This window comes from Dactylosporangium siamense (assembly GCF_016862795.1).
Classification (GTDB): domain Bacteria; phylum Actinomycetota; class Actinomycetes; order Mycobacteriales; family Micromonosporaceae; genus Dactylosporangium; species Dactylosporangium siamense.
The window spans coordinates 1-97,576 of the sequence record NZ_BONQ01000118.1 but is presented as its reverse complement, the minus strand read 5'-3'; the positions used below and the strand labels follow the sequence as shown (position 1 = coordinate 97,576).

90 protein-coding genes are annotated in these 97,576 nt (G+C 71.7%); 45 read left to right on the top strand and 45 right to left on the bottom strand.

What is annotated here, in order from left to right; all coding sequences use genetic code 11:
- Positions 1–748: 748 nt before the first annotated feature.
- Positions 749–1,234: a hypothetical protein gene (locus tag Dsi01nite_RS37595; RefSeq protein WP_203851134.1), complete on the top strand. Its 486-nt coding sequence runs from the start codon at positions 749–751 to the stop codon at positions 1,232–1,234.
- A gap of 148 nt (positions 1,235–1,382) precedes the next feature.
- On the opposite strand, the gene Dsi01nite_RS37590 is transcribed toward Dsi01nite_RS37595, so the two are convergent.
- From Dsi01nite_RS37590 to Dsi01nite_RS37580, 3 genes are read right to left on the bottom strand one after another with little or no spacing between them, the layout of a single operon-like run.
- Positions 1,383–2,333, bottom strand: a complete 951-nt coding sequence (locus Dsi01nite_RS37590; RefSeq protein WP_203851133.1) for a VWA domain-containing protein — start codon at positions 2,331–2,333, stop codon at positions 1,383–1,385.
- Positions 2,330–3,235: a DUF58 domain-containing protein gene (locus Dsi01nite_RS37585; RefSeq protein WP_203851132.1), complete on the bottom strand. Its 906-nt coding sequence runs from the start codon at positions 3,233–3,235 to the stop codon at positions 2,330–2,332. Before Dsi01nite_RS37585 ends, Dsi01nite_RS37590 begins: the two co-directional genes overlap by 4 nt.
- A 3-nt stretch (positions 3,236–3,238) precedes the next feature.
- Positions 3,239–4,324 carry an AAA family ATPase gene (locus tag Dsi01nite_RS37580; RefSeq protein WP_239136451.1) on the bottom strand — a complete coding sequence of 362 codons (1,086 nt, stop codon included), beginning with the start codon at positions 4,322–4,324 and terminating at the stop codon, positions 3,239–3,241.
- A 286-nt stretch (positions 4,325–4,610) separates the two neighbouring features.
- Here Dsi01nite_RS37580 and Dsi01nite_RS37575 point away from each other — a divergent pair, with 286 nt between their 5' ends.
- From Dsi01nite_RS37575 to Dsi01nite_RS58475, 3 genes are read left to right on the top strand one after another with little or no spacing between them, the layout of a single operon-like run.
- Positions 4,611–4,817: an acetone carboxylase gene (locus Dsi01nite_RS37575; RefSeq protein WP_203851130.1), complete on the top strand. Its 207-nt coding sequence runs from the start codon at positions 4,611–4,613 to the stop codon at positions 4,815–4,817.
- On the top strand, positions 4,814–5,290 hold the full coding sequence (locus Dsi01nite_RS37570) for a PH domain-containing protein (protein WP_203851129.1): 477 nt from the start codon (positions 4,814–4,816) through the stop codon (positions 5,288–5,290). Before Dsi01nite_RS37575 ends, Dsi01nite_RS37570 begins: the two co-directional genes overlap by 4 nt.
- Entirely contained in the window at positions 5,287–6,894 is a 1,608-nt protein-coding gene (locus Dsi01nite_RS58475; RefSeq protein WP_275423446.1) for a PH domain-containing protein, read from the top strand. The genes Dsi01nite_RS37570 and Dsi01nite_RS58475 overlap by 4 nt, the downstream gene beginning before the upstream one ends.
- Before the next feature lie 680 nt (positions 6,895–7,574).
- On the opposite strand, the gene Dsi01nite_RS37560 is transcribed toward Dsi01nite_RS58475, so the two are convergent.
- A complete protein-coding gene (locus Dsi01nite_RS37560; protein ID WP_203851128.1) occupies positions 7,575–8,330 on the bottom strand; it encodes an SIR2 family NAD-dependent protein deacylase in 756 nt (251 codons plus the stop codon).
- Between the two features lie 53 nt (positions 8,331–8,383).
- On the opposite strand from Dsi01nite_RS37560, the gene Dsi01nite_RS37555 reads away from it, so the two are divergent.
- A complete protein-coding gene (locus Dsi01nite_RS37555) occupies positions 8,384–8,788 on the top strand; it encodes a thioesterase family protein (protein WP_203851127.1) in 405 nt (134 codons plus the stop codon).
- On the opposite strand, the gene Dsi01nite_RS37550 is transcribed toward Dsi01nite_RS37555, so the two are convergent.
- Positions 8,785–10,791: a catalase gene (locus Dsi01nite_RS37550; protein WP_203851126.1), complete on the bottom strand. Its 2,007-nt coding sequence runs from the start codon at positions 10,789–10,791 to the stop codon at positions 8,785–8,787. The genes Dsi01nite_RS37555 and Dsi01nite_RS37550 overlap by 4 nt on opposite strands.
- A 115-nt stretch (positions 10,792–10,906) precedes the next feature.
- Here Dsi01nite_RS37550 and Dsi01nite_RS37545 point away from each other — a divergent pair, with 115 nt between their 5' ends.
- Positions 10,907–11,980, top strand: a complete 1,074-nt coding sequence (locus Dsi01nite_RS37545) for an alpha/beta fold hydrolase (RefSeq protein ID WP_203851125.1) — start codon at positions 10,907–10,909, stop codon at positions 11,978–11,980.
- Here Dsi01nite_RS37545 and Dsi01nite_RS37540 read toward each other — a convergent pair.
- Positions 11,977–12,459, bottom strand: coding sequence for a cupin domain-containing protein (locus Dsi01nite_RS37540; RefSeq protein ID WP_203851124.1), 483 nt, complete (start codon positions 12,457–12,459; stop codon positions 11,977–11,979). The two genes, Dsi01nite_RS37545 and Dsi01nite_RS37540, sit on opposite strands and share 4 nt — an antisense overlap.
- Positions 12,460–12,518: 59 nt before the next feature.
- Here Dsi01nite_RS37540 and trmB point away from each other — a divergent pair, with 59 nt between their 5' ends.
- Positions 12,519–13,166 carry a tRNA (guanosine(46)-N7)-methyltransferase TrmB gene (gene trmB / locus Dsi01nite_RS37535; protein WP_239136450.1) on the top strand — a complete coding sequence of 216 codons (648 nt, stop codon included), beginning with the start codon at positions 12,519–12,521 and terminating at the stop codon, positions 13,164–13,166.
- On the top strand, positions 13,163–15,679 hold the full coding sequence (locus Dsi01nite_RS37530) for a DEAD/DEAH box helicase (RefSeq protein WP_203851123.1): 2,517 nt from the start codon (positions 13,163–13,165) through the stop codon (positions 15,677–15,679). Before trmB ends, Dsi01nite_RS37530 begins: the two co-directional genes overlap by 4 nt.
- Positions 15,680–15,729: 50 nt before the next feature.
- On the opposite strand, the gene Dsi01nite_RS37525 is transcribed toward Dsi01nite_RS37530, so the two are convergent.
- Positions 15,730–17,172, bottom strand: coding sequence for an aminopeptidase P family protein (locus Dsi01nite_RS37525; RefSeq protein WP_203851122.1), 1,443 nt, complete (start codon positions 17,170–17,172; stop codon positions 15,730–15,732).
- 86 nt (positions 17,173–17,258) lie between these two features.
- Here Dsi01nite_RS37525 and asnB point away from each other — a divergent pair, with 86 nt between their 5' ends.
- The 7 genes from asnB to Dsi01nite_RS37490 all read left to right on the top strand — a co-directional run bounded on the left by asnB (position 17,259) and on the right by Dsi01nite_RS37490 (position 26,701).
- Positions 17,259–19,199 carry an asparagine synthase (glutamine-hydrolyzing) gene (asnB, locus tag Dsi01nite_RS37520; RefSeq protein ID WP_203851121.1) on the top strand — a complete coding sequence of 647 codons (1,941 nt, stop codon included), beginning with the start codon at positions 17,259–17,261 and terminating at the stop codon, positions 19,197–19,199.
- 53 nt (positions 19,200–19,252) lie between these two features.
- Positions 19,253–20,356 (top strand): AAA family ATPase, encoded by a 1,104-nt coding sequence (locus Dsi01nite_RS37515; RefSeq protein ID WP_203851120.1) that lies wholly within the window; start codon positions 19,253–19,255, stop codon positions 20,354–20,356.
- 12 nt (positions 20,357–20,368) lie between these two features.
- Positions 20,369–21,292, top strand: a complete 924-nt coding sequence (locus tag Dsi01nite_RS37510; RefSeq protein WP_203851119.1) for a PfkB family carbohydrate kinase — start codon at positions 20,369–20,371, stop codon at positions 21,290–21,292.
- A 488-nt stretch (positions 21,293–21,780) separates the two neighbouring features.
- On the top strand, positions 21,781–22,524 hold the full coding sequence (locus Dsi01nite_RS37505) for a hypothetical protein (RefSeq protein ID WP_203851118.1): 744 nt from the start codon (positions 21,781–21,783) through the stop codon (positions 22,522–22,524).
- 63 nt (positions 22,525–22,587) lie between these two features.
- Positions 22,588–23,115, top strand: a complete 528-nt coding sequence (locus Dsi01nite_RS37500) for a YbhB/YbcL family Raf kinase inhibitor-like protein (protein WP_203851117.1) — start codon at positions 22,588–22,590, stop codon at positions 23,113–23,115.
- 193 nt (positions 23,116–23,308) lie between these two features.
- A complete protein-coding gene (locus Dsi01nite_RS37495; protein WP_203851116.1) occupies positions 23,309–23,686 on the top strand; it encodes a hypothetical protein in 378 nt (125 codons plus the stop codon).
- A gap of 246 nt (positions 23,687–23,932) precedes the next feature.
- Positions 23,933–26,701: an aconitate hydratase gene (locus tag Dsi01nite_RS37490; protein ID WP_203851115.1), complete on the top strand. Its 2,769-nt coding sequence runs from the start codon at positions 23,933–23,935 to the stop codon at positions 26,699–26,701.
- Positions 26,702–26,821: 120 nt separating this feature from the next.
- Here the strand turns inward: Dsi01nite_RS37490 and Dsi01nite_RS37485 are convergent, their stop codons facing one another.
- On the bottom strand, positions 26,822–29,803 hold the full coding sequence (locus Dsi01nite_RS37485; protein WP_203851114.1) for an Hsp70 family protein: 2,982 nt from the start codon (positions 29,801–29,803) through the stop codon (positions 26,822–26,824).
- Between the two features lie 192 nt (positions 29,804–29,995).
- Here Dsi01nite_RS37485 and Dsi01nite_RS37480 point away from each other — a divergent pair, with 192 nt between their 5' ends.
- Complete coding sequence (locus tag Dsi01nite_RS37480; RefSeq protein ID WP_203851113.1) at positions 29,996–30,949, top strand: quinone oxidoreductase family protein; 954 nt, start codon at positions 29,996–29,998, stop codon at positions 30,947–30,949.
- Positions 30,950–31,033: 84 nt separating this feature from the next.
- Positions 31,034–32,563, top strand: a complete 1,530-nt coding sequence (locus Dsi01nite_RS37475; RefSeq protein WP_203851112.1) for an MFS transporter — start codon at positions 31,034–31,036, stop codon at positions 32,561–32,563.
- Positions 32,564–32,682: 119 nt separating this feature from the next.
- Here the strand turns inward: Dsi01nite_RS37475 and Dsi01nite_RS37470 are convergent, their stop codons facing one another.
- Together Dsi01nite_RS37470 and Dsi01nite_RS37465 are read right to left on the bottom strand one after the other, a co-directional pair.
- Positions 32,683–33,588: a serine protein kinase RIO gene (locus Dsi01nite_RS37470; protein WP_203851111.1), complete on the bottom strand. Its 906-nt coding sequence runs from the start codon at positions 33,586–33,588 to the stop codon at positions 32,683–32,685.
- Between the two features lie 158 nt (positions 33,589–33,746).
- Positions 33,747–34,394, bottom strand: a complete 648-nt coding sequence (locus Dsi01nite_RS37465) for an HAD family hydrolase (RefSeq protein WP_203851110.1) — start codon at positions 34,392–34,394, stop codon at positions 33,747–33,749.
- Positions 34,395–34,519: 125 nt separating this feature from the next.
- Here Dsi01nite_RS37465 and Dsi01nite_RS37460 point away from each other — a divergent pair, with 125 nt between their 5' ends.
- The 9 genes from Dsi01nite_RS37460 to Dsi01nite_RS37420 all read left to right on the top strand — a co-directional run bounded on the left by Dsi01nite_RS37460 (position 34,520) and on the right by Dsi01nite_RS37420 (position 43,976).
- On the top strand, positions 34,520–35,107 hold the full coding sequence (locus Dsi01nite_RS37460) for a TetR/AcrR family transcriptional regulator (RefSeq protein WP_203851109.1): 588 nt from the start codon (positions 34,520–34,522) through the stop codon (positions 35,105–35,107).
- 76 nt (positions 35,108–35,183) lie between these two features.
- Positions 35,184–36,134: a TIGR04222 domain-containing membrane protein gene (locus tag Dsi01nite_RS37455; protein ID WP_203851108.1), complete on the top strand. Its 951-nt coding sequence runs from the start codon at positions 35,184–35,186 to the stop codon at positions 36,132–36,134.
- On the top strand, positions 36,122–36,943 hold the full coding sequence (locus tag Dsi01nite_RS37450; protein ID WP_203851107.1) for an MbnB/TglH/ChrH family RiPP precursor modification enzyme: 822 nt from the start codon (positions 36,122–36,124) through the stop codon (positions 36,941–36,943). Before Dsi01nite_RS37455 ends, Dsi01nite_RS37450 begins: the two co-directional genes overlap by 13 nt.
- Positions 36,940–37,407, top strand: a complete 468-nt coding sequence (locus tag Dsi01nite_RS37445) for an SCO6045 C-terminal-like domain-containing protein (protein ID WP_203851106.1) — start codon at positions 36,940–36,942, stop codon at positions 37,405–37,407. Before Dsi01nite_RS37450 ends, Dsi01nite_RS37445 begins: the two co-directional genes overlap by 4 nt.
- Entirely contained in the window at positions 37,388–38,149 is a 762-nt protein-coding gene (locus tag Dsi01nite_RS37440) for an SDR family oxidoreductase (RefSeq protein ID WP_203851105.1), read from the top strand. Before Dsi01nite_RS37445 ends, Dsi01nite_RS37440 begins: the two co-directional genes overlap by 20 nt.
- Positions 38,150–38,283: 134 nt before the next feature.
- Positions 38,284–39,984 carry a S8 family serine peptidase gene (locus Dsi01nite_RS37435; protein ID WP_203851104.1) on the top strand — a complete coding sequence of 567 codons (1,701 nt, stop codon included), beginning with the start codon at positions 38,284–38,286 and terminating at the stop codon, positions 39,982–39,984.
- Between the two features lie 6 nt (positions 39,985–39,990).
- Entirely contained in the window at positions 39,991–40,446 is a 456-nt protein-coding gene (locus Dsi01nite_RS37430) for a hypothetical protein (protein WP_203851103.1), read from the top strand.
- Between the two features lie 86 nt (positions 40,447–40,532).
- Complete coding sequence (locus Dsi01nite_RS37425) at positions 40,533–43,082, top strand: CHAT domain-containing protein (RefSeq protein ID WP_203851102.1); 2,550 nt, start codon at positions 40,533–40,535, stop codon at positions 43,080–43,082.
- 72 nt (positions 43,083–43,154) lie between these two features.
- Positions 43,155–43,976 (top strand): caspase family protein, encoded by an 822-nt coding sequence (locus Dsi01nite_RS37420; protein ID WP_203851101.1) that lies wholly within the window; start codon positions 43,155–43,157, stop codon positions 43,974–43,976.
- A 1,860-nt stretch (positions 43,977–45,836) separates the two neighbouring features.
- Here the strand turns inward: Dsi01nite_RS37420 and Dsi01nite_RS37415 are convergent.
- From Dsi01nite_RS37415 to Dsi01nite_RS37405, 3 genes are read right to left on the bottom strand one after another with little or no spacing between them, the layout of a single operon-like run.
- Positions 45,837–47,774 (bottom strand): ABC transporter ATP-binding protein, encoded by a 1,938-nt coding sequence (locus tag Dsi01nite_RS37415; protein WP_203851100.1) that lies wholly within the window; start codon positions 47,772–47,774, stop codon positions 45,837–45,839.
- A 58-nt stretch (positions 47,775–47,832) separates the two neighbouring features.
- Entirely contained in the window at positions 47,833–48,600 is a 768-nt protein-coding gene (locus tag Dsi01nite_RS37410) for an enoyl-CoA hydratase/isomerase family protein (RefSeq protein WP_203851099.1), read from the bottom strand.
- Positions 48,597–48,821: a helix-turn-helix domain-containing protein gene (locus Dsi01nite_RS37405; RefSeq protein WP_033359767.1), complete on the bottom strand. Its 225-nt coding sequence runs from the start codon at positions 48,819–48,821 to the stop codon at positions 48,597–48,599. Before Dsi01nite_RS37405 ends, Dsi01nite_RS37410 begins: the two co-directional genes overlap by 4 nt.
- Positions 48,822–48,962: 141 nt before the next feature.
- Between Dsi01nite_RS37405 and Dsi01nite_RS37400 the strand changes: the two genes are divergently transcribed.
- On the top strand, positions 48,963–50,291 hold the full coding sequence (locus tag Dsi01nite_RS37400) for a hypothetical protein (RefSeq protein ID WP_203851144.1): 1,329 nt from the start codon (positions 48,963–48,965) through the stop codon (positions 50,289–50,291).
- Here Dsi01nite_RS37400 and Dsi01nite_RS37395 read toward each other — a convergent pair whose 3' ends face one another.
- Positions 50,292–51,890, bottom strand: a complete 1,599-nt coding sequence (locus Dsi01nite_RS37395) for an ABC-F family ATP-binding cassette domain-containing protein (protein WP_203851098.1) — start codon at positions 51,888–51,890, stop codon at positions 50,292–50,294.
- Positions 51,891–52,111: 221 nt separating this feature from the next.
- Here Dsi01nite_RS37395 and ypfJ point away from each other — a divergent pair, with 221 nt between their 5' ends.
- From ypfJ to Dsi01nite_RS57685, 5 genes are all read left to right on the top strand, one after another.
- Positions 52,112–53,062, top strand: a complete 951-nt coding sequence (gene ypfJ / locus Dsi01nite_RS37390) for a KPN_02809 family neutral zinc metallopeptidase (protein WP_203851097.1) — start codon at positions 52,112–52,114, stop codon at positions 53,060–53,062.
- Complete coding sequence (locus Dsi01nite_RS37385) at positions 53,059–53,721, top strand: DNA alkylation repair protein (protein ID WP_239136449.1); 663 nt, start codon at positions 53,059–53,061, stop codon at positions 53,719–53,721. The genes ypfJ and Dsi01nite_RS37385 overlap by 4 nt, the downstream gene beginning before the upstream one ends.
- Before the next feature lie 139 nt (positions 53,722–53,860).
- Positions 53,861–54,460: a LysE family transporter gene (locus tag Dsi01nite_RS37380; RefSeq protein ID WP_239136455.1), complete on the top strand. Its 600-nt coding sequence runs from the start codon at positions 53,861–53,863 to the stop codon at positions 54,458–54,460.
- A gap of 42 nt (positions 54,461–54,502) precedes the next feature.
- Positions 54,503–54,991 carry an RNA polymerase sigma factor gene (locus Dsi01nite_RS37375; protein WP_203851095.1) on the top strand — a complete coding sequence of 163 codons (489 nt, stop codon included), beginning with the start codon at positions 54,503–54,505 and terminating at the stop codon, positions 54,989–54,991.
- On the top strand, positions 54,988–55,542 hold the full coding sequence (locus Dsi01nite_RS57685) for a permease-like cell division protein FtsX (RefSeq protein ID WP_239136448.1): 555 nt from the start codon (positions 54,988–54,990) through the stop codon (positions 55,540–55,542). Before Dsi01nite_RS37375 ends, Dsi01nite_RS57685 begins: the two co-directional genes overlap by 4 nt.
- Here Dsi01nite_RS57685 and Dsi01nite_RS37365 read toward each other — a convergent pair.
- The 8 genes from Dsi01nite_RS37365 to Dsi01nite_RS37330 all read right to left on the bottom strand — a co-directional run bounded on the left by Dsi01nite_RS37365 (position 55,532) and on the right by Dsi01nite_RS37330 (position 61,996).
- Positions 55,532–55,858, bottom strand: coding sequence for a metal-sulfur cluster assembly factor (locus Dsi01nite_RS37365; RefSeq protein ID WP_373318925.1), 327 nt, complete (start codon positions 55,856–55,858; stop codon positions 55,532–55,534). The two genes, Dsi01nite_RS57685 and Dsi01nite_RS37365, sit on opposite strands and share 11 nt — an antisense overlap.
- On the bottom strand, positions 55,855–56,304 hold the full coding sequence (gene sufU, locus Dsi01nite_RS37360) for a Fe-S cluster assembly sulfur transfer protein SufU (protein ID WP_203851093.1): 450 nt from the start codon (positions 56,302–56,304) through the stop codon (positions 55,855–55,857). Before sufU ends, Dsi01nite_RS37365 begins: the two co-directional genes overlap by 4 nt.
- Positions 56,301–57,548 carry a cysteine desulfurase gene (locus Dsi01nite_RS37355; RefSeq protein ID WP_203851092.1) on the bottom strand — a complete coding sequence of 416 codons (1,248 nt, stop codon included), beginning with the start codon at positions 57,546–57,548 and terminating at the stop codon, positions 56,301–56,303. The genes sufU and Dsi01nite_RS37355 overlap by 4 nt, the downstream gene beginning before the upstream one ends.
- Before the next feature lie 7 nt (positions 57,549–57,555).
- Entirely contained in the window at positions 57,556–58,332 is a 777-nt protein-coding gene (gene sufC / locus Dsi01nite_RS37350) for a Fe-S cluster assembly ATPase SufC (protein WP_203851091.1), read from the bottom strand.
- Entirely contained in the window at positions 58,329–58,655 is a 327-nt protein-coding gene (locus tag Dsi01nite_RS37345; protein ID WP_203851090.1) for a non-heme iron oxygenase ferredoxin subunit, read from the bottom strand. The genes sufC and Dsi01nite_RS37345 overlap by 4 nt, the downstream gene beginning before the upstream one ends.
- Complete coding sequence (gene sufD / locus Dsi01nite_RS37340) at positions 58,652–59,785, bottom strand: Fe-S cluster assembly protein SufD (protein WP_203851089.1); 1,134 nt, start codon at positions 59,783–59,785, stop codon at positions 58,652–58,654. Before sufD ends, Dsi01nite_RS37345 begins: the two co-directional genes overlap by 4 nt.
- Before the next feature lie 82 nt (positions 59,786–59,867).
- Positions 59,868–61,274: a Fe-S cluster assembly protein SufB gene (gene sufB, locus Dsi01nite_RS37335; RefSeq protein ID WP_203851088.1), complete on the bottom strand. Its 1,407-nt coding sequence runs from the start codon at positions 61,272–61,274 to the stop codon at positions 59,868–59,870.
- Positions 61,271–61,996 carry a helix-turn-helix transcriptional regulator gene (locus tag Dsi01nite_RS37330; protein WP_373318924.1) on the bottom strand — a complete coding sequence of 242 codons (726 nt, stop codon included), beginning with the start codon at positions 61,994–61,996 and terminating at the stop codon, positions 61,271–61,273. The genes sufB and Dsi01nite_RS37330 overlap by 4 nt, the downstream gene beginning before the upstream one ends.
- Positions 61,997–62,249: 253 nt before the next feature.
- On the opposite strand from Dsi01nite_RS37330, the gene Dsi01nite_RS37325 reads away from it, so the two are divergent.
- Positions 62,250–62,549: a ribbon-helix-helix domain-containing protein gene (locus tag Dsi01nite_RS37325; RefSeq protein WP_203851087.1), complete on the top strand. Its 300-nt coding sequence runs from the start codon at positions 62,250–62,252 to the stop codon at positions 62,547–62,549.
- 56 nt (positions 62,550–62,605) lie between these two features.
- Positions 62,606–63,541: a COX15/CtaA family protein gene (locus Dsi01nite_RS37320; protein ID WP_203851140.1), complete on the top strand. Its 936-nt coding sequence runs from the start codon at positions 62,606–62,608 to the stop codon at positions 63,539–63,541.
- Here the strand turns inward: Dsi01nite_RS37320 and Dsi01nite_RS37315 are convergent.
- The 3 genes from Dsi01nite_RS37315 to Dsi01nite_RS37305 all read right to left on the bottom strand — a co-directional run bounded on the left by Dsi01nite_RS37315 (position 63,508) and on the right by Dsi01nite_RS37305 (position 65,141).
- Complete coding sequence (locus Dsi01nite_RS37315) at positions 63,508–64,041, bottom strand: GNAT family N-acetyltransferase (protein WP_203851086.1); 534 nt, start codon at positions 64,039–64,041, stop codon at positions 63,508–63,510. The two genes, Dsi01nite_RS37320 and Dsi01nite_RS37315, sit on opposite strands and share 34 nt — an antisense overlap.
- On the bottom strand, positions 63,992–64,708 hold the full coding sequence (locus Dsi01nite_RS37310; RefSeq protein ID WP_203851085.1) for a DUF4184 family protein: 717 nt from the start codon (positions 64,706–64,708) through the stop codon (positions 63,992–63,994). The genes Dsi01nite_RS37315 and Dsi01nite_RS37310 overlap by 50 nt, the downstream gene beginning before the upstream one ends.
- 64 nt (positions 64,709–64,772) lie before the next feature.
- Complete coding sequence (locus tag Dsi01nite_RS37305) at positions 64,773–65,141, bottom strand: VOC family protein (protein WP_203851084.1); 369 nt, start codon at positions 65,139–65,141, stop codon at positions 64,773–64,775.
- Positions 65,142–65,237: 96 nt separating this feature from the next.
- Between Dsi01nite_RS37305 and Dsi01nite_RS37300 the strand changes: the two genes are divergently transcribed.
- Positions 65,238–65,552: a hypothetical protein gene (locus Dsi01nite_RS37300; protein WP_203851083.1), complete on the top strand. Its 315-nt coding sequence runs from the start codon at positions 65,238–65,240 to the stop codon at positions 65,550–65,552.
- Positions 65,553–65,569: 17 nt separating this feature from the next.
- Here the strand turns inward: Dsi01nite_RS37300 and Dsi01nite_RS58470 are convergent, their stop codons facing one another.
- Genes Dsi01nite_RS58470 through Dsi01nite_RS37275 form a run of 6 tightly spaced genes read right to left on the bottom strand, consistent with a single transcriptional unit; the run spans position 65,570 to position 70,211 of the window.
- On the bottom strand, positions 65,570–66,169 hold the full coding sequence (locus Dsi01nite_RS58470) for an aldehyde dehydrogenase family protein (protein ID WP_275423445.1): 600 nt from the start codon (positions 66,167–66,169) through the stop codon (positions 65,570–65,572).
- Positions 66,078–66,995 (bottom strand): aldehyde dehydrogenase family protein, encoded by a 918-nt coding sequence (locus tag Dsi01nite_RS58465; protein ID WP_275423444.1) that lies wholly within the window; start codon positions 66,993–66,995, stop codon positions 66,078–66,080. Before Dsi01nite_RS58465 ends, Dsi01nite_RS58470 begins: the two co-directional genes overlap by 92 nt.
- On the bottom strand, positions 66,992–67,744 hold the full coding sequence (locus Dsi01nite_RS37290; RefSeq protein ID WP_203851082.1) for an ABC transporter ATP-binding protein: 753 nt from the start codon (positions 67,742–67,744) through the stop codon (positions 66,992–66,994). The genes Dsi01nite_RS58465 and Dsi01nite_RS37290 overlap by 4 nt, the downstream gene beginning before the upstream one ends.
- A 12-nt stretch (positions 67,745–67,756) precedes the next feature.
- Positions 67,757–68,509, bottom strand: a complete 753-nt coding sequence (locus Dsi01nite_RS37285; RefSeq protein WP_203851081.1) for an ABC transporter permease — start codon at positions 68,507–68,509, stop codon at positions 67,757–67,759.
- Positions 68,506–69,255, bottom strand: coding sequence for an ABC transporter permease (locus Dsi01nite_RS37280; protein WP_203851080.1), 750 nt, complete (start codon positions 69,253–69,255; stop codon positions 68,506–68,508). Before Dsi01nite_RS37280 ends, Dsi01nite_RS37285 begins: the two co-directional genes overlap by 4 nt.
- Positions 69,252–70,211, bottom strand: coding sequence for an ABC transporter substrate-binding protein (locus tag Dsi01nite_RS37275; RefSeq protein WP_203851079.1), 960 nt, complete (start codon positions 70,209–70,211; stop codon positions 69,252–69,254). The genes Dsi01nite_RS37280 and Dsi01nite_RS37275 overlap by 4 nt, the downstream gene beginning before the upstream one ends.
- Before the next feature lie 161 nt (positions 70,212–70,372).
- Here Dsi01nite_RS37275 and Dsi01nite_RS37270 point away from each other — a divergent pair, with 161 nt between their 5' ends.
- The 4 genes from Dsi01nite_RS37270 (at position 70,373) to Dsi01nite_RS37255 (ending at position 74,002) form a co-directional block, all read left to right on the top strand.
- Positions 70,373–71,164: a CoA transferase subunit A gene (locus tag Dsi01nite_RS37270; RefSeq protein ID WP_203851078.1), complete on the top strand. Its 792-nt coding sequence runs from the start codon at positions 70,373–70,375 to the stop codon at positions 71,162–71,164.
- Positions 71,165–71,196: 32 nt separating this feature from the next.
- Positions 71,197–71,991: a CoA-transferase subunit beta gene (locus tag Dsi01nite_RS37265; protein WP_239136446.1), complete on the top strand. Its 795-nt coding sequence runs from the start codon at positions 71,197–71,199 to the stop codon at positions 71,989–71,991.
- A gap of 101 nt (positions 71,992–72,092) precedes the next feature.
- On the top strand, positions 72,093–73,223 hold the full coding sequence (pcaB, locus tag Dsi01nite_RS37260; protein ID WP_203851077.1) for a 3-carboxy-cis,cis-muconate cycloisomerase: 1,131 nt from the start codon (positions 72,093–72,095) through the stop codon (positions 73,221–73,223).
- The gene (locus Dsi01nite_RS37255) at positions 73,223–74,002 is read left to right on the top strand and encodes an IclR family transcriptional regulator domain-containing protein (protein ID WP_203851076.1); all 780 of its coding nucleotides are present in this window, start codon (positions 73,223–73,225) and stop codon (positions 74,000–74,002) included. The genes pcaB and Dsi01nite_RS37255 overlap by 1 nt, the downstream gene beginning before the upstream one ends.
- 25 nt (positions 74,003–74,027) lie before the next feature.
- Here the strand turns inward: Dsi01nite_RS37255 and Dsi01nite_RS37250 are convergent, their stop codons facing one another.
- The 6 genes from Dsi01nite_RS37250 to Dsi01nite_RS37225 all read right to left on the bottom strand — a co-directional run bounded on the left by Dsi01nite_RS37250 (position 74,028) and on the right by Dsi01nite_RS37225 (position 78,801).
- Positions 74,028–74,780: a TIGR03089 family protein gene (locus tag Dsi01nite_RS37250; protein WP_239136445.1), complete on the bottom strand. Its 753-nt coding sequence runs from the start codon at positions 74,778–74,780 to the stop codon at positions 74,028–74,030.
- Positions 74,781–74,799: 19 nt separating this feature from the next.
- A complete protein-coding gene (locus tag Dsi01nite_RS37245) occupies positions 74,800–75,447 on the bottom strand; it encodes a fibronectin type III domain-containing protein (protein WP_203851075.1) in 648 nt (215 codons plus the stop codon).
- A gap of 43 nt (positions 75,448–75,490) precedes the next feature.
- Positions 75,491–76,327 (bottom strand): undecaprenyl-diphosphate phosphatase, encoded by an 837-nt coding sequence (locus tag Dsi01nite_RS37240; RefSeq protein ID WP_203851074.1) that lies wholly within the window; start codon positions 76,325–76,327, stop codon positions 75,491–75,493.
- Positions 76,324–77,238 carry an ATP-grasp domain-containing protein gene (locus Dsi01nite_RS37235; protein WP_203851137.1) on the bottom strand — a complete coding sequence of 305 codons (915 nt, stop codon included), beginning with the start codon at positions 77,236–77,238 and terminating at the stop codon, positions 76,324–76,326. The genes Dsi01nite_RS37240 and Dsi01nite_RS37235 overlap by 4 nt, the downstream gene beginning before the upstream one ends.
- A 24-nt stretch (positions 77,239–77,262) precedes the next feature.
- Complete coding sequence (locus tag Dsi01nite_RS37230) at positions 77,263–77,586, bottom strand: hypothetical protein (RefSeq protein WP_203851073.1); 324 nt, start codon at positions 77,584–77,586, stop codon at positions 77,263–77,265.
- 300 nt (positions 77,587–77,886) lie between these two features.
- Positions 77,887–78,801, bottom strand: coding sequence for a heme o synthase (locus tag Dsi01nite_RS37225; protein ID WP_308442123.1), 915 nt, complete (start codon positions 78,799–78,801; stop codon positions 77,887–77,889).
- 589 nt (positions 78,802–79,390) lie between these two features.
- On the opposite strand from Dsi01nite_RS37225, the gene tkt reads away from it, so the two are divergent.
- The 6 genes from tkt (at position 79,391) to pgl (ending at position 87,856) form a co-directional block, all read left to right on the top strand.
- Entirely contained in the window at positions 79,391–81,517 is a 2,127-nt protein-coding gene (tkt, locus tag Dsi01nite_RS37220; RefSeq protein ID WP_203851136.1) for a transketolase, read from the top strand.
- Between the two features lie 61 nt (positions 81,518–81,578).
- The gene (tal, locus tag Dsi01nite_RS37215) at positions 81,579–82,688 is read left to right on the top strand and encodes a transaldolase (RefSeq protein ID WP_203851071.1); all 1,110 of its coding nucleotides are present in this window, start codon (positions 81,579–81,581) and stop codon (positions 82,686–82,688) included.
- A gap of 51 nt (positions 82,689–82,739) precedes the next feature.
- Positions 82,740–84,608 (top strand): hypothetical protein, encoded by a 1,869-nt coding sequence (locus Dsi01nite_RS37210; RefSeq protein WP_203851070.1) that lies wholly within the window; start codon positions 82,740–82,742, stop codon positions 84,606–84,608.
- Between the two features lie 5 nt (positions 84,609–84,613).
- Entirely contained in the window at positions 84,614–86,131 is a 1,518-nt protein-coding gene (gene zwf, locus Dsi01nite_RS37205) for a glucose-6-phosphate dehydrogenase (RefSeq protein ID WP_203851069.1), read from the top strand.
- 16 nt (positions 86,132–86,147) lie between these two features.
- Entirely contained in the window at positions 86,148–87,155 is a 1,008-nt protein-coding gene (locus Dsi01nite_RS37200; protein WP_203851068.1) for a glucose-6-phosphate dehydrogenase assembly protein OpcA, read from the top strand.
- Positions 87,152–87,856: a 6-phosphogluconolactonase gene (gene pgl / locus Dsi01nite_RS37195; RefSeq protein ID WP_203851067.1), complete on the top strand. Its 705-nt coding sequence runs from the start codon at positions 87,152–87,154 to the stop codon at positions 87,854–87,856. Before Dsi01nite_RS37200 ends, pgl begins: the two co-directional genes overlap by 4 nt.
- Before the next feature lie 662 nt (positions 87,857–88,518).
- Here pgl and Dsi01nite_RS37190 read toward each other — a convergent pair.
- From Dsi01nite_RS37190 to Dsi01nite_RS37155, 8 genes are all read right to left on the bottom strand, one after another.
- Positions 88,519–88,857 carry an RNA polymerase-binding protein RbpA gene (locus Dsi01nite_RS37190; RefSeq protein WP_203851066.1) on the bottom strand — a complete coding sequence of 113 codons (339 nt, stop codon included), beginning with the start codon at positions 88,855–88,857 and terminating at the stop codon, positions 88,519–88,521.
- A 122-nt stretch (positions 88,858–88,979) separates the two neighbouring features.
- Positions 88,980–89,237: a preprotein translocase subunit SecG gene (gene secG / locus Dsi01nite_RS37185; RefSeq protein ID WP_203851065.1), complete on the bottom strand. Its 258-nt coding sequence runs from the start codon at positions 89,235–89,237 to the stop codon at positions 88,980–88,982.
- Between the two features lie 51 nt (positions 89,238–89,288).
- Positions 89,289–90,962 (bottom strand): ABC transporter substrate-binding protein, encoded by a 1,674-nt coding sequence (locus Dsi01nite_RS37180; RefSeq protein WP_203851064.1) that lies wholly within the window; start codon positions 90,960–90,962, stop codon positions 89,289–89,291.
- Between the two features lie 243 nt (positions 90,963–91,205).
- Positions 91,206–91,988 (bottom strand): triose-phosphate isomerase, encoded by a 783-nt coding sequence (tpiA, locus tag Dsi01nite_RS37175; protein WP_203851063.1) that lies wholly within the window; start codon positions 91,986–91,988, stop codon positions 91,206–91,208.
- Positions 91,989–91,991: 3 nt separating this feature from the next.
- Complete coding sequence (locus Dsi01nite_RS37170) at positions 91,992–93,179, bottom strand: phosphoglycerate kinase (RefSeq protein ID WP_203851062.1); 1,188 nt, start codon at positions 93,177–93,179, stop codon at positions 91,992–91,994.
- Positions 93,176–94,180, bottom strand: a complete 1,005-nt coding sequence (gene gap, locus Dsi01nite_RS37165) for a type I glyceraldehyde-3-phosphate dehydrogenase (RefSeq protein ID WP_203851061.1) — start codon at positions 94,178–94,180, stop codon at positions 93,176–93,178. The genes Dsi01nite_RS37170 and gap overlap by 4 nt, the downstream gene beginning before the upstream one ends.
- Positions 94,181–95,347: 1,167 nt before the next feature.
- On the bottom strand, positions 95,348–96,328 hold the full coding sequence (gene whiA, locus Dsi01nite_RS37160; RefSeq protein ID WP_203851060.1) for a DNA-binding protein WhiA: 981 nt from the start codon (positions 96,326–96,328) through the stop codon (positions 95,348–95,350).
- On the bottom strand, positions 96,319–97,338 hold the full coding sequence (locus Dsi01nite_RS37155) for a gluconeogenesis factor YvcK family protein (RefSeq protein WP_239136444.1): 1,020 nt from the start codon (positions 97,336–97,338) through the stop codon (positions 96,319–96,321). The genes whiA and Dsi01nite_RS37155 overlap by 10 nt, the downstream gene beginning before the upstream one ends.
- Positions 97,339–97,576: the final 238 nt, after the last annotated feature.

Here is a 97,576-nt window from a genome sequence, read left to right as displayed (position 1 = left end):
TGGCTGGAGTGGGGGCGGGGCCCGTTTTGAGCCCGGCGCATCAGCGATCCGCGTCGGTGTGGTGGTGATCGACGTCGCCTGCCGGGCCCGTCCAGCCAGACCCCGACTTCCGTCACCCGAAAGATCCGCCCTACGTTCTCATCCATCCCCGGCTTGCCGGGGTTCCGGCTGACAGAGCTCCCGACATTGCGGACCTGTGGACTCGCTTCGGTCGCCGCCGTTCGTCCTGTGGGCCGTGTATGCGGTCGTGATGCTGGCTCGCGGGCTGGGTCGAAGTTGTCCCGTGGCCGTCCGGATGGCCGGTCCGTGACTTCGGTCTGTGCGGGGTCTTGTCCGGCGGCTGGTGGTGCGACAAGCGGAAGGATTTCCGGTGCCAGGTGCCCGGGGATCCTTCCGGTTGTGGGGAATCCGGCAACGACCCCGCGCGCCCGGCGTGCGGCCGGCGCGCCCGGCGTGCGACACGGCGCTGCCGGGGTCCGGATCGGCCTCTTCGCCCGTATGCTCCGCGCCAGGGGGCTTCCTGGTGATCGAAGTCGCGGACCGGCTGTCCGCACAGCCCATGCATGACTTCGATTGCGCCGGCCGGATCGCCGGATCGCCCGAAGCGGCGGCGGATGCGGTGGGTCGTCGGTGACCCAAGGCGCCATCGGGCCGCTCGTACACCACGACAGCGGGCACGACCCTTCTTGGGGCTACATTGGCGATGCGCGTCGGTGGATCAAGTTGAGCATTGAGCGGGTAGAGACCGGTGAGCTTGCATTACGAGTGGACGCTTTCGCTGCGTCTTCGGCCGGACGTGCCCGCCTCGTTCCTGGATGAGGTCCGCTTCCACCTCGGTCTCGCTGAACAGGTGCCGAAAGATCCTGAGCTGGAGATTGACTGGCCTTGCCTGGTCACGGAGCCGGACGATGCTCTGCCGGGCGGCGGTGTCCGGTCGTTGATCGCTCAGCAGCCGTTCTCGAACCGGCCGGGCTCGTTCGGGTTGTTCGTGCGGACATTCGTTCTCGACGATGCCATGTACGAGCTGATAACGGTGGTGCCGGCCTGGTTGGCGCGGTGGTCGCTGACGCAGGGGTGGATCGGTCAGGCGCGCGAGGAGTTGTCGCTGCACCCTTGGCTGAACTTCTACGTGCAGGATGGTCATGCATACGCCGCCGAGCCGGGCGGCAGCGTAGAGCCGCTGGACGGCACCGCGCCGCCTTTCACGCTCCGCCAGACCTCCGACAGCGCATAGCTCGGCAGCGTTCTGACCTGCCTTCGATCACGCCCGCAGGATCACCCACCGGGCCGCGGGGCGTTGCGGGGGCGGGCGAAAACTCGACAACCCGAACGATCTGCGGGCGTTGGGCCCGGGGATCGTTCGGGTTGTCGGTAGCGTCGGGCTACGGCAGTCGGCTGCCCCACAGGAGGCTGAGGCCGCCGGCGAGGAGGGCCATGAGGAAGCCGGCGCCCAGGTACCACTGGGTGATCTCGCGGGGCTTGGTCTTGTAGCCGATGGAGCTGCCCATGTCGGTGTAGACGCGCTTGAGCTCTTCCTTGCTGGCCGCCTCGTAGAAGTAGCCCTTGGTGGTCTCGGCGACCTTCTGCAGCGACGCCCGGTCGACCGGCACCCGCTGCGGCGTGTTGCCGATGCGCACCACGCCCTCGTCGGTGCCGAACGCGATCGTCGACACCGGGACGTTCGCGGCGGAGGCGGCGGCGGAGGCGTCCTCCAGGGAGCGGCCGGCGGTGCGGAAACCGTCGGAGAGCAGGACGATGCGGGCCGGTGGCGGGCCGTCGGCGCCGTCGGCGGGGACGGTGCGGATCGCGTCGAGGCTGGTGAAGACGGCCTCGCCGGTGGCGGTCGACTCCTGCAGGGTGAGGCCGTCGATCGCCTGGAGGACCGAGTTGCGTTCCTTCGTCGGCGAGACCAGGACGCTGGCGGTCTTCGCGAAGGAGACCAGGCCGACGTTGAACGAGGCCGGCAGTTGCCTGACGAAGTCGTTGGCGGCGGACTTGGCCGCGTCGATGCGGGTCGGCTGCACGTCGGTCGCCTGCATCGACAGTGACACGTCGATGGCGAGCATGATGGTGGCCCGCTCGAGGGGTTCCTTCGTGTCGACCGACGGCCGGGCCATGCCGAAGCTGAGGATGAGCAGGCTCAGCAGGAAGGCGGCGGCGCCGACGTGGCGGCGCACGCCGATGCCCTTGGGCACCAGGCTGCTGAGCAGGTCCACGTTGGTGAACTTCACGGCGAAGGCGCGACGGTGCAGTTGCCGCCAGACGTACACGCCGATGACGGCGAAGACGGGCAGCAGTGACAGCAGCCACCACGGTGAGAGCAAACGAATCATCGGGTCGTCCCCCTCGTCCGGGCGTGTCGCTGGGCGGCGACGAACCGGACGATGTCGAGCAGCCAGTCGGAGTCGGTGCGCAGTCTCAGGTGCGCGGCGTTGGCACCGCGCAGTGCCGAGGCTATCTCGGCGCGCTGGGCGGCGGCGGCGTGTGCGTACCGATGCCGCAGTTTCGGATCGGCGGTCTGCACCTCGTGCATCCGCCCGGTCTCGGGGTCGACGAGGGCGATCACGCCGACGTTGGGCAGTTCGAGCTCGCGCGGGTCCACGATCTCCACGGCGAGCAGGTCGTGGCGGACGCCGAGTTTGCGCAGCGGGCGGGCCCACTGGGCGACCGGCGTCATGAAGTCGGAGATGACGACCGCCATGCCACGCCGCCGGGGCGGCCGGTTGAGCATGTCGACCAGGGCGCCGAGGTCGGCGCGGCCGGGCTGGGCCGACGTCAGGGCGATCGCCCGGAGCAGCCCCTGGGCGTCCTTGCGGCCGGGGCGGGCCGGCAGCCGGTGCATGTCGCCGGCGGTGCCGACCACGGCGCCGATCCGGTTGCCGCCGCGGACGGTCAGGTGGGACACGGCCGCGGCCGCGGCGATCGCCAGGTCGCGCTTGAGATACCGGGCGGTGCCGAAGTCGAGGCTCGCGGACAGGTCGACGGCGAGCCAGGTCTCCAGCTCCCGGTCCGCGACGGTCTGCCGGACGTGCGGCAGCGTCGTGCGGGCCGTGACGGGCCAGTCCATGCGGCGCACGTCATCGCCCGGTCGGTACTCCCGCGACTCCCCCGCCTCCGTGCCCGGGCCGGGCAGCAGGCCCAGGTAGTCACCCTGGAGCAGGCCGTCGAGCTTGCGGGTGACGAGCAGCTGCATGCGGTTGAGCACGACCTCGGCGCGGGCATCCTCCGTGGCCATGGATCAGCGGCCCGGCCAGGTGGTGATCGTGGTCGGCGGGGGGCCCGACGGGGCGCCGGCGACGGCCTGCTGGCGCGGCGCGACGGTCGGCGGCGGCACCGCGGCGAGGACCCGCTTGACGATCTCGTCGGCCGGGATGTCGTCGGCGAGCGCGTCGTACGACAGCACCAGCCGGTGGCGCAGGATGTCGGGCGCGATGTCCTGCACGTCCTGCGGCAGCGCGTAGTCACGGCCGCGCAGCAGCGCCAGGGCCCGCGACGCACGGACGATGCCGAGCGAGGCGCGGGGGCTCGCACCGTACTGGATGAGCTGCGCGACGTCGGCGAGCCCGTGGTCGGCCGGCGCCCGGGTCGCCACCACGAGGCGCACCGCGTAGTCGACGAGCGCGTTGTGCACGAAGACGTCGTCGGCCTTGTCCTGCAACGCCATCAGCTCGGTCGGGCTGAGCACGGCGACCGGTTCCGGGGTCTTCACGCTCACCCGGTAGACGATCTCGCGCTCCTCGCTGTCGGTGGGGTACCCCACCTGGATCTTCATGAGGAAGCGGTCGCGCTGCGCCTCGGGCAGGGGGTAGACGCCCTCCTGCTCGATCGGGTTCTGGGTGGCCATGACCAGGAACGGGCGCGGGACCTTGTGGGTCTCGCCGCCGATCGACACCTGCTGCTCGGCCATGATCTCCAGCAGCGCCGACTGCACCTTGGCGGGCGCGCGGTTGATCTCGTCGGCGAGCAGGAAGTTGACGAACACCGGGCCGAGCTCGACGTCGAACTTCTCGCTGGACTGCCGGTAGATCCGGGTGCCGACGATGTCGGCGGGCACCAGGTCGGGCGTGAACTGGATGCGGGAGAACGTGCCGCCGACGACCCGCGCCAGGGTCTCCACGGCGAGGGTCTTCGCCACGCCGGGCACGCCCTCGAGGAGCACGTGGCCACGCGACAGCAGCGACACGAACATGCGCTCGATCATGCGGTCCTGGCCGACGATGACCCGTTTGACCTCGAACAGGGCGCGCTCCAGCACGGTCGCGTCCTGAGCGGGTGTCGAGACCTGCCCGCCTGGCGGCGAGACGGGGTTGCTCGGCTGGGTCACCGGTCCTCCAAGCATGCTGACAATCAGAGCACTCCAACCTTCGCACGCCGAGCCAACCGAACGCGATCCGACGTCACTGGGAAGCTTCTGGGAGTCCCAGTCGAGACCGATTTTGACCGATTTTTCGGAAATCCGGCTAGTGATTGTGCGGGTTTTTCGGATCGGACACCTCGGGTGACTGGACATCACCCGTACCCGCGTGGGTACGATTCACCCCGTCGCCGGGCGGCTTCCCCCGTGGCCGCCCGGCGCTCATCCTCTTCTCCTCCGCTGGCACACTGGCCGCGTGGAACCCCTCATCTGCTCCGCCAAGGGCTGCCGTGCCCCGGCGACGTGGCAGCTGCGCTGGAACAACCCGAAGCTGCACACCCCCGACCGGCGCAAGATCTGGCTCGCCTGCGACACGCACCGCGTCACGCTCGGCGACTTCCTGACCGCACGCGGTTTTCTGCGCGACACGATCCCCGTCGCCCCGGATACGCTCGAGGAGTGACCGCACCGCCCGACACCGTCTCGTGGCGGTCGATCTCGCCCCGCTACTTCTGGCTGCGCCTCACCGTCCTGGCCGCCTGGACCCTGGTGTTCGCGGTCGCGGCGGCCGTCGCGGCCCTCCTGGTCAGCGCATGGTTTCTGTTGATCACGTTTGCGGTGTTGGTACTGGGAAGCCTCCGCGCCGTGTTCATGCGCCGATCGGTCCGCGCCTGGGGCTACGCCGAGCGGGCCGAGGACCTCCTCGTGCGCCACGGGCTGCTCGTGCGCCGGCTGTCGATCGTGCCGTACGCCCGGATGCAGTTCGTCGACGTCACCGCCGGCCCCCTCGAACGTGCCGCCGGCCTCGCCACCGTGACCCTGCACACCGCCGCGGCGGCCAGCGACGCCTCCGTCCCCGGACTCGAAGCGGCCGAGGCGACCCGCCTGCGGGACCGGCTCGCCACCCTCGGCGAGATCCGCGAAGAGGGCCTGTGAGGCAACGACTCCACCCGCTGACCCCGCTGCTGAAGGGGGCCAAACTGGTGGCGTTCGCCGTCGTCGCCATCTCCTGGCGCGGCCTGAGCGACCTGGGCCCGCTGCACTGGCTCGCCGTGATGGGCGCCATCCTCGTCGTCGCGGTCCTCGTCTCCGCCGTCGTCTGGCTCGTCACCGGCTACGAGGTCGTGGGCCGGGAGCTGCGGGTGTACGAGGGGCTGATCTCACGGCGCACCCGGACGATCCCGCTCGAACGGGTCCAGGCCATCGACGTCGTGCGCCCCCTGCTCGCCCGCGTCTTCGGCCTCGCCGAGCTGCGCCTGGAGGTGATCGGCGCCAGCAAGACCGAGGCCCCCCTGGCCTACCTCACGGTCGCCGGCGCGGCCACCCTCCGGTCCCGCCTCATCGGCCTGTCCACCGGCGTGCCGCACGCCGCCGCCGACGACACCGCGGTCGCCTTCTCGGTCGACAACCGCCGACTGCTGCGCGCCCAGCTGCTCACCCCGCAGGCCCTGGCCGTCCCCGTCGGCCTCGTCTTCGTCACCTGGCAGGCCACCCTCGACCCGACCTGGACCCTGATCGGCGCCGCCAGCACCATCACCGCGTTCCTCGGCGTCTTCCAGGTCCCCGTCCGCCGCGTCCTGGACGAGTGGGGCTTCACCATCGGCACCGACATCACCGCCCTGCGGGTCCGCCAGGGCCTGCTCAACAAGCGCAACCAGACCGTCCCACCCCGCCGCGTCCAGGGCCTCAGGGTGACCTGGCCGCTGCTGTGGCGCTCCCCCGGCTGGGCCCGCGCCCGCATCGACGTCGCCGGCTACGCGGGCCACGGCGAGGAGCAGCTACGCGCCGGCACCCTCGTCCCCGTCGCCCCGACCGCCGAAACCCTCACCGTCGCGGCAACGGTCCTCGGCGCCGCCGTCCACGCCACCGTCACCGCACCCCCGCTCGACGCCGCCGCCCTGCCCGTCACCGCCCCACCCCGCCGCGCCCGCTGGCTCGCCCCCCTGGCCTGGTCCCGCATCGGCGTCGCCGTCACCGACACGCTCGTCGCCGTCCGCGAGGGCGTCCTGACCCGCGAGCTCGTGGCGGTGCCCCTGGTCCGCGTGCAGAGCGTCCGGGTCACCCAGGGCCCGCTGCAACGCGCCCTCGACCTGGCCACGGTCCACGTGGACACGGCCGGCGGCCTGCACGCGGTCGCCCGGCACCGCGCCACCACCGACGCGTACGCCCTGGCCGACCTCCTCGCCTCCCGCTCCCGCTCCGCCCGCCGCGCCGCCACCCACCCCAAGGTCTCCCTGGCCAAACCTTCCACGCCCCGCCCAGCCACCATCCCGGCCACCACCCCCGCCGACCAACTCCCACCACCGGCCCCACTCCCGCCGGCCAGTTCACCGCCGGCCGGCCCAACAACCGCTCCGGCCGCAGTTCCGCCACCCGCCCGACCGCCCGCCGGCCCACCGGCTGGTCCGGGGGAGGTTCCGCCGCTACCCGATCGGTCGCCGGCCGGCCCCCCGACAGGTCCGGCCGCAGCACCAACGCCGCCTGACCGGCGACCTGCCGACCCACCACCTGGTCCGGCCGCAGCACCACCCGCCGCCTGACCGGCGACCTGCCGACCCATCACCCGATCCGGCCGCCATGCGCCCGCCGCCCGTCCGGCGACCCACCACCTGGTCCGACCGCAGCACCACCCGCCACCTGACCGGCGACCCACCACGTGGCGGGGCCGCCAGCACCACTGCCAGCTGACCGGCAGCTCGCCGATCCACCACCCGGTCCGGTCCGCCACGCTCCAGCCGCCTGCCGTTCCGCCACTAACGGGACGGCCACCAGCCGGCCCGACGGGCGATCCGACCGCCGCGCTCCAGCCGCCCGCAGCTCAGCCACCCGCAGTCCAGCCGTCCGCAGCCCAGCCGCCCGCAGTCCAGCCGCCCCATCACGGACGGCAACCCGCCGCGCCCCGACCACCCCCGCCATGACCCCGACCACGCCCGGCGGTCCGGTCACCCAGCCGCGTTCACACCACCTCGTCGGCCCCGGCCCGTCGGACCTCCCTCCGAGTTGATCTCACCTGTGATCGAGGCCGCCGCACGGCCACCCGGACAACCAGCCAGCGTTGGGCGGCGCGACAACCGGAAGGATCCCCGGGGTCAGAGGCCCGAGGATCCTTCCGGTCGTGGGAATCCGGCAACGACGCCGCCCGATCCCGGCGCTGCCGATGTCCGGATCGGCCTCGTTGCCCGCGGGTGCTGCGTCGCGCGTGGATCGCCGCGGTGAGCGGTCAGGCCGGGGCGTGGGCGAGGCGGGGCAGCACCTCGCCGATCGGGTCGCGGATGACCAGGTCGGCGGCGTCGTCGTACGGGGTCTCGGCGGCGTTGACGATGACGACCAGCGCGCCGGCCTTGCGGGCCACGTCGACCAGCCCGGCCGCCGGGTGCACGGTCAGGGACGTGCCGACGGCCAGGAACACGTCGCAGCCCATCGCGGCCGAGGCGGCCGCTTCGAGGGTTGGCAGGTGCATCGCCTGGCCGAAGGAGATCGTCGCGGACTTCAGCAGGCCGCCGCAGGTCAGGCAGGCGGGGTCGGGGTCGCCGGCGGTGACCCGGGCCAGGGTGTCGGGCATCGGTCGGCGCTCACCGCAGCCGAGGCATTCGGTCTCCGACAGGGTGCCGTGCAGTTCGATGACGTTCGTGGAGCCGGCGCGCTGGTGCAGGCCGTCGATGTTCTGGGTGATGACGGCGGTGAGTTTGCCGTCGCGCTCCAGGTCGGCGAGGGCCTGGTGCGCGGGGTTGGGCACGGCGGTCCAGGCGGGGTTGTGCAGCCGCTCCTGCCAGGCGCGGCGGCGGACCTGCGGGTCGGCGACGTAGTGGTCGATCGAGGAGAGTTTCATCGCCTCGGGGTCGCGGGTCCAGACGCCGTCCGGGCCGCGGAAGTCGGGGATGCCGGAGTCCGTGGAGATGCCGGCGCCGGTGAGGGCGACGACGTCGCCGGCGTCGATCCAGGCGGCAAGGCCGCGGATACCGGTGGGCTCACGCATGCGCCGACTGTAGCGGCGGGGTTTTCGCGTCGAAACTCATTACTGTGGGGGCTATGGGCTTCTCTGTGGACGCGGCACCCTGGGTCGGTGCGGTCGCCCGGGTCGAGTTGACCGTCACCGACGCCGACACGGCGCAGTCGCTGGGGTCGGGTGACGTGCCGGTGCTCGGCACGCCGAAGGTCGTGGCGCTCGCGGAGGCGGCGACGGTCGGCGCGCTCGTGCGGCGGCTGCCGCCGGGGTGGACGACGGTCGGGACCCGGGTCGAGCTGGAGCACCGGGCGGCGACCCCGATCGGGGGGCGGGTCACCGTCGAGGCGCGGCTGGCGAAGGCCGACGGGCGGAAACTGGTGTTCGAGATCGTCGCCCGCGACGGCAGCCAGGTGATCGCGGACGGCCGGGTCGAACGGGTGCTGGTGGACCGCCACAGGTTCCTGGAGAAGGCATTGGAGCAGGGCTAGGCGGGGATCGCGGCGACGTCGCGGTCGAAGTTGCGGTGCACCGCCAGGGCGGCCAGGAGACCAGCGGCCGGGGCGTCGCCGAGGATGAGCGCCGGGTCCTCGGCGTCGAGGCGGATGTGGGCGCGGAGCAGGACGTCCTCGCCGGTGCCGGCGGCCGTGACCGGCTTGCCGTGCTTGTAGGCCTCGGCGGCGAACTGGACGGCCTGACCGTCAGCGGCCAGGGAGAGGGCACCGTCAGGGACGACGACGGCGTCGTACACCACGGAAGCGACGGTGTTCATGGCCCTGGTGACCTCCATCGGCAGGCCGTCGTCGGTGTCGACCGTGCCGTCGACGGGGCCGAGCAGCTCGACGGTGACACCGTGCTGGGTGAGGTCCTCGCTGAGGCCGGCGACCCAGCGGGCGGAGACGCCGTCGCCCATGAGGATCGCGACCTTGCGGGTGGTGACGGGGCCGGGTGCCGTGGGTGCCTGGCTGAGCGCGGCCGAGGCGCGGCCGTGGTTGTCGACCGACTTGACCGGCTCCTCGACGCCGATGCCGGCGGCGACCGCCACCGCGAGGTCGTGGTCGACGCGGTTGAGGTGTTCGACCATCCGCACCCGGATCGCCATGGTGGTGACCTTGCCGAGTTCGAAGCGGTACGCGGCCACGATGTGCTCGCGCTCCCACGCCGACATGCTGTTCCAGAACAGGGTCGCCTGGCTGTAGTGGTCGGCGAAGGTCACGCTGCGCTTGCGTTCCTTCGGGCCGTCGACCAGCTCCGGGTGGTGCGTGAAGCCGGCACCGTCGTCCTGCGTGCCCAGGGAGTTGGGTGAGTAGTTGGCCCGGCCGACGGGCACCCGCTGCTGGTGGAAGCCGTCCTGCTGGTGGTTGCGGACGGGCACCCGCGGGCGGTTGATCGGCAGCTGCGCGAAGTTGGGGCCGCCGAGGCGGGTGAGCTGGGTGTCGAGGTACGAGAACAGCCGCGCCTGCAACAGCGGGTCGTCGGTGAAGTCGATGCCGGGCACGACGTTGCCGACGCTGAACGCGACCTGCTCGGTCTCGGCGAAGAAGTTGTCCGGGTTGCGGTTGAGCGTGAGCCGGCCGACGGGTGTGACCGGCACGAGCTCCTCGGGGATGAGTTTCGTGGCGTCCAGCAGGTCGATGTCGTCGAACGCGAACGCCTGCTCCGAGGGGATGAACTGCACGCCGAGCTCCCAGGAGGGGAAGTTGCCCGCCTCGATCGCCTCCCACAGGTCGCGGCGGTTGAAGTCGGGGTCCTTGCCGGAGATCTTCTGCGCCTCGTCGAAGACCAGGGAGTGGGTGCCGAGCGCCGGGGTCCAGTGGAACTTCACGAAGGTGCTGCGGCCGTGGCCGTTGACCAGGCGGAAGGTGTGCACGCCGAAGCCCTGCATCATGCGGTACGAGCGGGGCAGGGCCCGATCGGACATCAGCCAGATGAGGTGGTGCATCGTCTCGGGCTGCAGCGTGACGAAGTCCCAGAACGTGTCGTGGGCGGACGCGGCCTGCGGCATCTCGTGGTGCGGCTCGGGTTTGAGGGCGTGCACCAGGTCGGGGAACTTGATGCCGTCCTGGATGAAGAAGACCGGCATGTTGTTGCCGACGAGGTCGAAGTTGCCCTGCCGGGTGTAGAACTTCGTGGCGAACCCGCGCACGTCCCGTGGGGTGTCAGTGGAGCCGCGCGAGCCCTGCACGGTGGAGAACCGCACGAAGACCGGCGTCTCGGCGTCCGGGTCGGTGAGGAAGTCCGCGGTCGTGAACTCGTCCAGCGGCTCGTAGATCTTGAAGACGCCGTGGGCGCCCGCGCCGCGGGCGTGCACGACCCGCTCCGGGATGCGCTCGTGGTCGAAGCGCATGAGCTTCTCGCGGAGGTGGAAGTCCTCCAGGAGGCTCGGGCCGCGGGCTCCGGCGCGCAGCGAGTTGTCGGTGTCGGCGACGGGGATGCCCTGGTCGGTGGTGAGCGCAGCCTCGTTGAACGCCCGGTGGTCCGATGTGGCGGTCATACCTGGAGGGCTACCGCGCTTCGCGGCTTTTACACACGTTCCGCCCCATGTTCCGTCCGAAGAGGTGGCACATACGTCTTGCACATACGTCTCACACGGGTGTACCGTTCACCGCATGACAACCACGCTGATCGTTTCCGCCGCCGCCGCGCTCCTCCTCGCCGCTCCCTTCGCCGTCCGGGCGGTGCTCAAGCGCAAGGCCGCCGCCCGGGCCAGGATCACCACCCCGAACGGCATCGTCGAAGGCCGCTACGTGCGCATCGGCGGCGTCGAGCAGTGGCTGCAGATCCGCGGCGAGGACCGGGACAACCCGGTGCTGCTGGTCGTGCACGGCGGCCCCGGCTCGCCGTACTCGGTGTTCACCGCGGCGCTGCGGGAGTGGGAGCGGCACTTCACCGTCGTGCACTGGGACCGCCGCGGCTGCGGCCGGACCCTGCGCCGCAACGGCGCGCCGGGCGCCGGGGAGCTGACGTTCGAGCGCATGGTCGCCGACGGCATCGAGGTCGCCGAGCACGTCCGCGCCCACCTCGGCAAGGACCGGGTGATCCTGATGGCGGGCTCGATGGGCACGATCATCGGCCTGCCGATGGCGCGGCAGCGCCCCGACCTGTTCAGCGCCTACGTCGGCACCGACTTCTACGTCGACATGGTCGGCAACGAGCGGCAGGGCCGCGCCGACACCCTGGACCGCCTGCGCGCGGCCGGCAACCAGCGTGGCGTGGCGACCCTGGAGGCCCTGGACGCGGACCCCCGCACCTGGGACGTCAAGGCGTGGGGCCGCCGCATGCAGTGGTCGATGGGCACCGACCCGGCCAACCCGAACGGCGGCCTGAAGACCCTCTTCTCGCTGCTGCTGACCAAGCCCGACTACTCACTGCTCGACGTGCTCGCCTGGTTGCGGGGGTTCGCCGCGGTGCGGGACGCCATGTTCACCCAGTTCATGCGCTTCGACGCCCGGGCCGAGGGCACCCGGCTGGAGATCCCGTTCCACCTGGTCCAGGGCGCGCAGGACGTGGTCACGCTGACCGGCCCGGCGGTGGAGTTCTTCGCCGAGGTCGACGCCCCGGCGAAGTCCCTGGTGCTCATCGACGGCGCGTCACACTTCGCCGCCTTCACCCACCCGGCCGAGTTCCTGGCCGCCCTGCGCACCGTGCCGGTCGCTGAACCGGTCGCTGAACCGGTCGCTTAAGAGGTCCAGAACGTGTCGTGGGTCAGCATGAACTCGTCGCGTTCGAGCGGGGACAGGGAAGACAGGTTCGGCAGGCCCTCGAAGTACGCCTCGCGGGGCGCGCCGGGCGAGAAGTGCAGGAGCATCGAGGCGGGTTCGCCGGACTCGTTGCGGAAGGCGTGGACACCGCCCTCGGGGACATGGACAAAGTCCCCGGGGGCGGTGTCGATCCAGCGCTTGCCGTCGTAGATGCGCACCGAACCGGACAGGATGTAGAACGACTCGGAGATCGAGCGGTGGTAGTGCGGGTCGGGGCCGCTCGGCTGGGGGCCCATCTCCCAGCGGTACAGGCCGAACAGCCCGTGCGTCGACGCGCCGGTGGCGAGGTAGTGCACGGTGTTGCCGTTCGCGTAGGTCAGCTCCGGTGGCGCGGCCGCGGGGCGGTAGCCGGCGGAGATCTCGCCGGCGGGTCCAAGGTAGTACGGCTGAGGATATGACATTCCCGCACAATACGGCGCTTGAGCGCTCCTGGCGGCCCGGCAGGTAGGCTCTTTACCTCGTGACGACCATCGAGCGCACCCGCAAGCCCATCCGGACATATCATCCGCGCCGGGGGCGGCTCAGTGGTCGGCACTTCGACGCGCTGGAGCGTCTCACCACCACGCACGGATTCACCCCGGGTGACCGGGTCGACGTGCTGGAGATCGGGTCCGGTATGGGTGAGGCGACCCTGGAGATGGCCGCCGCGGACCCGGCACGGCGGTATCTCGCGGTCGAGATCCACACGCCCGGCGTCGCGAACCTCCTGGCCAACATCGAGCAGCGCGGGCTGACGAACCTGAATGTGGTGAGCGTGGACGCCCTCGACCTGTGCCGCGAGCACATCCCCGACGCGTCCCTCGAGGCGGTGCACGTGTTCTTCCCCGATCCGTGGCCGAAGGCCCGGCATCACAAGCGGCGGCTCATCCAGCCGGACAACGCCAGGCTCCTGAGCGCGAAGCTGCGCGCCGGCGGGCTGCTGCACTGCGCGACTGACGACCTCGGCTACGCCGAATGGATGCTGGAGACGCTCACGAACGAGCCGTCGCTGCGCAACCGGTTCGAGGGCTACGCGCCCCGGCCGCAGAGCCGGCCGGTCACGAAGTTCGAGCAGCGGGCCCTCGCCGCCGGGCGCACGCCCGCCGACCTGATGTTCGTGAAGTCATGAGCGCCGGGCTTGCCGGGCGGGTGCCCCGGGGAGGCGACCCGGACGCCGTCTTCGACGCGTTCGCGGGCTGGGCCAAGGAACAGGGCCTGGAGCTGTACCCGCACCAGGAAGAGTCGCTCATGGAGATCGTTTCCGGGGCGAACCTCATCCTCAGCACCCCCACCGGCTCCGGCAAGAGCCTCGTCGCCGCCGGCGCGCACTTCGCCGCCCTGGCCACGGACCGCACCACGTTCTACACCGCCCCGATCAAGGCCCTGGTCTCGGAGAAGTTCTTCGCCCTGGTCGCCATGTTCGGCGCGGAGAACGTCGGCATGCTGACCGGCGACGCGTCCGTGAACGCCGACGCGCCGATCATCTGCTGCACCGCGGAGATCCTCGCCAACATCGCGCTGCGCGACGGCACCACGGCCGACGTCGGGCTCGTGGTCATGGACGAGTTCCACTTCTACGCCGAGCCGGACCGGGGCTGGGCGTGGCAGGTGCCGCTGATCGAGCTGCCGCAGGCGCAGTTCGTGCTCATGTCGGCGACCCTCGGCGACGTCACCCGGTTCGTCGACGACCTGTCGGGACGCACCGGCCGGCCGACCGCCGTGGTGAAGAACGCCGAGCGGCCCGTGCCGCTGATGTTCAACTACTCCACCGACCCGCTGCACGAGACGATCGAGGAGCTGCTGAGCACCAAGCAGGCACCGGTCTACATCGTGCACTTCACGCAGGCCTCGGCCCTGGAACGGGCGCAGGCGTTGATGAGCATCAACGTGTCGACCCGCGCCGAGAAGGACATGATCGCCGAGGCGATCGGCCGGTTCCGGTTCACCGCCGGGTTCGGCAAGACGCTGTCGCGGCTGGTCCGCCACGGCATCGGCGTCCACCACGCCGGCATGCTCCCCAAGTACCGCCGCCTCGTGGAGACACTCGCGCAGGCCGGGCTGCTCAAGGTCATCTGTGGCACCGACACGCTGGGCGTCGGCATCAACGTGCCCATCCGCACCGTGCTGTTCACCGCGCTGTCCAAGTACGACGGGCAGAAGACGCGGCTGCTCTACGCGCGGGAGTTCCACCAGATCGCCGGGCGGGCCGGCCGGGCCGGCTTCGACACGATCGGCACCGTCGTGGTGCAGGCGCCGGACCACGTCATCGACAACGAGCGCGCCCTGGCGAAGGCCGGCGACGACCCGAAGAAACGCCGCAAGGTGGTGCGCAAGAAGCCGCCGGAAGGGTCGATCGGGTGGGGGCGGCCCACGTTCGACCGGCTCGTCGACGCGGAACCGGAGCCGCTGCGCTCCAGCTTCCACGTCTCCCACGCGATGCTGCTCAACGTGATCAGCCGGCCCGGCGACGCGTTCGCGGCGATGCGGCACCTGCTCACCCAGAACCACGAGGACGTGCACTCGCAGCGCCGGCTCATCCGCCGCGCCATCGCCATCTACCGGGCGTTGCTCGCCGGTGGGGTCGTCGAGCAGCTCCCCGAGCCCGACGAGGAGGGCCGGCGGGTCCGGCTCACCGTCGACCTGCAGATGGACTTCGCGCTCAACCAGCCGCTGTCACCGTTCGCCCTCGCCGCGATCGAACTGCTCGACCGGGAGGCACCCGCGTACGCGCTCGACGTGCTGTCCGTCATCGAGTCGACGCTGGACGACCCGCGGCAGATCCTGTCCGCGCAGCAGTTCAAGGCGCGCGGTGAGGCCGTCGCCGCGATGAAGTCCGAAGGCATCGAATACGAGCAGCGCCTCGAGCTGCTCGACTCCGTCACCCACCCGAAGCCGCTGCTGGAGCTGCTCGACGCCGCGTACAACCTCTACAAGCAGGGCCACCCGTGGGTCGCCGACTACCAGGTGAGCCCGAAGTCCGTGGTCCGCGACATGTACGAGCGGGCGATGACGTTCGTCGAGTACGTCGGGTTCTACAGCCTGTCCCGCTCCGAGGGCCTGGTGCTGCGATACCTGGCGGACGCGTTCAAGGCGCTGCGCCAGACGGTCCCCGAGGACGCCCGCACCGAGGAGCTCACCGACATCATCGAGTGGCTCGGCGAGCTCGTCCGGCAGGTCGACTCGAGCCTCATCGACGAGTGGGAGCGGCTGCGCAACCCCGGCGCCGAGGACGAGAAGACCGTGCTCGACGACCGCCCGCCGGCCGTGACCCGCAACCTGCGCGCCTTCCGGGTCCTGGTCCGCAACGCGCTGTTCCGCCGGGTGGAGCTGGCCGCGCTGCGCCGCTTCGACGAGCTCGGCGATCTCGACGGCGAGCACGGGTTCAGCGCCGACGACTGGCAGGACGCGATCGAGGACTACTTCGACGAGTACGACTCGCTCGGCGTCGGCCCGGACGCCAGGGGCCCGGCCCTGCTCGTCATCGAGCAGAAGCCGGACCGGTGGTTCGTCCGCCAGATCTTCGACGACCCGGCCGGGGACCGCGACTGGGGCATCACCGCCGAGGTCGACCTGGCCGAGTCGGACGCGACGGGCTTCGCCGCGATCCGCGTCACCGCCGTGGGGCCGATGTCCGAGGAGTAGGCGTTTCAGCGTTCAGCGGCCGGGCTGGGCCCGGCCGCTTCCGGCGGGGCTCAGCCCGGCAGGCGGGGGCCGGCCTCGCGCTGGGCGGCGAGCCATGACTCGACGGCGTCCGGGGAGCGGGGCAGCGCCTCGGACATGACCACGGCACCGGTCGGGGTGACCAGGACGTCGTCCTCGATCCGGACGCCGACGCCGTGCAGCTCGGCCGGCACCAGTTCGTCCTCCGGCTGGAAGTACAGGCCCGGCTCGACGGTCAGCACATAGCCGGCCGCCAGGACACCTTCGCGGTAGCGCTCCTTGCGGGCGGTGGCGCAGTCGTGGACGTCGAGGCCGAGCATGTGACCGAAGCCGTGCAGGGTCCAGCGGCGGTAGAAGATGCACGCGGGGTCCATCGCCTCGTCCACGCTGACCGGGAGGATGCCCAGGTCGGACAGGCCCTCGGCGAGGACCCGCATGCACGCCTGGTGCACGTCGTCGAACCTGGTGCCGGCCCGGATGACGTCGATGCCCGCCTGCTGCGAGCGGAAGACCAGGTCGTAGATCTGGCGCTGCAACGGGGTGAACGTGCCGGACACGGGGACGGTGCGGGTGACGTCGGCGGTGTACAGGTTGCGGTTCTCCACGCCCATGTCCATGAGCAGCAGGTCGCCGGGGCGGGTCCGGCCGTCGTTGCGGGTCCAGTGCAGGATCGCGGCGTGGGCGCCGTTGCCGACGATGGAGCCGTAACCGACGGTGTTGCCGTCGTGGCGGGCCCGCAGGTTGAACACGCCGTCGATGAGACGTTCGCTGACCGGGCGGTCGGCGGGCAGGATCCGGGCGACGTCCTCGAAGCCGCGGGTCGTCGCGTCGATCGCGTCCTGCAGCTGCTCGACCTCCCAGGCGTCCTTCACGAGACGGAGCTCACCCAGCACCGCCGCGAAATCGGCGTCACGAGCGGGATCGGCGGACCGCACGGCCGCGTCGACCGCCGGGTCGAAGCCCCGCAGCACCCTCGTCCGGCCGGGCGCGGCGTCGTCGAGCGCGGCCGCGAGCCCGTCCAGGTGCGCGGTCTGCAGCTGCAGCTCGGTGGCCAGCTCACCGAGCGTGTGCCGGCGGCCGACCCACAGCTCACCGTGGTTACGGTCGCGGAAGAACTCGTCGGTGTCGCGGGGCGAACGCGGCCGCTGGTAGAGCGTGGCGTCGTGGCCGCCGTCGGTGGGGCGCAGCACCAGCACGCCGTCGGGGTCGTGCCCGCCGGTGAGCCACACGTGCTCCGTGCCCGGGCGGAACGGGTGGTGCGTGTCGTTGGAGCGGACCTTCTCCACGCCGGTCGGGATGATCAACGTCTCACCCGGGAAGGCCGCCGACAGCTCGCCGCGGCGCTTGGCATGATCAGGAGCCTCGGGGCGGGGCGAGACGTCCAGGGCAGCGTCGCGCCAGCCGGTGCGCATGAACTCGATGAACCGGTCCGGAAAGTCCGGATCGTGCGACTGGCCACCCGTGCTCTCGTCCATCTCCGCCTGTCCTATCGCTGCGAATTCGTGCTCCTCCTGCGACGGTACCGCGTGCGAGACTTTCTCTGCCGAAACGGAGGGGACGGATGGCTGGGCTGCTCACCTTCGTCAGCGCTCGTGGGCGCGCGGCGGCGCACCGCGACGCGATCACCGACGCGCTCGAGCTGCTGCGGCACCGCGGACCCGACGACGCGGGCGTGGTCGTCACCGACGACGTGGTGTTCGGCGCCGACCGGCTCGCCGTGAAGGACGTCACCGGCGGCCGGCAACCCGTGTCGTTCCCGCCGATGGGGGTCACCCGCGGGCGGTACCTCATCGTGTTCGACGGCGCGATCTACAACGCCGACGCGCTGCGCGCCGAGCTGATCGAGGACCGCGGCGCCGACTTCGCCACCGAGTCGGAGGCCGAGGTCATCCTCGCCGCGTATCACCACTGGGGGCCCAGCGCGGTCAGCCGGCTGCGGGGCATGTTCGCGTTCGTGATCTGGGACGGCTCGGCACGCCGCGCGTTCGGCGCCCGCGACCCGTATGGGATCAAGCCGCTCTACCAGCTGACCACCGACGACGGGGTGTATCTGGCGTCGGAGCGCAAGGCGCTGCTGCCGTTCGTCGCCGAGACCCGCCGGGGCGAGGTCGACCCGGCCAACCTCCAGCACTACCTGACGATGCAGTACGTGCCGGAGCCGACCACCATGCACCCCGACATCCGGCGGCTGGGCGCGGGCGAGTCGTTCGTGTACACCCCCGGCGGCCCCCTCGCCAACCGCCGCTACAGCCAGCTGGACCTGCGCCCCACCCCGACCGGCGACGAGGACGGCCTGATCCGCCGGATCACCGAGAGCCTCCGCGACAGCGTCCACGCGCACCTCACCGCCGACGTGCCGGTCGGGGCGTTCCTGTCCAGCGGCCTGGACTCGACCGCGATCGTGGCGCTCGCCGCCGAGGTGCGGCCCCAGTTGAAGACCTTCTCCGTGGGGTACGACATCGCGCAGTTCTCCGAGCTCGAGGTCGCCGCGCAGTCCGCCCGGGCGCTCGGGGTCCCGAACACGGCGACCGTCGTGACCCCCGCGGACCTGATGCGGGCGCTGCCGCGGATCGTGTGGCACCTCGACGACCCGGTCGCCGACCCAGCGCTCGTCCCCCTGTTCCTGCTCGCCGAGCGGGCCGCCCGCGACGTGCCGGTCGTCCTCGGCGGCGACGGCGCCGACGAGCTGTTCGGCGGCTACCCGATCTACCGGGAGCCGCTGTCCCTCGCCGGGGTCAGCCACCTGCCCGACACCATGCAACGGGGCCTGCGGGCGGTGTCGCGGGTCATCCCGCAGGGCGTGAAGGGCAAGAGCTTCCTGGAGCGGGGCACCACCCCGATCGAGGAGCGGTACTACGGCAACGCCCGGGTCTTCACCGAGGAGGAGAAGGCGGAGCTGCTGCGGCACTACACCGCCGACATCCGGCACACCGACGTCACCGCGCCGGTCTTCAAGGAGGCCCGGGCGCTCGACGACGTCACCACGATGCAGTACATCGACCTGTACACCTGGCTGCGCGGCGACATCCTCGTCCAGGCCGACCGCATGACCATGGCGCACGGGCTGCAGCTGCGCACGCCGTTCCTGGACCGGGCCGTGTTCGAGGTGGCCTCGACGCTGCCGAGCGACCTGAAGGTGCCGCCGCGCTCGCAGGACACGAAGGTCGCGCTGCGCCGGGCCCTCGCCGGCATCGTGCCGTCGCCCATCACGGCGCAGAAGAAGCTCGGCTTCCCGGTGCCGATCCGGCCGTGGCTGCGCACCGAGATGCACGACTGGGCGCACGGCGTCCTCGACTCCTCCGGCGCCGGGGACCTGATCGACCTCGACGTCGTGCGGGGCCTGCTCAGGGCGCACCGCAAGAAGGAAGCCGACCACTCCCGCAAGATCTGGACGGTCCTGGTCTTCTGCGTGTGGCACGCCGTCTTCGTCACCGGCACGCTCAAACCCGTGATCCCTGAACCGGTGCGGCTCGGATCTCCGCTTGGGTTAGATCCCTGGTGATCTTCCCGGCTTCAGGCACCGGGGGTCGCGGCGGCGCCTAGCGTCGGCAGGCGATGCTGCTCAAGTTCAGGCTCCAGAACTACCGCTCCGTCCGTGACATCCAGGAGCTGACACTGCTCTCCGGGCCGGACGGCGGCTTCCGTGTGCCCGTCGGCGGCGGGGTGCTGCGGGTGTCCCCGCTGTGCGGGGTGTTCGGTCCCACCGCCGCCGGGAAGTCGACGGTGCTGCGGGCCGTGTCCACGCTGCGGGCGCTCACCACGTCCGGCAGCGACGTCCACGACGCCACGCAACGCTTCGAGCCCTTCCAGCTCGACCCGGCCGCGCGGCTGCTGCCGACCCGGTTCGAGGTCGAGTTCCTCCTCGACGGCGTCCGGTACGTCTACGGCTGTGCCTACAAGCGCGACGAGATCGCCGGGGAGTGGCTGCACGCCACCGACCGCGACCGGCGCAGGGTCTGGTACGAGCGGGACCGCACCGGGTTCCGCTGCCTGCCGGAAAGCCGCCTGGAGCACCTCGCCGCCGCCTGCGAACCTCACACGACGCTGCTGTCCCTCGGCGCCGACATCGAACACCAGTGGCTGGCGCCGGTCGCCGCCTGGCTGCGCGGCATCCGCACGGTCCGGCTGTCCCCCGGCACCAGGCTCGCCAGCGGCCTGGCACACCTCGCCGACCGGTGGAACGAGCAGCTGACCCTGCTGGTCAGCCGCGCCGACCTGGGCGTGGTCGGGGTCGAACGGGACCTGCTGCGGCTGGTGCACACCGGCCGGTCCGGTCCCGTTGCGCTCGGCGACTGGGCCGAGTCGGACGGCACCGTCGCCTGGCTGGACCTCCTCGCGGCGCTGCTGCCCATGCTGGAGCGCGGCGGGGTGCTCCTGGTCGACGACCTCGACGCCGCCGTGCACCCCGACCTGGCCGCGGAGACGCTGCGGCTCCTGCGCGACCGCGACCTCAACCCGGCCAGGGCGCAGCTGCTGTTCAGCGCCCGGACCCCGTTCGGCCCCGGCACCGACGGCCTGCCGGTCCTCGACCCGGAGCAGATCTGGTACGCGGCGAAGGACACCGACGGCGCGACCGTCCTCGGCCGTGACCCGGCGTCGAGCCAGCTGGGCCCCGGTGACCTCGCCCGCGAACTGTGGCTGGCGCGTCAGCCGAAATGATGTACTGGCGCGATGACGGGACACGCGGTGGTCATCGGTGAGGCGCTGGTCGATCTGCTGGAGTCCGCTTCGGCGTCGGGCATCGTCTATCACCCCGCGATCGGCGGGGCGCCGCTGAACGTCGCGGTCGGTGTCGCCCGCCTCGGCGCGCCGAGCGAGTTCGCCGGTTCCCTCGGCGACGACCCGTGGGCGGGCCGGATCCTGGACTTCCTGACCACGGCCGGCGTCGGCACCCGCGGCGTGGTGAGCGTGCCCGGGGTCGCGACCACCCTCGCGGTGACGACGTTCCGCGGGATCGAGCCGACGTTCCGCTTCTACGGCGAGCCGCCGTCCTACGGCCTGCTGGACGCCGGCGACCTCGACACCGACGTGGTCCACTCCGCCGGGCTGCTGTACTGCGGGTCGATGTGCCTGCTCAGCCCGCCCGTCCTCGCCGCCGCCCGCAAGGCGTGGTCGACCCCCGGCCCGGTGAAGGTCTTCGACCCCAACGTGCGTCCCGTCGTCGGCGTCGACCCGGACGTGGTCGCCGAGTTCGCCGCCACCGCCGACCTCGTCAAGCTCAGCGCCGCCGACGCGGCCGCGCTGTGGGGCGAATCCCCCGAGCGGGCCGCCGCGCGGCTGCTCGCGCTGGGCGCGGGCGCGGTCGTGGTGACCACCGGCGCCGAAGGTGCGCTCGTCGCGCACGCCGCCGCCACGGTACGGGTGCCCGCCCCCACCGTCGCCGCGATCGACGCCACCGGCGCGGGCGACGCCACCATGGCCGGCCTGTCCTGGGGCATCCTCACCCACGGCCGGCCCGGCGACCTGGCCGGCTGGGAGACGCTGACCCGGGTCGCGGTGCACGTCGCGGGCCTGGTCTGCGAGTCCCGCGGCGGCGCGACGTCGATGCCGACGCTTGCGGGCCTGCGCGCCCGCTTCCCCGCACTCGACGTGTGACGCCGCCCCTCGGCCTGTGACCCGCGGCCCGGCCTGTGACCCGCGGCCCGGCCTGTGACCCGCGGCCCGGCCTGTGACCCGCGGCCCGGCCTGTGACCCGCGGCCCGATCTGTGACCCGCGCGGCCTGCAGCGTGTAGGTGCCGCCGCCGAGCTCCTCGGCCTTGTCCAGGGCGGCCAGCCCGCGGCGCGGCCCGATCTGTGACCCGCGGCGTGCCGCACGCCCGCTTACCGGGACTCGCAGACCAGGCCCGCGACGTGCTTGGCGCGCCGCTTTCGGCGTGCCGCGCGCGCACGTTGCGGCGTCTTTGTCACCCGGCTTCGAACCAGCCCGCAGCCGTTGATCGAGGGCTTGCCGGATCCGCTCCCGTGGCGGCGTTCCGTCTAATCCACGCTACCCCAGCCATCCAAATCCCGGCCGACACGCCGAACGGGCCCATCACCCTCCGTGACTCATGTCGGTGGATGGGCGGTTCGTACACTTACTGGTGTGACGCCGGAGCAGCTCGGTCGATATGTGCGTGGCAGCAGGATCGCGGCCGCGGTCATCGCTGTGGTGCTCGTCGGGCTGCGGGTGGGCTACGAGTTCGGGGTGACCGAGGCGAGCACGCCGGTGTGGCTGGCGGTCACGCTGCTGCTGGCGCCGATCGTACTGCTCAGCGCGGCGTTCATCGGGTTCGGGATCGCGCTGCGGCCGGTGATGCAGCCGCCGCCGTCGGCGCTGCGGGTGCGCGGCGACGCGTTCGTGGTGCCCGGCTCGCCGGTCTGGCTCGGCCGGGCGACGATGGCGTGGGCGCTGCTGGGCACGCTGTTCCTGGAGAGCGACCCGTCGACGCCGCTCGGGTTGCGGGTGACGTTGAACGTGATCGCGGTGCTGCTGATCGCGCTCGCCGCGGTGCCGCTGCTGCGCGGGCCGCGGATCATCGTGAGCCCCGACGGCCTCACGATCCGGGCCGGTGGTAGGCGCCGGGTGAAGTGGGACGACCTGGTCCAGGTGCCGCAGCGGCCGCTGCCGCTGCGGGTGCGCAGCCCGAAGCTGGCGCTGAGCATCCGCCGGCCCGGCCGGATGGAGCCCGGCTGGCTGCTGATCCCCCTGGAGATGCTGGCCGTCGAGCCGGTCTTCCTCGGCTCCGTCGTCGAGCACTACGTGGAGCACCCCGACCGGCGCGCCGCGATCGGCACGGAGGCGGAGTACGCGAGGCTCACCGGTACCTCACAACCCGGCGTCACTTGAGGCGCCTGGTCGTTGGGTAAGAGGATCAGGTTAGGAGCAAAGCCCAGCACTAGGAGCGTGCGCATGACCGACCGACCCCGCCCGCCGTCGCCGTTCGACTCCCTGCCCGCGGTGCCGGCGTTCGCGTTGACCAGCGAGGACCTCACCGAGGGCGGCACGCTGCCCGACGCGCAGGTCTACGAGCGCGGCAACACCTCGCCCCACCTGAGCTGGTCGGGCTTCCCGGCCGGGACGAAGAGCTTCGCGCTGACCTGCTACGACCCGGACGCCCCGACCGGCGGCGGGTTCTGGCACTGGATCGTCTACAACCTGCCGGCGGACCTGAGCGAACTGCCGACGGGTGCCGGCACCGGCGACAAGGACGGCCTGCCCGACGAGGCGATCCACGCCCGCAACGACTACGGCACCCGCGACTTCGGCGGTGCTGCCCCACCGCCGAAGGACGACCCGCACCGGTACTTCTTCGCGGTGCACGCCCTGGACGTCGACGCCCTCGACATCGGCGCCGACGCCTCGGCGAACGTCGTGGGCTTCAACGTGGTCGCGCACACGATCGCGCGCGCGGTGCTGGTCTCCACGTTCGGTTTCTGAACAACACGGCTCTCCACGTTCGGTTTCTGAACAACACGACTCTCCACGTTCGGTTTCTGAACAACACGACTCTCCACGTTCGGTTTCTGAACCACACGACGCCGCGCGACCTGGCCGGGGGCCGCATCACCCCCGGCCGGGTCGCAAATCGACGGCAAGGGTCCTGCAAGACCGGTCACGCACAGTTGATGGCGTGGATCCCCTTCTCCTCGTCCGGCGCGTGCCGGCACACCGCCTCGCCGTGACCCGGCGCGTCACCGCCCGCTGGGGCACGCCGGCCACGCCCGAGGTGCAGTGGTGGGAGCTGGTCGATCCGGTCTGCGACGACCAGCAGCCCGCGGCGGCCCTCGCGGCGGTCCGGCCCGACGGGACCACGGTCAGGCTGCTCCGCCTCGCCGCTCCACCCGGACGGCACGACCTGGCCGTGCAGGTGCTGCAGGGGCTCATCGACGCGCTCCGCGCCGGGTCCGCGCACCGGCTCGCCGCGGCACTCCCGCCGGACGATCACGACCTGCTCCGCGAGGCCGGCTTCCACCCGGTCCCGGGCGACTGGTGGTCCGTGGACCTGTAGCGCACTGTCGGCAACCCCACAATGCACTGCAAGCCGCGAGAAACAAGCCGGGCCGCGAGAACCGACACCCGAGCAGGCCCGCTGAGCACGTTCACCAGGCGTGGTGAATCATGTTTCACAGCTTGGTACACGCTTGCGGGTTTAACAAGACGGACGTACGGTTTTCTTGATTGACGATAACCGGGCCGCCCGGTTGCGGAAGACTTTGCCCTGACACCCGCCTGATTGACTTGAGGGAGCAACGCCGTGGCGAGCCTCGACACGTTCGGAGCCAAGAGCCAGCTGAGCGTCGGTGACGCCAGCTACGAGATCTTCAAGGTCGACAAGGTCGAGGGCGCCGAGCGCCTGCCCTACAGCCTGAAGATCCTTCTCGAAAACCTGCTGCGTACCGAGGACGGCGCCAACATCACCGCCGAGCACATCAGTGCCCTCGGCGCGTGGGACGCCACCGCCGAGCCCAGCGTGGAGATCCAGTTCACCCCCGCCCGCGTGCTGATGCAGGACTTCACCGGCGTGCCGTGCGTGGTCGACCTGGCCACGATGCGCGAGGCGGTCGTGGAGCTCGGCGGCGACCCGACCCGGGTCAACCCCCTGGCCCCCGCCGAGCTGGTCATCGACCACTCGGTCATCGCCGACCTGTTCGGCCGCCCCGACGCCTTCGAGCGCAACGTCGAGCTGGAGTACGGCCGCAACAAGGAGCGCTACCAGTTCCTGCGCTGGGGCCAGACCGCGTTCAACGAGTTCAAGGTCGTGCCGCCGGGCACCGGCATCGTGCACCAGGTCAACATCGAGTACCTCGCCCCGGTGGTCATGCCGCGCAAGGGCCAGGCGTACCCGGACACCGTCGTCGGCACCGACTCGCACACCACGATGGTCAACGGCCTCGGCGTCGTCGGCTGGGGCGTCGGCGGCATCGAGGCCGAGGCCGCGATGCTCGGCCAGCCCGTGTCGATGCTCATCCCGCGGGTCGTCGGGTTCAAGCTCAGCGGCGAGCTGCCGGAGGGCTGCACCGCCACCGACCTGGTCCTCGTCATCACCGAGAAGCTGCGCAAGCACGGCGTGGTCGGCAAGTTCGTCGAGTTCTACGGCCCCGGCGTCAGCGCCGTGCCCCTGGCCAATCGCGCCACGATCGGCAACATGAGCCCCGAGTACGGCTCGACGGTCGCGATCTTCCCGGTCGACGACGAGACGATCAAGTACCTCCGCCTGACCGGCCGCGACGAGGCGCAGGTCGCCCTGGTCGAGGCGTACGCGAAGGAGCAGGGCCTCTGGCACGACCCGGCCGCCGAGCCCGACTACTCGGAGCGTCTCGAGCTGGACCTGTCGACGATCGAGCCGTCCCTCGCGGGCCCGAAGCGCCCGCAGGACCGCGTGCCGCTGAAGAGCGCGAAGCCGCTGTTCCGAGGTGTACTGGGTGACTACGTGACCGACGGCGGCATCGAGGGTCCCGCCGACGAGGCCAGCGCCGAGTCGTTCCCGGCCAGCGACCCGCCCGCGAACCACATCCAGTCCAACGGCGACCAGCCGCACGACCTGGTGTCCGCGGCCCGCGGCGCGAACGGCAGGCAGTCGAAGCCGGTGCAGGTCGGCGACTTCGAGCTCGACCACGGCGCCGTCGTCATCGCCGCGATCACCTCGTGCACCAACACGTCCAACCCGCAGGTCATGATCGGCGCCGGGCTGCTCGCCCGCAACGCCGTCGAGCGGGGCCTCACCACCAAGCCGTGGGTGAAGACGACCCTGGCGCCCGGCTCGAAGGTCGTCACCGACTACTACGAGCGGGCGGGGCTCACCGCTTACCTGGACAAGCTCGGCTTCAACCTTGTCGGGTACGGCTGCACCACCTGCATCGGCAACTCCGGCCCGCTGCCGGAGGCGGTCAGCGCCGCCGTCAACGAGCACGACCTCAGCGTCGTGTCGGTGCTGTCCGGCAACCGCAACTTCGAGGGCCGCATCAACCCCGACGTGAAGATGAACTACCTGGCCTCGCCGCCGCTGGTGGTCGCCTACGCCCTCGCCGGCACGATGGACCTGGACCTCACCAGCGAGCCGCTCGGCACCGGCTCCGACGGCCAGCCGGTCTACCTCCGCGACATCTGGCCGACGCCGAAGGAGGTCGAGGACACCATCGCCGCGGCGATCGGCAGCGACCTGTACAAGTCGCGCTACGCCGACGTCTTCGCCGGTGACGAGGCGTGGCAGTCCCTGCCGACCCCGACCGGGAACACGTTCGAGTGGGACACGGAGTCCACCTACGTGCGCAAGCCCCCGTACTTCGAGGGCATGGCCACGTCCCCGTCCCCGGTCACGGACATCAGCGGCGCCCGGGTCCTGGCGAAGCTCGGCGACTCGGTCACCACCGACCACATCTCGCCCGCCGGTTCGATCAAGGCCGACTCGCCCGCCGGCAAGTACCTCGCCGGCCACGGCGTCGACCGCAAGGACTTCAACTCCTACGGCTCCCGCCGTGGCAACCACGAGGTGATGATCCGCGGCACGTTCGCGAACATCCGCCTGCGCAACCAGCTCGCCCCCGGCACCGAGGGCGGCGTCACGGTCAACCACCTCACCGGTGAGCAGAGCACCATCTACGACGCCTCCGTCGCGTACGCCGAGTCCGGCACCCCGCTCGTCATCCTGGCGGGCAAGGAGTACGGCTCCGGCTCGTCGCGCGACTGGGCCGCGAAGGGCACCGCCCTGCTCGGTGTGCGCACCGTGATCGCGGAGAGCTACGAGCGCATCCACCGCTCCAACCTCATCGGGATGGGCGTGCTGCCGCTGCAGTACCCGCAGGGCCAGAACGCCGAGTCGCTGGGCCTCACCGGCACCGAGACCTTCACGGTCACCGGCGTCGAGCAGCTCAACGACGGCTCCACCCCGCGCACCGTGAAGGTCACCACCGACACCGGCGTCGACTTCGACGCCGTCGTGCGCATCGACACCCCCGGCGAGGCGGACTACTACCGCCACGGCGGCATCCTGCAGTACGTCCTGCGCAAGATGATCGAGGCGTAACCCCACCGCACGACAACGGGCCGGTCACGTTACGTGGCCGGCCCGCCCCATGCCATCACACGCGCCGGCAGCCGGGCGATACCTCGGCGGGCCGGTCGGCATCACGCCGGCCGGCCCCGCCTACTTCGCCGGGATCCCGAAGCGGTAGACGGTCCGGTTCTCCTCGTCGATGAGGGCGATCGCGTCGGCGGAGGCGCTGGCCTCGTACGCGCTGGAGTCGGGGGCGTAGTCGGCGGCGCCGGCGACGTTGCCGTCGGCGACGTTGACCAGGGCGACGACCGGGATCGACTTGGTCCCGGAGTTGCGGATCGTCAGCATCACGACCCGGCCGCCGGCCCCCGCATACGCCATCTTGCTGAGCAGGGCGCTGCCGATGGTCTTCTGGTCGTTGCCGTTCGCCGGGTCGAGCAGGACGGGCTCCTGCACGCTCGTGAAGGCGCCGGAGCCCATGAAGAGCCGGCCGTCCAGGACATACCAGTTGGCCTCGGACTCCATCGGCTTGGTCCAGCGGACCTTGCCGTCGTCGGTGCCGAGCGCCACCACCGAGTCCTTGGTGGCGTCGATCTTCACGCAGAGGAGCTTGTCGCCGCACGGCCGGAAGTCGTCGACGGTGGCGCCGGTGGCCGCCTTGTATTCCCAGGCCTGGCCGAAGCCGTCCAGCTTGTACGCGACGAGCGTGTTGGTGTTCTTCTTCTTGAAGATCGCCAGGCCGGCGTAGACGGACCACGGCAGGTCACCGCCGGAGGCGATGGTGCCGCTGGCCTTGACGGCGCCGGTGTTGGTGTCGATCGTGGCGACCTTGTTCTCGGCCTGCATCTGGACGATGACGCCCGGGTCGACGTCGAGGGACTCCTGGAACGGGATGTAGCGCTGGAAGTCGAGCCCGTAGCTCGGCACGAGCGCGCCGCTCGGCTTGGCCCCCGGCCAGGTCACCACCGGCTTGGCCAGCCGGTCGCCGCTGGTGATGAAGCCGCCCTTGCCCGGGTGGCTCCACTTCGCCTGGCCGGTGAGCAGGTCGGTGCGCTGCACGGCGGTGCTGCCCCGGCGGATCTCGGTGATCGCGTCGGTGCCGACGTAGAACAGGTCGATCCGGTAGTCCCATTCGGCGGTCCACTTGACCGTGTGGGTGCCGATGTCGATCACCGCCCGGGCGTCCTTGTCGTCGCGGGTGGTGTCGCCGTCGCCGTCGACGATGAGGAGGTTGCCGACCTGACGCAGGCTGATTTCGGTCGGGTCCATCGGCACGTTGACGGTCCAGCGGCTCTTGCCCGTCGGCTCGAACGCCTCGACGTCGACCTTGCCCGCATTGCCCACGGCGGTGAACACGACACCGTTGCCGGCGAGTGCGGTGAACTTGCCGTCGCCGCCGATCTTCAGCGGCTCGCCAGCGGTCAGGCCCTCGATCTTCACGTTCTGCGGCTTGCCGTCCGCGCCGGTGGTCGTGACGTCCGGGAAGCCGTCCTTGGCCGCCTCGAACTGGTCGCCCATCCAGCCGAAGATCTTCGAACCGCCCCAGAAGCAGCCACCGATCAGGGCGAGGACGATGATCAGGGCGATCCACGGGGCGGTGCTGCGCCGGCGCGGCCGCACGATCACCGGCGGTGGGGTGAACCCGCCCTGCCCGCCGGGCGCGCCGAAGCCCCCCGGGGCGCCGGGCGCGCCGAACGCACCCGGGGCACCGGGCGCGCCGATGCCGGCCGGGACGCCGGGCCGGGCGAGGCCGGGCGGCGGCCCCCCGGGCGTGGCGAACGACGGTCCCTGCGAGCCGGGCCGCACCCCGGGCGGCGAGGCCGGCGCCGCCGGCGGCGCCACGTTGAACGTCTGGGAGAGACCGGCCGGCGACCCGTAGGCGCCCGGGGAGGTCGGCGTGGCCGGCGTGCCGGAGACCGGGAAGCCGGCCGACACCGGGAACGCGGTGGACGGCGGGAACGCCGGTGAGTGGCCGGGCGGCACCGGGGCGCCGGAGACCGGGCGCGGCTGGGCCACCGGCGGGCCGTCGAAGAGCTGCTGCGGCGGGGTGGCGATGGCGAGCATGCCGCCATAGGCGACCGGCAGCTCGGGCTGCTCCGGCACGACCGGCGCGACGCCGAACCGGGCGTGCAGCCGGCTCGCCACGAGCGGGATGCGGGAGGAGCCGCCGACGAGGAAGATGCCGGCGAGCTGGCGGACGTCGACGCCGGCGCGCTCCAGGACGCGGCGGGTCTCGTCGACGGCACGGTCGATGAGCGGGCCGGCGACGCGCTCCAGCTCCTCGCGGGTGACGTGCAGGGCCTCTTCGGTGCCGGGGACGTGGATGGGGGCGGACGCGGCGCGGGACAGCATCTCCTTCGCGGCGCGCACCTCGTTCCACAGCACGCGGCGGTCGCGGTGGGCGGCGGTGCTGTCGGGGTTGGCGATGCGCTGCCAGATCTCGGGGTTGCGCAGCTGGATGAGCTGGCCGAGGTGGCCGACGAGCGCGGCGTCGATGTCGACACCGCCGAGGTCGTCGAGGCCACCGACGCCGAGGACGCGCAGGCCGCCGCCGCCGGACCCGGAGGGCTCGCGGCGCACCACGGACACGTCGAGGGTGCCGCCGCCGAAGTCGAACACGGCGAGGGACTGCAGCGGGGCGACCTGCTGGCCGAGGACGCGCAGGCAGTAGGTGGCGGCGGCGATGGGCTCGTCGACGAGCACGACGGGGCCGAGGTTGGCGGCGCGGGCCGCCTCGAGCAGGACGCCGCGCCGCTGGCCGCCCCAGTCGGCGGGGCAGGTGAGCACGGTGGAGCCGACCGGGTTGACCCCGGCCTGCAGGGACTCGTCGGCGACCCGCTTGAGCAGGGCGGCGAGCATCTCCACGACGGTGACCTCGGCGTCGCCGAGCAGCACGGAGCCCGAGTCGACGCTGCGCTTCGGGAAGGGCTCGAAGCGCGACGGGGCCAGCTGCGAGAGCCGCTCGGCGTCGCGCCCGACGGAGAGCCGGCCGCTCTCGTCGGCGTAGACGCCCGACGCCATGACCGGCGACCCGTCGAACAGCAGGGCCCGGGGTGCCTCGTCGCCGCGGCGGACGACCGCGACGGTGTGGCAGGTGCCCAGATCGATCGCGAGACGATGGGTCGGCCCCACGTGCTCACCTCCAAAGACCCCGGGATCGTACGGCAGCGGTACGACATTTCCGATCGGCGGTTTGGGGTAGACAGGAAGCCGACACGACGCAGAGGTTGAGTGCGGCGCGCAGCGTCGCATGGGGGGTGTGGGGTGGGAACCCCCACGGAACCGCGGGGCGCCAGCCCCGGGGAGCTAATGACAGGGGTGCATATGCGCGCGGTGGTGTTCGAGGAGCACGGCGACCAGTCGGTGCTGCAGGTCAAGGACCTGCCCGCCCCGGAGCCGGGGCCCGGTGAGGTGCTGGTGCTGGTCGAGGCGAGCGGCGTCAACTTCATGGACGTCTATCAGCGCACCGGCATGTACCAGGTCGACCTGCCGTTCACGCTCGGCAGCGAGGGCGCCGGCACGGTGCTGCGGTTCGGCGACGGCGTCGAGGGCCTCTCCCCCGGTGACCGGGTCGCCTGGACTGGCGTGCCGGGCAGCCACGCCGAGCAGGCGGTGGTCCCGGCGGACCGGTTGGTGCCCGTACCCGAGGAGATCAGCACCGAGCAGGCGGCCGCGGCGATCCTGCAGGGCCTCACGGCGCACTACCTGACGCACGACTCCTACGCAGTGCGCGCCGGTGACACCGTCCTGGTGCACGCCGCCGCCGGTGGGATGGGCCGGCTGCTGACCAGGATCGTGACCCACCTCGGCGGGCGGGTCGTGGCGACGGCGAGCACGGAGGAGAAGCGGCACATCGCCCGGGCCGACGGCGCCGTGCGGGCCGTCGCCTACAGCGACGCTGTCGCCGCGGTCCGTGAGGTCAGCGACGGCGCCGCCGTGGTGTACGACGGCGTGGGCAAGGACACGTTCGACCTCAGCCTCGAGGCGCTGCGGCCGCGGGGCACGCTGGTGCTGTTCGGCGCGGCGAGCGGGAAGGTGCCGCCGTTCGACCCGCTGCGGCTCATGCAGGGCTCGTATTCGCTCACCCGGCCCACGCTCGTGCACTTCATCGCCGCCCGGCACGAGCTGCTGGAGCGCGCCGGGACACTGTTCGGGTGGATCACCGACGGGGTGGTGGACGTCGCCGTGACGAAGAGGCACCCGCTCGACGGCGCGCGGGACGCCTACACCGAGCTCGAAGGCCGCCGGACGACCGGGAAGCTGCTCATTATTCCGTGATCGTGATCTCAAGCGGCGGGCCTGCGCGAACCCCGGAAATGTTCCCCGACTAGACCTTTCAATGGTCGAAGGAGGGGATCGCGCATGAGCCACGTGGCGACGGAACATCACGGTAAGCACGAGCTGCGGGAAACGGTGCCGCTGCACGCGCATCCCCGCCGGTGGCTCGCGCTGGTGATCATCGCGGTGGCGCAGCTGATGGTGGTGCTGGACGCCACCGTGGTCAACGTCGCCCTCCCGCACGCCAAGGCCGACCTCGGCATCAGCGACGCCAACCAGCAGTGGGTGGTGACCGCGTACACGCTGACGTTCGGCGGCCTGCTGCTGCTCGGCGGCCGGGTCGCGGACTACTGGGGCCGTAAGCGCACGTTCGTGGTCGGCATCCTCGGCTTCGCGATCGCCTCCGCGCTCGGCGGCGCCGCCTGGGACGAGACGTCGCTGTTCCTGGCCCGCGCCCTGCAGGGGGTGTTCGGCGCGCTGCTGGCGCCGGCGTCCCTGGCGCTGCTGAGCGTGCTGTTCGTCGACGCGAAGGAGCGGGCCAAGGCGTTCGGGGTCTACGGCGCGATCGCCGGCGGTGGCGCCGCGCTCGGCCTGGTCCTCGGCGGGGTGCTCACCGAGTACGCGAACTGGCGCTGGTGCCTGCTGGTCAACATCCCGGTGGCGGTGATCGCGATCGTCCTGGCCGTCCGGATCGTCCCGGAGAGCAAGGCGCAGGGCAACACGAAGTACGACATCCCGGGCGCGGTGCTCGCGACGCTGGGCCTGAGCCTGCTCGTGTACGGCTTCACCAAGGCCGGCGAGACCGACGCCCGGCAGCAGCTCAAGTACGGCTGGACCTCCCCCGTCACGCTCGGCCTGATCGGGGTGGCGCTGCTCCTGCTGGCGCTGTTCGTGGTCGTCGAGACGCGGATCAAGAACCCGCTGCTGCCGATGCGGGTGGTGCTGCAGCGCACCCGTGGCGGCGCGTACCTCGCCTCGACCCTGATCGGCGCCGGGTTCATCGGTGCGGTGTTCTTCGTCAGCCTGTACTTCCAGCTGGTGCTGCACTACACGCCGCTGCAGTCGGGGGTGCGGACGCTGCCGATCAGCGTCGGTGTGCTGATCGCCGCCGGCCTGTCCAGCGGGCTGCTGCCGAAGATCGGACCGAAGCCCATCATGGCGACCGGCGGGGTCGTCGCGGCGATCGGCATGATCCTGCTGACCCGCATCGGCGTGGACACCGCGTACGCGACCCACGTCCTGCCCTCGATGCTGATCCTCGGTTTCGGTCTGGGCTGCACGTTCGTGCCGCTGGGCAACATCGCGCTGGTCGGCGTCGACGAGCACGACGCGGGCGCGGCGAGCGCCGTGGTCAACGCCAGCCAGCAGGTCGGCGGGTCGCTCGGCACGGCGCTGCTGAACACGGTGGCGATCACCGCGGCCACCTCGTACTACAAGGACCACGCGCAGGCACCGAACCCGCAGGCCACCCAGCTGGAGTCGATGGTGCACGGCTACGTGACGGCGTTCTGGTGGGGTTCGGCCCTGCTGGTCGTCGCCGCCGTGATCGTCATCGTGTTCGTCAAGGCAGGCAAGGACGACGTGCCCGCGGAGGGCGCCGTCCACATGGGCTGAGGCCCTCGTGAACTGAGCAAGGTAGAAACCCTGCACAGACGGAAGCGGCGGACCGACCCTCCCCGCCGCTTTCACCCGCGGCCCGCCCGGCCACAACACCGGGCGGGCCACGCTGGTGCTCAGACCCGCATCCCCGCGTCGTGCAGCAGCTCCACGATCAGCGGCTCCGGGTCCACGGTGAAGCCCTTGCCGGTGAACCATTTCGCCATGTTGGCGACGTCGCGGGCCAGGAAGTCCGGCCCCTTCGGGTTGATCACCACGTCGACGATCTGCGGCAGGTCGATGATGACCAGCCGCCCCCCGTGGACGAGGGTGTTGTACGGCGACAGGTCACCGTGGGCGACCCCGGCGCGGGCGAGCACCCGCAACCCGTCGACCAGCTGCCACCACAGGTCGGCCAGGAGGTCCTGGTCGGGCCGGGTCTGGGCGAGCCGCGGCGCGGCCGTGCCGTCGGCGTCGCCGATGAACTCCAGCATGACCTCCGTGCCGAGCAGCTGCACCGGGTACGGGACGCTGACGCCCAGCTCCCACAGCTGCGCGAGCGCGCCGAACTCGGCTTGCGCCCACTGTCCCGCGATCGCCTCCCGGCCGAACGCGGTGCGCCCGGCCATCGCCCGGGTCACCCGGGACTCGCGGACCCGGCGGCCCTCGAGGTAGCCGGAGTCGCGGTGGAAGAGGCGGTGCTCGGAGGACCGGTAGCGCTTCGCGGCGAGCAGGACCCGCCGGTCGGTGTCCGGGATGCCGCGCTCCACCAGGTGGACGTCGGCTTCCTTGCCGGTTTTGAGCACGCCGCGGTCGGTGTCCTTGGCGGCGTGTTCGGTGATCACCCAGTCGGGGATCGGGGCGGGTCCGTGCTGCACGCCGGGCGCGCTCCACGAGGACCAGCCGGTCTCCTCCTCGACCTCGTCCCAGACGGGATCGGTGGACGGGGAGAAGCGCTTGACGAAGGTCGGGTCGTCGTCGTCGAACTTGCGACGGCGGCGGTTCAGTGGTGCAGACGTGCCAAAAGAGTCGTTGTCACGCAACGCGAGGTCTCCAGGACTGAGAAGGAAGCGGAAGTCGGCATGCGGAATCGCGCCGTGACGGCAGTCATGCTTACCCACCCCCCTCTCTCAGTCCGACCCTCGCGAAGATGCGAAGCTCCCAAGCACTCTCGCGCACCCACCCGGGAGCGTCAAGCGATTTACCGCGAGGCCATGACCTCGGCGATCGCGGCGATCACCCCGTCCGCGGTCCGGGTCGGCGCGTAGCGGGGCTCGGACCACCGGCGGCCGCGGTGCAGCCAGACGCTGCGCATCCCGACGCCCGCCGCGCCCCCTATGTCCGCTTCGGGGCTGTCACCGATCAGCCACGCCCCACCGAGCCGCATCCGCGCCCGTTCCGCGGCGATCGCGAAGATCCGCGGATTGGGTTTCCGCACCCCCACGTCCTCGGAGATGATCCAGTCCGCGAGGTACCGGTCGAGCCCGGTCTTGCGCAGCTTCTCCTCCTGCTGCCGGGTCTCGCCGTTGGTCACGACCACCGGCACCCAGCCGGCGTCCTCGGCGATCGCGAGGGCGCACGCGGTCAGCGGGTCGAGACGGACCCGGCCCATCAGCTCGCCCCGGATCTCCTCGACCAGGTCGATCGCCGCCTCACGCAGGCCGTAGCGCTCCTTGATCGCCTCGGCGACGTCCCAGGTGGACCCCATCCCGTCGGCGTCGACGGACAGCAGCCAGTCCAGGTCGTAGGCGGGTGCGCCGACCCGTCCCAGGAAGTCGGTCGCCCATGCGCGGAACGCCCCTGCCCTGTCCAGCAGGGTGTCGTCCAGGGAGAGCAACAACAGGGGCACGCGGGCAGGTTACGTGACCCGAATGACAACGAACAGATGCTGTTTCCACAGGATTGGCTCAACGTGCCGTCCCGGAGCGTGCAGCGATGTGCCAAACCGTATGTACGGCTTGCATAATCAGTCTCGTGCCCAGGGTGAGCCAGGACCAGCTCGACGCACGCCGGAAGGAGATCCTCACCGGCGCGCGGACCTGTTTCGCCCGTCACGGCTACGAGGGCGCCACCGTGCGGCGGCTCGAAGAGGAGATCGGCCTGTCCCGCGGCGCGATCTTCCACCACTTCCGGGACAAGGACTCGCTCTTCCTCGCCGTGGCCGAGGACGACGCCGCGACCATGGTAGCCACGGTCGCCCAGCACGGCCTCGTCCAGGTCATGCGGGACCTGCTGCACCGGGCGGCCACGACCACCGACGACGGGGGCGACGTCGCCGGCTGGCTCGGCAGCCAGCTGGAGGTGTCCCGCCGGCTGCGCACCGACCCCGAGTTCGCGAAACGCTGGGCGGCCCGTTCCGAGGCCGTCGCCGAGGCGACCCGCGAGCGGCTCCAGCGCCAACGGGAGGCGGGAGTCCTGCGCGCCGACGTGCCGATCGGGATCCTCGCCCAGTTCCTCGAGCTCGCATACGACGGCCTCGTGCTGCACCTGGCCACCGGGCGCCCGGTGCACGACCTCGAGGCCGTCCTCAACCTGGTCGAGGGCGCCGTCCGAAGGTCGTGACGACCCGGTCACAAGGTTTCCTCAAGTGTCCATCCGGTGACGGGCGCTGCTGGACAACCGGACCCACACTGACCCCATGAGGACATCGATCGTGGCGGGAGCCGGTGACACCTGGGGCATCGCCGGCCCGGACTTCCTGTGGCTGTATGCCGGGCTCGCCGTGCTCGCGATCATCACCGCGTTCATCTGGCGCCGCGCAGCGCTGCGCGGGCCTTCGATGCGCCGGGCCCGGGACCTGACCCCGACCCAGGCCGCACTGATCACCGGCGACCGGAAGCTGGCCGTCTACAGCTCCCTCGCCGCCCTGCGCGCCGCCCGCGCCATCGACGCGGACAGCCGGGGCACGCTGCGGCAGACCGACCGCACGCCGGCCGGCGCCAACGAGCTCGACCGGGCCATCATCGCCGCCACCGGCCGGGGCGTCACCGCGCGCACCGTCCAGACCGACGCCGCCGTCATCGACGTGCTCAACCGCGCCGAGGAGCAGCTCAAGCTGGCCGGCTGGCTGCTCGACGAGGACCGGCGCCGGGCCGTGCGGACCGGGTCGCTCATCGTGTTCGCGGCCGTCGCGCTCGGCGTCGCCCGGATCGTCGCCGGCGTCCTCAACGACCGCCCGGTCGGCTTCCTGCTGATGCTCGTGCTGCCGGTGCTGTTCATCGCGCTGCTCTTCCTGCGGGTGCCGCGGGTCGCCACCAACGCCAGGCGGCTGCTGGCCCGGATGCGGATGCGGGCGCACCACCTGTCGCCGCGACAGTCGCCGTCATGGCGGACCTACGGCCCGGAGGCTGCGGCGCTGAGCATCGGGCTCTTCGGCGCCGGCGCGTTCTTCCTCGCCGACCCCGAGTTCGCGGAGGCCGCCGAGCTGCAGCGGCACGTCGCGGCCAGCGGCGGCGGCGGTGACTTCGGCGGCTGGGACTCCGGCTCCAGCTCCGACTCGAGCTCCTCCAGCAGCAGCTGCTCGTCGAGCTCCAGCTCGTGCGGCGGCGGGTCCAGCTGCGGGGGCGGCGGCGGAGGGTGCGGGGGATGACCGGCGTCGGCATCGGCTGGCGACCCGAGATCGCCGGCTACGTCGCCACCCTGCCGGGGCTGCGGTTCACCGAGGTCGTCGCGGAGTCCGTACACCTCCGGCATCCGCCGGAGCTGCTCATGGACCTCGTCGAGCGGGGCGTCCGGGTCGTGCCGCACGGCGTCAAGCTGTCCCTCGGCGGGGCCGAACCCGTCGACGACGCCCGGGCCGCGCACCTGGCGAGGTGCGCCGAGCTGCTGCGTTCGCCGCTGGTCAGCGAGCACATCGCGTTCGTGCGGGCGGGCGGCGTCGAGGCGGGGCACCTGCTGCCGGTGCCCCGCACCCGGGAGGCCGTCGACGCGATCGTCGCCAACGTCCGGCGCACCCAGGCCGCGCTCGGCGGCGTCGCCCTGGCCCTGGAGCCGATCGCGGCCCTGTTCGACTGGCCCGACCCGGAGCTGACCGAGGCGCAGTTCCTCACCGAGATCCTCGACCGGACCGGCTGCCCGCTCCTGCTGGACGTCGCCAACGTCTACGCCAACGCCCGCAACCGCGACGAGTCCCCGACCGACCTGCTCGACGCGCTCCCCCTCGACCGGATCGCCTACGTGCACGTCGCGGGCGGTGCCGAGCACGACGGCCTCTACCACGACACCCACACCGACGCGACCCCGCCGGAGGTCCTCGACCTGGTCAAGGAGCTGTGCGCGCGGACCACCCCACCGGCGCTGATGCTCGAACGCGACGGCCGCTACCCACCCGCCGCCGAGCTCACCCGCGAGCTCGACGCGCTCAGCGCCGCCGCCGGCCTCCCCCGGATCACGGCATGACCCTGGCGGACGAACAGCGGGCCCTGGTCGAGGCGCTCGTTGCCGGCGGTGACGTCCCAGTGGGTTTCGCTGCGGCGGGTGTACTGGCAACGCGCGCCGCCCTCCGCCGCAAACGGGCCGGCGAGGTGGCCCGTGCCTGGCCGTTCCTCGCCGCGTCGTTCGGCGAGGGCTGGCACGCGACCTTCGGGCACTGGGCCGAGGGCCGCCCACCGCAGGGCTCGCTGCGCGACGGCTGGGACCTCGCCCGCGCCGTCAAGGACACCCTGCCGCCGCTCGCCCGTGAAGAGCTCGCCGAGCGCGAGGCCGCCTTCACCTACGACGGCGTCACCGCCCCGGTCCCCCGCAACCGGCTGGCCGCCCGGCTCCGCCGCCTGCCGTCGCGCCTTCTACCCGCACGCCTCCTGCCCACACGCCTTCTGCCCACACGTCTTCTACCATCACGGCATGGATCTGGGCCTGCGTGACCGTGTCTACGTCCTGACCGGCGCCTCCCGGGGACTCGGCTTCGCCACCGCCCAGGCCCTCGTCCGCGACGGCGCCAAGGTCGTCGTCAGCGGCCGCACCGCCGGCACCGTCGAGGCCGCCGTGGCCGCGCTCGGCGAGGACCGCGCCGCCGGGATCACCGGCGACCTCGGCGACCCCGGCACCGGCCCGCGGCTCATGACCGTCGCCCGGGAGCGCTTCGGCCGGCTCGACGGCGCGCTCGTCTCCGTCGGCGGGCCGCCGCGCGGCACCGCGACCGGCACCGGCGAGGACGCCTGGCTCGCCGCGTTCCACACCATCTTCCTCGGCACGGTCCGGCTCGCCCGGCTCGTCGCCGAGACCATCGGCACCGTCCCGGACGGTGCGGACGCCGCCATCGGCCTCGTGCTGTCCACGTCGGTCCGGGTCCCCCTCGACGGCCTCGCGATCTCCAACGGGCTGCGACCCGGCCTCGCCGGGTTCGCCAAGGACCTCGCCAACGAGCTCGGCCCCCGTGGCATCCGGGTCGTGTCGCTGCTGCCCGGCCGGATCCTCACCGACCGCAACCTCGCGCTGCTGGACAGCCCCGCCGCGCAGGCCGAGGCCGCCGCGGCGATCCCGCTGCGCCGGCTCGGCGACCCGGCCGAGTTCGGGCGGGTCGCCGCGTTCGCGCTGTCGCCGGCGGCGAGCTACCTGACGGGCGTCGCCGTGCCCGTCGACGGCGGCGTGACCAGCGCTTTCTGAGGCAAATGCATGCCTTCTGAATTTCCTGTATCAGAAGTCGTTCGGGTCCCCTCTAGTCAGGTGAGACGGCGCTGTCATCAGTCGGGCGGCGCCCCGCGGGGACGGAGAGCCACATGCAGTTACGCTGCCGGCGAATGACGGGGGACGCGCAGGCCGACCTCGGCGATGACAACGGCGCACCACCGTCGACGCCCTGGCTGCCGTCGACGGCAGTGCTGCGCCGCCACGGCGCGCGCGTCCTGGAGTCCGGCGACGGCGCGTCCGCCCCGACGGTCTACCGCGCGGGCGTCCTGCTGTCGACCGAGCCGGCGGCGGAGCAGCCGGAGACGCTCGAGCGATGCAACCGGACCCTGGCCGCGACCGGCATGCGCCTCGCCGCCTCCGCGCCCGGCGACCACGACCACGGCCACCACCACGGCCACGGCCGCGACGGCCACGGTCCGGACGGGCCGGTCCGGGAGCGGGCCGCACGGCGGCGGGTGCGGGCGGTGCAGCTCGTCGCGGCGCACGGCGGCGACCCCGAGTCCATCGACGCGTGGGCCGCGCTGAAGGCACTGCGGGCCAGCGGCCACGGCGCGCACCTGTCCCTCGACCACCTGCTGTTCGGCGCCTCCATCGGTGGGGTGCCGATGACCGAGGGGTCCCCCATGACGGAAGGCTCTCCGATGACGGAGGGTTCACCGATGACGGAGGGCTCCCCCATGACGGAGGGGTCCCCGATGACCGAGGGCTCCCCCATGACGGAGGGCAGCGCCTGGCGCTTCGCCGGCGGCGCCGGCCGCCAGCCGGTCGACCTGGTCCTGCAGCCGCCCCGCCGGCGCACCACGGCCGAGCTCGGCGACCGCCGGCCCGTCGTCGCGGTCCTCGACACCGGCATCTCCCCGCACGAGTGGCTGGACGTGCCCGCACCGGCCGGTTCGGCGCTGCCCGAGGACGGGTTCACCGCCGTCGACGCCGAGCTGCAGGCCTCGATCCTCGCCGCGCAGGAGCAGCTCATCGCCGCCGGCCACTCGCTGCAGCGGATCCGCGACGCGTGGGAGCGGCAGATCAGGACCGGCTCCGTCGCCGGCGAGCTTGGCAGCCACACCGGCCACGGCACGTTCATCGGCGGCCTCATCCGCCAGGTCGCCCCCGACGCGACCGTCCTGCAGATCCGGGTCATGCACAGCGACGGCGTCGTCTACGAGAGCGACCTGCTCATCGCCCTCGACCGGCTCGCCGACCAGGTCGAGGCGGCCCAGGCCGGCACCGGCGGCAGCATGGTCGACGTCGTGTGCCTCTCACTCGGCTACTACCTGGAGAACGCGGCGGACGCCACGTACACCATCCGCCTCCAGGAACACGTCGACCGTCTCCTCGCCGCCGGGGTCGTCGTGGTCGCCGCCGCCGGCAACCACGCCACGTCCCGCGAGTTCTACCCCGCGGCCCTGCGCTGCGACGGGGACCTGCCGGTGATGAGCGTCGGCGCGTTCCAGCCCAACGACGCCAAGGCCATGTTCAGCAACGACGGTCCCTGGGTCCGCTACTGGGCTCCCGGTTCGGCGCTGGTCAGCACGTACCCGAAGATCCAGGGCAGCCGCGGCGCCGCCTACACCACCCCGGCCGGCAACGCCGGCGGCCGGCCCGCCCGCCGCGAGACCCTCGACGCCGACGACTACACCCGGGGGTTCGCCTCCTGGAGCGGCAGCTCGTTCGCCGCCGGTCTCGGCGCCGCCGAGGTCGCCGCGCTGCTCCTCGCCAACGCGGCCGAGGACCCGCAGCTGCGCCTCGACCACCTCGACGCGAAGTCCACCGCGCAACGGGCGCTCAAGGCCCTCGACGGATTCCCCGGGTAGGCCGCGATGGACGACGACGACACCCTCCTGGCCGAACTGCGCCGCATCGCCGGCATCGTCGACCCGGTCCCCGCCGACCTGCTCTTCTCCCTCAGCATCACCGGCTTCGACATCGAGGTCTGCCGTCTCGTCCCGCAACCCCCCGCCGGCCTGCTGGCGGGGGTCCGCGGCGACGAGGAGACGACCCGGGCCACGTTCGAGTCCGCCAGCCTCACGATCATGGTCGAGTGGACCGCCGGCACCAACGGCACCGTCCGCCTCGACGGCTGGCTGGCCCCGCCCGTGGCCTGCCGCATCGAGCTGCGCACCGTCGACGGCCCGCAGACGATGGACACCGACGAGGGCGGCCGCTTCGCCGCGGCCCGGATCAGCCGGGGCGAGGTGCAGATCCGGGTGCATGCCACGACCGACCAAGTAGCCGATGGCGTCCTGACGGTGGTGACGCCATCGTTCGTGGTGTAGCCGACGAACCGCCCGGCCCGTCCCACCCGCGCGAACCCGCGCGGGCTATACGCATACCCGGAAACGGCCCTCCCGAGCCCCAGCTGGTGACCCGGGCGGTGCGGCTGCACCGTTCCGCGGTGAAGGCGGGCGCCGCCGGAAAGCCGGCGACCGCCGCGCGGCACGCCGCGGAGGCGCTGCGGCTCCTCGGGTGGCCGGACGGCGAACCGTCCGCGCCCGCGCTCGCCGCGAGGCTCCTGCTGACCCTCGCCCACGCCGAGGCCGAGCAGGGCCGCACCGACCGCGGCCTCGAGCTGCTCGACCGCGCCGAGACCCTCGCCGACCTCGCCGACGTCGGCACCGTCCTGCAGCAACGCGGCCTGCTCCTGCTGCGCCGCGGCGAGATCGACGCCGCCCTGAAGCTGCTCGACGCCGCCGTCCCCGTCCTGCAGGAGCACGGCGAGCCCACCGTCCTCGCGCGCACCCTGCTCAACCGCGGCGTCGTGCACCTCACCGCCGGTCGGGTCCGTCTCGCCCGCGCCGACCTGCGCCAGTGCCACGACCTCGCCGGCACGCACGGCCTGGACCTGCTCGCCGCCAAGGCCGAACACAACCTCGGCTACTGCGCCCTCGCCGACGGCGACGTGCCCGCGGCGCTGCAGACGTTCGACACCGCGGCCGACTCGCTGCGCCGCCTGCACGCCGACGGGTTCCTCGCCATCTCCATGCTCGACCGGGGCCGGGCCCTGCTCGGCGCCGGCCTGGACACCGCCGCCGCGGAGGAGCTCGACCAGTCGATCGAGCTGCTCAAACGCCACCGCCTCAGCCAGGACCTCGGCGAGGCCGAACTGGCCCGGGCCCAGGCCGCCCTCGGCAGCGGCGACCTGGCCGCCGCCGCCCTGTGGAGCGCCCGCGCCCGGGCCCGCTTCACCCGCCGCCACAACCGCGCCTGGGCCGCCCTGGCCGCCTCCCTCCAGGTCCGCGTCGACCTCGCCGCCGCCGCGCGGGTCACCGCCGGTGCGGATCACGCGCCGGAGGCGACGACGCGGCGTAAACTCCTCGCCGTGGCCAGGCAGGCCACCCGGCTCGCGGCGACACTGCGGGACCTCGGCCTGCGCCACGACGCCGGCGGCGCCGACCTGCTCGCCCTGCGGGCCCGGATCGCCGCGGGCGACACCCCCACCGCCGAGCAGCGGGTCGCGGCGCGGCGGGTCCTGCCGGCCGACGTGCCCCTCGACACCCGCCTGCTGCGCCGCCTCACCCGGGCCGAGCTGCACCGCGCCGACGGCAATCCGCGCCCCGCCCTCGACGAGCTGCACAAGGGGCTCGCCACGCTGCAGGAGCACCGGCGCCGGTTCGGCAGCCTGGAGCTGCAGAGCAGCGTGGCCGCGCTCGGGGCGGACCTCGGCACGGTCGGGCTGGACATCTCGTGGTCGCTCGGCCCGCCCGGCCTCGTCTTCAACTGGTCGGAGCGGTCCCGGGCCCAGTCGTTCCGGACCCGCTCGGTGCTGCCGCCGCAGGACCCGCAGGTCGCCGACGCCCTCGCGGAGCTGCGCCAGCTGCGCCGGGCGGTCCGCCTCGCCGAGCTCGAAGGCCGCCCCGAGCCGCTGCTGCGGGCCCGCTGCAGCGAGCTCGAACAGGGCATCCGCCGCCAGGGCTGGTGGGCCGCGGACACCGAGGAGGGCCACGGCGCCGCCACCGACGCCGAGGTCCTGGCCGAGCTCGCCCGCGCCGGCCAGTCGATGGTCACCTACCTCGTGCGCCGCGACCAGCTGCACGCCCTCGTCCTCGCCTCCGGGACGATCACCTCGGTCGAGCTCGGCGCGTACGCCCCCGTCGCCGAGTCCGTCCGCCGCCTGCTCAGCGACCTCGACACCGCCGCCGACCGGCGCCTGCCCCCGAAACTCGCGGCGGTGGTCCGCGCCAGCGCCGACCGGCAGGCCACGACCCTCGACCAGGCGTTGATCGCTCCGGTACGGGCAGCGCTCGGCACCCACGACGTCATCCTGGTGCCCACCCGGCAGCTCGCCGTCCTGCCCTGGGGCCTCCTGCCCAGCCTGCGGGGACGCCCGGTCTCGGTGGCGCCGTCGGCTTCGGTGTGGCTCGCCGCGCGTACCGCCGACCGGACCGCGACCACCGGCTCGCCGCTGCTGGTCGCGGGCCCCGACCTCCTGCACGCCGACGCGGAGATCGACGCGATCGCGGCCCTGTATCCCAGAGGCCGCGTCCTGCGTGGCGCCGCCGCCACCGCGACCGACGTCCTGGCCGGCATGGACGCCGCACCGGTCGTCCACGTCGCCGCGCACGGCCACCACGACACGCAGAACGTCCTGTTCTCCCGGCTGGAGCTGGGCGACGGCCCGCTGCTGGCGTACGAGCTGCAACGCCTCGGCACCGCCCCCGGCCAGGTCGTCCTGTCCGCCTGCGACGTCGGCCGCGCGGTGGTGCGGGCCGGCGACGAACTGGTCGGGTTCACCGCCGCCCTCCTGCACGCCGGCACCGCCAACGTCGTGGCCAGCGTCGCCCGCATCCCCGACGAGCTGGGCCCCAAGGTCATGGCGCACTACCACCGGGCCGTCGCCACCGGCGTCACCCCCGCCCGCGCCCTGGCGGACCTGCCGGAGGCGACCCCGTTCGTCTGCTTCGGCGCCGGCTGAACCTTCCCCCGTCCCCACGGCGCCTCTACTACGTCCATCTCTTTGTTTCGACGCGTGTTCACGGGGGACACCATGAAACTCGCACTCTGCATCGGCATCAACGACTACCCGGGCGTCTCGAACGACCTGTACGGCTGCCGCAACGACGCCGCCGACTGGACCGCGGCGCTGTCCGCCCGGGGCTTCGACGTCCGCACCCTGCTCGACAGCGCCGCGTCCGGCACCGCGATCCGCACCGGCATCGCCGACCTGCTCTCCCGCGCCGCCACCGGCGACGCGGTCGTCATCACGTACTCCGGCCACGGCACCTGGGTCCCGGACCTCGACGGCGACGAGCCCGACAACCGCGACGAGGCCATCTGCCCGCACGACGTCGCCGCCAACGGCCCGCTGCTGGACGACGAGCTGTCCACGCTGTTCAGCGCGGCGGACCCCGGTGTGCGCACCGTGCTCATCTCCGACTCCTGCCACTCGGGGACGCTGGCCCGGCTGAGCCGCCCGCTCGGCGACGATCGCTGTTCGAGCCGCTTCCTTGCCCCGTCGACGTTCCTCCCGCCGCCCGCGGGGTTGCCTGCGGGGTTGGCTGCGGGGTTGCCTGCGGGGTTGGCTGCCGGGTCGGCTGTCCGTGGCGGGGCGCGGTCCCGTCCTCGCTCCGCCGCGCTGCTGCTGTCCGCCTGCCGGGACACCGAGTACTCGTACGACGCCACGTTCTCCGGCCGCCCCAACGGCGCGTTCACGTACGTGGCGCTGACGGCGCTCGCGGAGCTGCCGCCGGGCGCCACGTACCGCGACTGGCTCAGGGCGATCCGGGCGCAGCTGCCGAGCCAGAACTACCCGCAGACCCCGGCCCTGCAGGCCAGCCCGGCGCAGCTCGCCTGGCCCCTGCTCGCCTGACCCCGCCACCGCATTTCGAAAGGCCTTGACCGCCGGCTCACATTGACCGACGTCAACGGCAACGGCCTTAGTCAATCACCGGCGCCGCACGCCCGGAAACGCCGGAACACGCCCGACAATGCCCATCACCACCGATTTGCCGCCAAGCCGCGATCGACGGAAAGCCACTCCCCCGAGCCACGGCACCGGCGGCCATAGACGGCGTGCGATCCACAGCGCAACCTGCGAGCGGATCGCACGCCGCCAATCCCACAAAAGCCACAACCCGGCCATCGACCACCACCCTGCCCGTGATCGAAGCCGCCCCACCGCCACCCGGACGACCCACCAGCGACTCCGACCACGGCGACGCGAGCACGCGACGACCCGGCCGGCATGGTCGCAGCGCTTTCCGGCGACCGCCTCCGCGGAAACACGCGACGCCCCGACCAGGACTTCACGCCGACACCGGCAGGCGCCCGGTCGCGCAGCAGTGCCCCGGCACGGACTTCACGCCGCCCCGCCGCCGCCCGGTCACAGATCGAAGTGCCGCACGGTCACCCAGATCGACCGGTCCGCGACTTCGTTCACCGGCGCCGTGATCGAAGTCGTGCACGGGCCGCGCTGACAGCCAGCCGGCGACGTCGATCACCGGGAACATCCACCACCGGCACAGCACAGGCCGACAAAGAGGCCGATCCGGACACCGACAGCGCCGGACCGGAGGCCGGAACACGCGGCGACATCGCCGGATCCCCACAACCCGAACGATCCCGGGCACCTGACCCCAGCGATCCTTCGACCTGTCGCACCACCAACCGGCCGACAAGATCATTTCACGGTCGCGTCCACGGAAGGTGGTGTACGGCTGGCGGGCCCGCCCGCTTCGGCAGCCACGGTTGCGGAGTGATGGCAGACCCGCTGCACTTCGGCCACACCGCCGTTCCGTGCTGTGGGCCGCGCACGCGGCCGTGACACCTGCTCACGGCTGGATCGAAATCGTCTCGTGGCCCGCCGGGACGGCCGGTCCGCAGCGTCGTGCCGTGCGGGGCCTTGCCCAGCGGGCGGTGACGCGACAAGCGGAACGATGTCCGGGGTCAGGGGCCCGGGGATCCTTCCGGTTGTGGAGAAATCCGGCAACGACGCCCGGCCCACGATCCGGCACTGCCGAGGCCCCGGATCAGCCCGTTCGCCTGCTTGTTCCCCCGCCGGGAGCGGACCCTCCTGATGATCGAAGCCGCGGGCCGGCTGTCCGCATCACCCATGCACAACCTCGATCTGCCCGCCCGACCGCTCGACCCCGCGCGCCAGGCGACGGTCTGGGCGACGCACGTCGCGAGCGGTCACCGTGCCGGCATCGACCGAGGGCCCGGGACGGGACGTCGCGCGGATGTCCGCCGGAAAGCGTGAAAGGGGCGTGCGGACGCCTCCCGCGCTTCACCGAGACGCGGCGGCGGATGCGCCGGATCGTTCGTGATCCAAGGCGCTACATCCAAGGCGCCACCCGGCCACTCGAACACCACGACAGCGGACACGACCCGCGATTGCGGCTGCCCGAAGGTGGGTCGCGAGGAGCGCAAGGGCAGGCCAGCGGCCGCACACAACGCCGGTTAGGACACCACTCGCGGCACCGAAATCGAACACGACCCACGCACGATCACGACCACGACCACGACCAGCGCACAACCAATGACCCACGACCCACGCACGACCAACGGCCCACGCACAACCAACAACCCACGCACAACCCACGACCCACGCACGACCAACAACCCCACGACCAGCGCACAACCAACGACCCACGACCCACGCACGACCCACGATCCGCGCATGACCCGCGGGCATGCGCCGATCAACGGCTGGGTGGGGTTGGGGGCGGGGCTATGGGATCGGGGTTGGGAGGGGGTCGGGTGGAAAGGTGGTGGCGTCGGGCAGTGGGGAGTCGATGACGGCGAACTGGGTCCGGTACAGCTCCGCATACAGGCCGCCCGCCGTGACCAGGGAGTCGTGGGTGCCGTGCTCGACGATGCGGCCGCCGTCGACGACGAGGATCTGGTCGGCGTCGCGGATGGTGGACAGGCGGTGGGCGATGACGAGGGCGGTGCGGCCGGTGAGGGCCTCGGCGAGGGCGCGCTGGACGGCGGCCTCGGACTCCGAGTCGAGGTGGGCGGTGGCCTCGTCGAGGATGACGATGGAGGGGGCCTTGAGCAGGAGGCGGGCGATGGCGATGCGTTGCTTCTCGCCGCCGGAGAAGCGGTAGCCGCGCTCGCCGACGACGGTGTCCAGGCCCTCGGGGAGGGAGTCGACGAGGTCGCCGACCTGGGCGCGGCGCAGGGCGGTGCGGATCTCGTCGTCGGTGGCGTCCGGTTTCGCGTAGCGCAGGTTGTCGGCGATGGTCTCGTGGAAGAGGTGGGAGTCCTGGGTGACGACGCCGATGGTGTCGCGCAGGGACTGCAGGGTGGCGTCGCGGACGTCGACGCCGCCGACGAGGATCGCGCCGGCGGTGGCGTCGTAGACGCGCGGGACGAGCATCGCGGTGGTGGACTTGCCGGCGCCGGAGGGGCCGACGAGCGCGACCATCCGGCCGGGCTCCACGGTGAAGGAGACGCCCTTGAGCACCTCGTCGGTGACGGTGCGGTCCAGCGACGCGACGTCCTCGAGGGACGCGAGGGAGACCTCGGCGGCGCTCGGGTAGCGGAAGTGCACGTCGCGGAACTCGACCTTCGCGGCGCCGGCCGGCAGCGGGCGGGCGTCGGGGCGCTCGGCGATGCCGGGGGCGAGGTCGAGGACCTCGAAGACCCGCTCGAACGAGACGAGCGCGCTCATCACGTCGACGCGGACGTTGGACAGCGCGGTCAGCGGACCGTAGAGCCGGGTGAGCAGCAGCGCGAGGGTGACGACGGTGCCGGCGGTGATCTGGCCGTGCACGGCGAACCACCCGCCGAGGCCATACGTGAGGGCCTGCGCGAGCGAGGCGACGAGCAGCATGCTGACGAAGAACACGCGGCTGTACATGGCGGACTGGATGCCGATGTCGCGGACCCGGCCGGCCCGGTCGGCGAAGCGGGTCGCCTCGGTCTCCGGCCGGCCGAACAGCTTGACCAGCAGCGCGCCGGCGACACCGAAGCGCTCGGTCATCGTCGCGTTCATGGTGGCGTCGAGCTGGTATGCCTCGCGGGTGATCGCGGCGAGGCGCTTGCCGACGCGGCGGGCCGGGAGGATGAAGACCGGCAGCATGACCAGCGACAGCAGGGTCACCTGCCAGGAGAGGGTGAGCATCACCGCGGCGGTGAGGACCAGCTGGATGACGTTGCTGACGACGCCGGACAGGGTCGAGGTGAACGCGCGCTGGGCGCCCTGGACGTCGTTGTTGAGCCGGCTGACGAGGGCGCCGGTCTGGGTGCGGGTGAAGAACTGCAGCGGCATGAGCTGCACGTGGCCATACACCTGGGTGCGCAGCGACAGGATGATGCCCTCGCCGATGCGGGCCGAATACCACCGCTGGACGAGGGACAGCAGCGCGTCGACGACGGCGAGCGCGCCGATGAGCAGCGCGACCCGCACGACCGCCGTGCCGGCGTCGGGACCACCAGCGTTGATCTTGTTGATGACGTCGCCGGCGAGATACGGCGTGGCGACGCCGATGGCCGCGCCGAGGACGACGGTGACCAGGAAGACGCTGATGTCACTGCGATAGGGCCGGGCGAACGCGAGGATCCGCTTCGCCGTGCCGCGGGCCAGTCGCTTGCCCGCCAGCTCGTCGGCCTTGCGCAGGGAACGCAGCGTCTCCCAGCCCGCCATGCTGCTCGGCGACGTCATCGCTTACCCCCGGGTTCGGTGAAGTTCACCCAAGCATGCCCGGGGGGTACGACAAAACTTATTCGCCGAGACCCGAGAGGTCCTGGATCCGGCGGACCTGCGCGGCCCGCTCGACGGCCTCCTGCTCGGCGAACGTGTGCCCGCCGGCGGCCGCGATCAGCGCCTTGATCTCCACGACCGCGTCCCGCGAACCCGCGAGGACGGCCGCGGTGAGATCACTCACGGCGTCGGACAGTGCCGAGGCGGGCACCACCACGTTGGCGAGACCGATCTGCGACGCCTCCGGCGCCGGCACGCGCCGGCCGGTCACGCACAGCTCCAGTGCCCGCGCGTAACCGACCAGCTCGACGAGCCGCTTCGTGCCGCCGAGGTCCGGGACGAGTCCCAGCGTGACCTCGGCCATGCAGAACTTGACGTCCTCGGCCACGACGCGGAAGTCGCAGGCGAGGGCGAGCTGGAAGCCGGCGCCGATGGCGTGGCCGTGGACCGCCGCGATCGAGATGAGCGACGGCTGCCGGAGCCAGGCGAACGCCTCCTGGTACTGCGCGATCTGCGCTTCGGAGACGCCGCCGAGCATGGTCGCGGCGACCGAGGTGTCGAGCCCGGCTGAGAAGGCCCGACCGGATCCGCGCACGATCACCACCCGCACGTCGCCCGGCAGTGACCGGCCGAACGCCCGCAGGTCGGCCCACAACGCGGGGGTCTGCGCGTTGAGAACCTCGGGCCGGTCCAACGTCACCGTCGCGACCGGCCCATCGACGTCGAAGCGTGCCTCTGTCGAGGCCCCGCCGAAACGCGCCTCTCCCGGAGAGGGAGTGGCGGTCACGCCTTCTTGCGGCGCCGGGCACCGCCACGCTGACGAAGCTGAACGCCAGATTCGGTCAGCACCCGGTGCACAAATCCATAGGAACGACCGGTGGAAGCGGCGAGCGCGCGGATACTCTCACCGTTGGTGTACCGCTTCACGAGGTCCTTCGCCAGTGTCTGCCTTTCGGCGCCGACGATCCGGCGACCCTTCTCGGTGCTGGTGGTGGCGGTGGCTGCCATGCTGATCCCTCACGTCCCAGACAGAGCGGTTGGTGCGGTCCCACCTATTAGACCGCCTCGAACGATCATGCGCTAGATATCGACGGCACGCCAACCGACACGCACAGCATTGTCGCCTACCCGATACCGTGATGCGCCGTGATGAGCGAACCCCCCACCGACCGACCTTGGACTGCGCATCGTGAGCGTCGCGATGCGCTCCGTTGGGTTGTCCTCGGCCTGTGCGGCCTCGCGCTCGCGGCGCTCGCGGTGCAGCTCGACGCCCGTCTGGGCACCGCCAGCGCCCCCTTCCTCGGCAGGTACAAGATCAGGGTCGGGCCGGGGAGCGTACTGGCGCCGCTGGTGGCCGCAGCGGTACTGTGGTCCGCATCACAGACCCCCCGAAGGCAGCGATCTTGGCGAAAAATTCAGCTTTTCGGGTACATCGCCGGCCTGACGTGGGCTATCGCTTTGGCGCTTGTCGATGGATGGTCGGGCCTTACGAAAGCCTTGGGCTCGCCGGAGGAATACCTGGGTGATGTAAGGCGGGTCGGTGCCGATCCGCTGGCATACCTCAGACATTTCACCGCCGACGCGCCGGCGCACTCGGTCGCGTCCCGGGGCCATCCGCCCGGCCCCGTACTGTTTTTGTGGTTGGCCGACCAAATCGGTGTCGACAACCACGTCGTCCTCGGATTCCTGATCACCGCCCTATCGGCGCTGACGATTCCGTTGGTGTTGTCGGCGGTCCGTGACTCGGTCGGCGAAGCGGCCGCGCGGCGGTATCTGCCGGTGCTCGTGCTGGCCCCGTACGCGATCTGGGTGGCGGTCAGCCTGGACGGCCTGGTGGCCACCCTGGGCGCGGCGGCCATCGTGGCGGGGCTGCGGGCCAGCCGCACCAAGGTCCGCGGGCTGAAAGCCACCGGCTGGGCGCTCGCCGCCGGCCTGCTGACCGGGATCGCGGCGCTGTTCTCGTACTCCGCGCCGTGGCTCGGCCTGTCGATCGTGTTCATCTACTTCGCCCGCAGACGGGCGTTCCTCAACGTGGTCACGGGCATCGGCGCCCTGGCCCCCGTGCTGACCGCGCAGCTGCTCGGCTTCAGCTGGGCGGACGGCCTCGTCACCGCCGAGACCGACTACGCCAGCCGGGTCGCGCCCTACCGGTCGGTGCTGTGGTGGAGCGCGATCAGCGTGGTCGTGCTGCTGCTCGCCACCGGCCCGGCGATCGTCGCCAGCGCGCGGAAGGTCCGCAACACCGCCGCCTGGCCCTTCCTGGTGGGCGCGGGCGCGGCAGTGGTGTTCTCGATCGCGGCGGGCCTGGCCCGCGGTGGCGTCGAGCACGCGTGGCTGCCGTTCTTCCCGTGGCTGACCGTCGCCGCGGTCGCGCCGGAGAAGCCCGGCGGCGAGCTGCCCCCGACCCCGCTGCTGCTCACAGCGGTAGGGGCGGCCCTCGCGATCGTCGTGGAAGCCGCATTGATCACCCCATGGTGATCAGGCCAGCTCCACCAGCTCCAGCAGGTCGTCGCTCCACGCGTCCTCGACCCCGTCGGGCAGGAGGATCGCCCGGTCCGGCTTCAGCGCGGTCACCGCGCCCGGGTCGTGCGTGACGAGCACGATCGCCCCGGGATACCGCGCGATCGCGTCCAGGACCTGCTCCCGGCTGATCGGGTCGAGGTTGTTGGTGGGCTCGTCGAGCAGCAGCACGTTGGCGCCGGAGCAGACCAGCGTCGCCAGGGCCAGCCGGGTCTTCTCCCCGCCGGAGAGGACCCCGGCGGGCTTGTCGACGTCGTCGCCGGTGAACAGGAACGCACCGAGGATCTTGCGCAGCTCGGTGTCGTTCTGGTCCGGCGCCGCGGAGCGCATCAGCTCCAGGATCGTGCGGTCGACGTCGAGCTGCTCGTGCTCCTGGGCGTAGTAGCCGCGCTGGAGGCCGTGCCCCTCGTGCACCTCACCGCTGTCCGGGGTCAGCTCGCCGGCCAGCATCCGCAGCAGCGTGGTCTTGCCGGCGCCGTTGAGCCCGAGGATCGCCACCCGGGAGCCGCGGTCGACGGCCACGTCGACGTCCATGAAGATCTCGAGCGAGCCGTAGGTCTTCGACAGCCCGGACGCCGTCAGCGGGGTCTTGCCGCACGGCTTCGGGTTGGGGAAGCGGACCTTCGCCACCTTGTCGGAGACCCGGACCTCTTCGAGGTCGCCCAGCATGCGCTCGGCGCGGCGGGCCATGTTCTGCGCGGCGATGGTCTTGGTGGCCTTGGCCCGCATCTTGTCGGCCTGCGCGAACAGGGCGCCGGCCTTCTTCTCGGCGTTGGCCCGTTCCCGCTTGCGGCGCTTCTCGTCCGTCTCGCGCTGCTGCTGGTACAGCTTCCAGTTCAGGTTGTAGAAGTCGATCGTGGCGCGGTTGGCATCCAGATACCAGACCTTGTTGACGATCGCGTCCAGCATCTCGACGTCGTGGGAGATCACCACGAGGCCGCCCTTGTGGCTGGACAGGAAGTTGCGCAGCCAGGAGATGGAGTCGGAGTCGAGGTGGTTGGTCGGCTCGTCCAGCAGCAGGATGCCGCCCCCGGTCGCGGCCGCGTCGCGGAACAGGATGCGCGCCAGCTCGATGCGGCGGCGCTGACCACCGGACAGCGTGCCGATGGTCTGCGCGAGGACCCGGTCCGGCAGGCCCAGGTTGGCGCAGATCCGGGCGGCCTCGGCCTCGGCCGCGTAGCCGCCCAGGCCGGCGAACTGGTCCTCGAGCTGCCCATACCGCCGGATCAGCCGCTCGTCGTCGCCGAGGCGCTCCTCGAGGGCCTTCATCTCGGCGTAGATGGTGTCCAGGCCACGGGCGGACAGCACCCGGTCCCGGGCGGTGACCTCCAGGTCGCCGGTGCGCGGGTCCTGCGGCAGGTAGCCGACCGGCCCGCGGCGCTCGACCGCGCCCGCGTGCGGGGTGCCCTCGCCCGCGAGGACCTTCAGGGTGGTGGTCTTGCCGGCACCGTTGCGCCCCACCAGACCGATGCGGTCGCCGGGCTGGATGCGCAGGCTGATGTCGCTGAGGAGGATGCGCGCACCCGCGCGCAGCTCAAGACCCGTGGTCGTGATCACAGGAAAGACTCGCTCTCGCAATATTCAAGGGGAAGATGGACAGACTCCAGGTGCGGGACCGGGGTCACTCCCTCTGAGTGCGAGGCATGCAAGTCACCCGCATATCGTACCGTGCGCACCGCGCGAGCCCGCCACACGATTACGTCACAAGATCATCGGGTACCGCTCGAAGCAGACACCGGTCGATCCCCGCAAGGTCCCCCCGTACGAAGAGGTGTGCCATGGAGTTCAACGACGATGCCGACCTCGACAGCAGCCAGGTCAACGACCTGCGCGGCTCGACCAGTGGCGGCGGTGGCGGTGGCGGTGGCCTCGGCGGCATCCCGATCCCCATCCCGGGGGGCGGGGGCGGCAAGATGGGCCTCATCATCACCCTGATCGTCCTGGCCCTGGTGGTCTGCGGCGGCGGCGGGCTCTTCGGCAGCGGCCTGCTCGGCGGTGGTGGCGGCGGCGACCAGCAGGCCGACAACAGCGACATCGAGAAGCGCTGTGACAAGTCCAACAAGGACCGGTTCAACGACGCCGACTGCCGCAACCTGCTCTACATCAACTCCGTCCAGGCGTACTGGAAGACGGAGCTGCCGGAGGCGTTCGGCAAGCAGTACCAGCCGGCCAAGACGAACTACTTCAACGGCGCCGTCAACACCGGCTGCGGCCAGGCCGACTCCGGCGTCGGGCCGTTCTACTGCCCCTCGGACAGCCAGGTCTACATCGACCTGACGTTCTACAACGAGCTGTCCAGCCGCTTCGGGGCCAAGGGCGAGTTCGCCGCGCCCTACGTGATCGCCCACGAGTACGGCCACCACATCCAGAACCTGCTCGGCACCAACGCCAAGGTCCAGCCGGGCGACACCGGCCCCACCTCGGGCTCGGTGCGCCTGGAGCTGCAGGCCGACTGCTACGCCGGGACCTGGGCCTTCCACGCCACCGAGACGAAGGACAAGGAAGGCGACGCGGTCCTCTTCAAGTCCATCACCCAGCAGGACATCGACGAGGCGCTCGAGGCGGCACAGGCGATCGGCGACGACACCATCCAGAAGAAGTCCGGCAGCGGCGTGAACCCCGACGCGTTCACCCACGGCACGTCCGCGCAGCGCCAGAAGTGGTTCAAGATCGGCTTCGACAAGGGCGACCCGAAGCTGTGCGACACGTTCTCCACCAGCAGTCTGTGACCGAAATCGACGACATCGCCGCGGCCTTCCGGGAGCACGCCGCCCCCGGCCAGGCCGCGGCGATGCGCGCCTACATGCGGGACCAGTTCGAGTTCCTCGGCCTCCCCAGCCCGCTGCGGCGGCAGCTGTCCAAGCCGTTCCTCAAGGACGAGCACCCCCTGCGAACAGCGCAGGCCTGCTGGGCGATGCCGGAGCGGGAGTTCCAGTACTTCGCCTGCGACCTGCTGGCCCGCCACGCCAGGACACTGACCCCCGACGACCTGCCCGCGCTGAAGACACTGATCACCACGAAGCCGTGGTGGGACACCGTCGACGCGCTCGCCGCCAACGTCGTCGGGCCCGTGGTCCGCGCCGACCAGACCCCGATGGACGCGTGGATCGGCGACGACGACCTGTGGGTCGTGCGCACCGCGATCCTGCACCAGCTGCGGTACAAGGCCGCGACGGACAGTGCGCGGCTCTTCGCGTACACCGGCCAACACCGCCATCACAAGGACTTCTTCATCCGCAAGGGGATCGGCTGGGCCCTGCGCGAATACGCCAGGACGGACCCGGCCGCGGTCCGCCGCTTCGTCGCCGACCACCCGGACCTGTCCGGATTGTCCAAGCGGGAGGCGCTGAAGAATATCGGTGGCGACCCGGCGGACCCGTCGGCATGATGCTCGCCATGACCAGATGCCGCCCCGCAGTCCCCGCCCGCTCCGGCGACGGGACCAAGCGACAGGCCGGCGTCCTGACGGAGGCGAGCCGCAAGCAGCGGTCGTGAGCGCCGGGCTCGGCGAGGTCGTCCTCTCGGGGATGCTCGCCGGCTACGGGGTGGCGGTCCCGGTCGGCGCCATCGGTGCCCTGATCGCCGGCCTCGCCGCCCGCACCGGCTGGAGGACCGGCGCCGGCGCGGCGCTCGGGGTCGCCACCGCCGACGGGATCTACGCGGTGGTCGCCGTGCTCGGCGGCGCCGCCCTCGCGGGGCTGATCGAGCCGATCTCGACTCCCTTGCGTTGGATCGCGGCGACGGTACTGGCATTGCTCGCCATCAAGACTGCCGTAGCCTCGCTCAGCCACCGGCACGACGCTGCGCGCGCTCACGAGGCCGACGGCAGGATGAGCCGCCCGGCCGGCGCGTACTTCGCCCTGCTCGGCCTGACCCTGCTCAACCCGGCGACGATCGTCTACTTCGGGGCGTTGGTCCTCGGCCGGCGCGCCGACGACGGCCTGTCCCCGGCCGGCGAGACCGTGTGGGTCCTCGCCGCGTTCGTGGCGTCGGCGAGCTGGCAGCTGCTGATCGCCGGCGGCGGCACCCTCCTGGGCCGGGTCCTGACCGGTCCGCGCGGCCGGCTGTGGACGGCGCTGACCTCGAGCGCCGTGATCGCCGTCCTCGCGGTGGTCCTGGTCGTGTGACCTTGGCTGTGACCTTTCGACGGCGTCAGGCGTGATGTCTGCATGAGGGATGCCAACGGGTTCGCCGAGTGTTACGCGCTGCAGTTCCGGCCGATCGCCGCACAGCTCAGCGTGTACCTCGGCGACCTCGACGAGGCCCGGGACCTGACCCAGGAGGCGTTCGTGCGCGCCTGGCAGCGCTGGGACCGGATCAGCCGCTACGAGGAGCCCGCCGCCTGGATCCGCCGGGTCGCGTGGAACCTCGCCACGTCGCGGCTGCGCCGCCTGCGCGTCGCGCTGACGCACCAGCGGCTGATCCTGGTCGAGCCGGTATCCGCGCCGGGCGAGCACCGGATCGCGATCCGGGACGCGCTCGCGGAGCTGCCCGACGGGCAGCGCCGGGCGGTGGTGCTGCACTACCTGGTCGGGCTGCCGGTGGCCGAGGTCGCCGACATCTGCCGGGTCCGTGAGGGCACCGTCCGCACCTGGCTCTACCGGGCCCGGCACACCCTCGCCGCCAGTCTCGACGACTTCCGAGAGGTGCCACGATGACAGACGATCTCCGGTACGCGCTGCGTGCCGAATACGAACTGGCCCATGAGGCGATCCGGCCGGACGGGGTGGCCGCGGTCCACGCGACCGCGTCCCGCAACCGGCGCCGGCGGGCCTTCGCGGGCGCGGCCGTGCTGGCCGTCGCGCTGGCCGGCGGCGGCGCGGCCGCGTGGCGGCTGGCGCCGGGCGACGCCCCGCCGCAGATGGTCGGTGGCGGCGGCTGCGACCGGCCCGGCGTCGACGTGTCGGTGTTCCTGCGCGAGGGCCGCACCGACGAGCAGACCGCCGAGATCGACCGGGCGCTGCGGGCCTCCCCCGAGGTCTACTGCCTGGTCTTCGAGACCAAAGAGGTGGCCTGGGAGCGGTTCAAGCGGGACTTCAGCGACGCCCCGGACCTCGTCGCGGCGACAAAGGTCGACCAGCTGCCGGAGTCGTTCCGGTTCCGGGTCGCGAAGCGCGCCGAGGTGGACGTGGTCGAGCACCGGGTCGGCGGCCTCAACGGCATCACCGACTACATCTGCCAGTGCCCGACCAAGTCCGCTAGACGTTGAAGCCGAGGGCACGCAACTGGTCGCGGCCCTCGTCGCTGATCTTGTCCGGGCCCCACGGCGGCAGCCACACCCAGTTGATCCGGATGTCGCTGACCAGGCCTCCACCCGGGCCGGTGGTCAACGCCTGACGGGTCTGGTCCTCGATGACGTCGGTCAGCGGGCAGGCCGCGGACGTCAGCGTCATGTCGAGGGTCGCGACGTTGTCCTCGTCGACGTGGATGCCATACACGAGGCCCAGATCGACGACGTTGATCCCCAGCTCGGGGTCGACGACGTCCTTCATCGCCTCTTCGATGTCGGCGAGCACCGCGGTCATGCCTTCTCCTCTTCCGGGACGGCCCTGGCGAGCGCGTCCTTGTACGCCATCCACGGCAGCAGCGCGCACTTGACCCGCGCGGGGTACCTCGCGACGCCGGCGAACGCGACCGCGTCCTCCAGCACCGCCTCGTCCGGCTCGACCTGACCGCGGCCGCCCATGAGCTCGGCGAACGCCTCGTGCCGGCGCAAGGACTCCTCGACCGTGCCGCCCTTGAGCAGCTCGTGCAGGATGCTCGCGGAGGCCTGGCTGATCGAGCAGCCCATGCCCTCGTAGGAGACATCCGCGACGGTGTCGCCCTTGATCGACACGCGGAGGGTCACCTCGTCACCGCAGGTCGGGTTGACGTGGTGGGCCTCCGCGTCGAACGGCTCGCGCAGGCCACGGCCGTGCGGCCGTTTGTAGTGATCCAGGATGATCTCCTGGTAGAGCTGGTCGAGCTTCATGCGAAGACCTTCCGCACCCGCTCGAGCCCCCGCACCAGCGCGTCGATCTCGCTGATGGTGGTGTACAGGTAGAACGACGCCCGCGTGGTCGCCGGCACGCCGAAGCGCACGCAGGTGGGCCGCGCGCAGTGGTGCCCGACGCGGACCTGCACACCCTCGTCGTCGAGGATCTGCCCGACGTCGTGCGGGTGGATCCCGTCGACGGTGAAGGAGATCGTCGCGCCGCGGTCGGCGGTGTCCGTCGGCCCGATGACCCGCACGTCCGGCGTCGCCGCGAGCGCGTCGAGGGCATAGGCGGTGAGCTGCTTCTCGTGCGCCTGGATCGCGTCCATGCCGACGGCGCTGAGATAGTCGACGGCCGCGCCGAGACCGACCGCCTCGGCGATCGGCGGGGTGCCGGCCTCGAAGCGGGCGGGTGGCGGCATGAACGTCGAGCCGGTCATCGCCACGGTCTCGATCATCGAGCCGCCGCCGAGGAACGGGGGCATGGCGTCGAGCAGTTCGAAGCGTCCCCAGAGCGCGCCGATGCCGGTCGGGCCGAGCATCTTGTGGCCGGTGAACGCGACGAAGTCGGCGCCGAGCGCGGTCACGTCCACCGGGATGTGCGGCACCGACTGGGAGCCGTCCAGCAGCACCAGCGCGCCGACCTGCCGGGCCCGCGCGACGAGGACGTCGACGGGGTTGATCGTGCCGAGCAGGTTGGAGTAGTGCACCACCGAGACGAGCTTCGTGCGCTCGTTGATCAGGTCCTCGAGCCGGGACAGGTCGAGCCGGCCCTCGTCGGTGAGGCCGAACCAGCGCAGCGTCGCGCCGGTGCGCTGCGCGAGCAGCTGCCACGGCACGATGTTGGAGTGGTGCTCCATCTCGGTGATGACGATCTCGTCACCGGGTCCGAGGCGCAGGCGCGGGTCCTGCGCACCGGCGGTGAAGGCGTGCGCGACGAGGTTGATCGCCTCGGTCGAGTTCTTCGTGAACACGATCTCGGCCGCGGTGCCCGCTCCGACGAACGCCGCGACCTTCTCGCGGGCGCCCTCGAACGCCTCGGTCGCCTCGGTGCCGAGCGTGTGCACGGACCGGGCGACGTTGGCGTTGTGCAGCTCGTAGTGTTCCCGGACCGCGTCGATCACCTGGCGAGGCTTCTGCGACGTGTTCCCGGAGTCGAGGTAGACGAGCGGGTTGCCGTTGACCTCCCGATCCAGGATCGGGAAGTCCTTGCGTACCGCGTCAACATCCAGCGCGTTCATGATTCCCCTATGCGTGCGTCGCGGAGTCCGCACCCGCCAGGTAGCGCTCGTAGCCTTCGGCCTCGAGCTGCTCGGCGAGCTCCGGCCCGCCCTCTTCGACGATGCGGCCACCGACGAAGACGTGGACCTGGTCAGGCTTGATGTACTTGAGGATCCGGGTCCAGTGGGTGATCAGCAGCAGGCCGGTGTCGCCGCCCTCACGGACCCGGCCGACGCCCTCGCTGACCACCCGCAGCGCGTCGATGTCGAGGCCCGAGTCGGTCTCGTCGAGCACCGCGATCTTCGGCTTCAGCAGCTCCAGCTGCATGATCTCGTGGCGCTTCTTCTCGCCGCCGGAGAAGCCCTCGTTGACGTTGCGCTGGGCGAACGCCGGGTCCATGTGCAGCTTCTCCATGGCGCCGCGCAGCTCGCCGGACCAGGTGCGCAGCTTGGGCGCCTCGCCGTCGATCGCGGTCTTCGCGGTGCGCAGGAAGTTGGCGACGGAGACGCCGGGCACCTCGACCGGGTGCTGCATGGCCAGGAACAGCCCGGCGCGGGCCCGCTCGTCGACGGTCATCGCGAGCACGTCCTGCCCGTCGAGGGTCATCGAGCCACCGGTGACCTCGTAGCGCGGGTGGCCGGCGATCGCATACGCCAGGGTGGACTTGCCGGAGCCGTTGGGGCCCATGATGGCGTGGGTCTCCCCCGCCCGGACGGTCAGATCGACCCCGGCGAGGATCGGCTTCAGCTCGCCGTCGGGCAGCTTCACCGACACCTGCAGGTTGCTGATCTCCAGCGTGCTCACTTCGTCACTCCGTTACTGGGATTCAAGTCGATGTACACGTCGCCGTCGCGGATCTCGACGGGGTAGACCGGGACCGGTTCGGTCGCCGGCAGGCCGCTCGGCTCGCCGGTGCGCAGGTCGAAGCGCGAGCCGTGCAGCCAGCACTCCAGGGTGCAGCCCTCGACCTCACCCTCCGACAGCGCGACCGAGGCGTGCGAGCACTCGTCGTAGGCGGCGTAGAAGTTGTCGTCGTCGGCGTGGACGAGCGCGATCTCGGTCCCCTCGACCTCGAACTGCTGCACCGTCCCCTTCGCCACGTCACCGACCGCGCACACCTTGATCATGCGCCGGCCGCCTCGAGCCGGGAGTCGATGACCTCACCCAGCCGGTCGCGCAGCGACTCGACCGGGATCTTGTGCAGCAGCTCGGCGAAGAAGCCGCGGACCACGAGCTTGCGGGCCTGGTCGTCGGGGATGCCCCGGGACATCAGGTAGAACAGCTGCTCGTCGTCGAAGCGCCCGGTGGTGCTCGCGTGGCCGGCACCGACGACCTCGCCGGTCTCGATCTCCAGGTTGGGCACCGAGTCGGCACGCGCCCCGTCGGTCAGCACCAGGTTGCGGTTGATCTCATACGTGCTGGTGCCGGTCGCCTCGGCCCGGATGAGCACGTCGCCGACCCACACCGTGTGCGAGTCCTGGCCCTGCAGCGCCCCACGGTAGGAGACGAAGCTGCGGCAGTCCGGCACCGAGTGGTCGACCAGCAGCCGGTGCTCCAGGTGCTGGCCGGCGTCGGCGAAGTAGAGCCCGAACGCGTCGATCTCGCCGCCCCGGCCGGTGTAGTCGACGCTGGTGTACTGGCGCACGACGCCGCCGCCGAGCGTCACCTGGACGTGCGTGACCGCGGCGTCGCGGCCGATCAGGAAGCGGACGTGCTGGGCCTGCACCGCGTCGGCGTCCCAGTCGGTGACGGTGACCAGCGTGAGCCGGGCCGCGTCGCCGACGATCACCTCGACGTTGTCGGCGAGGGTGACCGTGCCGACCTGCTCCAGCACGACGGTCGCCTCCGCGAGCCGGCCAACCTCGACGACGGTGTGGCCGAACGCGACCTCCGTCGTCGAACCGACCAGCCGCACCACGGCCGCGGTCTCCGGCACGGCGTTCGCCGCGACGGCGACGACCAGCGACTCGGTGGCCCCGCCGGCGGCGAGGGCGCTGATCCGGTCGAACGGCGTCAGCGCGGCGCCGATCCGCAGGTCGACGCTGTCGACGGTCACTCCCGCCGGCAGCTCACCGACCTCGACCTTCGGCGCCGACGCGCCGGCTCCGGCGACCTCGGTCGCCAGGCCGCGCAGGCGCTTGAGCGGGGTGAACCGCCACTCCTCCTCCCGGCCGGTGAGGGCCGGGAAGTCGGCGATGTCGAACGAACGGACCTGCTGCGCGCGGGTCTTCGGTGGAACGAGTGCAGGAGCGCTCATGCCGCCGCCTCCGCTGCGCTCCAGCGTCGGCCTGAGCCGAAACTGACACACGATGCGCGGCCCGAGCCGCTTCGCTGGCCGCTCATCCGACAGCGCCCTCCATCTGCAGCTCGATGAGCCGGTTGAGCTCCAACGCATACTCCATGGGCAGTTCCTTGGCGATCGGCTCGATGAAGCCGCGCACGATCATCGCCATCGCCTCGTCCTCGGTGAGGCCGCGGGACATCAGATAGAACAGCTGGTCGTCGCTGATCTTCGAGACCGTCGCCTCGTGCCCCATCGACACGTCGTCCTCGCGGATGTCGACGTACGGGTACGTGTCGGAGCGGGAGATCGTGTCCACCAGCAGCGCGTCGCACTTCACCGTCGAGCGGGAGTGGTGCGAGCCCTCGAGGACCTGGACCAGGCCACGGTAGGAGGTGCGGCCGCCGGCCCGGGCGATCGACTTCGACACGATGGTGCTCGACGTGTGCGGGGCGGCGTGCACCATCTTGGCGCCCGCGTCCTGGTGCTGGCCCTCGCCGGCCATCGCGACCGACATGACCTCGCCCTTGGCGTGCTCACCGACCATGTAGACCGCCGGGTACTTCATGGTGACCTTGGAGCCGAGGTTGCCGTCGATCCACTCCATGGTCGCGCCCTCGTGGCACACGGCGCGCTTGGTGACCAGGTTGTAGACGTTGGTCGACCAGTTCTGGATCGTGGTGTAGCGGCAGCGGGCGCCCTTCTTCACCACGATCTCCACCACCGCGGAGTGCAGCGAGTCCGAGGAGTAGATCGGCGCGGTGCAGCCCTCGACGTAGTGGACGTACGCGTCCTCGTCGACGATGATCAGCGTCCGCTCGAACTGGCCCATGTTCTCGGTGTTGATCCGGAAATACGCCTGCAGCGGGATCTCCACCTTCACGCCCTTGGGCACGTAGATGAAGCTGCCGCCGGACCACACCGAGGTGTTCAGCGCGGCGAACTTGTTGTCGCCGACCGGGATCACGGTGCCGAAATACTCCTTGAACACGTCCTCGTGCTCACGCAGCGCGGTGTCCGTGTCGAGGAAGACGACGCCCTGCTTCTCGAGGTCCTCCTGGATCTGGTGGTAGACGACCTCCGACTCGTACTGCGCGGCGACGCCGGCGACGAGGCGCTGCTTCTCCGCCTCGGGGATGCCGAGCCGGTCATAGGTCGCCTTGATGTCGTCGGGCAGCTCTTCCCAGCTCGCCGCCTGCTTCTCGGTCGAGCGGACGAAATACTTGATGTTGTCGAAGTCGATGTGCGACAGGTCCGCGCCCCACGCCGGCATCGGCTTGCGGTCGAACAGGCGCAGGCCCTTCAGGCGCAGGTCGAGCATCCACTGCGGCTCGCTCTTCTTCGCCGAGATGTCGCGCACGACGTCCTCGTTGAGGCCGCGGCGTGCCGAGGCACCCGCGCTGTCCGAGTCGGCCCAGCCGTACTCGTACCGGCCGAGGCCGGCAAGCTGATCGGCAGTGGTCATCTCACGTTCCTTTGCCTATCGGGACGGGCACCGGGAACCGGTGCCGGAATGTGGGTGGTGCAGATGCCATCGCCGTTGGCGATGGTCGCGAGGCGCTGGACGTGCGTGCCGACCAGGCGGGAGATGACCTGGGTCTCGGCCTCGCACAGCTGGGAGAACTCGGCGGCGACGTGCGCCACCGGGCAGTGGTGCTGGCACAGTTGCCCACCGGTCGCGATGGTCGTCGCGCCGGCAGCGTAGCCCTCGGCGGTCAGCGCCTTGGCGAGGGCCTCGGCCCTGGCGAGCGGGTCGTCGCCGGCCTCGGCCATGGCCGACTTGCAGCGCTCCTCGAGCCCGGCGACCTGCGCCATGGCGAACGCCGCCACCGCCGAGGGCCCGTGGTGCTCGGCGATCCACCGCAGCGCCGACGTGGCAAGATCGTCATAGGTGTGCGGCAGCGACTCGCGCGCCGCGGCGGTCAGCGTGAACACCCGCGCCGGCCGGCCACGCCCCCGGCGCCCGCGATCGGGGCGCTCCCGGCTCTCCACGAGCCCCTCGGCGAGCATCGCGTCGAGGTGCCGGCGGATCCCGGCCGCGCTCAGCCCGAGGGCGAGCCCGAGCTCGGTCGCCGTGGCGGACCCCTGCTGCAGCAGCAGCTCCGTGACGCGGTCACGGGTGCGCACGTCAAGCGGCGGGCACGCGTCAGCGGCAGCAGACCCCTGCGCCACCTCCACGTTTTTCACAACACCAACGTTACGTAATTCCCCCGACACTGGCAAACCGCCCCACGGGTGATCCAACGCACGGAAGGTAAGCCTCGCCTTACTAACCCAACCAGCACAAACGCCCCAGCCGCCCCGTTGACCAAAGTCGCCCCACGGCCGCCCGGACGACCACGACACGACTTCGATCACAGCAGCATGGCTTGTGGTGGAGGATCTATCTCGCCCGGCCGATGCGAGCCGCCGAGCGCGGCTTCTGGCTGAAGGAGACCCCATGAGCCTGCCCGACTTCACAGCCATGACGCACGACGAGATCGCCGACTGGCTCATGCACAACGACACCGTCGAGTTGATGCGGCTGGCATCGGCGATGCCGGCGGACACGCGCATCGCCGTGGTCGACGCGCAGGGCGACGAGATCATGAAGACCACGGCGTTCCGGATGCCGCCCTCACTGCTGGCGGAGATGGACGAGGTGGCCGGCAACGACAGGGAAGGCCGGTCCGGCATCGTGCGCAGGGCAGTGCGCGAATACCTCGACCGGCACGGGCAGAGCGGGCCCGCGGCGGCGTGAGCGACCGCGGCGGGGCGGGATATGTAGCCGCGCGTAGTATCGGCCGCGTGCTGGGGATGTTGTTGTCGCTGCTCGATCGGCCTGTGGTGCTGCGCCGGGCGGCCCTCGCAACGCTGGTCGCCAATGTCGGGATCGTCTGCACCGGGGGCCTGGTCAGGTTGACCGGGTCCGGGCTCGGCTGCCCGACGTGGCCGCGGTGCACCGAAGAGTCCTACGTGACCACCCAGGAAATGGGGCATCACGGGCTCATCGAGTTCGGCAACCGGACCCTGACGTTCGTGCTCGGGCTGATCGCGGTCGTCGCGCTCGCCGCCGCGTGGCGGCAGCGGCGCCGGGTGCCGGGGCTGCTCAAGGCCGCCGTGTGGATGATGGCCGGCATCGCGTTCCAGGGCGTCCTCGGCGGGATCACCGTGCGGATGGCGCTCAACCCGTGGACGGTGATGGCGCACTTCCTCGCGTCGATGGTGCTGATCGCGCTGGCGTACGTGTTCTGGCACCGCACCCGTGACGTCCCGCCGCGCTGGACCGCGCCGGCCGCGATGCGCACCGGCGGGGTCGTGGTCACCGCCGTGTCCGCCGCGGTGCTGGTGCTCGGCACGATCGTGACCGGCAGCGGGCCGCACTCCGGGGACACCAGGGCCGCCCGGACCGGGTTCGACCCGGAGACGGTCTCCCAGCTGCACGGCGACGCCGTGTTCGTGCTCGTCGGGCTGACCCTGGCGATGTGGTTCGGCCTGCGCGCGCTCGGCGCGCCGCTGCGGGTCACCCGGGCCGCCGCGGTGCTGCTGCTGGTCGAGCTGGGTCAGGGGGTCGTCGGGTTCGTGCAGTACTTCACCGGGCTGCCCTGGCCGGTCGTGCTGCTGCACATGCTCGGCGCCTGCCTGGTCTGGACCGCGACGCTGGGCCTGCTGCTGTCCGTGACACCCCGGGTGAAGGACGTCGAACAGAGCGAAAGGACCTACGCGCCCCACTCCGACGCCAGCACCGCGTAGAGCAGGTCGTCGGTCCACTCGCCCTTCCAGTAGCTCGCCCGCACCTGCAGGCCCTCGCGGCGGAAGCCGAGGCGCTCCAGGAGCCGGGCCGAGCGCTCGTTGCGGGCGTCGAGGGACGCGTGCACCCGGTGCAGGCCCTCCTCCACCAGCAGGTGCCGCACCACCCGGCCGACGGCCTCGGTCGCGTAGCCGCGGCCCTGGAAGGCGGGTGCGAACGTGAAGCCGATCTCCGCCTGCCGGCCGCCGTCGCCCCGGTTGACGCCGACGTCGCCGAGCAGGAGCCCGCTGTCGCGGCCCTCCACCGCGTACTGGAACCAGCCTTCCCGCTCCGGGTCCAGGCGCGCGGTCTCGGCCACGAACGCGAGGGCGTCGCCGAGCGGGTAGGGAGCGTCCCACGACTGGTACCGGGCGACGTCCGGATCCGAACGGTAGGCGGCGAGTGCGGCGGCGTCACCCGCGTGGAACCGCCGTAACAGCAGCCGGTCTGTCTCCAGGAGCACGCCCGAAGTGTAGTGCCACGGACGCCGCCAGCAGAGCGATGACCGCCGATACGATCAGCCGCACGATGAACACGTGCGGACCGCAGTAGTCCAGCGTCGCGGTGACGAACGCGCCCGCCGCGAACGCCTCGACCGCCACCGACCAGAAGAGCATCGGCCGGCGCGGGACGGCCGGGGCGGGGCCGTGCCAGGTGCGGACGAGATGGCGGCTTCCCACGTGCCAGAGGAACAACGGCAACAGCAGCAGCGCGGCGTAGTCACTGACGTCGCGGACGGCGCGCCACGACGCGATCACGCCTGGGTTCGGGTGGCTGACCAGGTCCCACAGCAGGTGGCTGGCGTCGCCGAGCAGCGCCGAGACCGCGGTGACCCACCACGGGTGCCGCACCCCGCGGAGCGCGCCGAACTCGCGCAACGACCCCGGCAGGTGCGCCGCGACGATGGGCGCGCCGAGGCGGATCAGCCGGCTGACGAGCACCGTGACCGGTAGCCCCCACCAGAACATCGCGGCGACCGTGTGGCTGCGGACGATGAAGGCGTTGCCGAGGGCGTAGGCGATGTCGGGGGCGGTCGCACCGACGGCGAGGGCGACCCCGTCGAACCAGCGCGGCCGCCACAGCTTCAGCGGCAGGACGGCCAGGGGATGCGTCGGCAGGGTCGCGGGCACGCCCCGACCCTGCCGCAGCCGGCGCCGGATCCGCACCGCCCTGCACCGGACCCGCACAGGATCTTCACGACGCGGCGGACCGGGTGACGCAGAACTCGTTGCCGGCCGGGTCGAGCAGGACCGCCCACCCGCTGCCGTCGGCGTTGCGATGGTCGGCGGCGAGGACGGCGCCGAGCGCGAGCAGCCGGTCGATCTCGGCGTCGCGGGGACGGTCGCCGGGCTGCAGGCACACGTGCACCCGGTTCTTCAGCGTCTTCGGCTCCGGCACGGCCTGGAAATACAGCCTGGGACCCTCGGACGGCTCGATCACGACCTCCTCGTCGCCCGGGGCACAGTCGGGGTGGACGGGGTGGCCGACCACGCCCGCCCAGAAGGACGCGAGGGCGTAGGGATCGGCGCAGTCGAAGGAAACGTTGCGAATGAACGACACCATGGTCTGCACCTTAAAGGCACAAAACACACATTGCCGGGTTGTAAATTCATCTGCACGATCTTTGGCCACAGATATTTTATGTGTAACTCTTCTGCAATGGGGCAACAGGAACCGCTGATCATGCAGATCTACTGCCGCCTGGAAGTCGCGGTCAATGACCCTGACGTCATCGCCAAGCTGGCCGGACAACAGCTCCGCGAGGCGGATATCGACTGGTCACGCAAGGAGGAGGACCTCGAAGAGGCGGTCCACCAGCTCGAGTCGGACCTGCAAGAGGCATTGGCATGTGTCGTTGAGCAGAACCGCATGACGGAGCACCTGTCCGGGGTCGAGCCGCGGGGTGGGCTGGTGTTCACCGCGTTCGGCAAGCCGGACGACCGCTTCCGCCCCGGCTTCACGGACTTCTTGTAACGATCCTCCTGTAACGGTCAGAACGGGTAGGGGGCGATCGTGCCGCGGACCGTGATCCACCGCAGGTCGGTGTATGCGTCCGCGTTCGATCCGCCCCCGGCCCGGGAGCCCGTCCCCGAGTCGCGGACCCCGCCGAAGGGCGCGACCGCCTCGTCGTTGACCGTCTGGTCGTTGACGTGCACGATGCCGGTCGGGATCCGTTCGGCGAGGGCGAGCCCCCGCATCGGGTCGCCGGTGAGGATGCCCAGCGACAGCCCGTAGCCGGAGTCGGCGGCGAGCGCGACGGCCTCGTCCTCGCTGCTGAACCGCACGACCGGCGCGACCGGCCCGAAGACCTCCTCCCGGTAGGCGGGCGCGTCGACGCGGACCTGGTCCAGGACGGTCGGGCGGTAGAAGAGCCCGTCGTAGGTGCCGCCGGCGGCCAGCCAGGACCCGTCCGCCACGGTCGCCTCGACGAGGCGGTGCACCTTGTCCCGCTGGCCCGCGTCGATGAGCGGGCCGAGCGCCACCTTCCCGGTGAACGGGTCACCGACCGGCAGGGCGTCGGCGTGCGCGGCGAGGCGCTCCACGTAGTCGTCGGCGATGGACGCGTGCACCAGGTGCCGGCCCGCCGTCATGCAGATCTGCCCCGAGTGCAGGTAGGAGCTCCAGGCCCCCGGCGGAGACCGCGAGGTCCAGGTCGGCGTCGGGCAGCACCACCAGGGCCGAGTTGCCGCCGAGCTCCAGGTGGACCCGTTTGAGGTGGCGCCCGGCGAGCTCGGCCACGGCCCGGCCGGCGCCGGTGGAGCCGGTGAACGCGATGACCCTGGTCGCCGGGTGCGCGACCAGCGCGGCGCCGACGTCGGCGCCGCCGGGCAGGACGTGCAGCAGCCCGTCGGGCAGCCCGGCCTCGCGCAGCAGCGCGGCGATCGCGAACCCGCCGCCGACGGCCGTGCGCGGGTCCGGCTTGAGCACGACCGCGTTGCCGACGGCGAGCGCCGGCGCGACCGCACGGATCGCGAGGATCAGCGGGAAGTTGAACGGGGCGATGACGCCGACGACCCCGACCGGTGACCGGCGGGCCAGGCTGAGCCGGGGCAGGGCGCTGGGCAGGATGTCACCGAGCGGGCGGGACGCGAGCGCGGCGGCCTCGTAGCACTCCTGCGCCGCGACGTGCGTCTCGACGGCCGCCTTCGCCGGCACCGAACCGGCCTCCCGGACCAGCCACTCGTCCACGTCGGCGGCCCGCGACTCGAACAGCGCGCCGGCCCGGCGCAGCACCCCGGCCCGCTCCTCGAAACTGGTAGCGGCCCAGGCGGGCTGGGCCGCCGTGGCCGCCCGGCAGGCCCGGTCGACGTCGGCGGTCGAGGCCAGCCCGACCCGGCCGAGGACGGCACCCGTCGCCGGTTCGACGACGTCACGGAGACCGGCGCCGAGAGGGCGCGGGTCAAGCAGTTCGGTCATGATGTCCTCGCCTGTTGGATGTGGGTGTACACACGGCCGCGCAGCTGCGTGAACCGCGGTGCGGCCCGGGTCGTCAGCTGGTCGCGTCCGGCCGGCAGGTCCACGTCGAGGGTGTCGAGGATCGTGGTCGGCGACGCCGACAGCACGATGACCCGCTGCCCCAGGTAGACCGCCTCGTCGATGTCGTGGGTGACGAACAGCAGCGTCACCCCGAGGCGCCGCCACACCTCGCGGATGAGGTCCTCGAGGTCGGCGCGGGTCTGCGCGTCGACGGCCGCGAACGGCTCGTCCATCAGCAGCACCTTCGGCTCGAACGCGATGGCGCGGGCGATCGCGACCCGCTGCTGCATCCCGCCGGACAGCTGCCAGGGGTAGGCGTCGCGGGCCTCGGCCAGCCCGACCGCGGCGAGGGCCTCCTTGCCCAGGCCCGGCTTGCGGGGCCCGGACAGCGGCAGCCCCACGTTCTCGTGCACGCGCAGCCACGGGAAGAGGCTGCGGCCGTACTCCTGGAACACCACGGCCAGCCCGTCCGGCGGGCCGGTGACGAGCCGGCCGGCGACCCTGACCTCGCCGGCGGTCGGCCGCAGCAGCCCGGCGACGCACCGCAGCAGCGTGGTCTTGCCGCAGCCGGACGGACCGACGAGGCACACGAACTCGCCGTCGTCGAGCTTGAACGTCAGGTCGGCCAGGGCTTCCACCCGCCGGCCATGCCCGTCGTACACCTTCCGAAGCCCGTTGACCTCCAGCATCACCACTCCTTCTCAGTGCTGCTTCTCGGCGGCCCGCTGGCCGTGGTACCAGCGCAGGACCGAGCGTTCGACGAGCCGGAACAGAGCAGCCAGGGCGACGCCGATCAGGCCGAGCAGCAGCACGCCGCTCCACATCTCGGGGATCTGGAACCCGCGTTGGAACTGCACGACGGTGAACCCGAGCCCGCTCCGCGCGGCGAACATCTCGCTGATCACCATGAGGATCACGCCGATCGACAGGGCCTGCCGGGCGCCGGTCACGATCTGCGGCGAGGCGGCCCGCAGCACCATCCGCCGCACCGGCGGGACGCGGTAGACCGCGCAGGTGTCGGCGAGCACACCGTCGACGGCGCGCACCCCCTCGACCGTGTTGAGCAGGATCGGCCACACGCAGCCGGACACGATGACGAGGACCTTCATCAGGTCGCCGATCCCGGCGACCAGGATCAGGATCGGCACCAGCACCGGCGGCGGGACCGCCCGCAGGAACTCCAGGACCGGCTCGACCGTCTCGCGCACCGCCGGGTGCCGGCCGATGACGACGCCGGCGGCGATGCCGAGCACCAGCGCGACGGCGTAGCCGGCGCCGAGCCGGGCGAGGCTCGGCAGCACGTCGTCGGCGATCCGCGCGCCGAACCAGGTGTCGGCGAACGCGACCAGGATGGTGCGCAGCGGCGGCCGGTAGAAGTCCTTCGAGCCGGCGGACAGCACCCACCAGCCGGCGAACAGCACCGCCGGCAGCGCGATGACCTTGAGCGCTTTCACACCGCCACCCGCTGGGACGGGTGCCAGCGCAGCAGCCGCCGCTCCCCCGACCTGGTGGCGAGGTTGACCGCGACGCCGAGCAGGCCGGTGACCACGACCAGGGCGTACATCGCGGGGACGGCGCCGCTGCTCTGCGCGACCGCGATCTCCTTGCCGAGGCCCGGGGTGCCGATGATCAGTTCGCCGGTGATGGTCAGGATCAGCGCGACCGACGTGGCCAGCCGGATCCCGGTGACCGTGTACGGCAGCGCCGTCGGCCACACCAGCGTCCGCAGCCGCTGCCACGGCGACAGGCGCAGGCTGTGGGCCGTGTCGCGGGCGACCGGGTCGACGTCGGCGACCCCGTGCAGGACCTGGACGAGCACCTGCCAGAACGACGCGTACACGACCAGCAGCAGCGTCGCCGTGCGGCCGGTGCCGTACAGCAGCACCGCGAGGGGGATCAGCGCGACGGACGGGATCGGCCGCAGGAACTCCACCGTCGAGGAGGTCAGCACCCGCAGCAGCGGCACCGAGCCGATGAGCATCCCGGCCGCGACCCCGCAGACCACGGCGACGGCCAGGCCGTACGCCCAGGTCTGCAGGGTGTCCAGCAGCGCGACCCAGAACGTCCCGTGGCGCACCTCCTCGCCGAGGGCGGCGGCGATGCGGCTGGCGGGTGGCAGGTACGCGGCCGGGACGAGCCCCAGCCGTGGCGCCGCCTCCAGCAGCGCCACGAACCCGGCGGCACCGAGCAGGCCCCTCACGGCAGCAGTTCGTCCAGTGCCGGCGCCTTCTCGAGGAGCTTGTCCTGGACGGCGAGGTCGGTCAGGGTCTGCACCGACGCCTTGTTGATCTCCGCGGGCCAGGCCGGCAGGGTGATCTTCGTGGTCACGTCGGCGGCGATCTGCGTGTAGGTGCCGATGATCGCGCGGACCTCGTCGGGGTGCGCGGCGGCGTACGCGAGGGACTCCGCCATCGCCTCCTTGAACCGTTTGACCAGGTCGGGGTTCTTCGCGATGAGCTCCTGCGAGGTGAAGTACGCCGCCACGGTGAGGTCGGGCGCGGCGTCGACGTAGTTGGAGGCGACGAGGCGGGCGCCCTGCGCCTTCGCGGCGGTGACGAACGGCTCCACGACCCAGATCGCGTCGACCCGGCCGGCGGCGAGGGCGGCCGGCTGGTCGGGGAAGGCCAGCTCGACGAACTTCACCGACGCGGGGTCGCCGCCGGCCTTGCGGACCGAGGCGCGCACGGTGGTGTCGCCGATGTTCTTCAGCGTGTTGACGGCGACGGTCCTGCCGGCCAGGTCCTTCGCGGACCGGATCGGGCTGTCGGCCTTGACGAGCACGCCGCCGAAGTCGGCGCCGTCCTTGCCGGTCGAGGCGACGCCGTTGCTGACCATCCTGATCGGCAGGCCCCGCGACTTCGCCAGGATCAGCGACGTCACGTTGCTGAAGCCGAACTGGAACTGGCCGCTGACCACGCCGGGCACGATCGCCGCGCCGCCCTGGCTGGTCTGCAGGTCCAGGTCGATGTTGCGGCCGCTGAAGAAGCCCTTCTGCTTGCCCAGGTAGATGGGGGCGACGTCGACGATCGCGATGACCCCGGCGGCGACCTTGTCGGGCTGGCCCGGCGCGGCGGGGGTGGGCGTGGGGGTGCCGGAGTTGCCGCCGCAGCCGGCGGCGAGCAGCAACACGGCGAGGGGTATGGCGAGGCGGCGCATCGAGGCTCCATCCGGATATGGGGTGTTCGGATGACGAACTTCTGTGCGTTGGTCGAACCTGGTGCCGACCGTAGAACGCTTGACGGTGGACGCGCAAGGTTCCTAGGCTTCCGTTCTGAGAACATCTGTTCGCTGTGCGAACTTTCCGCAAAGGGGTGGGTGTGGCCGACCTGATGGCGCTGCCCGAGGCGGTCGCCGCACTCGTCCGCGACGGCGACACCGTGGCCCTCGAGGGCTTCACCCACCTCATCCCCGTCGCCGCGGGGCACGAGATCATCCGGCAGGGCCGGCGCGACCTCACGCTGGTGCGCATGACGCCCGATCTCGTGTACGACCAGCTGATCGGCGCCGGCTGCGCCCGCAAGCTGGTCTTCTCGTGGGGCGGCAACCCCGGCGTCGGCTCGCTGCACCGCTTCCGCGACGCGGTCGAGCGGCAGTGGCCCCTCCCCCTGGAGCTCGAGGAGCACAGCCACGCCGGGATGGCCAACCGCTACGTCGCCGGCGCGTCGGGCCTGCCGTTCGCGGTCCTGCGCGGGTATCACGGCACCGACCTGTCGTCGCACACCGTCGTCCGGCCGATCGAGTGCCCGTTCACCGGCGAGGTCCTCACCGCCGTGCCGGCCCTCAACCCCGACGTGACCGTCATCCACGCCCAGCGCGCCGACCGGCGCGGCAACGTGCAGCTGTGGGGCATCACCGGCGTGCAGAAGGAGGCCGTCCTCGCCGCCCGCCGCAGCCTCGTCACGGTCGAGGAGGTCGTCGACACCCTCGACCCGCGGCCCGGCGCCGTCGTCCTGCCGTCCTGGGTCGTCACCGCCGTCGCCGCGGTGCCCGGCGGCGCCCGCCCGTCCTACGCGCAGGGGTACTACGACCGCGACAACGACGCGTACCGGGCCTGGGACGCCGTCAGCCGCGACCGGGCGGCGTTCACGGCCTGGTTGGAGGCCCTGTGACCGGCCCTGTGACCGGCCCTGTGACCGGCCCTGTGACCGGCCCTGTGACCAGCAGCCCGGTGAGCCCCGACGAGATGATGACCGTCGCCGCCGCCAGGGCGCTGCGGGGGCGCACCGCGTGCTTCGTCGGCATCGGCCTGCCGAGCGTCGCGGCCAACCTCGCCCGCCGCACCGGCAGCCCCGACCTGGTGCTCGTCTACGAGTCCGGCACGATCGGGGCCCGGCCGACCCGGCCGCCGCTGTCGATCGGCGACGGCGAGCTCGCCGAGACCGCCGACGCCGTCGTCAGCGTGCCCGAGATGTTCAACTACTGGCTCCAACCGGGACGCATCGACGTCGGGTTCCTCGGCGCCGCCCAGATCGACGAGCACGCCAACATCAACACCACGGTCATCGGCCCCTACGACACACCGAGCGTCCGGCTGCCCGGCGCCGGCGGCGCACCGGAGATCGCCGCGTCGTGCCGGGAGGTGTACGTGGTGCTCCGCCAGACCAGCCGGACGTTCGTGCCACGGGTCGCCTTCCGCACCTCCGTCGGCTACGGCGACGGTCCCGGCAGCCGCGCCGCGCTGGGGCTGCCGGGCCGCGGGCCGGTGCTGGTCATCACCGACCTCGGGATCCTCGCCCCGGACCCGGCGACGTGCGCGCTACGGCTGACCCACCTGCACCCCGGGGTCACCGTCGAGCAGGCCCGCGCCGCGACCGGCTGGGACCTGGCCGTCGCGCCGGATCTGGCGGACACCCCGCCGCCGAGCGCGGTGGAGCTCGCGGCGCTGCGGGCCCTCACGGCTCGTGGCCCTGCGGGCCCTCACGAAGGGAACACGTGACACATCCGGCGATGTCGGAGATCATCGGCGGGCAGCTCGATAGAGTCGGACCGGTCCACACCCCCACCGTCAGGGCGAGCATGAAACCGCATACCTCCAGCTTGTTTGACGGCGTCCTGGCCCGCGGCGAGGTCGCCGCGGCCGTCGGCGACGACGCGTGGCTGACCGCGATGCTCCAGGTCGAGGCCGCCCTCGCGCAGGTCCAGGCGTTCAGCGGGCTGATCCCGCAGGCGGACGCCGACGCGATCGCCGGCTGCGCCCGACCCGAGCACTTCGACCCGGCCGACCTCGGCGCGCGGGCCGCCGCCAGCGGCAACCCGGTCGTGCCCCTGGTCGAGACGCTGCGGGCGCTCGCCGGCCCGGCCGGCCCTTCCGTCCACCTCGGCGCCACCAGCCAGGACATCCTCGACACCGCCGGGATGCTGGTCGCGTCGCAGGCGCTGCGGCCGCTGCTCGCCGACCTCGCCGCGTGCGCGGAGCTGGCCGCCCGCCTCGCCCGCGAGCACCGCGACACCCGCATGATCGGCCGCACGCTGCTGCGGCAGGCGGTGCCGACCACGTTCGGGCTGAAGGCCGCCGGCTGGCTCAGCGGCCTCGACGCCGCCCGCTGGCGCCTGGAGCAGGTCCGGCGCGAGCGGCTCGCGGTGCAGTTCGGCGGCGCCGCCGGCACCCTCGCCCCGTTCGGCGACGACGGGCCCGACGTCGTCGAGGGCCTCGCCACGCTCCTCGGCCTCACCGAACCGGTCCTGCCCTGGCACACCGAACGGACCCGGGTCGCCGACCTCGCCGGTGCCCTCGGCGCCGCCGCCGGGATCGTCGCGAAGGTCGCCCGGGACCTGACCCTCATGGCACAGGACGAGGTCGACGAGGCCTCCGACGGCAGCCCCGGCGGCTCGTCGGCGATGCCGCACAAACGCAACCCGGTCGCCGCCGTCTGCGCCCTCGGCAGCGCCGGCTCGGCGCCTGGCCTGGTCGCCAGCCTCCTCGCCGCGATGGCGCACGAACACGAACGCGCCGCCGGGGCCTGGCACGCGGAGTGGCGGCCGCTGCGGGAGCTGCTCGTCTGCACCGGCTCCGCGGCCGCGTGGCTGCGGGCGGCCCTCGAACGGCTGCTCGTGCACCCCGACGTCATGCGCGCCAACCTCAGCCGCACCACCAGGTCGGATGAGTCCCCCGATGCCGCTGGTGTACTGGTGGACCGCGCACTCCAGGCGCACGCGAAGGGCCCGTGATGGAGCCTTCCGCGCCGCGCCCGGATTTCGTCCAGTCGCTCGAACGCGGGCTGGCCGTCATCCGCGCCTTCAACGCCGCCCGGCCGGAGCTGACCCTCACCGAGGTCGCCGCCGCGACCGGCGTCACCCGGGCCGCCGCCAGGCGGTTCCTGCTGACCCTGAGCGAGCTCGGCTACGTGCGCAGCGACGGCCGGCAGTTCTCCCTCACCCCGCGGGTCCTCGAACTCGGGTACGCCTACCTGTCGGGCCTGTCGCTGCCCGCCGTCGCCGAACCCCACCTGGAGTCCCTCGTCGCCGAGGTGAACGAGTCATCGTCGGTCTCCGTCCTCGACGGCGACGACATCGTCTACGTCGCCCGGGTGCCCACGTCCCGGATCATGACGGTGGCGATCAGCGTCGGCACCCGTTTCCCCGCGTACGCGACGTCGATGGGGCGGGTCATGCTCGCCGGACTGCCCCCGGAGGAGCTCGACGCCTACCTGGCGAAGGTCCGCCTGGAACGGCTGACCGCCCGCACCGTCGCCACCGCGGCCGCCCTGCTCACCGAGATCAACCGGGCCCGGTCGCAGGGCTGGGCGCTCGTCGACCAGGAGCTCGAGGAGGGGCTGCGGTCCGTCGCCGCGCCCATCCGGGACCGGACCGGCCGGACGGTGGCGGCGCTGAACATCTCCGCCGCGGCCAGCCGCAACTCGATCGAGTCCATCCGGCGTTCGCTGGTGCCGCCGCTGGTCGCCACCGCCGCGCGCATCGAGGCGGACCTGCCGGCCCGCCGCTTCTGACCTGTGTTCGGCCCGTGCCGGCCGTTCAGGCGGGCCGCCCGAACACCCGGGTGGCCTGTTCGGCGGCGGCGATCCCGTCGAGGTGGGCCGGGTCCGTGCACAGGATGATCGACGCACCCACGGACAGCGGGGCGAGGAGCCACTTCACCGGGTGCTCGTGCTCGGTGGCGTCGATGACGATCCGGTCGCCGGCACGCAGGTCCTGCCGCTCGGCGATCTCCCGGGCGATGCTGCCCCACTGCCCGTAGGTGGTGCCGTCGCCGCTGGCCGCCGACCCGGTCCGCACCAGCGCGGGCGCCGGCACGGCCATCGGGTGCCGGGCCGCCTCCGCCTCGAAGTCGCGCCAGCCGATGACGTCGCGCGGGTCACGGGCAGTGTCGGTCCCGACGACGAACCGGTGCGGCGCCTCGGGGATGTCCTCCAGCCACGAGCCGAGCCGCTCCCGGGCGGCGAACACCACGTCGAACGGCACGCCCGCGTCCGGGCCGGCGGCCGGCAGCCCCGCGGTCGCGGCCAGGTGGAACGACACCGCCACCCCCAGCGACCACGTGCCGAGCAGGGCTGCGGCCGTGCGCCAGTGCGGCGGCAGCAGGACCGCGGCGCGGCTGCCGGAGCCCAGGCCGCAGTCGTGCAGCAGACCGGCGGTGCGGGCGGCCCAGCCACCGAGCTCGGCGGCGGTCAGCGCGGTGCGCCGGCCGTCCGGGTCGTAGTGGGTGAGCAGCGGCAGGTCGATGCCGGCCACACCGGCGGGTCGGACCAACTGGGGAACGTCACGCACCCGACCACGGTAGCGGGGGTCAGAGCATCCGCACGGATTCGGAGCGGGCGATCTCCGGCGCCGTGGGCGGCAGCGACTCGTACTTCCTCAGCAGCGCGTGCACGACGAAGACGTACGGGGTCTGCGAGATCAGCCCGGTGACCGTCGCCGTGACCCGCGTGCAGCCCTTCCCCACCGGGACCGACTGCCACGTCCAGCCCGGCTGCGGCCCGGTCAGCAGCTCCTGCGACATCCACGTCAGCTGGTACTCCACGACGTTGGGATCGCCGACGTTCCACCAGCTGACGGTCGCGGACGTGGTGTTCGGGACCACCGACGCGCCGTTGATGACGCCGGGGCGGACCACGCCGGTGCACTCGGTCGGGCTCATGCTCGGCGTCGGGTAGCTGCGGCTGACCTTCGGCAGCGGCGAGATCGACGCGAGGGGGCCGCGGACCGGCGCGCCGGTGGTCATCCCGGCGGACGGGTCGACGGCGTCGCCCTTCGAGTACACCGTCTTCTGCGGCAGGTCGAGGACCTTGCCGCCCTTCTTCGCCCCTGAGCCGGCACCTGAGCCAGCCCCTGAGCCGGCCCCTGAGCCGCCGAGGCCGGGCAGCACGCCGCACCCGGCGACGCCGGCCAGCAGTGCCGCGGCCAGGACGAACGCCGCACCGAGCCGCCGTTTCACATGAGGTACATCGGCGGCCCGGAGCGGGGGTTTAGGGCGGGTCTCAGGTGGCTTCGATCGTGCCGGTGCCGACGAGGACGAGCAGGAGGGTGCCGAGGGCGACCCGGTACACGATGAAGACGGTGTAGGTGTGCCGCGCCACGAACTTCAGCAGCCACGAGACGGCCAGGTAGCCGACGGCGCCGCTGACGAGGGTCGCGGTGATCGTGGCGGGCCAGCCCACGCCGGAGGCGATGTTGTCGTGCTCGTCGGCGATCTGCAGGACGCCGGCGGCGAGCAGCGCGGGGATGGACAGGAAGAACGACAGCCTGGTGACGGTGACCCGGTCGAAGTCGCGCAGCAGGCCCGCCGACATCGTCGCGCCGGAGCGGGAGATGCCGGGGATGAGGGCGAGGGCCTGGGCGGTGCCGATGATCAGGGTGTCCTTCCACGTCACCTCGGCCTCGTGGCGCTGCTGCGTGGCGGCCCGGTCGGCGAACCACATGACGCCGGAGAACGCGATGAGGGCGCCGCCGACGAACCAGAGGCTGCGCAGCGTGGTCTCGATCTGGTCCTTGAACAGCAGGCCGATGACCGCGACGGGGATCGAACCGAGGATCACCGACCAGGCGAAGCGGTAGTCGGCGTTGTCGCGGCGGGTCTTGTCGAACAGCCCGCGGAAGAACGCGGGGACGATCCGGGCGATGTCGCGGCGCAGGTAGATCGCGGTCGCCAGGACGGCACCGGTCTGGATGATCGCCGTGAACGCGGTGATGTCGGGGTCGTCGATCGAGTAGCCGAGGAGCTTCTCCAGGATGGTGAGGTGGCCGGTGCTGGAGATCGGCAGGAACTCGGTCAGGCCCTCGACGAAGCCGAGGAGGACCGCCTCGAAGATGTTCACCGGCGGGCCGCGGGGAGCAGGCCGGCGATCGCGGCGGCGAGCCGGTCGGGGGCGCCGGCGGCGGTGGTCAGGAACAGCGACGGCTCGGTCAGCTCGACCTCGATGACGACCGGGTCGCCGGAGGGGGTCGGCAGCAGGTCGACGCGGGCGTAGAGCAGCGCGGACCGGTCGAACGGCAGGGCGTCCAGGACCCGTTCGGCGAGGGCGTGCTCGGCCGGCGACGGTGTTCTCGGCGTGATGGATTCCTCCTGGTACAGGGTGTCGACGCCCTCGTCCGGGCCGGTGAGGATCGGGCCCTTGCGGATCGCGTGGCTGAACACGCCCCCGATGAACAGCAGGGCCGTCTCGCCGGCGGTGTCGACGTCGGCGAGGTACGGCTGCACCATGACCAGCCGCCCGGCGTCCTGCAGCCGGCGCACGTGCGCGACCGCGAGGTCTTCCTGCTCGGGCAGCCGGTAGCGGCCGGTGTCGACGCTGCCGACGCTCACGGCCGGCTTGACCACGATCTCGCCCTGGGTCTCGCCGTCTTTTTGCAGGTCGACCGGGTCACCGGGGTCGATCCACGTCGTAGGGACGATCGGGATGCCGGCCTCGGCGAGCTCGCGCAGGTAGCGCTTGTCGGTGTTCCAGGCGATGACGTCGGCCGCGTTGGCGAGCTGCGGCACGGATCCGGCCCAGGCGGTGAACTCGGCCCGGCGCCGCGGGTAGTCCCAGGTGTTGCGCACCACGGCGAGGTCGTACCCGGACCAGTCGACGGCGGGGTCGTCCCAGACGGTGGGGACGGCGGTGATGCCCGCGGCCGCGAGGGCCGGCACCAGGCTCTGGTCGTCAGGGTCGAGGTCGGGCAGCTTGGCGCAGGTAACGAGAGCGACCCGGGCACCGGCCCGGGTCGCGGAACATGACTGTTCGATGATCACGCAGCGAAGATACCGACCTCAGCGGGAAAGGACACGCCGCCCCATGGAGCGCCAGAGGTCGTTGCTGGGCCGCATCTGCTCGAGCAGCTCGCGCTCCCAGCCGTTCTCGATCTTCACACCGGCCTGCACGCAGGCGGATCGTGCAATGTCAGTGCCTTCGGCCATCTGGTCGCCCCAGACGCCGTCCTCCCCGACGAGCACGATGCGGGCACCGCGCCGGCCGACGTACTCGATGACTGCCTTGGCGCCGCCGTGGTCGTCCGCGAAGGACTTGATGCCGGAGATCAGGCTGCCCGGCACCGGGCGGCTCAGGGTCATCGTCGTATCGGAACCATCTGCCATGACGGCCACACTAAAGGGGTAACCCGCCACTCGTGGGTGAACCACGGTCCTGGTGTGACCGTAGTTACTGACAGGTTTAGTTCATCTGGGGTTCTTTTTGCCCCGACAGAACCCGTTAAAACCGGATATTCAGGCGCCTGTTTTCATGACCCAACGAGAGACATGCATCACGTGAAGTAGGCCGACGCGCGGTGTGCCAAGAATTCGGGCGTTTCTGGGTTAAGTCCCGCTTAGGTCGGCATTTCGCAGCGGTCAAGTCGCCCCCGGCGCGGATCTGATCCGGCCCGGGGTGCAACGAAATCACTGGATGAAGACGTCTACTCCGATCGCCACGCACAGCAGCGTGAGATACGTGACCGACCAGTGGAACAGCCGCATCGGCTTGAGCGGCTCGCCGCGGCGGGCCCGGCCGTCCAGCCGGTGGGCCTCCAGCAGCAGCAACGCGCCCACGACGACCGCGACGACCCCGTAGACGGCGGTCATCCCGAACGGCCACAGCGCCACCGAGGCGGCCACCGTCAGCCAGCTGTAGATCACCGTCTCCAGGCCGACCCGGCGCATGCTGGCCACGACCGGCAGCATCGGGATGCCGGCGCGGGCGTAGTCGTCCTTGAACTTGATCGCCAGGGCGTAGAAGTGCGGCGGCTGCCACAGGAAGACGACCGCGAACATGACCCACGCCGGCCAGGCCAGCCCACCGGTGACCGCGGCCCAGCCGATCAGCACCGGCGCCGCGCCGCACGCGCCGCCCCAGACCGTGTTCTGCGGGGTGGTGCGCTTCAGCCACAGCGTGTAGACGAGGTCGTAGTAGGCGATGGCGCCGACGGTGAGCAGCGTCGCCAGGAGGTTGGTGAACGTCGCCATCAACACCGTGGACAGCGCCGCCAGGGTCAGCCCGAAGATCAGCACCGCCCGCGGCGTGATGCTGTGCGTGGCGAGGGGGCGGCGCGAGGTCCGCTTCATCAGCGGGTCGATGTCGCGGTCGATGTAGCAGTTGAGCGCGTTGGCGGCGCCGGCGGCCAGGGAGCCGCCGATCAACACCACGGCCATCAGCCACGGCGACGGCACGCCACGCTCCGCGAGGAGCATCGCCGGGACGGTCGTGATGAGCAGCAGCTCGACGATGCGGGGCTTGGTCAGCGAGACATAGGCCTTGACCACGGCGCCGAACCCGGCCCGGCGGTCGGCGGCCTGCTCCTGCTGGGCCCGGGCCAGTGCCGCTGCCGTCGTGGGGCGGACCGGGCCGGACGCGCTCTGGCTCTGGGGGACCGCCGTGCGGTCGACGAGCTGCGTCACGTCTGGATAGCCACCTTCCGGCTCGGCCACACCTGGCCCGCCTGCCGCACCGGCCGCGGCCGGAATACGGCGCGGCAGGGGTAGGGCGGAACCGAGGGTCCCGCCGAGACCGGCGGGCTCTCGCATCCTAGAACAGGATCAACGCAGGCCAGAGCGGGACCCCACCACATCGGCGGACGCCTCCGTGCGACCGGGGGACGGCGGCCGTGTGGCGGCTGCGCGGCGGGTGGCCGTGCCGTCCCAGCAAAAGTTTCGCGCAGGGCTGAACCGATCCGGGTTTGCCGCCGACATCACACATCCGGGCAGTCGCGCAGCGGTGAACGGACATGCGGCCATCGACTACCGTTGCCGCAGGCAGTATCTCTGGCAGTGTCGCCGATGTCCGAAACATGGTCGACTGCGCGTGGGGCTACCCGTTCGTGGGTAGGGTCGATCTGAACAGCCCTGCTATCCCTCGTTCGACAGGAGCAGCACAGCCGTGAGCGCTGAAGAGGTCAAGGGTCCTGAGATTTCCCGGTCGGGGCTTTCCTGGTCCGACGTCGACCGCCGAGCGGTCGACACGGTGCGGGTCCTCGCCATGGACGCCGTCGAGAAGTCCGGCAACGGCCACCCCGGCACGGCGATGAGCCTGGCACCCGCGGCCTACCTGCTGTTCCAGAAGGTCATGCGGCACGACCCGACCGACCCGAACTGGATCGGCCGCGACCGCTTCGTGCTCTCCTGTGGACACTCGAGCCTGACGCTGTACATCCAGCTGTACCTCTCGGGCTACGGCCTGAGCCTCGACGACCTCAGGTCGCTGCGGCAGTGGGGCTCGCTCACCCCGGGGCACCCCGAGCACGGGCACACCGCCGGTGTGGAGACCACCACCGGCCCGCTCGGCCAGGGCATCGGCAACGCGGTCGGCATGGCGATGGCGGCCCGCCGCGAGCGTGGCCTGTTCGACCCCGAGCCCGCCGTCGGGGAGAGCCTGTTCGATCACCACGTCTACGTGGTGGCCTCCGACGGTGACATCGAGGAGGGCATCAGCCACGAGGTCAGCGCGATCGCCGGCCACCAGAAGCTGGGCAACCTCGTCCTCATCTACGACGACAACGAGATCTCGATCGAGGACGACACCAAGGTCGCCAAGAGCGAGGACGTCGCCGCGCGGTATGCGGCGTATGGCTTCCACGTGCAGACCGTCGACTGGCGCGCCGGCCACGACGCGGGCGACGGCGTCTACGCCGAGGACGTCGAGGCGCTGTGGGACGCGATCCAGGCCGCGAAGGCCGAGACGGAGCGCCCGTCGTTCATCGCGCTGCGCACGATCATCGGCTGGCCCGCCCCGAAGAAGCAGAACACCGGCAAGATCCACGGCTCGGCGCTCGGCGCCGACGAGGTCGCCGCGACCAAGCAGATCCTGGGCTTCGACGCGCAGCAGACGTTCGAGGTGTCCGACGACGTCCTCGCGCACACCCGCGCCGCGATCGAGCGCGGCCGCGAGCTGCACGCCGAGTGGGACAAGGGCTTCGAGGCGTGGAAGGACACCGCCGGCGACCGCGCCGCGCTGCTGGAGCGGCTGTTCTCGGGCCAGCTGCCGGTCGGCTGGCACAAGGCGCTGCCGGAGTTCCCGGCCAGCGAGAAGGGCATCGCCACCCGCAAGGCCTCCGGTGACACGCTCGGCGCTCTCGCCGCGGTCCTGCCGGAGCTGTGGGGCGGCTCCGCCGACCTGGCCGAGAGCAACAACACCACGATGGAGGGCGAGCCGTCCTTCCTGCCGCCGCAGTTCGCCACGAAGGCGTTCCCCGGCAACGAGTACGGTCGCACGCTGCACTTCGGCATCCGTGAGCACGGCATGGGCGCGATCCTCAACGGCATCAAGCTGCACGGCCCGACCCGGCCCTACGGCGGCACGTTCCTCGTGTTCTCCGACTACATGCGGCCCGCGGTGCGCCTCGCCGCGATCATGAAGCTCCCCGTCGTCTACGTGTGGACGCACGACTCGATCGGCCTCGGCGAGGACGGCCCGACGCACCAGCCGGTGGAGCACCTGACCGCGCTGCGCGCGATCCCCGGCCTGTCCGTGGTCCGCCCGGCCGACGCCAACGAGACCGCGTGGGCGTGGCGCCGGGCCCTGGAGGTCACCGACCACCCGGTCGCCCTCGCCCTGAGCCGGCAGAACCTGCCGACGCTGGACCGCACCGAATACGCGTCGGCCGAAGGCACCGCCAAGGGCGGCTACATCCTCAAGGACGCCTCCGACGGGCAGCCGAAGGTGATCATCATCGCCACCGGCTCCGAGGTGCAGCTCGCCGTCGGCGCCCAGCGGCGCCTGGAGGCCGAGGGCACCCCGACCCGGGTCGTGTCGATGCCCTGCCAGGAGTGGTTCCAGGAGCAGGACCTGGCCTACCGCCAGCAGGTCCTGCCGACCGGGGTCAAGGCCAAGGTCACCGTCGAGGCCGGCATCGCCATGTCGTGGCAGCACATCCTCGGCGACTACGGCGTGGCCGTCAGCATCGAGCACTACGGCGCGAGCGCCCCCCACACCGTGTTGTTCGAGCAGTTCGGCTTCACCGTCGACAAGGTCGTCGCGGCCGCGCACGCCTCGCTCGCCAAGGTCGGCGTGATCACCGGCACCACCACCGGCACCTGAGCATCGGCACCTGAGCATCGGCAATCTGAGACACCGGCATCTGAGTTAGAGGAGCATAGCGATGAGTTCCGATCGGCTGGCCGAGCTCTCCGCCGCGGGTGTGGCGGTCTGGCTCGACGACCTCTCCCGGGCGCGGCTGAGCACCGGCGGCCTCGACAAGCTGCGCCGTGAGCAGCACGTCGTGGGCGTCACCACCAACCCCACCATCTTCGCCAAGGCGCTGACCTCCGCCGAGGACTACGCCGGCCAGGTGAAGGACCTCGCCCTGCGCGACGCGCAGGTCAACGAGGCGATGCGCACGCTCATGACGTATGACGTGCGCTGGGCCTGCGACGTCATGAAACCCGCCGCCGACGCCAGCAAGGGTGTCGACGGCCGGGTCTCCATCGAGGTCGACCCCGGCCTCGCGGCCGACACCGCCCGCACCGTCGCCGAGGCGAAGGCGTTGTGGTGGCTCGTCGACCGCGACAACCTGTTCATCAAGATCCCCGCGACCCGGGAAGGCCTGCCGGCGATCACCGCCGTGCTGGCCGAGGGCATCAGCGTCAACGTGACCCTGATCTTCTCCCTGGAGCGCTACGAAGCGGTCATGAACGCGTTCTTCGCCGGCATCGAGCAGGCCAAGGCCAACGGCCACGACCTGTCCAAGATCGGTTCGGTCGCGTCGTTCTTCGTGTCGCGCGTCGACTCCGAATACGACAAGCGCCTCGACAAGATCGGCACCGACGAGGCGAAGGCGCTCAAGGGCAAGGCCGCGATCGCCAACGCGAAGCTCGCGTACAAGAAGTACGAGGAGCTGTTCTCCTCCGAGCGCTGGCAGACCCTCGCCGACGCCGGCGCGCAGCCGCAGCGGCCGCTGTGGGCGTCGACATCGACGAAGAACCCCGAATACCGCGACGTCATCTACGTCGAGGAGCTGGTCGCGCCGGGCACGGTCAACACCATGCCCGAGTCGGTCATCCACGCGTTCGCCGACCACGGCGAGGTCCGCCTCGACGCGATCACCGGCTCCTACGCGGAGGCCCAGCAGGTCATGGACGCCCTCGCCGCGGTCGGCATCGACTACGACGACGTCGTGCAGGTCCTCGAGCGCGAAGGCGTCGAGAAGTTCAGCGTCAGCGGCAACGAGATGATCGAGACCGTGAAGTCCGCGCTCGAGGCCGCCAAGTAAGGCACGTTTTTGTAGTCTGGTGATCTTGCAGGTCATCTCCAGGGGGTGCGGGTGCCTGATCTTCTCGACGACGTCACCGCGGCGGCCGGACTCACGGTGTTCGGCGCCGCGGCCGTCGCCGGTGAGATCGACACCCGCACCGCCCTGCCCGACTGGTCCCCCGACTACGACGTGGTGCCGCGGGTCACCGCGCTCCGCACCGAGCTGCGGGCCGTCGGCCTCGACCACGTCGTCCTCGTCGCCGGCGACCTTGCCGGCAACCTCGGCGGCGACCTCGCCGGGGCCCGGGCGGCCGAGGCGATCACCCGCACCCTCGGCATGCCGCTGACCGTCCTGTCCGGCACCGACCCCCAAGGCGTCGCCGCCGCCGTCGCCGACCGGTTGCAGCGCACCGTCGTCGTGCTGACCTCGACGTCGCCCACCTCGACGCCCCTGGCGACGGACAGCCACCGGCGGGCGTACCTGCAGGCGTTCGAGGACCACGGGATCCACGACCTCGGCCGCCGGTTCGTCTTCGTCACCGTCCCCGGCTCGCCCCTCGCGACGACCGCGCTGGAGATGGGCGCGCAGCTGTTCCTCGCCCAGCCGGGTGCGCTGTCCGCGTTCTCGCTGGTGCCGGCCGGTCTCGCCGGCGCCGACATCGGCGACCTCGTCGAGCAGGCGTTCGCCCTGGCTGAGCCGCCGCGGCGCGCCGCGGGGCCGGCCGGGTTCGCGTTGCCGCCGGCCGGGTTCGCCCCGGCCGTGTCGTTGCCCGCCGCGGCCCCACGTGCCGGGTTCTCCGCGGGGTTCTCTGCCGGGTCCGCCGCCGGGTCCTCTGCCGGCTCTCACGCCGGTCAGCTCGGGCATCCGGCCGTCGCGCTCGGGTCCGCCCTCGCCGCCGCCGTCGACGCAGGGCGGAACAAGTTCGCCCTGGCGCCCGACGGCAGCGGGATCGTCGGGCTCGGCGAATGGGTGGCCGCCCTGCTCGCCGCCTCGGGTCCCGCCACCTCAGGGCCCGCCGGCTCAGGGCCCGCTGCCTCAGGGCCCGCTGCCTCAGGGCCCGCCGGCTCAGCGCCCACCGCGTCGGGACCTGCCGGCTCAGGATTCACCACGCCGGGGCCTCCCGGCTCACGGGTTCCCGGCTCGGGGCCCGCCACGACAGGGGGCGCCGGCTCGCGGGCCGTTGCGGTCGTGCTGGAGACGCCGAGCAGCTGGGGGCACGAGGGGCCGGACGTGCTCAGCGTGACCATCGGCGGGGCCCTCGTCCCCGGGATCATGCCGGGCGGCGGCATCGCCCCCGACCTCGCCGTCAACGGGCCGCTCGGCGCGCAGCTGCTCGCCTGGGAGCAGGCCCTCACCGTCGCCGGCCTCATCGCCCCCGCAGGGCCCCCCGGCGCGGGGCCCGCCGGCACCGGTCGTCCGTCCTCGCAGGAAGGGGTGCTCCGGGTCCTCGACACGGGGCTGCCGCCGCAGGTGCCCAGGTTCGTCGACGGGGCCGTGGAGGTGCACGGGGCCGTCACCGCGACGACCCTGATCGGTGCCCTCGACGAGTTCGCACAGGCCGTGCCGCCCGGAGCGATCCTGGCGGTGCACGCGTACCTCGACAGGATCGGCGATGCCGCGGCCCTTTCCGTGCGGACCGGACTCGCCGGCCGGGTCAATCGCGCCGTGACGTTCGCCTGGGGCGGTGGAGCCGTCCAGCCCGCTGCGGGCGTCGGCGGCGCTGCCGGTACCCCTGCCGAAATGACGATCCAGATCACCGGCGCGGTCACAGCGGACCTGCGGGTGCCCGGGCGTCCTTATACGTTCGGCGAACTCCAGGCCGCCGAGGCCGCGGACGACCGGCAGGCCCTGCTCGACCGGGGCCGGCCGTTGCTACGACTGCACCTGACCGACCGGACTTCCGGTATCGACCAACTGTTGGCCGCCCTCGGAGGGTGAGTGTGATGACCAATCCCTTGCGGGACCCGCAGGACCGGCGACTGCCTCGGATTCCCGAGCCGTGCGCGCTGGTCATCTTCGGTGTCACCGGTGACCTTGCCCGCAAGAAGCTCATCCCGGCGGTCTATGACCTGGCCAACCGGGGTCTGCTGCCGCCAAGCTTCGCGGTGCTCGGCTTCGCCCGGCGCGACTGGGGCGACGGCGACTTCGAGGACCTCGCCCGCAAGGCCGCGCAGAGCGGCGCCCGCACCGCGTGGCGGGAGGAGGTGTGGTCCCGGCTGGCCGGCAACATCAAGTTCGTGCCCGGCTCGTTCGAGGACGACGCCGCGTTCGACCACCTGGCGCAGACCCTCTCCGACCTGCACGACGAGTCCGGCATCCCCGGCAACGCGGCGTTCTACCTGTCGATCCCGCCGTCGGCGTTCCCGGTCGTGCTCAAGCAGCTCGAACGCACCGGCATGTCCGACAACGCGAAGTCCGGCGGCTGGCGGCGCGTCGTGGTCGAGAAGCCGTTCGGCTACAACCTGACCACGGCCCGGCAGCTCAACGACCTCGTCGACGACGCGTTCACCGCGCAGGACGTGTTCCGCATCGACCACTACCTGGGCAAGGAGACGGTCCAGAACATCCTGGCGCTGCGCTTCGCGAACAACCTGTTCGAGCCGGTGTGGAACTCCAACTACGTCGACTCGGTGCAGATCACGATGGCCGAGGACGTCGGCATCGGCACCCGCGCCGGGTTCTACGACACCGTCGGCACCGCCCGCGACGTCGTGCAGAACCACCTGATGCAGCTCCTCGCGCTCGTCGCGATGGAGGAGCCGACCGCGTTCGACGCGACCGCGATCCGCACCGAGAAGCTCAAGGTCCTCAATGCGATCACGGTGCCCACGGACGTGTTCACCAACACGGTTCGCGGGCAGTACCTGACCGGTTGGGTCGCGGGCGAGCGGGTCCCCGGCTACCTCGAGGAGAAGGACGTCCCCGAGGAGTCGAAGACGGAGACGTACGTGGCGATGCGCCTCGGCGTCCAGAACCGCCGCTGGGCCGGGGTGCCGTTCTACGTCCGGGCCGGCAAGCGCATGCCGCGCCGGGTCACCGAGCTCGCGATCTCCTTCAAGAAGGCGCCGCACCTGCCGTTCCACCAGACCGACGTGGAGATGCTCGGGCACAACCAGCTGGTCATCCGGGTCCAGCCCGACGAGGGCGTGATGCTGAAGTTCGGCTCGAAGGTCCCCGGCACGACGATGGAGGTCCGCGACATCGCGATGGACTTCCAGTACGGCGAGGCGTTCACCGACGCCAGCCCCGAGGCGTACGAGCGGCTCATCCTCGACGTCCTCGTCGGCGACAAGACGCTGTTCCCCGACTCGGCCGAGGTCGAGGCGAGCTGGAACGTCATCGACCCCCTGGAGGAGGCGTGGGCGGGTTCGACGCCCGAGCCGTACCGCGCGGGCGAGTGGGGTCCGCGAGCAGCTGACGAGATGCTGGCCCGCGAGGGCCGCGCCTGGCGCCGGGCCTAGTGGGGGGATTCACGTCATGATCGGACTTTGGGACACCACCGGTATCGAGGTCGTCAAGGCCCTCGCGAACGAGCGCCGCAGCGCCGGGGGCCTCACCAGCGGCCTCGCGCTCACGCTCGTCGCCGTCGTCGACGAACGGCAGGTCCGGGAGGCGGAGGCGGCCGCGACCATCGCCGCGTCCGCGCACCCGTGCCGGCTGCTCATCATCGTGCGCGCCGACGTCACCCAGCAGCGGTCCCGCCTCGACGCGGAGATCGTCGTCGGGGGCCGCCTCGGCCCGTGCGAGGCGGTCGTCATGCGCATGCAGGGCCGCCTCGCGCTGCACGCCGAGTCGGTCGTCATGCCGCTGCTCGCCCCGGACGTGCCGGTGGTGACCTGGTGGCAGTGCGCCCCGCCGGAGCGGATCGCGTACGACCCGCTCGGTGTCGTCGCGGACCGCCGCATCACCGACAGCGCCCAGGCCGCGGACCCCGTCGGCAACCTGCGCATCCGCGCCGACGACTACGTGCCCGGCGACACCGACCTGTCCTGGTCCCGCATCACCCCGTGGCGCACGCTCCTCGCCGGCGCGTTCGACGCCACCAACATCGGCGTCAAGGCGGTCGAGATCATCGCCCCGGACACGGACCCGACCGCGCCGCTGCTCGGCGGCTGGCTCGAGGCCCGGCTCGGCGTCCACCCGACCCGCCGCAGCGGCCAGGGCAAGATCATGGAGGCGGTGAACCTGGAGCTCGCCGACGGCAGCACCATGAACCTCATCCGCGACCTCAACGCCGGCATCGCCACCCTCCAGCGCACCGGCCAGTCCGACCGGATCCTGCCGTTGAGCCGCCGTCCGCTCGGCGAGGAGCTCGCCGAGGAGCTGCGCCGCCTCGACCCGGACCAGCCCTACGCGGCGGCGCTCGCGGCCGCGACCGGCCGGAGCAGCCTCGACGAGCGGCTCGCGCCGCGGGTGCACATCTGGAAGGACCCGGCACTCGCCGAGCGTCCCGAGGCCACTCCCCTGGAGCCCGTCGCTTCATGACCGCCGTCGTACACAACCATGCCAGCCCTCAGCTGCTCGCCGAGGCCGTCGCCGCCCGCCTGATCGTCCGGCTCTCGGACGCGCAGGCGGAGCGGGGCGTCGCATCCGTGGTCCTCACCGGTGGCCGCATCGCCGCCAAGATCTACGCCGCGGTCCGCGACAGCCCGGCCCGCGACGCCGTCAACTGGTCCCGGGTCGAGTTCTGGTGGGGCGACGAACGGTTCCTGCCCTCCGGCGACCCCGACCGCAACGAGACCCAGGCCCGCGAGGCCTTCCTGTCCTCCCTGCCGGTCGACCCGGACCGGGTGCATCCGATGCCCGCGGCCGACGGTGTCGACGCCGCCGCGGCGGCGTCGGCCTACGCGGACTCGCTCGCCGCCGCTGTTTTTGATGTCGTCCTGCTGGGCGTCGGCGAGGACGGCCATGTGGCGTCGCTCTTCCCGGGGTACCCGGCGCTCACCGACCCCCGGCCGGTCGCGGACGTCCACGACAGCCCGAAGCCACCGCCGGTCCGCCTCACCCTCACGCTGCCGACCCTCAACACGGCGGCCGAGGTGTGGCTGCTGGCGTCGGGCGCCGGCAAGGCGGACGCGGTGCGCGAGGCGCTGAACGGCGCGGCGTCGCTGCCCGCGGCGAAGGTGCACGGCCGCGAGCGGACGCTGTGGCTGGTCGACACCGACGCCCTGGCGCCACGCTCGTAGCCCGCGCCGCGCCTTCCTCCGGTGGTCCTTGCGCACCACCGGCCGCGGAGGTGACGCTCCGGGCCGGCCGCCAGGGGGCCGCGTGGACGACCAGCGAAGTCCTGCGATCTTGCCGCCGTGGTCGAAGGACGGCCGGCCCGCGGCTTCGATCACCAGGAAGATCCGCTCCGAGGGCTGGACGAAGTTCGCAGAAAGGCTTATCCGGGGACGCGGGAACGCCGGGACAGGCGTTCCCGCGTCCCCGGCTCTTTGACGAGCAGTCGGGAGTCTTCGCTCCGCGACTCCTGGCCGCTGCCCGAACCCTTCCGGATCATGGAATCCGAGCGCCCGCTGGAATCGGCCGAGGGCGGACTGCGTGCCTGCAGCTCCCGCGGCAGCCGTGCCGCCTTCGATGCGCCCCGCGGCCGTGATCGAAGGACAGCTCTGGCCATCCACACGACCGGGACACGCCTTCGATCGCCAGGCGGATCAACGGGCGAGCGGACGGAACCGAAGACCCGCCCTCGTGGACAGCCAGCGGGCGCCCGCGGCTTCGGCGGGCGGGCCGGGCTTCGATCCGCGTTGGATCCCGGCTGGGGTCGCACAGACGGCGTTGCCGGCGGTTGATCAGGGCGGCACCCGTCGGCCGGCCCGACGGGTCGGCCGACGAACCGGGTGCTGGGCTAGTTGCGGCGCTGGCGGAGGCGGGCGAGCGCCTCGGCCAGGATCGCCTCGCCGTCCTCTTCGGAGCGGCGTTCCTTCACGTAGGCCAGATGGGTCTTGTACGGCTCGGTGCGGGGGCGCTCCGGCGGGGCCTGCTCGTCCTGACCCGCCGGAAGTCCGCACCGGGGGCAGTCCCAGGTGGCGGGGGGCGTGATCTCGGCGGCGAAGGCGGGCTCGGTCACGTGCCCGTTGGCGCACCAGTAGGTGATGCTGCGGCGGGGGGCCTGTTCACCGCGTTCGGCCCAGCGCATCGGGCCGGAACCGACTCGGGTCCCGCGGATGGCGTTACCAGCTGCCACGGCTGCTCGCTCCTGTTCGTCGGGGGGTGCGACGTCGTGCGGAGGCAGGAGTGTGGGCGAAAAACACCTGCGCGCGGGCCGTCGACCGGACCGCGCGCATGAGTGTAGAACGCGGAGCGTGTTCAGACACCAGCATTCTGGACAATTTTCAGCCAGAGGCCAAGTCCGATGATGCAGGCGAACCAGATGATGCCGACCAGCAGCGTGTAGCGGTCGAGGTTCTTCTCAGCGACCGAGGAGCCGGCCAGGCTGGATGAGACACCACCGCCGAACATGCTCGACATGCCACCACCCTTGCCGCGGTGCAGCAGCACGAGCAAGGTGAGCAGGACGCTCGTGATGAGGAGCAGCACGATCAGGGTGTAGGCGAACGCCGTCATGGCGCGGTCGTCCTCTCGGTGGGCGGAAAGCTACCGCCGAAGCTTACTGGATTAGACGAGGCCCAGGGCACACAGGTCGGGCTGGCCGAACTGCGGGTGGATGAAGCCGCCGCGGACCTTGTTGCCGGACATCCGCAGGGCCTTCATGTAGATGATCGGGATGGAGACGGCCCGGCTCGCGATCTTCTCGTCGAGCTCGCCCCAGAGCCGGTACTGCCGCTCCGGCACCGACTCCTCCAGGGCCGCGGTGATGTCGTTGTTGATCTCGGGGTCGTTGAGCAGCGCGTAGTTCTGGTTGTTGGTGGCGTTGGCCTTGGTCGGGATCAGCCGGCCGTCGAACAGCGGCGGGATGACGGCGGAGCCGTTGGCCCAGTCCGGGATCCAGCCGGCCCACAGCAGGTCATTGGCGTTGGCGGGGTTGCCGATGACGTCGAAGTACGTCTCCGGGTCGATGCCGTTGACCTTGATCTGGATGCCGATCTGCTGATACGTCTCGACCATGGTCGTGGCGAGGCGCCGGATGTCCTTCTGCTCCGGGATGGCCAGGGTGAGCGTCGTGGCGCACGGCTTGCCCTTGTTGCGCTGGTCGTCCATCAGCTTCATCGCCACGTCGGGTTTGCCTTCGACGTTGGCGGTGCTGTCGTACAGGTCGAAGTCCTTGTGGGCCTTCAGCTGCGGGGCGATCATCGTGTTGGCGTAGTCGCCGAAGACGGAGCCGCCGAGGGCCGCGCGGAACTTGCGCTTGTTGAAGGCGAAGACGAGGGCCCGCCGGCAGTCCAGCTCGGGCATCCGCTTGGTGTTGAGCGACAGGTACCGGATGCCGCCGTAGCTGCCCTGGACCGCGCGGGCGGACAGCGCGGCGTCGTTGACGACCTGCTGGACGAAGTTCGGGGCGACGTTCTTGTCCAGGTCGATCGTCTCCGCCCAGTCGCCCTCGCTCTGGATCAGGTTCGAGGTGACGGTCGGCAGGTCGCCGTTGGCCTCGATCACGATCTTGTCGGGGTACGCCTTGCGGACGCTGTCGGTCTTGCGGTCCCAGTACTGGTTGCGGACGTAGACGAGCTGCTGGTCGGAGTTCTCCTGCAGCTTGTAGGGCCCGTTGGAGAACGGCTTCTTGTCGTATTCACCCTTGGTGTCCTGCTTGGCGAGGACCGGCGCGAACACGGACATGGCGGCGGTGTAGCCGAAGTCGCCGACCGGCTGGGACAGCGTGAACTTGATGTTGCGGTTGTCGACGCACTGCACGGACTGCAGGCCCTTGCCGTTGTTGTTGCCGCCGACGAACGGGCCCGCGTAGTTGTCGGTGCCGGCGAGGTACGTCTTCGCGTACGGCTGGGCGACGCTGAACAGGCTGGAGAAGCTGCGCTCCACGCCGTACTTCACGTCGGCGCAGGTGATCGGGGAGCCGTCCTCCCAGCGGATGTCGTCCTTGAGCTGGAAGTCCCAGACCCGGTTGCCCTCGCTGGGGCGGCCGGCGTCGGTGGCCAGGTCGCCGACGATCTCGCTGGCGGCCTCACCGGGCTCGGAGCGGAACGTGGTGAGGGTCCGGGTGGTGAGGCGGCTGACGTTGGCCTCGGTCGCGGTCGCGATGCGCTGCGGGTCCAGGTGGGCCGGCTTGGCGCTGACGACGACGCGGAGGGTCCCGCCGGTCTTCGGCGGCTGCGGCTGGTTCTCGGCGCCGGCGTCGCTGCACCCCGCCGTGGCGAGCAGGGACAGACCGACCAACGACGCAACGAAACGCTTGCCGTGCATGCTCGTCCCCACTCGTCATGGTCGACCCGTTCGTGGCGGGTGGCCTTGGCTTGAATCCCGCGCGAGCTGGTGCGCGGGTACGTCCGGCAACCCGGTGTCGGGGCTGCGGACCAGGCCACTTTAGGCGGCGTTCACACCGTGCGGAACGTGGGGTGGGATACAAAACAGCGTCGCGCGGCCCGAATCCGGACCGCGCGACGCTGCGTTGAGAAGCGGTTACTTGCCGAGACGGCAGATGCGGACAAAACCCTCCGCATCGATGCTGGCGCCACCGACGAGCGCGCCGTCGATGTCGGGCTGCTCGATGATCGAGGCCACGTTGTCGTGCTTGACCGACCCGCCGTAGAGGATGCGGATCCGGTCGGCGGTGCCGCCGGTGTACTTCTCCGCGAGGCGGGTCCGGATCGCGCCGATGACCTCCTGCGCGTCCTGCGGGGTCGCGACCTTGCCGGTCCCGATGGCCCAGACCGGCTCGTACGCCACGACGATCTTCTCGACCTCGTCGGTCTTGATCTTCTCGAGCGCGGCGTCGAGCTGCGCGAGGGTGTAGCCCACGTGCTCGCCGGCCTCGCGGACCGCCAGGCCCTCGCCGACGCACAGGATCGGGGCGATGCCGTTCGCGAGCGCCGCCTTCACCTTGGCGTTGACGAGCGCGTCGTCCTCGTTGTGGTACTGGCGGCGCTCCGAGTGCCCGACCACGACGTACTGGCAGCCGAGCTTCGCCAGCATCGCGCCGGAGATCTCGCCCGTGTACGCGCCCGACTTGTGCTGCGACACATCCTGCGCGCCGTAGCCGATGAGCAGCTTGTCGCCGTCGGTCAGCGTCTGCACGCTGCGGATGTCGACGAACGGCGGCAGCACGACCACCTCGACGTCGGTCAGCTGCTGCTCGTTGAGGCTGAACGCCAGCTTCTGCACCAGGGCGATGGCCTCGAGGTGGTTGAGGTTCATCTTCCAGTTGCCGGCCATGAGCGGCCGGCGGCCTGTCGCTTCCGCCATCGCTCAGCCCTCCAGTGCCGTGATGCCGGGGAGTGCCTTGCCCTCGAGGAACTCCAGGGACGCACCACCACCGGTCGAGATGTGGCTGAACCCGTCCTCCGGGATGCCGAGCGCACGCACGGCCGCGGCCGAGTCGCCGCCACCGACCACGCTGAAACCGTCGATCTTCGTGATCGCCTCAGCGACGCCACGGGTGCCGGCGGCGAACGGCGCGAGCTCGAACACGCCCATCGGACCGTTCCAGAACACGGTCTTCGCGGACTCGACGGCCTGCGCGAACAGCACCACCGACTCCGGTCCGATGTCCAGGCCGAGCTCGTCGGCCGGGATCGCGTCCGCGGCGACGACCTGGGTCTTCGCGTCGGCCGCGAACTTGTCGGCGGTCACCACGTCGACGGGCAGCACGATCTTGTCGCCGCCCCGGGCGAGCAGGTCCGCGCAGGTGGCGACCATCTCGTCCTGCAGCAGGCTCTTGCCGACCTCGTGGCCCTGGGCCTTGAGGAAGGTGAAGCACATGCCGCCGCCGATCAGCAGCTTGTCGACCTTCGGCAGCAGCGCCTCGATCACGGCGAGCTTGTCCGAGACCTTGGAGCCACCGAGGATCACGACATACGGCCGCTCAGGGTTGCCCGTGAGCTTCGACAGCACGTCGAGCTCTTTCTGGACGAGGCCGCCGGTGTACCGCGGGAGCAGCGCAGCCACGTCGAACACGCTGGCGTGCTTGCGGTGCACGGCACCGAACGCGTCGTCCACGTAGACGTCGGCGAACTGGGCCAGCTGCCCGGCGAACTCGCCGCGCTCGGCCTCGTCCTTGCTGGTCTCGCCCTTGTTGAAGCGCAGGTTCTCCAGCAGTGCCACGTCGCCGTCACCGAGCCCGGCCACCGCGGCCCGGGCCGTTTCGCCGACGGTGTCGGTGGCGAACGCGACCGGCTTGCCCAGCAGCTCGCCGAGCCGGTTCGCGACCGGCCGCAGCGTGTACTTCGGGTCGGGCTCGCCCTTCGGGCGGCCCAGGTGCGACACGACGGTGACCCGCGCGCCGGACTCACGCAACGCGTTGAGCGTCGGCAGGACCGCCCGGATGCGCCCGTCGTCGGTGATCTTTTCTCCGTCGAGCGGAACGTTCAGGTCGGCGCGCAGGAGCACGCGCCGACCCGCGACGCCCTCGCTCAGGAGGTCGTCGAGCGTCTTCACAGGCCGGTGCCCACCAGCGTGACGAGGTCGACGAGGCGGTTGCTGTAGCCCCACTCGTTGTCGTACCAGCCGACGACCTTCACCTGGTTGCCGATGACCTTGGTCAGGCCCGCGTCGAAGATGCACGACGCCGGGTCGGTGACGATGTCGCTGGAGACGATCGGGTCCTCGGTGTAGACGAGGATGCCCTTGAGCGGGCCGTCGGCGGCGGCCTTCATCGCGGCGTTGACCTCGTCGACCGTGGTCTCACGACCGACGGTGACGGTCAGGTCGGTGGCCGAGCCGGTCGGGATCGGCACCCGCAGCGCGTAGCCGTCCAGCTTGCCCTTGAGCTCGGGCAGGACCAGCGAGACCGCCTTGGCGGCACCGGTCGAGGTCGGCACGATGTTGAGCGCGGCGGCGCGGGCGCGACGCAGGTCCTTGTGCGGGGCGTCCTGCAGGTTCTGGTCCTGCGTGTACGCGTGGATCGTGGTCATGAGGCCACGCTCGATGCCGAACGTGTCGTTGATGACCTTGGCCATCGGCGCGAGGCAGTTCGTGGTGCACGACGCGTTGGAGATGATCGTGTGGTTCGCCGCGTCGTACTTGTCCTCGTTGACGCCCAGGACGACCGTGACGTCCTCGCCCTTGGCCGGCGCCGAGATGATGACCTTCTTGGCGCCCGCCTCGACGTGCACCCTGGCCTTGTCGGCGTCGGTGAAGATGCCGGTCGACTCGATCACGACGTCGGCGCCCAGGTCGCCCCACGGCAGCTTCGACGGGTCACGCTCGGCGAGCGCCTTGAACGTCTTGCCGTTGACGGTGATCTCGTCGGAGGTCGCCTTCACCTCGTAGGGCAGGCGGCCCAGGATGCTGTCGTACTTGAGCAGGTGCGCCAGCGTCGCGTTGTCGGTGAGGTCATTGACGCCCACAACCTCGATGTCAGCGCCCTTGGCCAGCGCCGCACGGAAGAAGTTGCGGCCGATGCGGCCGAAGCCGTTGATGCCAACCCGGATGGTCACTTCGACACATCTCCTCGCCTCGTCGCGGCCGGCCGTTGCCGATGCCGGTCGCCCGTGAGTGATCATGGCTCGCCCGGTCGGGGGCCTGATCGCTGAGGCCCATGAGCGGGGAGCGGCCGCGTGGAGCGGCATACGGACGGCTTCGTCGCCGAACAGGAAAACCCTATCGCCTTGGGGCCGCCGGATTGCCGTCGGGGTGTCTGAGCACACAGCCCGGGGCCGTTCCGACCGACCGGCACCACGGGCAGGCACCCACCCGGGCGACGACTCGATCTTGGCGCCGTGACGGTTGTGCCCCTTGGGACGGAACGCACCTGTGGCATGTCCGCTTTGCGGCCGAAAATACGATTATCGGCGTGAGAACTGGGCGCGGTTTCACCGGCCGGCGGGCCGTACGGGAGCGCCGCCATGATCGAAGGCGCGCACCGGCTGTGTGGGCAGTCACCCGCACGACCACCAGAAGACTTCGATCAGCCGCCCACCGTCAACCCGGCGGCAATCCAGGGGATCAACGCCAGGTGACACGCTTCGGATCGCTCCGCCCACCCACCGACCGGCCACACGCGACGCCGCCGTGATCGAAGGCGCATGCCGATCGCGCGGACGACTGTCCGTTTCGGGGACAACCACCAGACGATTCGATCTGCCCATGGTCAACCTGGCGGCAATCCCAGGGATCAACACCAGGTGACACGCTTCGGATCTCGCGACTCACCCACTTGACCGGCGGACCACACGCGACGCCGCCGTGATCGAAGGCGCACCGGCCGCCCGGACAACCGCCAGACGACTTCGATCTGTGAACCGCCCACCGTCAACCCGGCGGCAATCCAGGGGATCGACGCCAGGCGACACGCTTCGGATCTTGCCCGGCGTGATCGAAGTCGTCACGCGGTCGCGCCGGCGACCCGACCGCGAGCGTGGGGTTCATGATCGAGACGGCACGACGCGGACGGCACGACGCGGACGGCACGCCCGGCCGCAGGCGCGGACGGCCAGGGTCCGGGCGGGCGCGGATGCGGCCGCCCGGCGGCTGCGTGCTTGTCACGACCGCAGGTCGTGGCTGCGCGACTGACCGCGGAGGTGGCAGGGAGGCCGTTCACGGCCGACCGGTGGCTGACGGGAGCGGCGGTCGCGCCCACGACGGACCGGAGCCGTCCGGATCGGTCAGCTGACCAGCATCTCCGGGGTGACGGCGGATTCGGTGTCCGGGATTCCGAGGTCGCGGGCGCGCTTGTCGGCGAGGGCGAGCAGACGCCTTATGCGTCCGGCGATCGCGTCCTTCGTGAGCGGCGGGTCCGCGAGGGCACCCAGCTCCTCCAGGGAGGCCTGCCGGTGCTCCAGGCGCAGGGTGCCGGCGCTGAACAGGTGCTCGGGGGCGTTCTCGGCGAGGATCTCCATCGCGCGGGCGACCCTGGCGGCGGCGGCCACGGCGGCGCGGGCGGAGCGGCGCAGGTTGGCGTCGTCGAAGTTGGCGAGCCGGTTGGCGGTGGCCCTGACCTCGCGGCGGACCCGGCGTTCCTCCCACGTGAGGACGCTCTGGTGCGCGCCGATCCGGGTGAGCAGCGCGGCGATCGCGTCGCCGTCCTTGACCACGACGCGGTCGACGCCGCGGACCTCGCGGGCCTTCGCGGTGATGCCGATGCGCCGGGCGGCGCCGACGAGGGCGAGCGCGGCCTCGGGGCCGGGGCAGGTGATCTCCAGCGCGCAGCTGCGGCCCGGCTCGGTCAGCGAGCCGTGCGCCAGGAACGCGCCTCGCCAGGCCGCGACGGCGCAGCACATGTTCGCCGAGACGACGTGCGGCGGCAGGCCGCGGACGGGCCGGCCACGGACGTCGAGCAGGCCGGTCTGCCGGGCGAGCGCCTCGCCGTCCTTGACCACCCGGACGATGAAGTGGCTGGCCTTGCGCAGACCACCAGAGGCAAGAACGTGAATTTCGCTCTGGTACCCGTAAACCTCGGAAACCTCCCGCCGCAGCCGGCGGGCGGCCGCGTTGGTGTCGAGCTCGGCCTCGACGACCACCCGGCCGGAGACGATGTGCAACCCGCCCGCGAAGCGGAGCAGCGCGGCCATCTCGGCGCGCCGGCAGCAGGGTTTGGCTACGTCCACCCTGCTCAGCTCGTCCTTGACCGCAGCGGTCATCGCCATTCTGTCGTCACCTCGCGGGGCTCAATCGAACTGTCGGTCGTGCTGCTCAGCAGTGGTTCCAAGGCTGTCGCCAGCGCGTGCGGGTCGTGCAGCGGTGCTCCGTCCGCGACGGCCACCGGCGCGAGCACCAGACGGGCACCCAGCGATTCTGCCGCACGATGGACCGGTTCGGGGTCGCCTACGGCTTTCCCGTCGGCAAGAACTACATCGACATGTAACCCAGGTAGGTAACGACGCAGGGCGGCAAGGTGTTCCGGCAGGGTCAATCCAGTCGTTTCACTGTCGGGTGCGAGGTTCAGTGTGACCAGGCGCTTCGCTCCACTCATGGAGATCGCTGCGGCGAGCTGCGGCACCAGCAGGTGCGGAATCACGCTGGTGAACCACGATCCGGGCCCGAACAGCAACCAGTCCGCGTCGGTGGTCGCCCGCACCGCCTCGACGCAGGCCTCGGGCGTCGCCGGCACCAACCGGACCCGGTCGATCGTCTTGAGGGTGACGGCGACGGCGTGCTGACCGCGTACGGTGACGACCTCGCCACCTTCGGACAGGTCCGCCTCGATGTGCAGCGGCTGCCGGGACATGGGCAGGACCCGCCCGTCGCAGCGGAGCATCTCGGCCGCCTGGTCCAGCGCGACGACCGGGTCACCGGCGAGCTCCATCAGCGCGCACAGGACGAGGTTGCCGACGGGGTGCCCGGCGAGGTCATCGCTGCCGGCGAACCGGTGCTGGAACACCTCGGCGATCGCCTCCTCGTCGGCGAGCGCGGCGAGCGCCTGCCGCAGGTCGCCCGGCGGCAGGATGTCGCGGGTCGCGCGCAGCCGCCCGCTGGACCCCCCGTCGTCGGCGACGGTGACGACGGCGGTGATGTCCAGGGGCATGTCCTGGTGGATGAGGCGGAGCGCGCGGAGCGAGGCGGACAGGCCGTGGCCCCCGCCGAAGGCGACGACCCGCACCGGCCGCCGGGCCGCGCCGGGGGTTGCGACGGCGGCGTGGCGGCCAGCGGGTGTCACGCGGCCGGCTGCCGGCTCGTGACCGGCCGCTGTCGCGTGGGCCAACGGCGTCGCGTGGCCCGAGGGCGTCGCATGGCTGGCCGGCGTCGCATGGCCAGCAGGCACCGCGCGGCCGGCTGCCGTCTCGTGACCGGCCGGTGTCGCGTGGCCCGAGGGCGTCGCGTGGCCGGCTGCCGACTCGTGGCCAGCCGACGTCGCGTGGCCCGAGGGCGTCGCGTGGCCGGCTGCCGACTCGTGG

Bases quoted from the DNA above. Each gene is read 5' to 3' on its own strand.
- Dsi01nite_RS37445 (WP_203851106.1), top strand. From the start codon at position 36,940: ATGACCCTGGCGGACGAACAGCGGGCCCTGGTCGAGGCGCTCGTTGCC.
- Dsi01nite_RS37400 (WP_203851144.1), top strand. From the start codon at position 48,963: ATGAGCGAACCCCCCACCGACCGACCTTGGACTGCGCATCGTGAGCGT.
- secG (WP_203851065.1), bottom strand. From the start codon at position 89,237: ATGACGGCGTTCGCCTACACCCTGATCGTGCTGCTCCTCATCACGAGC.
- zwf (WP_203851069.1), top strand. From the start codon at position 84,614: ATGACCAATCCCTTGCGGGACCCGCAGGACCGGCGACTGCCTCGGATT.
- Dsi01nite_RS37255 (WP_203851076.1), top strand. From the start codon at position 73,223: ATGGAGCCTTCCGCGCCGCGCCCGGATTTCGTCCAGTCGCTCGAACGC.
- Dsi01nite_RS37300 (WP_203851083.1), top strand. From the start codon at position 65,238: ATGGGGCAACAGGAACCGCTGATCATGCAGATCTACTGCCGCCTGGAA.
- Dsi01nite_RS37585 (WP_203851132.1), bottom strand. From the start codon at position 3,235: ATGGCCACGGAGGATGCCCGCGCCGAGGTCGTGCTCAACCGCATGCAG.
- Dsi01nite_RS37555 (WP_203851127.1), top strand. From the start codon at position 8,384: ATGGGCTTCTCTGTGGACGCGGCACCCTGGGTCGGTGCGGTCGCCCGG.
- tal (WP_203851071.1), top strand. From the start codon at position 81,579: ATGAGTTCCGATCGGCTGGCCGAGCTCTCCGCCGCGGGTGTGGCGGTC.
- Dsi01nite_RS37320 (WP_203851140.1), top strand. From the start codon at position 62,606: ATGTTGTTGTCGCTGCTCGATCGGCCTGTGGTGCTGCGCCGGGCGGCC.
- Dsi01nite_RS37590 (WP_203851133.1), bottom strand. From the start codon at position 2,333: ATGATTCGTTTGCTCTCACCGTGGTGGCTGCTGTCACTGCTGCCCGTC.
- Dsi01nite_RS37480 (WP_203851113.1), top strand. From the start codon at position 29,996: ATGCGCGCGGTGGTGTTCGAGGAGCACGGCGACCAGTCGGTGCTGCAG.
- Dsi01nite_RS37475 (WP_203851112.1), top strand. From the start codon at position 31,034: ATGAGCCACGTGGCGACGGAACATCACGGTAAGCACGAGCTGCGGGAA.
- Dsi01nite_RS37365 (WP_373318925.1), bottom strand. From the start codon at position 55,858: ATGACCGCGGTGCTCGCCGACATCGAAGAGGCGATGAAGGACGTCGTC.
- Dsi01nite_RS37405 (WP_033359767.1), bottom strand. From the start codon at position 48,821: ATGGCAGCCACCGCCACCACCAGCACCGAGAAGGGTCGCCGGATCGTC.
- Dsi01nite_RS57685 (WP_239136448.1), top strand. From the start codon at position 54,988: ATGACAGACGATCTCCGGTACGCGCTGCGTGCCGAATACGAACTGGCC.
- whiA (WP_203851060.1), bottom strand. From the start codon at position 96,328: ATGGCGATGACCGCTGCGGTCAAGGACGAGCTGAGCAGGGTGGACGTA.
- Dsi01nite_RS37540 (WP_203851124.1), bottom strand. From the start codon at position 12,459: ATGTCATATCCTCAGCCGTACTACCTTGGACCCGCCGGCGAGATCTCC.
- Dsi01nite_RS58465 (WP_275423444.1), bottom strand. From the start codon at position 66,995: ATGACCGAACTGCTTGACCCGCGCCCTCTCGGCGCCGGTCTCCGTGAC.
- Dsi01nite_RS37420 (WP_203851101.1), top strand. From the start codon at position 43,155: ATGAAACTCGCACTCTGCATCGGCATCAACGACTACCCGGGCGTCTCG.
- Dsi01nite_RS37440 (WP_203851105.1), top strand. From the start codon at position 37,388: ATGGATCTGGGCCTGCGTGACCGTGTCTACGTCCTGACCGGCGCCTCC.
- Dsi01nite_RS37415 (WP_203851100.1), bottom strand. From the start codon at position 47,774: ATGACGTCGCCGAGCAGCATGGCGGGCTGGGAGACGCTGCGTTCCCTG.
- Dsi01nite_RS37510 (WP_203851119.1), top strand. From the start codon at position 20,369: ATGACGGGACACGCGGTGGTCATCGGTGAGGCGCTGGTCGATCTGCTG.
- pgl (WP_203851067.1), top strand. From the start codon at position 87,152: ATGACCGCCGTCGTACACAACCATGCCAGCCCTCAGCTGCTCGCCGAG.
- sufD (WP_203851089.1), bottom strand. From the start codon at position 59,785: ATGAGCGCTCCTGCACTCGTTCCACCGAAGACCCGCGCGCAGCAGGTC.
- Dsi01nite_RS37560 (WP_203851128.1), bottom strand. From the start codon at position 8,330: ATGCGTGAGCCCACCGGTATCCGCGGCCTTGCCGCCTGGATCGACGCC.
- Dsi01nite_RS37435 (WP_203851104.1), top strand. From the start codon at position 38,284: ATGACGGGGGACGCGCAGGCCGACCTCGGCGATGACAACGGCGCACCA.
- Dsi01nite_RS37375 (WP_203851095.1), top strand. From the start codon at position 54,503: ATGAGGGATGCCAACGGGTTCGCCGAGTGTTACGCGCTGCAGTTCCGG.
- Dsi01nite_RS37530 (WP_203851123.1), top strand. From the start codon at position 13,163: ATGAGCGCCGGGCTTGCCGGGCGGGTGCCCCGGGGAGGCGACCCGGAC.
- ypfJ (WP_203851097.1), top strand. From the start codon at position 52,112: ATGGAGTTCAACGACGATGCCGACCTCGACAGCAGCCAGGTCAACGAC.
- Dsi01nite_RS37345 (WP_203851090.1), bottom strand. From the start codon at position 58,655: ATGATCAAGGTGTGCGCGGTCGGTGACGTGGCGAAGGGGACGGTGCAG.
- Dsi01nite_RS37325 (WP_203851087.1), top strand. From the start codon at position 62,250: ATGAGCCTGCCCGACTTCACAGCCATGACGCACGACGAGATCGCCGAC.
- Dsi01nite_RS37380 (WP_239136455.1), top strand. From the start codon at position 53,861: ATGCTCGCCGGCTACGGGGTGGCGGTCCCGGTCGGCGCCATCGGTGCC.
- Dsi01nite_RS37430 (WP_203851103.1), top strand. From the start codon at position 39,991: ATGGACGACGACGACACCCTCCTGGCCGAACTGCGCCGCATCGCCGGC.
- Dsi01nite_RS37515 (WP_203851120.1), top strand. From the start codon at position 19,253: ATGCTGCTCAAGTTCAGGCTCCAGAACTACCGCTCCGTCCGTGACATC.
- sufB (WP_203851088.1), bottom strand. From the start codon at position 61,274: ATGACCACTGCCGATCAGCTTGCCGGCCTCGGCCGGTACGAGTACGGC.
- asnB (WP_203851121.1), top strand. From the start codon at position 17,259: ATGGCTGGGCTGCTCACCTTCGTCAGCGCTCGTGGGCGCGCGGCGGCG.
- Dsi01nite_RS37275 (WP_203851079.1), bottom strand. From the start codon at position 70,211: ATGCGCCGCCTCGCCATACCCCTCGCCGTGTTGCTGCTCGCCGCCGGC.
- Dsi01nite_RS37200 (WP_203851068.1), top strand. From the start codon at position 86,148: ATGATCGGACTTTGGGACACCACCGGTATCGAGGTCGTCAAGGCCCTC.
- Dsi01nite_RS37500 (WP_203851117.1), top strand. From the start codon at position 22,588: ATGACCGACCGACCCCGCCCGCCGTCGCCGTTCGACTCCCTGCCCGCG.
- Dsi01nite_RS37525 (WP_203851122.1), bottom strand. From the start codon at position 17,172: ATGGACGAGAGCACGGGTGGCCAGTCGCACGATCCGGACTTTCCGGAC.
- tpiA (WP_203851063.1), bottom strand. From the start codon at position 91,988: ATGGCGGAAGCGACAGGCCGCCGGCCGCTCATGGCCGGCAACTGGAAG.
- Dsi01nite_RS37305 (WP_203851084.1), bottom strand. From the start codon at position 65,141: ATGGTGTCGTTCATTCGCAACGTTTCCTTCGACTGCGCCGATCCCTAC.
- sufU (WP_203851093.1), bottom strand. From the start codon at position 56,304: ATGAAGCTCGACCAGCTCTACCAGGAGATCATCCTGGATCACTACAAA.
- Dsi01nite_RS37545 (WP_203851125.1), top strand. From the start codon at position 10,907: ATGACAACCACGCTGATCGTTTCCGCCGCCGCCGCGCTCCTCCTCGCC.
- Dsi01nite_RS37290 (WP_203851082.1), bottom strand. From the start codon at position 67,744: ATGCTGGAGGTCAACGGGCTTCGGAAGGTGTACGACGGGCATGGCCGG.
- Dsi01nite_RS37355 (WP_203851092.1), bottom strand. From the start codon at position 57,548: ATGAACGCGCTGGATGTTGACGCGGTACGCAAGGACTTCCCGATCCTG.
- Dsi01nite_RS37550 (WP_203851126.1), bottom strand. From the start codon at position 10,791: ATGACCGCCACATCGGACCACCGGGCGTTCAACGAGGCTGCGCTCACC.
- Dsi01nite_RS37230 (WP_203851073.1), bottom strand. From the start codon at position 77,586: ATGGCAGATGGTTCCGATACGACGATGACCCTGAGCCGCCCGGTGCCG.
- Dsi01nite_RS58470 (WP_275423445.1), bottom strand. From the start codon at position 66,169: ATGACGGCGGGCCGGCACCTGGTGCACGCGTCCATCGCCGACGACTAC.
- Dsi01nite_RS37455 (WP_203851108.1), top strand. From the start codon at position 35,184: ATGAGGACATCGATCGTGGCGGGAGCCGGTGACACCTGGGGCATCGCC.